At 64.4% G+C, this 104,051-nt stretch carries 97 protein-coding genes and 3 pseudogenes (2 of these 100 cut by a window edge); 54 read left to right on the top strand and 46 right to left on the bottom strand.

From position 1 onward, the window contains the following. A pseudogene (locus tag ACFPFG_RS21515) lies at nt 1-1,350 on the top strand (ATP-binding cassette domain-containing protein); it begins 529 nt to the left of the window's first position. A 75-nt stretch (nt 1,351-1,425) separates the two neighbouring features. Here ACFPFG_RS21515 and ACFPFG_RS21510 read toward each other — a convergent pair. From ACFPFG_RS21510 to ACFPFG_RS21480, 7 genes are all read right to left on the bottom strand, one after another. Then, complete coding sequence (locus ACFPFG_RS21510) at nt 1,426-2,559, bottom strand: protein-glutamate methylesterase/protein-glutamine glutaminase (protein ID WP_380108189.1); 1,134 nt, start codon at nt 2,557-2,559, stop codon at nt 1,426-1,428. Between the two features lie 15 nt (nt 2,560-2,574). Continuing rightward, on the bottom strand, nt 2,575-3,312 hold the full coding sequence (gene cheD / locus ACFPFG_RS21505) for a chemoreceptor glutamine deamidase CheD (protein WP_183020847.1): 738 nt from the start codon (nt 3,310-3,312) through the stop codon (nt 2,575-2,577). A gap of 33 nt (nt 3,313-3,345) precedes the next feature. Further along, nucleotides 3,346-4,236: a CheR family methyltransferase gene (locus tag ACFPFG_RS21500; protein WP_197954749.1), complete on the bottom strand. Its 891-nt coding sequence runs from the start codon at nt 4,234-4,236 to the stop codon at nt 3,346-3,348. A gap of 26 nt (nt 4,237-4,262) precedes the next feature. Further along, on the bottom strand, nt 4,263-4,751 hold the full coding sequence (locus tag ACFPFG_RS21495; RefSeq protein ID WP_183020845.1) for a chemotaxis protein CheW: 489 nt from the start codon (nt 4,749-4,751) through the stop codon (nt 4,263-4,265). Nucleotides 4,752-4,870: 119 nt separating this feature from the next. Beyond that, entirely contained in the window at nt 4,871-7,069 is a 2,199-nt protein-coding gene (locus ACFPFG_RS21490; protein ID WP_312377166.1) for a chemotaxis protein CheW, read from the bottom strand. A gap of 39 nt (nt 7,070-7,108) precedes the next feature. After that, entirely contained in the window at nt 7,109-7,471 is a 363-nt protein-coding gene (locus ACFPFG_RS21485; RefSeq protein ID WP_016449331.1) for a response regulator, read from the bottom strand. Between the two features lie 52 nt (nt 7,472-7,523). After that, nucleotides 7,524-7,970: a hypothetical protein gene (locus tag ACFPFG_RS21480; protein ID WP_012202585.1), complete on the bottom strand. Its 447-nt coding sequence runs from the start codon at nt 7,968-7,970 to the stop codon at nt 7,524-7,526. A gap of 119 nt (nt 7,971-8,089) precedes the next feature. Here ACFPFG_RS21480 and ACFPFG_RS21475 point away from each other — a divergent pair, with 119 nt between their 5' ends. Together ACFPFG_RS21475 and ACFPFG_RS21470 are read left to right on the top strand one after the other, a co-directional pair. Continuing rightward, nucleotides 8,090-9,238, top strand: a complete 1,149-nt coding sequence (locus ACFPFG_RS21475; RefSeq protein ID WP_183020843.1) for a hybrid sensor histidine kinase/response regulator — start codon at nt 8,090-8,092, stop codon at nt 9,236-9,238. Nucleotides 9,239-9,277: 39 nt separating this feature from the next. Then, a complete protein-coding gene (locus ACFPFG_RS21470; protein WP_012202583.1) occupies nt 9,278-9,907 on the top strand; it encodes a response regulator in 630 nt (209 codons plus the stop codon). Between the two features lie 54 nt (nt 9,908-9,961). Here the strand turns inward: ACFPFG_RS21470 and fliR are convergent, their stop codons facing one another. The 13 genes from fliR to fliF form a co-directional block, all read right to left on the bottom strand. Further along, a complete protein-coding gene (gene fliR / locus ACFPFG_RS21465) occupies nt 9,962-10,726 on the bottom strand; it encodes a flagellar biosynthetic protein FliR (RefSeq protein WP_183020842.1) in 765 nt (254 codons plus the stop codon). Between the two features lie 29 nt (nt 10,727-10,755). Then, nucleotides 10,756-11,025, bottom strand: coding sequence for a flagellar biosynthesis protein FliQ (gene fliQ, locus ACFPFG_RS21460; protein ID WP_012202581.1), 270 nt, complete (start codon nt 11,023-11,025; stop codon nt 10,756-10,758). 26 nt (nt 11,026-11,051) lie between these two features. Next, entirely contained in the window at nt 11,052-11,837 is a 786-nt protein-coding gene (gene fliP, locus ACFPFG_RS21455) for a flagellar type III secretion system pore protein FliP (protein WP_232245706.1), read from the bottom strand. Continuing rightward, nucleotides 11,830-12,165 (bottom strand): FliO/MopB family protein, encoded by a 336-nt coding sequence (locus ACFPFG_RS21450; protein WP_012202579.1) that lies wholly within the window; start codon nt 12,163-12,165, stop codon nt 11,830-11,832. Before ACFPFG_RS21450 ends, fliP begins: the two co-directional genes overlap by 8 nt. Nucleotides 12,166-12,175: 10 nt before the next feature. Next, nucleotides 12,176-12,607, bottom strand: coding sequence for a flagellar motor switch protein FliN (fliN, locus tag ACFPFG_RS21445; protein ID WP_013800372.1), 432 nt, complete (start codon nt 12,605-12,607; stop codon nt 12,176-12,178). Further along, on the bottom strand, nt 12,597-13,601 hold the full coding sequence (fliM, locus tag ACFPFG_RS21440; RefSeq protein WP_016449325.1) for a flagellar motor switch protein FliM: 1,005 nt from the start codon (nt 13,599-13,601) through the stop codon (nt 12,597-12,599). Before fliM ends, fliN begins: the two co-directional genes overlap by 11 nt. Nucleotides 13,602-13,619: 18 nt before the next feature. Continuing rightward, nucleotides 13,620-14,195 (bottom strand): flagellar basal body-associated FliL family protein, encoded by a 576-nt coding sequence (locus ACFPFG_RS21435; RefSeq protein ID WP_380108183.1) that lies wholly within the window; start codon nt 14,193-14,195, stop codon nt 13,620-13,622. 253 nt (nt 14,196-14,448) lie between these two features. After that, nucleotides 14,449-15,960, bottom strand: a complete 1,512-nt coding sequence (locus ACFPFG_RS21430; protein ID WP_183020841.1) for a flagellar hook-length control protein FliK — start codon at nt 15,958-15,960, stop codon at nt 14,449-14,451. Between the two features lie 3 nt (nt 15,961-15,963). Further along, the gene (locus ACFPFG_RS21425) at nt 15,964-16,428 is read right to left on the bottom strand and encodes a flagellar export protein FliJ (protein WP_183020840.1); all 465 of its coding nucleotides are present in this window, start codon (nt 16,426-16,428) and stop codon (nt 15,964-15,966) included. Between the two features lie 65 nt (nt 16,429-16,493). Further along, nucleotides 16,494-17,936 (bottom strand): flagellar protein export ATPase FliI, encoded by a 1,443-nt coding sequence (gene fliI, locus ACFPFG_RS21420; RefSeq protein WP_012202573.1) that lies wholly within the window; start codon nt 17,934-17,936, stop codon nt 16,494-16,496. After that, nucleotides 17,926-18,801 carry a FliH/SctL family protein gene (locus ACFPFG_RS21415; RefSeq protein ID WP_380108180.1) on the bottom strand — a complete coding sequence of 292 codons (876 nt, stop codon included), beginning with the start codon at nt 18,799-18,801 and terminating at the stop codon, nt 17,926-17,928. Before ACFPFG_RS21415 ends, fliI begins: the two co-directional genes overlap by 11 nt. Next, complete coding sequence (fliG, locus tag ACFPFG_RS21410; RefSeq protein WP_012202571.1) at nt 18,794-19,789, bottom strand: flagellar motor switch protein FliG; 996 nt, start codon at nt 19,787-19,789, stop codon at nt 18,794-18,796. The genes ACFPFG_RS21415 and fliG overlap by 8 nt, the downstream gene beginning before the upstream one ends. A 27-nt stretch (nt 19,790-19,816) precedes the next feature. Further along, on the bottom strand, nt 19,817-21,526 hold the full coding sequence (gene fliF, locus ACFPFG_RS21405) for a flagellar basal-body MS-ring/collar protein FliF (RefSeq protein ID WP_380108177.1): 1,710 nt from the start codon (nt 21,524-21,526) through the stop codon (nt 19,817-19,819). A gap of 177 nt (nt 21,527-21,703) precedes the next feature. Between fliF and fliE the strand changes: the two genes are divergently transcribed. Then, nucleotides 21,704-22,021, top strand: coding sequence for a flagellar hook-basal body complex protein FliE (gene fliE, locus ACFPFG_RS21400; protein ID WP_013800367.1), 318 nt, complete (start codon nt 21,704-21,706; stop codon nt 22,019-22,021). Nucleotides 22,022-22,480: 459 nt separating this feature from the next. Here fliE and ACFPFG_RS21395 read toward each other — a convergent pair whose 3' ends face one another. The 3 genes from ACFPFG_RS21395 to flgA all read right to left on the bottom strand — a co-directional run bounded on the left by ACFPFG_RS21395 (nt 22,481) and on the right by flgA (nt 24,080). Continuing rightward, nucleotides 22,481-22,852: a hypothetical protein gene (locus tag ACFPFG_RS21395; protein WP_380108175.1), complete on the bottom strand. Its 372-nt coding sequence runs from the start codon at nt 22,850-22,852 to the stop codon at nt 22,481-22,483. Between the two features lie 64 nt (nt 22,853-22,916). Beyond that, nucleotides 22,917-23,237 carry a flagellar biosynthesis anti-sigma factor FlgM gene (gene flgM, locus ACFPFG_RS21390; protein ID WP_012202567.1) on the bottom strand — a complete coding sequence of 107 codons (321 nt, stop codon included), beginning with the start codon at nt 23,235-23,237 and terminating at the stop codon, nt 22,917-22,919. A gap of 78 nt (nt 23,238-23,315) precedes the next feature. Beyond that, nucleotides 23,316-24,080, bottom strand: coding sequence for a flagellar basal body P-ring formation chaperone FlgA (gene flgA, locus ACFPFG_RS21385; protein ID WP_183020836.1), 765 nt, complete (start codon nt 24,078-24,080; stop codon nt 23,316-23,318). A 234-nt stretch (nt 24,081-24,314) separates the two neighbouring features. Here flgA and flgB point away from each other — a divergent pair, with 234 nt between their 5' ends. The 12 genes from flgB (at nt 24,315) to ACFPFG_RS21325 (ending at nt 36,305) form a co-directional block, all read left to right on the top strand. Further along, nucleotides 24,315-24,728, top strand: coding sequence for a flagellar basal body rod protein FlgB (gene flgB, locus ACFPFG_RS21380; RefSeq protein ID WP_013800365.1), 414 nt, complete (start codon nt 24,315-24,317; stop codon nt 24,726-24,728). 30 nt (nt 24,729-24,758) lie between these two features. Beyond that, nucleotides 24,759-25,163 carry a flagellar basal body rod protein FlgC gene (gene flgC / locus ACFPFG_RS21375; protein ID WP_012202564.1) on the top strand — a complete coding sequence of 135 codons (405 nt, stop codon included), beginning with the start codon at nt 24,759-24,761 and terminating at the stop codon, nt 25,161-25,163. A 34-nt stretch (nt 25,164-25,197) separates the two neighbouring features. Next, the gene (locus ACFPFG_RS21370) at nt 25,198-25,860 is read left to right on the top strand and encodes a flagellar hook assembly protein FlgD (protein WP_197954746.1); all 663 of its coding nucleotides are present in this window, start codon (nt 25,198-25,200) and stop codon (nt 25,858-25,860) included. A 39-nt stretch (nt 25,861-25,899) separates the two neighbouring features. Continuing rightward, complete coding sequence (flgE, locus tag ACFPFG_RS21365; RefSeq protein WP_183020834.1) at nt 25,900-27,165, top strand: flagellar hook protein FlgE; 1,266 nt, start codon at nt 25,900-25,902, stop codon at nt 27,163-27,165. A 29-nt stretch (nt 27,166-27,194) separates the two neighbouring features. Continuing rightward, nucleotides 27,195-27,935, top strand: a complete 741-nt coding sequence (locus tag ACFPFG_RS21360) for a flagellar basal body rod protein FlgF (protein ID WP_183020833.1) — start codon at nt 27,195-27,197, stop codon at nt 27,933-27,935. A gap of 21 nt (nt 27,936-27,956) precedes the next feature. After that, nucleotides 27,957-28,739, top strand: coding sequence for a flagellar basal-body rod protein FlgG (gene flgG / locus ACFPFG_RS21355; protein ID WP_013800362.1), 783 nt, complete (start codon nt 27,957-27,959; stop codon nt 28,737-28,739). 175 nt (nt 28,740-28,914) lie between these two features. Continuing rightward, nucleotides 28,915-29,622, top strand: a complete 708-nt coding sequence (locus ACFPFG_RS21350; RefSeq protein ID WP_063327631.1) for a flagellar basal body L-ring protein FlgH — start codon at nt 28,915-28,917, stop codon at nt 29,620-29,622. A 20-nt stretch (nt 29,623-29,642) separates the two neighbouring features. Beyond that, a complete protein-coding gene (locus ACFPFG_RS21345; RefSeq protein ID WP_183020832.1) occupies nt 29,643-30,791 on the top strand; it encodes a flagellar basal body P-ring protein FlgI in 1,149 nt (382 codons plus the stop codon). After that, nucleotides 30,788-31,750, top strand: a complete 963-nt coding sequence (gene flgJ / locus ACFPFG_RS21340) for a flagellar assembly peptidoglycan hydrolase FlgJ (RefSeq protein WP_197954744.1) — start codon at nt 30,788-30,790, stop codon at nt 31,748-31,750. Before ACFPFG_RS21345 ends, flgJ begins: the two co-directional genes overlap by 4 nt. A 14-nt stretch (nt 31,751-31,764) precedes the next feature. Beyond that, nucleotides 31,765-33,753: a flagellar hook-associated protein FlgK gene (flgK, locus tag ACFPFG_RS21335; RefSeq protein WP_312377135.1), complete on the top strand. Its 1,989-nt coding sequence runs from the start codon at nt 31,765-31,767 to the stop codon at nt 33,751-33,753. 23 nt (nt 33,754-33,776) lie between these two features. After that, nucleotides 33,777-34,991: a flagellar hook-associated protein FlgL gene (gene flgL / locus ACFPFG_RS21330; protein WP_197954733.1), complete on the top strand. Its 1,215-nt coding sequence runs from the start codon at nt 33,777-33,779 to the stop codon at nt 34,989-34,991. Between the two features lie 21 nt (nt 34,992-35,012). Beyond that, entirely contained in the window at nt 35,013-36,305 is a 1,293-nt protein-coding gene (locus ACFPFG_RS21325; RefSeq protein WP_183020828.1) for an HDOD domain-containing protein, read from the top strand. 127 nt (nt 36,306-36,432) lie between these two features. On the opposite strand, the gene ACFPFG_RS21320 is transcribed toward ACFPFG_RS21325, so the two are convergent. The 4 genes from ACFPFG_RS21320 to ACFPFG_RS21305 form a co-directional block, all read right to left on the bottom strand. Next, nucleotides 36,433-36,732, bottom strand: coding sequence for a flagellar protein FliT (locus ACFPFG_RS21320; RefSeq protein WP_012202553.1), 300 nt, complete (start codon nt 36,730-36,732; stop codon nt 36,433-36,435). 2 nt (nt 36,733-36,734) lie between these two features. Further along, the gene (gene fliS, locus ACFPFG_RS21315) at nt 36,735-37,148 is read right to left on the bottom strand and encodes a flagellar export chaperone FliS (protein WP_183020827.1); all 414 of its coding nucleotides are present in this window, start codon (nt 37,146-37,148) and stop codon (nt 36,735-36,737) included. A gap of 121 nt (nt 37,149-37,269) precedes the next feature. Then, nucleotides 37,270-38,661: a flagellar filament capping protein FliD gene (gene fliD, locus ACFPFG_RS21310; RefSeq protein ID WP_183020826.1), complete on the bottom strand. Its 1,392-nt coding sequence runs from the start codon at nt 38,659-38,661 to the stop codon at nt 37,270-37,272. Between the two features lie 165 nt (nt 38,662-38,826). Beyond that, complete coding sequence (locus ACFPFG_RS21305) at nt 38,827-39,708, bottom strand: flagellin domain-containing protein (protein ID WP_183020825.1); 882 nt, start codon at nt 39,706-39,708, stop codon at nt 38,827-38,829. 246 nt (nt 39,709-39,954) lie between these two features. Here ACFPFG_RS21305 and ACFPFG_RS21300 point away from each other — a divergent pair, with 246 nt between their 5' ends. After that, nucleotides 39,955-40,557: a class I SAM-dependent methyltransferase gene (locus ACFPFG_RS21300; protein ID WP_183020824.1), complete on the top strand. Its 603-nt coding sequence runs from the start codon at nt 39,955-39,957 to the stop codon at nt 40,555-40,557. Nucleotides 40,558-40,637: 80 nt separating this feature from the next. Here ACFPFG_RS21300 and ACFPFG_RS21295 read toward each other — a convergent pair whose 3' ends face one another. The 5 genes from ACFPFG_RS21295 to ACFPFG_RS21275 form a co-directional block, all read right to left on the bottom strand. After that, entirely contained in the window at nt 40,638-41,465 is an 828-nt protein-coding gene (locus tag ACFPFG_RS21295) for a flagellin domain-containing protein (RefSeq protein ID WP_183020823.1), read from the bottom strand. A 437-nt stretch (nt 41,466-41,902) separates the two neighbouring features. Further along, entirely contained in the window at nt 41,903-42,727 is an 825-nt protein-coding gene (locus ACFPFG_RS21290; protein ID WP_183020822.1) for a flagellin domain-containing protein, read from the bottom strand. A 272-nt stretch (nt 42,728-42,999) separates the two neighbouring features. Then, nucleotides 43,000-45,801, bottom strand: a complete 2,802-nt coding sequence (locus ACFPFG_RS21285; protein WP_183020821.1) for an O-linked N-acetylglucosamine transferase family protein — start codon at nt 45,799-45,801, stop codon at nt 43,000-43,002. A 150-nt stretch (nt 45,802-45,951) separates the two neighbouring features. Next, nucleotides 45,952-47,178: a hypothetical protein gene (locus ACFPFG_RS21280; RefSeq protein ID WP_380108163.1), complete on the bottom strand. Its 1,227-nt coding sequence runs from the start codon at nt 47,176-47,178 to the stop codon at nt 45,952-45,954. Beyond that, the gene (locus ACFPFG_RS21275) at nt 47,175-49,019 is read right to left on the bottom strand and encodes an FkbM family methyltransferase (RefSeq protein ID WP_380108161.1); all 1,845 of its coding nucleotides are present in this window, start codon (nt 49,017-49,019) and stop codon (nt 47,175-47,177) included. The genes ACFPFG_RS21280 and ACFPFG_RS21275 overlap by 4 nt, the downstream gene beginning before the upstream one ends. 491 nt (nt 49,020-49,510) lie before the next feature. Between ACFPFG_RS21275 and ACFPFG_RS21270 the strand changes: the two genes are divergently transcribed. The 8 genes from ACFPFG_RS21270 (at nt 49,511) to ACFPFG_RS21235 (ending at nt 57,033) form a co-directional block, all read left to right on the top strand. After that, nucleotides 49,511-49,735, top strand: a complete 225-nt coding sequence (locus tag ACFPFG_RS21270) for an acyl carrier protein (RefSeq protein ID WP_183020818.1) — start codon at nt 49,511-49,513, stop codon at nt 49,733-49,735. 68 nt (nt 49,736-49,803) lie between these two features. Next, on the top strand, nt 49,804-50,778 hold the full coding sequence (locus tag ACFPFG_RS21265; protein WP_374622014.1) for a ketoacyl-ACP synthase III: 975 nt from the start codon (nt 49,804-49,806) through the stop codon (nt 50,776-50,778). Nucleotides 50,779-50,780: 2 nt separating this feature from the next. Further along, complete coding sequence (locus tag ACFPFG_RS21260; protein WP_312377121.1) at nt 50,781-51,551, top strand: SDR family NAD(P)-dependent oxidoreductase; 771 nt, start codon at nt 50,781-50,783, stop codon at nt 51,549-51,551. 8 nt (nt 51,552-51,559) lie between these two features. Next, the gene (locus tag ACFPFG_RS21255; protein ID WP_232245704.1) at nt 51,560-52,216 is read left to right on the top strand and encodes a NeuD/PglB/VioB family sugar acetyltransferase; all 657 of its coding nucleotides are present in this window, start codon (nt 51,560-51,562) and stop codon (nt 52,214-52,216) included. 389 nt (nt 52,217-52,605) lie between these two features. Continuing rightward, nucleotides 52,606-53,760 carry an aromatic ring-hydroxylating oxygenase subunit alpha gene (locus ACFPFG_RS21250; RefSeq protein ID WP_197954729.1) on the top strand — a complete coding sequence of 385 codons (1,155 nt, stop codon included), beginning with the start codon at nt 52,606-52,608 and terminating at the stop codon, nt 53,758-53,760. Nucleotides 53,761-53,853: 93 nt separating this feature from the next. Further along, nucleotides 53,854-55,086, top strand: a complete 1,233-nt coding sequence (locus tag ACFPFG_RS21245; protein WP_183020814.1) for a glycosyltransferase family protein — start codon at nt 53,854-53,856, stop codon at nt 55,084-55,086. Beyond that, on the top strand, nt 55,070-55,768 hold the full coding sequence (locus ACFPFG_RS21240) for a purine-nucleoside phosphorylase (protein WP_380108158.1): 699 nt from the start codon (nt 55,070-55,072) through the stop codon (nt 55,766-55,768). Before ACFPFG_RS21245 ends, ACFPFG_RS21240 begins: the two co-directional genes overlap by 17 nt. A gap of 11 nt (nt 55,769-55,779) precedes the next feature. After that, nucleotides 55,780-57,033, top strand: coding sequence for a hypothetical protein (locus ACFPFG_RS21235; RefSeq protein WP_197954725.1), 1,254 nt, complete (start codon nt 55,780-55,782; stop codon nt 57,031-57,033). On the opposite strand, the gene ACFPFG_RS21230 is transcribed toward ACFPFG_RS21235, so the two are convergent. Together ACFPFG_RS21230 and ACFPFG_RS21225 are read right to left on the bottom strand one after the other, a co-directional pair. Beyond that, nucleotides 57,030-58,199 carry a DegT/DnrJ/EryC1/StrS family aminotransferase gene (locus ACFPFG_RS21230; protein ID WP_183020811.1) on the bottom strand — a complete coding sequence of 390 codons (1,170 nt, stop codon included), beginning with the start codon at nt 58,197-58,199 and terminating at the stop codon, nt 57,030-57,032. The genes ACFPFG_RS21235 and ACFPFG_RS21230 overlap by 4 nt on opposite strands. After that, on the bottom strand, nt 58,196-59,773 hold the full coding sequence (locus ACFPFG_RS21225) for an O-linked N-acetylglucosamine transferase, SPINDLY family protein (RefSeq protein ID WP_380108156.1): 1,578 nt from the start codon (nt 59,771-59,773) through the stop codon (nt 58,196-58,198). Before ACFPFG_RS21225 ends, ACFPFG_RS21230 begins: the two co-directional genes overlap by 4 nt. A 428-nt stretch (nt 59,774-60,201) precedes the next feature. Here ACFPFG_RS21225 and motA point away from each other — a divergent pair, with 428 nt between their 5' ends. The 9 genes from motA (at nt 60,202) to ACFPFG_RS21180 (ending at nt 69,998) form a co-directional block, all read left to right on the top strand. Then, nucleotides 60,202-61,062 (top strand): flagellar motor stator protein MotA, encoded by an 861-nt coding sequence (gene motA / locus ACFPFG_RS21220; RefSeq protein ID WP_183020809.1) that lies wholly within the window; start codon nt 60,202-60,204, stop codon nt 61,060-61,062. 24 nt (nt 61,063-61,086) lie between these two features. Beyond that, nucleotides 61,087-62,124 carry a flagellar motor protein MotB gene (gene motB, locus ACFPFG_RS21215; RefSeq protein WP_183020808.1) on the top strand — a complete coding sequence of 346 codons (1,038 nt, stop codon included), beginning with the start codon at nt 61,087-61,089 and terminating at the stop codon, nt 62,122-62,124. Nucleotides 62,125-62,248: 124 nt separating this feature from the next. Beyond that, nucleotides 62,249-62,635: a chemotaxis response regulator CheY gene (gene cheY / locus ACFPFG_RS21210; RefSeq protein WP_012202534.1), complete on the top strand. Its 387-nt coding sequence runs from the start codon at nt 62,249-62,251 to the stop codon at nt 62,633-62,635. 10 nt (nt 62,636-62,645) lie between these two features. Beyond that, on the top strand, nt 62,646-63,260 hold the full coding sequence (locus ACFPFG_RS21205; protein WP_183020807.1) for a protein phosphatase CheZ: 615 nt from the start codon (nt 62,646-62,648) through the stop codon (nt 63,258-63,260). 221 nt (nt 63,261-63,481) lie between these two features. Continuing rightward, complete coding sequence (locus ACFPFG_RS21200; protein WP_380108152.1) at nt 63,482-64,657, top strand: EscU/YscU/HrcU family type III secretion system export apparatus switch protein; 1,176 nt, start codon at nt 63,482-63,484, stop codon at nt 64,655-64,657. Next, entirely contained in the window at nt 64,654-66,753 is a 2,100-nt protein-coding gene (flhA, locus tag ACFPFG_RS21195) for a flagellar biosynthesis protein FlhA (RefSeq protein WP_380108150.1), read from the top strand. Before ACFPFG_RS21200 ends, flhA begins: the two co-directional genes overlap by 4 nt. Further along, nucleotides 66,750-68,405, top strand: coding sequence for a flagellar biosynthesis protein FlhF (flhF, locus tag ACFPFG_RS21190; RefSeq protein ID WP_183020804.1), 1,656 nt, complete (start codon nt 66,750-66,752; stop codon nt 68,403-68,405). Before flhA ends, flhF begins: the two co-directional genes overlap by 4 nt. Beyond that, entirely contained in the window at nt 68,398-69,279 is an 882-nt protein-coding gene (locus ACFPFG_RS21185) for a hypothetical protein (RefSeq protein ID WP_183020803.1), read from the top strand. Before flhF ends, ACFPFG_RS21185 begins: the two co-directional genes overlap by 8 nt. A 5-nt stretch (nt 69,280-69,284) precedes the next feature. After that, nucleotides 69,285-69,998, top strand: a complete 714-nt coding sequence (locus ACFPFG_RS21180) for an RNA polymerase sigma factor FliA (RefSeq protein WP_012202528.1) — start codon at nt 69,285-69,287, stop codon at nt 69,996-69,998. Nucleotides 69,999-70,203: 205 nt separating this feature from the next. Here ACFPFG_RS21180 and ACFPFG_RS21175 read toward each other — a convergent pair whose 3' ends face one another. Then, complete coding sequence (locus ACFPFG_RS21175; RefSeq protein ID WP_183020802.1) at nt 70,204-71,655, bottom strand: aminotransferase-like domain-containing protein; 1,452 nt, start codon at nt 71,653-71,655, stop codon at nt 70,204-70,206. A 227-nt stretch (nt 71,656-71,882) separates the two neighbouring features. Between ACFPFG_RS21175 and ACFPFG_RS21170 the strand changes: the two genes are divergently transcribed. The 5 genes from ACFPFG_RS21170 (at nt 71,883) to ACFPFG_RS21150 (ending at nt 76,935) form a co-directional block, all read left to right on the top strand. Then, entirely contained in the window at nt 71,883-72,485 is a 603-nt protein-coding gene (locus ACFPFG_RS21170; RefSeq protein ID WP_380108147.1) for a LysE family translocator, read from the top strand. 232 nt (nt 72,486-72,717) lie between these two features. Next, nucleotides 72,718-73,896, top strand: a complete 1,179-nt coding sequence (locus ACFPFG_RS21165) for an aminotransferase-like domain-containing protein (RefSeq protein ID WP_197954717.1) — start codon at nt 72,718-72,720, stop codon at nt 73,894-73,896. 210 nt (nt 73,897-74,106) lie between these two features. Then, the gene (locus ACFPFG_RS21160) at nt 74,107-75,066 is read left to right on the top strand and encodes a PhzF family phenazine biosynthesis protein (protein WP_380108144.1); all 960 of its coding nucleotides are present in this window, start codon (nt 74,107-74,109) and stop codon (nt 75,064-75,066) included. A gap of 91 nt (nt 75,067-75,157) precedes the next feature. Beyond that, nucleotides 75,158-75,841: a histidine phosphatase family protein gene (locus ACFPFG_RS21155; RefSeq protein WP_034398008.1), complete on the top strand. Its 684-nt coding sequence runs from the start codon at nt 75,158-75,160 to the stop codon at nt 75,839-75,841. A 119-nt stretch (nt 75,842-75,960) separates the two neighbouring features. Further along, nucleotides 75,961-76,935: a Bug family tripartite tricarboxylate transporter substrate binding protein gene (locus ACFPFG_RS21150; RefSeq protein WP_380108141.1), complete on the top strand. Its 975-nt coding sequence runs from the start codon at nt 75,961-75,963 to the stop codon at nt 76,933-76,935. Between the two features lie 216 nt (nt 76,936-77,151). Here ACFPFG_RS21150 and ACFPFG_RS21145 read toward each other — a convergent pair whose 3' ends face one another. Further along, entirely contained in the window at nt 77,152-78,012 is an 861-nt protein-coding gene (locus ACFPFG_RS21145) for a creatininase family protein (protein ID WP_380108139.1), read from the bottom strand. Between the two features lie 29 nt (nt 78,013-78,041). Next, nucleotides 78,042-79,019, bottom strand: coding sequence for a Bug family tripartite tricarboxylate transporter substrate binding protein (locus ACFPFG_RS21140; protein WP_183020796.1), 978 nt, complete (start codon nt 79,017-79,019; stop codon nt 78,042-78,044). 214 nt (nt 79,020-79,233) lie between these two features. Between ACFPFG_RS21140 and ACFPFG_RS21135 the strand changes: the two genes are divergently transcribed. From ACFPFG_RS21135 to ACFPFG_RS21120, 4 genes are all read left to right on the top strand, one after another. After that, nucleotides 79,234-81,504 (top strand): protein-disulfide reductase DsbD family protein, encoded by a 2,271-nt coding sequence (locus tag ACFPFG_RS21135; RefSeq protein ID WP_183020795.1) that lies wholly within the window; start codon nt 79,234-79,236, stop codon nt 81,502-81,504. Nucleotides 81,505-81,697: 193 nt separating this feature from the next. Continuing rightward, nucleotides 81,698-82,231, top strand: coding sequence for a hypothetical protein (locus ACFPFG_RS21130; RefSeq protein ID WP_013800334.1), 534 nt, complete (start codon nt 81,698-81,700; stop codon nt 82,229-82,231). Between the two features lie 235 nt (nt 82,232-82,466). Further along, nucleotides 82,467-83,738, top strand: a complete 1,272-nt coding sequence (gene nhaA, locus ACFPFG_RS21125; RefSeq protein WP_197954709.1) for a Na+/H+ antiporter NhaA — start codon at nt 82,467-82,469, stop codon at nt 83,736-83,738. Between the two features lie 28 nt (nt 83,739-83,766). Then, nucleotides 83,767-84,276: a CoA-binding protein gene (locus tag ACFPFG_RS21120; RefSeq protein ID WP_380108136.1), complete on the top strand. Its 510-nt coding sequence runs from the start codon at nt 83,767-83,769 to the stop codon at nt 84,274-84,276. Nucleotides 84,277-84,506: 230 nt separating this feature from the next. Here ACFPFG_RS21120 and ACFPFG_RS21115 read toward each other — a convergent pair whose 3' ends face one another. Beyond that, nucleotides 84,507-85,340, bottom strand: coding sequence for a GNAT family N-acetyltransferase (locus ACFPFG_RS21115; RefSeq protein WP_312377087.1), 834 nt, complete (start codon nt 85,338-85,340; stop codon nt 84,507-84,509). Between the two features lie 307 nt (nt 85,341-85,647). On the opposite strand from ACFPFG_RS21115, the gene ACFPFG_RS21110 reads away from it, so the two are divergent. Then, the gene (locus tag ACFPFG_RS21110) at nt 85,648-87,480 is read left to right on the top strand and encodes a methyl-accepting chemotaxis protein (RefSeq protein WP_312377086.1); all 1,833 of its coding nucleotides are present in this window, start codon (nt 85,648-85,650) and stop codon (nt 87,478-87,480) included. 42 nt (nt 87,481-87,522) lie between these two features. Here the strand turns inward: ACFPFG_RS21110 and ACFPFG_RS21105 are convergent, their stop codons facing one another. Next, nucleotides 87,523-88,341 (bottom strand): IclR family transcriptional regulator, encoded by an 819-nt coding sequence (locus ACFPFG_RS21105; RefSeq protein WP_380108133.1) that lies wholly within the window; start codon nt 88,339-88,341, stop codon nt 87,523-87,525. Nucleotides 88,342-88,490: 149 nt separating this feature from the next. Between ACFPFG_RS21105 and ACFPFG_RS21100 the strand changes: the two genes are divergently transcribed. The 4 genes from ACFPFG_RS21100 (at nt 88,491) to ACFPFG_RS21085 (ending at nt 92,753) form a co-directional block, all read left to right on the top strand. Next, complete coding sequence (locus tag ACFPFG_RS21100; RefSeq protein WP_013800328.1) at nt 88,491-89,456, top strand: MBL fold metallo-hydrolase; 966 nt, start codon at nt 88,491-88,493, stop codon at nt 89,454-89,456. Between the two features lie 132 nt (nt 89,457-89,588). After that, nucleotides 89,589-91,265, top strand: coding sequence for an FAD-dependent oxidoreductase (locus tag ACFPFG_RS21095; RefSeq protein ID WP_380108130.1), 1,677 nt, complete (start codon nt 89,589-89,591; stop codon nt 91,263-91,265). A 145-nt stretch (nt 91,266-91,410) separates the two neighbouring features. After that, entirely contained in the window at nt 91,411-91,677 is a 267-nt protein-coding gene (locus tag ACFPFG_RS21090) for a DUF2783 domain-containing protein (protein ID WP_013800326.1), read from the top strand. Nucleotides 91,678-91,781: 104 nt separating this feature from the next. Beyond that, on the top strand, nt 91,782-92,753 hold the full coding sequence (locus tag ACFPFG_RS21085) for a Bug family tripartite tricarboxylate transporter substrate binding protein (protein WP_183020788.1): 972 nt from the start codon (nt 91,782-91,784) through the stop codon (nt 92,751-92,753). Between the two features lie 194 nt (nt 92,754-92,947). Here ACFPFG_RS21085 and ACFPFG_RS21080 read toward each other — a convergent pair whose 3' ends face one another. Continuing rightward, nucleotides 92,948-93,247 (bottom strand): hypothetical protein, encoded by a 300-nt coding sequence (locus ACFPFG_RS21080; protein ID WP_197954702.1) that lies wholly within the window; start codon nt 93,245-93,247, stop codon nt 92,948-92,950. 208 nt (nt 93,248-93,455) lie between these two features. Between ACFPFG_RS21080 and ACFPFG_RS21075 the strand changes: the two genes are divergently transcribed. The 6 genes and pseudogenes from ACFPFG_RS21075 to ACFPFG_RS21050 form a co-directional block, all read left to right on the top strand. Further along, nucleotides 93,456-94,457, top strand: coding sequence for a helix-turn-helix transcriptional regulator (locus ACFPFG_RS21075; protein WP_312377084.1), 1,002 nt, complete (start codon nt 93,456-93,458; stop codon nt 94,455-94,457). Between the two features lies 1 nt (nt 94,458). Continuing rightward, nucleotides 94,459-95,271, top strand: coding sequence for a PD-(D/E)XK nuclease family protein (locus ACFPFG_RS21070; protein ID WP_197954700.1), 813 nt, complete (start codon nt 94,459-94,461; stop codon nt 95,269-95,271). A gap of 14 nt (nt 95,272-95,285) precedes the next feature. Then, nucleotides 95,286-95,921, top strand: coding sequence for a hypothetical protein (locus ACFPFG_RS21065; protein ID WP_197954698.1), 636 nt, complete (start codon nt 95,286-95,288; stop codon nt 95,919-95,921). Between the two features lie 63 nt (nt 95,922-95,984). Further along, a pseudogene (locus ACFPFG_RS21060) lies at nt 95,985-96,794 on the top strand (cell division protein FtsZ); the annotation flags it as partial. 41 nt (nt 96,795-96,835) lie between these two features. Further along, nucleotides 96,836-97,597, top strand: coding sequence for a hypothetical protein (locus ACFPFG_RS21055; RefSeq protein ID WP_380108126.1), 762 nt, complete (start codon nt 96,836-96,838; stop codon nt 97,595-97,597). 476 nt (nt 97,598-98,073) lie between these two features. Further along, nucleotides 98,074-98,184: pseudogene (locus ACFPFG_RS21050) on the top strand (fimbrial protein); the annotation flags it as partial. 23 nt (nt 98,185-98,207) lie between these two features. Here ACFPFG_RS21050 and ACFPFG_RS21045 read toward each other — a convergent pair. The 6 genes from ACFPFG_RS21045 to paaK form a co-directional block, all read right to left on the bottom strand. Then, complete coding sequence (locus tag ACFPFG_RS21045; protein WP_380108124.1) at nt 98,208-98,951, bottom strand: ABC transporter ATP-binding protein; 744 nt, start codon at nt 98,949-98,951, stop codon at nt 98,208-98,210. Then, nucleotides 98,948-100,840: a branched-chain amino acid ABC transporter ATP-binding protein/permease gene (locus tag ACFPFG_RS21040; protein WP_063327652.1), complete on the bottom strand. Its 1,893-nt coding sequence runs from the start codon at nt 100,838-100,840 to the stop codon at nt 98,948-98,950. Before ACFPFG_RS21040 ends, ACFPFG_RS21045 begins: the two co-directional genes overlap by 4 nt. Beyond that, a complete protein-coding gene (locus ACFPFG_RS21035) occupies nt 100,837-101,865 on the bottom strand; it encodes a branched-chain amino acid ABC transporter permease (RefSeq protein ID WP_012202505.1) in 1,029 nt (342 codons plus the stop codon). Before ACFPFG_RS21035 ends, ACFPFG_RS21040 begins: the two co-directional genes overlap by 4 nt. Before the next feature lie 83 nt (nt 101,866-101,948). Further along, nucleotides 101,949-103,100 carry an ABC transporter substrate-binding protein gene (locus ACFPFG_RS21030; protein WP_183020786.1) on the bottom strand — a complete coding sequence of 384 codons (1,152 nt, stop codon included), beginning with the start codon at nt 103,098-103,100 and terminating at the stop codon, nt 101,949-101,951. A gap of 35 nt (nt 103,101-103,135) precedes the next feature. Next, nucleotides 103,136-103,795, bottom strand: coding sequence for a TetR/AcrR family transcriptional regulator (locus ACFPFG_RS21025; RefSeq protein ID WP_380108121.1), 660 nt, complete (start codon nt 103,793-103,795; stop codon nt 103,136-103,138). 17 nt (nt 103,796-103,812) lie between these two features. Continuing rightward, nucleotides 103,813-104,051: the 3' end of a phenylacetate--CoA ligase PaaK gene (paaK, locus tag ACFPFG_RS21020; protein WP_380108119.1), read on the bottom strand. 1,066 nt of this gene lie beyond the right edge of the window; the window shows 239 of its 1,305 coding nt (coding positions 1,067-1,305); its start codon lies beyond the right edge, outside the window; the stop codon is at nt 103,813-103,815.

Here is a 104,051-nt window from a genome sequence, read left to right as displayed (position 1 = left end):
CTGGACCTGGATGCCATCCAGTGGCTGGAGGAGCTGCTGCTGAATTTCAAGGGCAGCGTGGTGACCATTACCCACGACCGCTCCTTCCTGGACCGCGTCTCCACGCGCATCGTTGAGCTGGATCGTGGAACGCTGCGCTCCTATCCCGGCAATTTCGTTCAGTACCAGCAAACCAAGGAAGATCAGCTGGCCCAGGAAGCCGTGATCAACGCCAAGGCCGACAAGCTGCTGGCCCAGGAGGAGGTGTGGATCCGCAAGGGCGTGGAAGCACGCCGCACGCGCAGCCAGAGCCGCATCGGCCGATTGGAGCAGTTGCGGGCCAACCGCGCTGCCCGCCGCGATGTGCTGGGCGGGGTGAAGATGGACATTGCCTCGGGCCGGGGCGATGGCTACCAGGGCAAGATCGTGGCCGAGCTGACCGATGTGGCCAAGTCCTTTGGCGACAAGCAGATCGTCTCGCATTTCAGCGCCACCATCCTGCGCGGTGACAAGGTGGGACTGATCGGGCCCAACGGTGCCGGCAAGACGACGCTGCTCAAGATGATTCTGGGCGAACTGGCGCCTGACAGCGGAAACGTGCGGCTGGGAGCGAATCTGCAGGTGGCGTACTTCGACCAGATGCGGCACCAGATCAATATGGATGCCACGCTGGAGGATTTCATCAGCCCTGGCAGCGAGTGGATAGAGATCGGCAGCCAGAAAAAGCACGTGAAGAGCTATCTGTCGGACTTCCTGTTCTCTCCGGCACGCGCTCACTCTCCCGTGCGTTCACTGTCCGGCGGCGAGCGCAACCGCCTGCTGCTGGCACGCCTGTTTGCCCGTCCCGCGAATGTGCTGGTTCTGGACGAGCCGACCAACGACCTCGATATCGAGACGCTGGAGATGCTGGAAGACCTGCTGCAGAACTACGACGGCACGGTGTTCCTGGTCAGCCATGACCGCAGTTTCCTGGACAACGTGGTCACCAGCACCATTGCCTGGGAAGGGCCGGGCAAGTGGCGCGAATACGAAGGCGGCGTGCAGGACTGGCTGGACCAGTCGCGCCGCAGCCAGGATCTGGCCGAGGCTGCACAGCCCAAGCCTGCCAAGGAAGAGGCCAAGCCGACGGCGGTGCGCAGCGACAGCAAGCCCAAGCGCAAGCTCAGCTACAAGGAGCAGCGCGAGCTAGATCAGTTGCCCGAGACCATTGCATCGCTGGAGGCGGAACAGAAATCCATTCGCGAGGCCCTGGCCGACGGCTCTCTGTATGCCAACGACAACTCCCGCGCCGTTCAGTTGCACCAGCGCGATGGCGAGATCGATGAGCAGCTGATGGAGGCGCTGGAGCGCTGGAGCGCCTTGTCCGAGTAAGCACCGTATTGGACTGAAAAAAAAGAGCGCGATGCGCTCTTTTTTCATGGAGGCCGCCAGAGCCGGCCGTTCCGTTCAGATGCGGTGGTGCACCTGGTCAGAACCTATGCGCAGCTTGCCCAGCAAGGCGGTGGCGATCTGGTTGAGTGGCAGCACTTCGTCGGCGGCGCCGTGGGCGATGGCCTCGCGCGGCATGCCGAAGACGATGCAGCTGGCCTCGTCCTGCACGAAGTTGTAGCTGCCTGCATCGCGCATTTCGCGCATGGCGACCGCACCATCGGCGCCCATGCCGGTGAGCATGATGCCGTAGGCGTTGCGGCCCGCGCAGGCGGCCACCGACTTGAACAGCACTTCGACCGAAGGCTTGTGGCGATTCACCGGCGGGCTGTCGTCGACCACGGCGACATAGTTGGCGCCGCTGCGCTGCACGGAGAAATGCTTGCCACCCGGGGCGATATAGGCATGACCGGGCAGCAGGCGCTCGCCGTGCTGCGCTTCCTTCACGGTCATCTGGCACAGGCTGTTGAGCCGGGCCGCGAAGCTGGTGGTGAAGCCCGGCGGCATGTGCTGGGTGATGACGATGGCCGGACAGTCGGCCGGCAGATGGGTAAGCACTTCGCGGATGGCCTCGGTGCCGCCCGTGGAGGCGCCGATGGCAACCAGTTTTTCCGTGGAAAGCCGCCCCAGCAGCGACGCCGGTGCAGCCTGGCGCGGCACGGCCGAACCTGCAGAGGAAGCGACCGGCGCTGCCGCGCTGCCTGCGGCAGAGGCTGCACTGCGGGGAGCGACCGGCAGACGCCGTACCTGGGCCACGGCAGCAACGCGGATCTTGTCCACGATCTGCGCGGCCAGTTCCTGCAGGCCGTTGGAGACACCCACGCGCGGCTTGGCCACGAAGTCGATGGCGCCCAGCTCCAGTGCACGCATGGTGACCTCGGCGCCGCGTTCGGTCAGCGTGGAGATCATGACGACCGGCATGGGCCGCAGGCGCATGAGCCTGCCCAGGAAGTCGATGCCGTCCATGCGCGGCATTTCCACATCGAGCGTGATCACGTCGGGATTCATCTCGCGAATCATTTCGCGTGCGATCAGCGGGTCATTGGCCGAGCCGATGCATTCCATGTCGTGCTGGCGATTGATGATCTCGGACAGCAGACTGCGCACCAGCGCAGAGTCGTCCACCACGATCACCCTGATTTTCCTGTCCATTCCTTTGAACCTTCCTCAAAACAGGTCGACCGAGCCGCCTGCCGTATTGCGTGCCACGACGGCTGCATTGCCGCGCGTGAATTCCTGCTGTACCAGCTCCTCCGGATGGGCATGGGCCAGGCGCTTGACCATGGCCTTGCCGCTGGCGGGGAAGAACACCACCTTGCGGGGGTAGATGTCCAGCACATCCTCCGAGACGATGGGGATGCGCTCGGTCTGCAAGTACTGCGTGACGAAGGCGGTATTGCGTTCGCCCACGTTCATGGTGGTGAAGTTGTGCATCACCTGCCCGCCGCCGAAGATCTTGGCCTGCAGCGACTCGCGACGGGCACCGAGCTTGAGCATTTCGTTGATCAGCAGCTCCATGGCGTACGAGCCGTAGCGGCCCGATGCGTCGGCCGAGTCGCCGTCGGGCAGCATGAAATGGTTCATGCCTCCCACGCGCATGGCACGGTCCCAGAGACAGGCCGAAATGCACGAGCCCAGCACGGTGACCAGGATCACGTCCTCGCTGGAGACGAAGTACTCGCCCGGCAGGACCTTGACTGCGTTGTGCTGGAAATGCGGGTCGTAGTAGAAGAACGAAGCCTCGCCGGGGTAGCGCTGCTGTCGCTTGAGCTGCTCCAGCGAGGAACGCGGCACCGGGTCGCCCGGCGCCGGATAGTCGGCAGCGGTATAGCTGTTGATGCGCGGCATGCGGCGACGCTCCGAGGGCGCTGGCTGCGGTGCGAAGGCGGGGCGGTCTCCGATCATGGGCGCACCCCCTGGCGTGCGGCAGGACCTGCGTCAGCGGCGCTCATAGACGGTCTTCCCCTTGAGCGTGAACAGATCGCGCGACTCACTGAAGTTCTCGGCATGCCCGACGAACAACAGGCCACCGGGCTTCATCACGCGGTGGATGCGCTCCAGCACGCGGCGCTGCGTGGCCGCGTCGAAGTAGATCATCACGTTGCGGCAGAAGACTACGTCGAAGGGGTCGCGGAACGGCCAGTCGTCACGGATCAGGTTGACGTTGAGAAACTCCACCAGGCGGCGCAGCTCGGGCTTGACGCGCACCAGGCCCGCATTGCCGGCCTTGCCCCGCAGGAAGAAGCGGTGCAGGCGCTCGGCGCTCATGCCCTTGATGCTTTCGGCGCGGTAGACGCCGGCCGATGCCGTATCCAGCACGCGCGAGTCGATGTCGCTGGCCTGCAGCTGAAAGCTGGGCGTGGCACCCAGCACTTCCAGCGCCGTCATGACGATGGAGTAAGGCTCTTCCCCGGTCGAGGCCGCATTGCACCAGACCTTCCAGGCCGTACCGGCCGGCTTGCTGCGCAGATGCTGGGCAAAGATTTCGAAATGGTGCTGCTCGCGAAAGAACGCCGTGAGATTGGTGGTCAGCGCGTTCACGAACTCCTGCCACTCCACGCCGTCGGACTGCGACTCCAGCCAGTCCAGGTAGGAGGCAAAACTGTCGTAGCCTGTCTCGCGCAGGCGCCGCGACAGGCGGCTGTAGACCATGGCGTGCTTGCCATCGTGCAGGCTGATGCCGGCCCGCTGGTAGATCAGCGCCTGCACACGGGCAAAGTCCCGTGACGACCATTCGAATTCGCGCCCCTGGGCCAGGGGCCCGTTGGCTGCCCCGTCGTCGTCGGCGGAGCGCGCGGCCAGTGCCGCATTGGAAGAACCGGATCGCATGAGGGCGCTCAGTGCAAGGACGGGTCTCAGTCGGCCGAAGCGACCAGGCCCATGTCCACGTTGTTCATGAGCTTTTCGATGTCCAGCAGGATGAGCATGCGCTCGCCCACGGAACCCAGGCCCAGAATGCAGCCGCTGTCGATGGCGCTTTCGATGTCCGGCGCGGGGCGCACGGCATCGGCCGCCAGTTCCATCACGTCGCTGACCGAGTCCACCACGATGCCCACGACGCGGTTGCGCAGGTTCAGGATGATGACGACGGTGAAGCTGTTGTATTCCACCTGGGAGCAGTTGAACTTCAGCCGCATGTCCACGATGGGCACGATGGTGCCGCGCAGATTGACCACGCCCTTGATGAATTCGGGCGCATTGGCGATGCGGGTCGGCGGCTCGTAGCCGCGGATTTCCTGCACCTTCAGGATGTCGATGCCGTATTCCTCCTGGTCCAGGCGGAAGGTCAGGTACTCGCGCGCGCCGGTGGCGACGCCTTCTGCGGTCTTAGCGATCACGCTCATTGCTCAGCTCCTCAACTGTCGGGCCCGCGCCGTGGTGGCGAAGGCCATGGTTTCTTGGCGGCGCGCAGGCAGTGCCTGCGGCGCCGTCGATTGGGGTCAGGTAGGTATCCCTGTCCCGTTCAGTGGCGTGCACGACGCACCAGCGCGCCGGTGTCCAGAATCAGCGCCACCGTGCCATCGCCCAGGATGGTGGCACCCGAAACGTTGGGCACCTTGCGGTAGTTCGATTCAAGGTTCTTGACCACCACCTGGTGCTGGCCCAGCAGCTCGTCGACCAGCAGGGCCACGCGGCTGCCGTCGGACTCGACCACCACCATGATGTTGCTGGACTGGCTGGTGTCGCTGCGCGGCACGCGGAAGGTCTTTTCCAGCGCGAACACGGGCATGTACTCGTCTCGCACCTTGACCAGCTGCGTGCCGTTGGCCACGGTGTTCACGTCTTCGGCCTTGACCAGGAAGGACTCGACCACCGAGGACAGCGGCAGGATGTAGACCTCGTCGCTGACGCCGACCGACATGCCATCCATGATGGCGAGGGTCAGTGGCAGGCGAACGGCCACGCGCATGCCCTTGCCCTGGTTGGACTCGATCTCGACCGAGCCGCCCAGCGCCGCGATATTGCGCTTGACCACGTCCATGCCCACGCCGCGCCCGGACACGTCGGTGACCACATCGGCCGTGGAGAAGCCCGGAGCGAAGATCAGTTGCCAGACCTCCTGATCGGGCATGTTGTCCGAGACATCCATGCCGCGTTCGCGGGCCTTCTGGAGAATCCGCTCGCGGTTCATGCCGCGCCCGTCGTCGCGCACCTCGATGACGATGGAGCCGCCCTGATGGGAGGCTGCCAGCGTCAGCGTGCCGTGCTCGGACTTGCCGGCCGCCAGGCGGTCCTCGGGCATTTCGATGCCGTGGTCCACGCTGTTGCGCACCAGATGGGTCAGCGGATCGGTGATCTTTTCGACCAATCCCTTGTCCAGCTCCGTGGCCTCGCCCAGCGTGATCAGGTCGATCTTCTTGCCCAGCTTGCCGGCCAGGTCGCGCAGCATGCGCGGGAAACGGCTGAACACGGTGGACATGGGAATCATGCGGATGGACATCACCGATTCCTGCAGATCGCGCGTATTGCGATCCAGGTCGGCCAGGCCGGCCAGCAGTTGCTGGTAGGCCGAGGCGTCCAGTCCATGGCTGTTCTGCGCCAGCATGGCCTGGGTGATGACCAGTTCGCCCACCAGGTTGATGAGCTGGTCGACCTTGGAGACCGACACGCGGATGCTGGTGGACTCCATCTGCGCCTGCTGCGCCTGGGCTGCCGTCTTGGCAGCGGGCTTGGCCACGGCGCCGGCCGGGTGGATGGCAAGCGCGCCATCGGCCACGGGCATGCCCGGCGAGCCGTTGAAGAAACCATAGGCTTCGTCGGCCGGGGGGATGGCTGCCGAGGCCAGGGCGGCGTCGGGGTCGTGCGCATGCTCTTCAGCGGCCGGGGCTTGCGCCGCCACCGCTGCGGGTGCTGCCTCGGCAGAGGCTCCGGCCGCCGTGATGCGGACCTGCTCCTTGGCCACGTGGAAGGCGAACAGATCAAGCAGGTCGTCGTCGGTGGACGAGGTCTGCACGTCAAAGAGGCGGCTTTGCGGCTGATCGCAGGCCAGGTCCTCGATGCGTCCCAGGCCGGGAATGTCGCGGAACAGCTCCTTGATGGCCTCGGCCATCTCCAGGCGCTCCAGCGGACCGATCAGGATATGCAGCGAACGTCCGCCGCTGCCGGGTGCCGTGCCGACGGCGCCGCCCGAGACAGGTGCGGCAGCAACCGGGGCCGGAGCCTGTGCCGGCGCAGCCACAGGGGCTGGAGCTGGGGTTGGTGCGGGAGCCGGCGCTGCCGCTGCAGGTACGGCGCCGCGGCCTTCCGCCAGCGTCTCGATGCGGGCCACCAGATCCGTGGTGGACAGGGCCTCGCCCTCGTTGCCGGCCTGGTGGCGCGCCAGCAGGCTGCGGCTGGCATCGGCCGACTCCAGCAGCACATCGACCATTTCCGGAATCGGTGTGATCTCGTGCCGGCGCAGCCGGTCGAGCAGCGACTCCATGCGGTGTGTCAGCTCGGTCACGTCGGCAAAGCCGAAGGTGGCCGCCCCGCCCTTGATCGAGTGCGCGCATCGGAAGATGCCGTTGAGTTCCTCGTCGTTGGCCGCCGACAGATCCAGATTCAGCAGCATCTGCTCCATCTGGTCGAGGTTCTCGGCCGCTTCTTCGAAGAAGATTTGATAGAACTGGCTCAGGTCGAAGTCCGCGCCCGCTCCTGCCCCATCCTGGTGTAGATCCGCCATCTTTGGTCCTGCTGTTTCCTGTTGCCCGTACTTATCGGCTCAACGCATTACTTTCTGAATGACTTCGATCAAACGGTTTGGATCGAAGGGCTTGACCAGCCAGCCCGTGGCGCCCGCGGCGCGTCCGGCCTGCTTCATCTGGTCGCTGGATTCGGTGGTGAGAATGAGAATGGGCGTGTTCTGGAACTTCGGGTTTTCACGCAGCTTGCGCGTCAGGCCGATGCCATCCAGACGCGGCATATTCTGGTCGGCCAGCACCAGATCGACTTGTTCGAGCTGTGCCTTTTCGAGCGCATCCACGCCGTCCACCGCCTCCACAACGCGAAATCCCGCCCCTGCGAGGGTGAACGCCACCATCTTTCGCATCGAGGGGGAATCATCAACAGCCAGAATCGATCGCATGTATAGCTCCAACAGACGGGCAATAAAAGGTAGAGGAGTGCATGGTCAGCGGTCAGAACAGCTCGACCGAGCCAGCATCCATCTCGCTTTGCGTGACGGGATTGGGCCGGTCGGGTATCGCCGGCAGGCCCAGGGAATCGTCCTCCCCTTCGTCCACGCCCATGGTGGCTGCGGCCAACTGGAACGCGCAGCCTTGCAAAATCTTCGTAATATGGGCGATCAACTGGGAGGACATGTCGTGAAACTGCAACTCGGTCACCGCCAGACGCAGCGTGGACCGCGCGGCGTCCAACTCGGGCAAGGCGCCTAGCGCCTCACCGGCCAGCTGGCCGTGGGTCTCGTCGAAACGGTCCAGCAGGTTCTGCGTTGCATGATTGAGAAGGCCTTCCAGGCGCTGCAGATCGCGCATCGCCACCAGCAAGGCATCCTGCAGGTCTGCGGCCACCATGACGGGCATGGGGACAGCAGGCTCGCCCGAAGGCTTGTGCATTGACTGCATTGTTACTCCACCACCAGCGTTTCAGCCCAATGTTCGCCATGCTCTGCAGCATGGCCAGCCCTTGTCAATCGTCCCCAGGAATGCGGCGCATCCCTTGATGTACACGACCACCTGTATTTATGTTCCAAAATGTATCTCATGATAGCGCCCCCGGGGATGCCAGACCACCGCACAAGCCCTTGCGCATACTGCACATCGAGGATTCGGCGGCCGACCAGGCGCTGGCGCGGCTGAGCCTGCTGCGCGGTGGACTGGTCTGCGAGATTGTGGCGGTCGACCTGCTCGATGATGCCGCTGCCGCGCTGCAGAGCCAGGCATTCGATCTCATCCTGGCCGACTACCACCTGCCCGGCTTCACGGCGCTGGACGCCTGGGAGCTGGTGCGCCGCCAGCCCGGGCATCCGCCCTTTGTGCTGCTGTCCGGCGCCATCGGCGAGTCGGCCGCCGTGGACGTGATGCGCGAGGGCATCAGCGACTACCTGCTCAAGGACCACATCACGCGCCTGCCCCATGTGGTCTCGCATGCGTTGGAAGTGCACGAGGCCCGCCTGGCGCGCCGCCGCGCGGCGGCCGAACTGGCGGCGTCCGAGCGGCGCCTGGCCGACCTGACCGAGCACCTGCAGACCTCCACCGAACGTGAGCGCGCCAGCATTGCCCGCGAGATCCACGATGACATCGGCGGTTCGCTGACCTCGGTGAAGTTCGACGTGGCCTGGATTGCGCGCAATGCGCCCGAGGGCGGACTGCGCGAGCATGCGCTGGCCGCGCTGGAAATGCTGGAGCATGCGCTGGGTGCAAGCCAGCGCATCATGATGAACCTGCGCCCGCCCGTGCTGGACCAGGGACTGGTGGCCGCCGTGCAATGGCTGGCCGAGAATTTCGAGCGCCGCACGGGCGTGCCCACCCGGGTGCGCAGCAGCCGTGAGAGCATGGATATCGCGCCCGACATCCAGGTCGTGGCCTACCGCACGGCCCAGGAGGCGCTGACCAACGTCGGCAAATATGCCCAGGCGCGCCATGTGGACATCGATCTCTCGGACCGCGAAGGCTTTCTCACGCTGGAGGTGACGGACGACGGCGTGGGCCTGGCCGAAGGCGCGCGCGACAAGCCCGAATCCTTCGGGTTGCGCGGTCTGGGCGAGCGTGCGCGCACCGTTCAGGGCTGGCTGGATGTCAGCAGTCAAGCCGGACGCGGAACCTCGGTCATCGTCTCCATTCCGCTGGACGATGGCGGCGCTTGCCCTAATATCCCGGGCAATGAATGCTGAACGCCATGGCGGCGTGACCCTTTTTCCAGGAGGCCGACTTTGATCCACGTGGTGCTGTGCGACGACCATGCGGTGCTGCGCCGGGGCATACGTGACACCCTGGCCGAGGCAGTGGACATCAGCGTCACCGCCGAAGCAGGCAGCTATGCCGAGCTGCGGGAACAGCTGCGCACCGCCACCTGCGACGTGCTGCTGCTGGACATCAACATGCCCGGCCGCAGCGGCCTGGAAGCCCTGGCCAGCGTGCGCGAAACCCATCCGCTGATCAAGGTGCTCATGGTCTCCATGTACCCCGAGGATCAGTACGCGCTGCGCTGCCTGAAGGCAGGCGCGCAGGGCTACGCCAACAAGGCAGGCGACCCGGTGCTGCTGATCGAGGCGGTGCGCACCGTGGCCACGGGGCGCAAGTACCTGACGTCCGAAGTGGCCCAGATGCTGGCCGACAGCCTGGCCCAGCCCGCACCCCAGGTGCCGCATGAAAGCCTGTCCGAGCGCGAGCTGCAGACGCTGATCAAGATCGCGGCCGGCCAGCGGCTGACCGACATCGCCACCGAGCTGATGCTCAGCCCCAAGACCGTCAGCGTCTACCGTGCGCGCGTGCTGGAAAAACTGCAGATGAGCAGCAATGCCGAACTCACGGCCTATGCCATCCACAACCAGCTGATCTGAGGCTTTTGCGGCCGACAGGCCTGTAAATCTGTTGTTTTTCACAACTGCTTACATTTAAGTGCCAAATACCGCAATGCCGCGCTGCAGCAAGGCGACCAGGGGCTGCTCGAGCAGCGGCAGCGTGGCCATCAATCCCGTCAGGCCCACGGTGAGCGTGACCGGAAAACCCACGGCATAGATGTTCATCTGCGGTGCCACGCGCGAAATGATGCCCAGCACCAGGTTCACGAACAGCAGCATGGCGACCATGGGCAGGGCGATCCAGAAGGCGCTGGCGAAGACCGCCGCCCCCATCTCGTGCAGCCGCATCTGGTTGATGGCCTGCAGGAAGCTGCCGTCCACAGGAAACGCCTCGTAGCTCTTGAGCACGGCCATCAGCACCAGCAGGTGCCCGTTGATGACGATGAACAGCAGCGTGGAAATCTGGACCATGAAGCGCGCCACCGCACTGAGCTGGGCATTCGTCGTCGGATCGAAGAAGCTGGCGAAATTCAGGCCCATCTGCAGGCCGACCACCTCGCCCGCGACCTCCACGGCGGCAAACACCAGGCGCACGGCAAAGCCCACGGCCAGCCCCACGCCGACCTGCTGTATCAGCGTGCCCAGCGCCTGCGGCGAGTTGATGCCGATCACGGGCTGGTCGCCCAGCACGGGCTGCGCACACACCGCGACCAGAAAGGCCAGGCCGATCTTCAGCCGCATGGGAATGACGCGCTGCGAGAACACGGGGGCCACGGAGAACATGGCCAGCACGCGCAGAAACGGCCAGAGAACGGGCGACAGCCACGCCACCAGTTGGGCTTCGCTGAAGGTGATCACGGCGGCGATTCCTGCATGCTGCGAAGGGCTCAGCCCACCGCCTGCGGAATGGTCTCTATGGTGCGGCGGATGAAGTCCACCAGCGTGCTCAGCATCCACGGGCCCGCAATGGCAAACACCAGCACGGCGGAGATCAGCTTGGGCACGAAGGCCAGCGTGGCCTCATGCACCTGGGTCACCGCCTGGAAGACGCTGACGGCCAGGCCCACGGCCAGCACCACGCCCAGCACGGGCATGGAGATCATGAGCAGCAAGGTCAGTGCCTCGCGGCCGAAGGTGAGCACGTATTGGGACGTCATGGAAGGGTTTCCAAAAAAGAGCGGGGCTAGACGGCGAAGCTGGCGGCCAGCGAGCCTATGAGCAGGTTCCAGCCATCGGCCAGCACAAAGAGCATGAGCTTGAACGGCAGGGCCACCAGCACGGGCGACAGCATCATCATGCCCAGGGACATCAGGATCGAGGACACGACCATGTCGATGACCAGGAAGGGGATGAAGATCATGAAGCCGATCTGGAACGCGGTCTTCAGCTCGCTGGTCACGAAGGCGGGCACCAGCACGCGCAGCGGTGCGGTCTCGCTGGTGACGCCTGCATCGAGCTTGGCCAGCCGTGCGAACAGCGCAAAATCCGACTGGCGCGTCTGCTTGAGCATGAAGTCGCGCATGGGCGCCTCGGCCTTCTCGACGGCCTGCTCGAAGGTCACGGCATTCGTGGTGTAGGGCACATAGGCCTCCTGGTACACGCGGTCCAGGGTCGGGCCCATGACGAACAGCGTCAGGAACAGCGACAGGCCGATGATCACCTGGTTGGGCGGCGCCGACTGCGTGCCCAGCGCCTGGCGCATCAGCGACAGCACGATGACGATGCGGGTGAAGCCCGTCATCATCAGCAGGATGGCCGGCAGGAAGGACAGCGCCGTAAAGAACAGCAGGGTCTGGATGGGCACCGAAAAGCTGGTGCCACCGCTGCCCTGGCCGATGACCAGCGGAAGGCTGGCGGGCGCGCCCTGTGCCCAGGAGGCCAGGGGCGTGGCGCAGCACAGCGCCAGCGCTGCGGCACCAGCGGCCTGGCTCAGCGTGCGCGCCGGGCGCTTGCAGGAATATTCAGACATTCGCACCGTCCGCAGGCAGGCTGCGCGCTTGCGCCATCGCAGCCGAAAAATCAGCAGGGGCCGGGGCCTGCAGCACATGCAGGCACTGGATGCTCTGCGCCGTGACGCCCAGCACCAGACGCACGGTCTGCGCGCCCTCGCCCACTTCCACCGTCACCACCCGCTGCTGCGGGCCCACGCCCACGGCGCCCAGCACCCGCGACTGCAGGCCGGCGGCACCGCGCAGCGCAGCCGTGCGCTGCTGGAAGCGGCGCAGCAGCCAGGGCAGAGCGGCCATGGCCGTGACCAGGGCCACCACCGTGAGCAGGGTCGGCCACAGCGGGCCCATGCCGGCGCTCTCAGCCACGGCTGACCCGGCGCAGGCGCTCGGACGGCGTGACCACGTCGGTCAGGCGGATACCGAACTTGTCGTTGACCACCACCACCTCGCCCTGGGCGATCAGGTAGCCGTTGACCAGCACGTCCATGGGCTCGCCGGCCAGTGCGTCGAGTTCGACCACCGAGCCCTGGGCCAGTTGCAGGATGTACTTGATCGGCACCTTGGTGCGGCCCAGCTCCACCGACAGCTGCACCGGGATGTCCAGCACCATGTTGATGTCGTTGACCGGCACATCGCCGCCACCGGCGTAGGGACGCACGGGCTCGCCCGTCAGCGGGCCGCCCTGCTCCTCTTCCAGCTTGGCGTCGCGCTCGCGCTGCTCGTCCAATGCCTCTGCCCAGCCCGAGAACGGATCATCGCCAGCGGGCTTTTGCGTATCTTCAGTTGCCATTGTTTTCTCCCATCCAGCCAGCGTCGGCGCCACGCAGGCAGTGCTCGACGCGGATTGCGTACTTGTCGTTGTGAGTGCCGTACTGGCACTCGAAAATCGGAACGCCGCCAATGGAGGCACGGATCAGCGGCTCGCGGTCGAGCTCGATGAAATCGCCGGGGCGCATGGCCAGCAGTTGCTCCACCGTGGCGTCGGCACGCGCCAGTTCGGCCACCAGGGTCACCTCGGCGGCCTGGATCTCGCGCTTGAGCACCTTGACCCAGCGGCGGTCCACTTCGATGGAGTCGCCCTGCGTGGAGGAGTACAGGACATCACGGATGGGCTCCAGCGTCGCATAGGGCATGCAGATGTGGATGGAACCCGAGATGTCGCCGATCTCCAGCTGGAAGGCCGTGGACACGACGATTTCGCTGGGCGTGGCGATGTTGGCGAACTGCGGCTGCATCTCCGAACGCTGGTAGCCCAGCTCCAGCGGATAGATGCCGTGCCAGGCCTTCTTGTATTCCTCGCAGATCACGTTGACCAGGCGGTTGATCACGCGCTGCTCGGTGTGCGAGAAGTCTCGCCCTTCGATACGCGTCTGCAGCCGGCCCGTGCCGCCGTACAGCGTATCGATGACACCGAACACCAGCGAGGGGTCGCAGACCACCAGACCGCTGCCGCGCAGCGGGCGGATGGCGACGATGTTGAAGTTGGTGGGCACCACCAGCTCGCGCAGGAAGGCGCTGTAGCGCTGCACCGACACCGTGCCCACGGACACTTCGGGGCTGCGGCGGATGAAGTTGAACAGGCCGATGCGGAAGTTGCGGGCAAAGCGCTCGTTGACGATTTCCATCGTCGGCATGCGCCCGCGCACGATGCGCTCCTGGCTGGAGATGTCGTACTGGCGGATGATGCCCGCCTCGACCTCCTCGGTCGTGGATTTCTGGCTCTCGCCGGTCACGCCCTCCAAAAGGGCATCGACTTCTTCCTGGGAGAGAAACGAATCGCTCATGGCGCCTGGCCTCCCCGGTTACTGGATGATGAAGCTGGAGAAGAGCACGCGGCGCACCGGGTTCTTGCTAGCAGAGGAGCGGCGGCGCTCGCCGTCTTCGTCCTCGGCGTCCTCGTCGCGGCTGCGCTTCTTGGCCTTGGCCTGGTTGCCGTAGCCCAGCGGGGCCGACACTTCGTTGAGCACGTCGGCGGCCAGGCGCTCCTTGCCTTCGCGCTCCAGCAGTTCCTCGGCCGTGCGCTGGGACACCAGCATCAGGATGCCGTTGCGGATGCTGGGCAGGTATTGCTTGACCGTGGTGGCCGTCTTCTCGTCGGCCAGCTCCAGCGTGATGCCGATCTGCACGAAGCGGTCGCCGCCCGTATCGGACAGATTGACCACCAGGTTGTCCAGCGGCAGGAAGGTGGGCACGGTAACGGCCGCCTTGCTGGCGCTGCCCTCTTCCTCATCGCCGCTGCTGTGGCGCTTGGACAGCAGGATGAAGGCAGCGGCCGCGCCTATGGCCAGGACGGCAATGATGACGATCAGCACGATCAGCTTCTTGCCCTTGGCCGGGGCGGGAGCTGCATTGTTGGCGGCATTGGGTGTGGCAGACACTGGAATTCCTCTGGGTGAGCGGGACCGCCACGCGCTCGCGCTTCATGCGCGGCGCCATGACGCAGCAGGCCCATGGCAGGAATTATTCGGCGATTGGACCCCGGACCATGGCCTGAATAAGCGCATGAAACCCCGGTTTCTCGCTGGCTTGATGGCCTTCAAGCGCAACAGGCCGGGCAGCTTGTCGCCACCCGGCCTGTCCTGAAAGCCCTGGAACGGCGCATGCGCCGCCCCGCAAGAAGCGCAGGAAGAATCAGACGAACAGATCCACCCCGCCCGCCGCCGCGCGGCCACCACCGGCCTGTGCGGCACCATTGCCGCCCGTGACGCCGGCGGCATCGACCATGGCGCTCACGCGGCCCTGGCGCGCCTGGGCGTCCGCCCCCTGTCTTGCCGAATCACCGCTGCCGGACTGCCCGCCCGCATCCACGCTGACGCCGGCCAGTTGCAGGCCCTGGGCCTGCAGCAGCTCGCGCAGCTGGTCGGCACCATTGCCCAGCCAGTCACGCGCCTGGGCTTCGCTGGCGCCAAAGCGCACATGGGCCTCGTTGCCCTGCAGGCTGACCTGCACCTGGATGGCCCGGCCCTCATGCTCCACGGACAGCGAGGCGTTCTGGTTCTTGTTGTGGACCCAGAAGGCCACCTGCTCGGACACCTGCTGCTCGCGCTCGGTGGAGTTGCCCGGCTGGGCCTGGGCGTCGGGCTGGGCGAAGGCCGCGCCATTTTGGCCGGCCGCCTGCTGGCCCAGGGATTGGCCAGCATGCGCCGCGCCCACGGCAGCCGCAACGCCGTGCAGTCCGTTCGCCGCCGACTCCGTGGAGGCGGTGCCGCCCTCCCGGGCTCGCTCGAACAGGCCGCGCCATTCCTCGGGCCGCACTGCGGCCATGCCGTTGAGCGCAATGCCCGACGCCAGAGCCACGTCCTGCCGCACACCGGCCGCCAGGGCCTGGGGCGTTTGTTCATGCGTGGCCTGGGCGGTAGTTGCCGTGCGTGCGGCGGCGGCCGTCAGTGCCGCATCGGACTGCACGGCGGCCAGCACATCGGCGGCCTGGGTCTGTGCCTGGGTGCTGCGCGCAGCGCCATCGGCCAGTGCCCCGGCTGCATTGGGGTCCGCAGCGGCAGCCAGGGCCGCAGCATTGGCGCTGGCCGTGGCCAGCGCCGTGCCTGCGGCATCACCGGCTGCGGACTGCGGTGCCAGGAAGGCCGCGTGCGCCACGGCGCCCTGCTCCTGGCGCAGGGCCATCATGGCGGCGCTGCCCCGGCCGGACAGCCAGTCGCCCGCCACGCCCTGCAGCATGTCGCGGTCACCCTTGCCGTCCAGATGGGCGGTCTGCCCGACCAGACTGAGCCAGGGCGCCTGGCCGTTGGCAGCCAGCGCCATGGCATCGGCCTGCGCCGAGGTGGTCATATCGGTCGGCTCCGCCTGCGGTTGCAGCGGCAGTTGCGGCTGCTGCAGCAGGCCCTGCGCCAGGCCGGGATCGGCCAGCAGGTCTGCGGCATCCTTCAGGCCGTCCTTGGCTGCGCCCTTGAGGCTGGACAGCGCGGAAAGAGCGGCACTGCCGTCCTCGCCCAAGGCCTGGCCCAGGGCTCCCGAGGCCAGCGCCGGCAATCCGCCAATGCCGTCCATCGCTGCCAGCAACGAAGAAAAGCCTGCGGCCTGGTCGTTGGAGGGCGGCTGCGTGCCGCGCGCGGAGCGAGCGCCTTCCATGGCGCGCTGCATGGCGCTGCGCGCATCGGCGCGCTGTTCGATCTGGTTGGTGGACATGCGTCAAGCCTCCTGGAATGTCAGCCCGAAGCTGCGGCGGAAAAACTGGATGGCCGCACGTTCATCGGTCTCCTTTTGCTCGCGGCGCATCTGGCCCAGCGCCAGATCGCGGCGGCGCACCTCGACGACCTTGCGCAGGCTGCTGACCCGCAGCTCGCAGGCCATCAAGGCCTTTTGCGCGGCCTCCAGGCGGATGGCCAGGTCGGCAAGCACCCGCGTCTGCAGGCCGATGGCGTGCTGCAGGCGGTCCATGAACTGGTACTGGTGGAACATGACCTCGGGCTGCACGGACTGGTTTTCCTGCGCACCCCAGCGCGTCTGCATTTCCTGCACATAGTGCTGCAGCTGCTCCATTTGCGCCTGCGCGGCCTGCTGCGAGCGCTGGCGCTCCTGCACCGCCTGGCGCGCCTCGTCACGCTTGCGCGACGCGGCATCGATGGCCACCATCAAGGCATTCAAGGACGACATACCGGGTTTTCCTCCCTGTGTTCGTTATCGCGTTGGTCGCGTTTTGGCAGTGCCGCGTCGCCGCGTCACTGCCCACCGAGTGCGGCAGCCATGCCCGAGATGCTCTCGTCCATGGAAGCCGACTCGAACATGCTTTGCTGCAGAAAGGCCGCCATGGCCGGCTGCAGGCGTATCGCCTCATCCATCTGCGGGTCCGAGCCCGCCATGTAGGCGCCGACCTGGACCAGGTCCCGCCCCTTCTGGTAGCGCGAATAGACAGCGCGAAAGCGCCGTGCCAGCTCGAAGTGCTCGCGCGAGACCACGTTGTGCATCACGCGCGAGGCCGATTGCTCGATATCGATGGCCGGGTAGTGGCCCGACTCGGCCAGCGCCCGCGACAGCACGACGTGGCCGTCCAGAATGGCGCGCGCCGCGTCGGCAATAGGGTCCTGCTGGTCATCGCCTTCGGACAGCACGGTGTAGAAGGCCGTGATCGAGCCCACGCCGTTGAGGCCGTTGCCGCTGCGCTCGACCAGGGCGGGCAGCTTGGCAAAGCACGACGGCGGATAGCCCTTGGTGGCCGGCGGCTCGCCAATGGCCAGGGCGATCTCGCGCTGGGCCATGGCATAGCGGGTGAGCGAGTCCATGAGCAGCAGCACATGCTGGCCCTTGTCGCGGAAATGCTCGGCAATGGCCGTGGCATAGGCGGCGCCCTGCATGCGCAGCAGCGGCGGCGCATCGGCCGGCGCGGCGACGACCACGGCGCGGCTGCGATCCTGGGCGCCGAGGATGTCCTCGACGAATTCCTTGACCTCGCGGCCGCGTTCGCCGATCAGGCCGACCACGATCACGTCCGCCTGGGTGTAGCGCGCCATCATGCCCAGCAGCACGGACTTGCCCACGCCCGAGCCAGCGAACAGGCCCAGACGCTGGCCCCGGCCCACGGTGAGCAGGGCGTTGAGCGAGCGCACGCCGGTGTCCAGCGTCTCGCGCACCGGGTCGCGGTCCATGGCATTGATGGGGTTGCGGTCCAGCAGATCGGCGCTCACGTCGGCCAGCGGGCCGCCATGGTCCAGGGGCTGGCCCTGCGAATCCACGACACGGCCCAGCAGGCCGCTGCCAATGGGCAGGCGCAGCACGCCGGCCGCCAGGGACACGGGCGGCTCGACACCGTCGCCAAAGCGCAGCGGTGCGACAAAGGGTTCGGCCGGCGTCACGATGGCGCCGCTGGACAGGCCCTGGATGTCGCCCGCAGGCATGAGAAACGCACGCTCGCCGGCAAAGCCGACGACCTCGGCCAGCACCGGGTCCTGGCCCTGCTGGCGTATCCAGCACTGCGAGCCCACGGGCACCTGCAGGCCCGTGGCCTCCAGCACCAGGCCGGTCAGGCGCGTGAGCGTGCCGTGGGTTTCCAGGGGAATGTCGCCCTGCAGGCGGGCACGGGCATTGGACAGCAGTTGCTGCCAGGGCCTGGCGGCAGGCTCGGGGGTCAGTTTGGCGGCGTCGGCCAGCGGGGCGTCAACCGGCATCGCGTTCTCCGTCATACCAGGTGGAGACCAGGCCCAGCGCTGCCACGGCACGGCGCCAGCGCTTGTCCATGCCGGCATCGACCTGGGCGCCGCCCGATTCCACGCGCACATCGCCCTGGGCCACGGAGGCGTCGCTGATCCACTGCACCTTGGACTGGGCGCCATGCTCGGCGCGCAGCGCCTCGTCCAGCACGGCGAAGTCGGCGGGGTTCAGGCGCACGGTGGCGGCGCGGCCGTCGGCGGCCAGCATGTCCAGCGCCTCGCGCACCACGGGCAACAGGGCCTGGGGCTGGCTGCGCAGCTCCTGGCGGACCACCTGGCGCGCAATGTCGCAGGCCAGGTTGAGCAGTTCCTGCGCTGCATCCGTCTGCAGCTGCTTGAAGCCGGCCTCCAGGCCGGACAGCAGTGCGTCCACGCGCTGCGCCGTCTCGCGGCCCGTGCCGGAGACGTAGTCATCCATGTGTTGCTGCCACTGCTGCTGGGCTTGCTGGCGGCCCTGCTCCAGGCCCTCGGCATGGCCTTCGGCGCGTGCCTGCTCCAGCAGGGCATGCAGTTGTTCCTCATCCACTGCGGGGGCGGTGGAGGCCGGGGCGACCGGCGTGCCGGCTTCGACATCCAGCACCATGGAGTCGGCCTCCAGCCGGGGCGCATCGGAGCGGCCGGGCAGCGAAAGGCTGTGAAAGCCAGACGAGGAGGTGGGCGCGGCCTGCGTGCCTGGAGCACCCTGTATGTCGGGCAGGCCCGCCAGGCCGGGCAGGCTTTGCAGGCCGCCCATGTGGTCCACGGCGCCGAAGCGCCACTGCACCACCTGGCGCTCGTCGATCTCCTCGGAGGGGATGAAGCGCGAGTTCATGCCGTTAGACATAGCTGTCTTCCGCACCGCTGCCGATGGTGATCTGGCCTTCTTCGGCCAGGCGACGCACCACCTTCAGGATTTCCTTTTGCTGCGCTTCCACTTCGGACAGGCGCATCGGGCCGCGGCCTTCCAGGTCCTCGCGCAGCGACTCGGCGGCACGCATGGACATGTTGGCCAGAATCTTGTCGCGCACTTCCATCGAGCCGCCCTTGAGCGCGATGATCAGCGTCTCGGACACCACCTCGCGCAGCACCAGCTGCACAGAGCGGTCGTCCAGCTTGACCAGGTCGTCGAACACGAACATCTTGTCCATGATCTTCTGGGCCAGGTCCGGGTCGTAGTTGCGGATGGTGTCCAGCACGGCCACGTCGGCATTGCCGCCGAGGTTGTTGATCATCTCGGCCGCCGTCTTGACGCCGCCCAGCGAGGTCTTGCGGATCTTGTCGCCGCCGGCCAGCACCTGGAACAGCACCTCGTTGAGGTCCTTGAGCGCGGTCGGCTGAATGCCTTCCAGCGTGGCAACGCGCAGCATGACTTCGCTGCGAAAACGCTCGGGCAGCTGCATCAGGACGGCAGCGGCCTGCTCGTGCTCCAGGTGCACGAGGATGGCGGCCACGATCTGCGGATGCTCGCCGCGCAGCAGTTCGGCCACGGACAGCGGGTCCATCCACTTGAGGCTTTCGATGCCGGAGACATCGCCGCCCTGCAGGATGCGGTCGATCAGCAGCGCCGCCTTGTCGTCGCCCAGGGCGCGCTTGAGCACCGAGCGCACATAGCCGCTGGCGTCGTCCACCAGCAGGCTTTGCGCGGCTGCGTCATCGGCAAAGCGGTTGATGACGAAGTCCACCTTCTCGCGCGAGACACCGCGCATGTGCGCAATGGTCTCGCCGAGCTTTTGCACTTCCTTCGGGGTGAGGTGCTTGAACACCTCGGCCGCTTCCTCCTCGCCCAGGGAGACCAGCAAGATGGCGGCGTCGTTCAGGCCTCGTTCGTCCATATCTCAGCAATCCGTGTTTTGAGAGGCTCAGGTGGCCTCGCCGTTGATCCAGGTCTTGACGATGTTGGCCACCGCGATCGGGTTCTGCTTGGCCAGTTGGCGCGCCTGCTCCAGGCGCACTTGCTCCTGCGTGGGCGAAAGATCGACAGCGGGTGCAGCCAGCGCCGGACGGTCCAGCTGCTCGCCTTCGATGGCATTGAGCTGCCCGCCCACGGCCACCGTCTTGCGGCCCTTCATCATGGGTCGCACCAGGCCCAGCAGCAGGACGGCGCCGAACAGGGCCAGGCCGATGGGCACGCCCAGGCTGCGGGCCATGGCCAGCACTTCGGGCTGGCGCCACAGCGGCAGCTCGGCCGGCACTTCGTCCTGCACAAAGGGGGTGCTGACCAGGTTGACCGAGTCGCCGCGCTCGGCGCTGTAGCCCACGGTCTCGCGCACCAGGGTCAGCAGTTGCGCCTGCTGCGCTGCCGTCAGGCCGCGTGCAGCGGCAGCGACGGTGGCTGCATCGGTTGCCGCCCCGGCAGCACCGGCAGCAGCCGGCGCAGCAGCAGCCACCAGGGGCGCATTGATGACCACGGCGGCCGTCAGGCGCTTGATGCTGCCCGTGCTGCCGCGTGTGTGGCGCACGGTCTTGTCCACTTCGTAATTGGTGATGGACTCGCGCTTGCTGGCAGAGCGGGCGGCGTTCTGGCCGTCGGCCGCCTGGGGCGCGGGATTGGCACCGTTGACGGGCGCGGAAGCGTTCTGGGGCGGCTGGTTGCTGGTGGCGCCGGGAATGCCGGTGGGCTGGGGCGGCTTTTGCTCGCCTGTGCTCTCCACCACCTGCTGGCTGCGCACCACGCCCGCGTCGGAGGACTGGTTGGGGCGGTGCTGCTCCGAAGTCGATTCGGTCTGGCTGAAATCCATCTCGGCCGAGACCTGGGCCTTCACATTGTTCTTGCCGACCACAGGCTCCAGGATCTCCAGGATGCGGCGCACGTACTGCTGCTCGATCTGCTGGGTGTAGTTCAGCTGCTGCATGTCCACGGCGTTGGCGTTGCCGTCGGGCGACTGCGACAGCAGCTTGCCCGAGTCATCGAGGATGCTCACGGCCGTGGGCGCCATCTCGGGCACGCTGGAGGCCACCAGGTGCACGATGCCCGCGATCTGCGTGCGGTCCAGCACGCGGCCCGGGTACAGGCTCAGCAGCACCGAGGCCGAGGGCTTTTGCTGCTCGCGGAAAAAGCCGTTCTGATTGGGCAGGGCCAGGTGCACGCGTGCGCTTTGCACGGCGGCCAGGGCCTGGATGGAACGTGTCAGCTCGCCTTCGAGGCCACGCTGGAAATTGAGGCGTTCCTGGAACTGGGTGATGCCGAACTTGCTGTTCTCCATCAGCTCGAAACCCGTCACCGAACCCTTGGGCAGGCCCTGGGTGGCCAGCTTCAGGCGCACATCGTGCACGCGGTCGGACGGGATGAGGATGGCACCGCCGCCTTCGGTATAACGGTAAGGCACGTTCATCTGCGACAGCTGGGCGACGATGGCGCCGCCATCCTTGTCGCTCAGGTTGGAGAACAGCACCTTGTAGTCCGGCTGGCGGTAGAACATGGCCGCCGCACCCAGGGCGACGACCAGCAGCACGGCGATCGCGCCCCAACGCAGGCGCGCGCCACGGTCCATGGCCGTCCAGCGCTGCTGCAAGGCAGGCTGGGGCACGGGAGTGGCTTGAGGGACAGGGATTTCAGCGACAGCAGACATCTTGGTTCCAGGTGTTCGAGCCCTGCACACACAGGACCCTAGCGTGCTGTCGATTATTCGAAGTCCGAGGCCTCACATTCGCCCGATAAGCGCGCCGTTTGGCCGTCTATTTGCCGCGATGCGAAAACCCTGCCGCCCTACGATCTCGTCATCTTGCTAACTCCGATGGAATGTGTCATGGACCTTCGCATCCCCAGTACCACCTCTCCCCTGTACGGCACCCAGCTCCCCAAAGGCGTGGGCGCAGGCGACGCATCGACCAAAGTGGCGGCTGGCGGCTTCAGCCAGGCCCTTCAAGGCGCGCTGCAGTCCGTCAGTTCGGCCCAGAACAACTCCAGCCAGCTGCAGCGTGAGGTGCAGCTGGAGAACCCGGCCGTCAGCCTCGAAGAAACCATGATCGCCATGCAAAAGGCGCAGATCGGCTTCCAGGCCACGATGCAGGTGCGCAACCGGCTCGTGCAGGCCTATACCGATGTGATGAACATGCAGGTGTGAGGGCATCCGGCCCCGGCCGGACCCTCTTTGCCCCCTCGATCGCAAACCGCAGACCGAACGGGATTTGCGCGCGCCATTGCGATTGCATTGCGATTGCATTGCCATTGCCATTGCCATTGCCATTGCACGGCAGCGTCATTTCCGCGCATTTCGGATCTTGCCGTCTTCAGGGTCCTTGCTTCGTTTTCCCCGGACCGGGCCTCGGGCCGTCCTTCATGACTGGGCGCACTTCTTGCGCACGGCCATCACGCATTTCCCTGCCTCCCCCTGCTTGACCGAGCGCAGCCTCATCCAGCGCATGGATGGGTACGCCCGAGCCGCAGTCGCGCCTGCACCCGCTGCGCAGATTCATCCAACCGAATCCAAGCCTGGAAAAGACAAAACCCTCGGACACGGATGCCGGAGGGTTGAGCAGAACGAAGAGAGAGAGAGAGAGAGAGAGAAAAAAAGGATGCGGCTTCAGCTGGCCGAGTGGTAGATGCGCGCCTTGCCCGGTCCGGCATGGGGGTGTCCATACAGGTCGCGTCCATACGTGGCCTGGTCCGAAGTCTGGGGAATCAGCGCCGCCGCCTGGCTCTGGGCCACCACCGCCATGCGCGCCAGCTGGTCGCGCTGCATGGCCATCTGCTCGCCCAGCGCCTGGGCGCGTTCGCGCAGCTCCTGCGTCCAGTCGGCCGCGCTGAAGCGCCGGGCCAGTTCGGAGAACGCCGCCATGGCATCGCGCAACCGGGTGCTGGACTGCTCCAGCGCGACCGCATCCTTCGATTGCAGCGAGGCGGACACCATCCGGACCACCGCGTCCAGGGAATCGAGCATCTCGCCGAGAGTCATGGGACAGGCCTTGCTGAGAAAGAAAGCGCGCGCACGCGCCGAAAGGAAGGGATCGAACCCGCGCTCAGACGCGCGAGTGCGAGAGGAATTCTTCGGAGTTGGCCAGCAGCTTGTCGGCCACGGCGTCGGCGTTCACGCGGAAGGTGCCGTTGGCAATGGCTTCGCGGATTTCCTTGACGCGGTTGGCATCGAAGTCGGCCGTGGCGCGACCAGATTGGTCCAGTGCGCGGGCCGAGGTCGAGAACGACACGGGAACACCGGCCGCCTTGGCAGGCTGGGCCTGGGCGGAGGATTCCTCGGTGGCAATGGTGCTGGCTGTCTTGGGCTGCTTGGCGGCGGCCTGGGAGGCAGCGGCGGGCAGTTCCGGTTTTTGACCTATCTTCATCTTGATTCTCCAATCGCCCTGGCGGCGTGAGGCGCTGTGCCTAGCTTTCGACTGCCTGGAACAAAACTTGAGGTTTTTTTACTGGACCAGCACCACGCCCTCGGGATTCACCACCCCGGAGATGAGCCGGCCATTATCCATGCGAACCCGCACGGTCTGGCCTTCGCCGGCTGCCGACATGGCCTTGCCCGACGATGTGACGGAAAAACCACCACCGTTGACCAGCACACGCACTTCAGCACCCACGGCAAACAGCGCCGGCGTACGCAGCATGTTCTGGCGCAGCGCCTGGCCTGCGGCCAGCGGGCGGGAGGCCACCAGGCCTACCCAGTCCTGCTGGTTGGCATAGACGGCGGCCGATTCCTCGGCCCAGTCCACTTCGGCCTGGACGGCATCGTCGGCCGACAGCGGGCGACCCGCCGTCACGCCGTTTTGCAGCACCCAGGCCGGGCCCCAGGCCTTGACCGTGATGGGCAGGAACACATTCCAGGCCACGGCGCCCTGCAGGCAGCGCAGACCCAGGCGGGTACGACCCCACAGGCGCGAGCCTGCGGGCAAATAGGGTTCGACCTTGGCGCAGGCGGCCAGGCGCAGGCGGGGATCGAGCTGGCCCATCTGCACTTCCATGCGCAGGGGCAAGGCGCCCGCGCCGGCCATGCCTTGCTGCAGGGCCTCGTCGGCAAAGCGCTGGCCTATCTGGCTGAGCTGGGCTGCACCGTCAGGTGCGTTCTGCGCCAGGGCAGGGCCGGCCAGCGACGCTCCAGCGGCAAGCGCAGCGCATGCGGCGGCGCGAGCGAGGGCTCGGACGGCGGATGGCGAATGGGCGGTGCTGAAGTTCGGCATGGCTGTGGCTCCTGACTTGCTCCGGACTCCCGTCAGGATGGGTGGGATACCTGGAGCGATGCCAGCAAATATAGGGCGAGTGCTCTTTTCCGAAGCGCCGAACTGCGCAGGCAAACGCGCTTTCTTCGCGCTTTAGCGATCGGGGGCGATTTCCATAATCGACGCATGCCGCAGTCCGTGGGCTGCCGCCATTTCGTCAACCGATCACCGCAAACCCCAGAGGGCGAGGCCGACATGCTCGACAAGATGACTGAACGACTGGATTTCCAGAGCAAGGCGCTGGTGCTGCGCGCCGAGCGCCAGCGTGCAATCGCCAGCAACATCGCCAATGCCGACACGCCGGGCTATGTGGCACGCGACTTCAATTTCCGCGAGGCGCTGACGGCCGTTACCTCCGGCCCCTCGCCCATGACGCTGGCCAGCGTCAGCCAGGGGGGCCACATTCCCCTGCCTGCCGCCGCCTCGGGGCAGAGCGCGCAAAGCCATCTCGGCTACTCGGTGCAGGCCCAGACCAACATGGACAACAACACCGTGGACCTGGACCGCGAACGCGCCAACTTCGTCGATAACGCCGTGCGCTACGAAGCCACGCTGCGCTTTCTGAACGGCCAGGCCAAGACCATGCTGTCGGCCATCCAGGGCCAGTAAGCCGGCGCCACAGACCACAGGAGCTTTCCCATGTCCATGTTCTCCATCTTCAGCATCTCCGGCAGTGCCGTCAGCGCCCAATCCCAGCGCCTGAACGTCGTGGCCTCGAACCTGGCCAACGTCGATGCCGTGGCCGGCCCCGACGGAAAGGCCTACCAGGCGCGCCAGGTGGTCTTCCAGACCGTGGCCATGGGCGAGGAAGGCTCCTCGGGCGTGCGCGTCAGCGCCATCAGCCAGGACAACACGCCGGGCCGCCGCATCCACGACCCCCAGCACCCGCTGGCCGATGCCGAAGGCTATGTGACGCACTCCAACGTCAGCGCCGTGGACGAGATGGTCAACATGATCTCGGCCTCGCGCTCCTACCAGAACAACGTCGAGGTCATGAACACGACCAAGTCGCTGCTGCTCAAAACCCTGCAGATGGGCCAGTGAACCCCATCCGCACCACTTTCCAGGAGCCACTCCCATGATCTATGGCGCAGGCAGCGTCGCCAGCACGGCCGACATCAACAACAAGACCGCCACGAGCAATTCGACCACCGACCCCGCGGCGGCGCAGGACCGTTTCCTGAAGCTGCTGGTGGCGCAGTTGAACAATCAGGATCCCATGAATCCCATGGACAACGCGCAGATGACCTCGCAGATGGCGCAGATCAACACCGTCACCGGCATCCAGCAGCTGAACAAGACCATGGAAAGCATGGCCGGCCAGTTCACCGCCATGCAGGTGCTGCAAGGCACGCAGATGATCGGCCGCACCGTGCTGACCGAGGGCAATACGCTGGGCGTGGGCAAGGAAAAATCCTATACGGCCGCCTTCGACCTCGAAGGCCCGGCTGCCGATGTCAAGGTGCAGATCACCACGGCCGGTGGCGAGCTGGTGGACACCGTCGAGCTGGGCAGCGGCACCGCAGGCCGCAACTACTTCACCTGGGACGGCAGCAAGTACACGGGCGACGCCAGCCAGCTGCGCTACACGGTGCAGGCCACGAATGCCGACAAGGCCGTGGCCTCGACCACGCTGTCGCCCCACGCGGTGCTCGCCACAGGCACCACCGACGGCAAGCTGACGCTGGAGCTGGACGACGGCACCAACGTCGCCTACGCCTCCGTCAAGGCCGTGTACTGACCACCGCACCAACCACCCAAACCATCGCAGGAGCACACCATGGGATTCCAACAAGGCCTCTCGGGTCTGAACGCCGCCAGCAAGAACCTGGACGTGATCGGCCACAACATCGCCAACGCCAACACCACGGGCTTCAAGTCCTCGCGTGCCGAGTTCGCCGAGGCCGTGGCCAGCGCCGTGGGTTCGGCCAGCGGCCAGAACAGCGGCATCGGCGTCAATGTGGCCGCCGTGACCCAGCAGTTCCGCCAGGGCCCGATCACCACCACGGGCAACAATCTGGACGTGGCCATCAACGGCAACGGCTTCTTCGTGGTGCGCCAGCCCGATGGCAGCACGGCCTATACGCGCGCCGGCAACTTCGGCCTGGACAAGCAGGGCAACCTGAAGACCGTGCAGGGCGACAACGTCATGGGCTACCCCGTGGACGCCACCACGGGCAAGGTGCTGGCCGGCGGCCAGCCCGTGCCCATGGTCTTTCCTTCGGGCCAGCCGATCGCTGCCAAGTCTACGACCAAGATCGATGTATCGCTGAACCTGGATGCGCGCGCCACGGTGGCTGCAGGCGATGCCACCAAAACGCCACCGATCCCTGCCACTCCACGCGCCACCTATGGCACATCGGTCAATGTCTATGACAGCCAAGGCGTGGCCACACCTGTGCAGATGTACTTCGAGAAGGGCGCGGCCCCCAATACCTGGGTGGTCTATGACGGCCTTGATGACCCGACTGCAACGCCGCCCAAGACGGCCAAGGTGCTGGCAACGCTGAACTTTGACGCCGCAGGCAAACTCAACACAGTCACGCCCAACCCCGCTGTTGCCACCATCCAGACCAACAATCCCAATTCGCCAACCCCGGGCACCGTCAGTGTGACGCTGGACTTTTCCAACGTCTCCCAGTTCGGAACCAAGTTCGCGGTCAGCAGCCTCAAGCAGGACGGCTACACGGCGGGCGCGCTCACCGGCATCAATGTCGGCAACGATGGCTCCATCGTGGCCACCTACTCCAACGGCGTGACGCGCACCGAGGGCCAGCTGGCCCTGGCCGCCTTCACCAACACCCAGGGCCTGGGCGCCGTGGGAGACAACAAGTGGGTGGAAACCGCCGATTCGGGCCCGGCGCTGAACGGCACGGCCGAGTCGGGCACCTTCGGCTCGCTGCGCTCGGGCGCGCTGGAAGACTCCAACGTGGACCTGACCGCCGAGTTGGTGAACATGATGACCGCGCAGCGCGCCTACCAGGCCAATGCCCAGACCATCAAGACCCAGGACCAGGTCTTCTCGACCCTGGTAAACCTGCGCTGATAGCCAAGAACTGAGTCAGGAGAACCGGCATGGACCGCATCATCTACACCTCCATGACGGGCGCCAACGCAGCGGCGCAGCGTCAGTCCGTGCTGGCCCACAACCTGGCCAATGCCGGCACCAACGGCTTCCGGGCCGAAATGTCCACCTTCCGCTCCGTGCCCCTGCAGGGCAGCGGTGCGGGCACGCGCGTGTTTGCGCTGGAGGCGACCTCCGGCTACGTGGACACGCCCGGCCCCACCCAGCGCACGGGGCGTGCACTGGACGCCATGGCCATGGGCCGCGCCTGGTTCGCCGTCCAGGGCCTGGATGGCCAGGAGGCCTACACACGCAATGGCGTGTTCGAGGTCTCTCCCGAGGGTCAGCTGGTCAACAGCAACGGCCAGGCCGTGCTGTCCGACGGCGGCGGCCCCATCGACATTCCGCCCGAGTCCACGATCTCGCTGGGCTCGGATGGCACGCTGACCGCCAAGACCGGCAACCAGCTGCCCGTGGCCGTGGGCCGCGTCAAGCTGGCCACGCCGCCCGAGGACGCCGCGCTGGTGCGCGGCAATGACGGCCTGTTCCGCACGGGCGACGGCGATCCGCTGCCCAACGACGAGAACGCACGCCTGCTGTCCGGCGCCATCGAAGGCTCGAACGTGAACTCGGTGGAGACCATGGTCGGCATGATTGCCGCCGCCCGCCAGTTCGAGACCCAGATGCGCCTGCTGCAGACGGCAGAAACCAATGACAAAAGTGCCAGCCAGCTGCTGAGCATGAACGGCTGAAAGCACTGAAAAGGAAACGCCATGATCAATTCGCTGTTCATCTCCAAGACCGGCATGGAAGCCCAGCAGACACAGCTGGACGTGATTTCCCATAACCTGGCCAACGTCTCGACCACGGGCTACAAGCGCGCCAGCGCGGTGTTCGAGGACCTGATCTACCAGAACCTGCGCCAGTCCGGCTCGCAGACGACCGAGCAGAACCAGTTGCCTACCGGTTTGCACCTGGGCCTGGGCGTGCGCACGGTGGCCACCTCGCGCAATTTCCTGCAGGGCGCCCTGCAGCAGTCCAACAATGCGCTGGACGTGGCCATCGACGGCAACGGCTTCTTCCAGGTCAACATGCCCGACGGCACCACGGCCTATACCCGTGACGGCTCCTTCCAGGTCGATGCACAGGGCCAGCTGGTGACTGCCAGCGGCATGCCCATCGCCAACGGCGTCACCATTCCCCAGGGCGCGACCAAGGTGTCGATCAGCCCCGAGGGCGTGGTCAGCGTGACCATGGCCGGCCAGGCCGCGCCCCAGCAGGTCGGCAATATCGCCATGAGCCAGTTCATCAACCCGGCAGGCCTGGAGCCGCGCGGCCAGAACCTGTTCACCGAGACCGCTTCCTCGGGCCAGCCCCAGCAGGGCCAGCCCGGCGTCAACGGCATGGGCATGATCAAGCAGGGCTACCTGGAAGGCTCGAACGTGAACGTGGTGCAGGAGCTGGTGACCATGATCCAGACCCAGCGCGCCTACGAAATGAATTCCAAGGCCATCACGACTTCGGACCAGATGCTGGCCAAGCTGGCGCAGCTGTAATCGATCTCTCCCCCTGAGCGGCTTCGCCGCTTCCCCCTCTCTCGCTGCGCGGGAGGGGGACGACACCCTCGGTGCGGGGCGGCCCTTCCTCGGTGTCCCTGGGCTGGGACATGCCAGTTCTCGAGGGTGGGGTCTGCATGCGCAGCCATGAACCATTGAACCCGGGAACATCGCCATGACCCAACGAATCTTCTCCCTTTCCGCGACGGGCACGTGCCTGGCGCTGGCGGCCGTGCTGTCGGGCTGCACGACACTCAATGACCCGCCGCCGGTGGACATGCCGTCCACTGCGCCTCCCGTGCTGATGCCGGCCGCGCCCGTGGCGGGCAGCCCTACGGGCAGCCTGTTCAATGCCGCCAGCTACCGTCCCGGTTTCGAGAACCGGCGCGCGCGCCTGGTGGGGGACATGGTGACGGTGCAGATCGTTGAGCGCGTGACGGCCAGCCAGAAGTCGGATTCGGGGCTCAAGCGGTCCAACAAGACCACGGCGGGGATTTCTGCGCTGCCGCTGTTCTCGGGCAATGCGCTGGCCAATCTCAAGGACCGCTCCAACATCGGGTTCAACAACAACAACGACTACACGGGCTCTGGCTCGACGTCGAGCGACAACACGTTCACGGGTGCCATCAGCACGACGGTGGTCGATGTGCTGCCCAATGGCCATCTGGTGATCGCCGGAGAAAAGCAGATCGGCGTGAACCACAACGTGGATGTGCTGCGCTTCACGGGCACGGTGGACCCGCGCACGATGCAGCCCGGCAGCCTGGTCGCCTCGACCCAGGTGGCCAATGTGCGCGTGGAATCGCGCAGCCGCGGACAGGCCGGTGAAGCGCAGTCAATTGGCTGGTTGTCCCGGTTCTTTTTGAACGTTATGCCGTTCTGATTCTCCGGAGAATGGACAGCATGAAAGTACTGTCCATGCTCCTGACATTGCGCCAAGCGCAGCGCCCCTTCTGGGTTGCAGCAGCCCTCGGCGCCAGCATGCTGACCCTGCCGGCGCATGCAACACGCATCAAGGAGGTCGCTGCCATACAGGGCGTGCGCAGCAACCAGTTGACCGGCTACGGTCTGGTGGTCGGCCTCGACGGCACGGGCGACCAGACCACCCAGATGCCCTACACCAAGCAGGCACTGGCCAATTACCTGGAGCAGATGGGCATCTCGCTGCCCGCCACAGGCAACGCGGGCCAGCTGCAGCTCAAGAACGTGGCGGCCGTGATCGTCACCGCCGAGCTGCCGGCCTTTGCCCAGCCGGGCCAGGCCATCGACGTGGTGGTCTCCTCCGTGGGCAATGCCAAGTCGCTCAAGGGCGGCACCCTGGTGGCCACGCCGCTGCGCGGTGCCGATGGCGAGATCTATGCGCTGGCCCAGGGCAACCTCGTGGTCGGCGGCGCCGGCGCCTCGGCCGGCGGCTCCAAGGTACAGATCAATCACCTGAGCGCAGGCCGCGTGCCGCAGGGCGCCCAGGTCGAGCGCGCCGTGCCCACCCCGATCAATGAAGGCGACAGCATCACGCTGGGCCTGAACGCCACAGATTTCCAGACCGCCGACAAGGTGGTGCGCGCCATCAATCAGCGCATGGGCCAGGGCGTGGCACAGGCGCTGGACGGCCGCACCGTGCGTGTGTCCGCGCCCCAGGACCCGGGATCGCGCGTGCGCATGATCGCCGAGATCCAGGAGATGCCGATCGAGACCTCCAAGCCCTCGGCCAAGGTCGTGATCAACGCACGCACGGGCTCCATCGTGCTCAACCAGGCCGTGACCCTGGGCCCCTGCGCCATCGCCCATGGCAACCTGGCCATCACCATCAGCACCACGCCGGTGATCAGCCAGCCAGGCGCCTTCTCGCAGGGCCAGACCGTGGTGGCCCAGAAGTCGGACATCCAGATCAAGCAGGAGCCCGGCAACATCATCAACATGCCCGGCTCCCCGCAGCTCACCGACGTGGTGCGCGCACTCAACACGCTGGGCGCCACGCCCCAGGACCTGCTGGCCATCCTGCAGGCCATCAAGGCCGCAGGCGCTCTCAACGCCGAACTGGAGGTGATATGAGCATCGCACTTCCCAATGGATCGCAGACTGCGGCCAGCAATGCGCTGGCGGCCGACGCCCGGTCCCTCAACGCACTCAAATTCGCAGCCGGCGAGAACAGCCCGCAGGCCGCGAAGGAAACCGCCAAACAGCTGGAATCGCTGTTCATGCGCGAGATGATCAAGAGCATGCGCGAGGCCACCATGAAGTCCGGCCTGCTGGACAGCGCACAGGGCAACCTGAGTACCGACATGCTGGACCAGCAGCTGTCGGTGGCCATGTCGGGCCAGCCCGGCGGCCTGTCCGACGCCATCACGCGCCAGCTGGCCCGCACCATGGGCTCGGAAGCCGCCGAGGATGCCGAGATCTCCGTGCCCTCCACGCTGAGCATGAGCCGCATCGCCTGGCGCAGCACGGCCGGCAGCGCCAATGGCACCACAGCTGCCTGGAGCGGCACCCGCACCAGCGCGGCCCAGTCCGTCAACGCCTACGCGCCCGCGCCCAAGGGTCGTGACAACTTCGTGTCCCACCACGGCGACGCCGCGGCCCGCGTGGCGCAGGAGAGCGGCATTCCGGCCGCCTTCATGCTGGGCCAGGCCGGCCACGAGACCGGCTGGGGCAAGAGCGAGATCAAGAATGCCGATGGCAGCAACGCCCACAACCTGTTCGGCATCAAGGCCGGCAAGGGCTGGACGGGCAAGGTCGCCGAGGTCACGACCACCGAGTACATCGACGGCGTGGCGCGCAAGGTCACGGCCAAGTTCCGCGCCTATGGCTCCTACGAGGAATCCTTCCGCGACTACGCGCGCCTGATCACCGGCAATCCGCGCTACGAGAAGGCCATGGGCAAGACCGACTCGGCCCTGGCCTATGCGACCGAGCTGCAGAAAGCCGGCTATGCCACCGATCCCGAATACGCCAGCAAGCTCAGCCGCGCCATCCAAAGCGCCGTGCAGAGCGCGGCACGTGCCCAAGCCTAACCAGAGAACACGTCATGAGCCTTTTGAACGTCGGGTCCCGCGCACTGATGGCGAACCAGATCGCCCTGCAGACCACAGGCCACAACATCGCCAACGTCAACACGGCCGGCTACTCGCGCCAAAGCGTGGCCTTCCAGACATCGCCGGGCCAGAACATGGGCAGCGGCTACATCGGCAATGGCGTGGATGTGAACACCATCCTGCGCAACTTCAACGAGCTGCTGAACCGCCAGGCGGCCACGGCCAGCGCCGTGTCGGCGGCCGATTCGGCGCGCGCCACCTCGCTGGCGCAGATGCAGGAAGTGTTCGGCGGCGGCAAGAGCGGCCTGGGCGCGGCCATCACCGACATGATGAATTCGTTCGGCGATGTAGCCGGTGCGCCCACCGACCCGTCGGCGCGCCAGGTGGTGCTCACGCGCATGAACGAGCTGGCGGCGCGCTTTCGCTCGGCATCGGCCCAGCTGGACGAGCTGGACTACAGCGCCAAGCAGCAGATGGGCAACGATGTGACCGTGGTCAACAGCCTGGCGGGCCAGGTGGCCACGCTCAATGCGCAGATCAGCCGCTCCATCGCCTCGGGCCAGACGCCCAACGACCTGCTGGACCAGCGCGACCAGCTGGTGCGCGACATCAACAAATACGTGCAGACCAGCCAGATCCCTGCGGACGACGGCAGCATCAGCCTGTTCGTGGGAGGCAGCCAGCCGCTGGTGCTGGGACCCAATTCCGCACAGCTCACGCTCAAGGAGGCCACCGAGTTCCCGGGCAGCGGCAAGATGGCCCTGTACTTCCAGCAGCCCGGCGGCCAGAACGTGGAACTCACGCCTTCCATGCTGGGTGGCGGCGAGATCGCCGGCCTGCTGCAGTTCCAGGGCAGCGACCTGACCGAGGGCCGCAACCTGCTGGGCCGCATGGCCCTGGCCATTGGCGACACGCTGAACAAGCAAAACAACCTCGGCCTGACGCTGTCGGGCCAAAGCGGCAGCAACCTGTTCAAGCTGTCCATGGTCAGCAATGGCTCGACCACGGGCGCGCAGTGGGCAGGTGCCAACACGCCGACGACCACGGTGGTCGACTCCAGCCAGCTCAAGACCTCCGACTACCAGATCGTGTTCGGCAGCACGGCGCCGGCTGGCAAGGTCATCCGCCTGTCGGATGGCAAGGTGACGGACTTCACCGACATGGCCGACCTGAGCACCAAGGAAATCGACGGCCTGCGCTTCGACCTCAAGGCCGAAGGCGCGACGGGCAACACCGTGCTGTTCCGCCCCGTGGCGGCGGGCGCCCACGACATCCAGGCCGCCGTGCACTCGCCCAATGACCTGGCCGTGGGCAATCCCGTCACGGCCAGCATTGAATCCAAGGGCGAGGCCACCCTGAAAATGGTCTCGCTCCAGGCCAACTCGGGGCTGGTACTGCCCCCCCTGGGAACACCGGGCAACAAGGGCGGTGTGGCATTGAGCTTCGTTCCTGGACCGCCCACAGGCTATACCGTCACAGGCACCAGCACACCTCCCAAAGGAGCGCCTACGCCCTATACGCCAGGAACCACCGTAGTGCCCTACACCTCCGGCCAGTCCATCGAGATCGACGGTTGGTCCGTCACGCTGACAGGCACGCCCCATGATGGCGACGTGGTCCGCATCGGCAATGCACTGGATCCCCAGTACAGCAATGCCTACCAACGCGACGCCGGCAACGCCAGCTCCTTCCTGGCATTGCGCGACTCCAAGTTGTTCGATGGCTCAACCACGCTGAGCGACGGTTTTTCCACCGCCATGGCCCAGGTCGGCACCCGCACCCAGAGCGCGCAGTACGCGGCCAAGCTGTCCGAGACCATTGCCAAGAACCTGGAGGCGGACCGCACGGCCGTCTCGGGCGTGAACCTCGACGAAGAGGCCGCCAAGCTGCTGCAGTACCAGCAGTCCTACCAGGCCTCGGCCAAGATGCTGCAGGTCGCGCAAAGCATTTTCGACAGCGTTCTGCAGACCGTAGGCCGCTGATCACCGGACAGGAGCATTCCACCATGAGCATCTCCCGCATTGGCACGGCCAACATGTACGACAGCACCATCAACAACCTGAACTCGCGTCAGACGAGTCTGGTGGACCTGATGGAAAAGACCACCTCCGGCAAGCGCGTGGTGCGCGCCAGCGACGACCCCGTGGCCGCCGCCCAGGCCGAACGCGCGCTCACGCGCATCTCCCGCTCTGAGAACGACCAGCGTGTGCTGGGCCTGCAGCGCGATGTGATCGCCCAGGGCGAATCCAAGCTGGGCACGGCCCAGGATGCGCTCAAGGACTTCCGCGACCTGATACTGCAGGCCGGCAATGGCTCCTATGACCAGAAGGCACGCGATGCACTGGTGCAGCAACTGGAAAGCCTGCGCAACCAGGTGCTGGGCTATGCCAATGCAAAGGACTCCAACGGCCTGCCCATCTTCCGGGGGCTGGGCAGCCAGGACAATCCGGTGCTCAGCGCCACCCCTGGCGCGGTTTCTCAGTTGCAGCCAGGCCAGAGCACCGGTAACGACAACGGCCTGCCTTCCTCGCTGGACGGGTTCTCCACCTGGATGAACATTCCCACGGGCAATGGCGTGTTCAGCGTCTCTCGCCAGTCGCCCACGGGCAGTTCGGCCTATGCCGATCTCGGCGCGGTGACGAATCCCAGCCTATTGACTAGCAACACCTATACGATCAAGTTCGCCAAGAACGCGACGACCGGCGAGATGGAGTACACGATTGACTCCAGCGCCTCGGGTGCGACCAATCCTGTGGTGTCTGCCACGGCCTTCAAGCCGGGCGACAGCATTTCCATCGACGGCATGTCCGTCAAGATCTCGGGCACCCCGGGCGTGGGCGACAACTTCACACTGGCACCCAGCCAGCGCACCGACCTTTTCAGCGTCCTTGACGGCGTGATCTCCGCCGTCAAGGACGGCGCAACCGACCCTGGCGCCATGCAACAAATGCTCTCGCGCGGCCTCAATGAACTGGACTCTGGCATGAGCCGCGTCCAGGCCATGCGTAGCTTTGCTGGCGACCAACTCAACCGCGCGGACAGGCTCGAAGACGACATGAAGGATCAGGCGACGCTACAAGAGGGCGCGCGTTCGCGGGCCGAAGACATCGATATGATCAAGGCCCTTTCCGATGTGGACATGCAGAAGGTGGGCATGCAGGCTGCCTTGCAGTCCTATGCCTCGATCCAGAAACTGTCACTGTTCAACTTCATCAACTGATAGCCACCCGCGCATGCATTCATGGTCCAGTCCGTCCTGAGCTCTTTGACCCTCGGCTATAGGCCGCTCTGGAACCAGGCTCGCCGTCTGGCGGGCGTGCAGCTCTATCTTCACGAGGAGCCCGGCGTCCAGGCCGACGTGGCCCACCTGCTGCGCATACTGCGCGAGACCTGGGGCACGCAGTCGCCGCCGGTACTGCTGTCGCCCCAGTCGCGTCAGGTGCTGTGCGACCTGCTGGAAAACGCCTCCAAGGGCAGCCCCTGGATCGAGGTGCGTGGCGACTGGCTGCAGGACTCCGCCATCTACGACCTGGTGCGCCAGGCGCATGCGCGCGGCCTCATGCTGGTGTGGCGCGGGCCGCTGTCCGATGTGCCCGACGCCCAGGCCGCCCACTGGTTTGCCAGCAGCCTGCTGCACCTGCCGCCCGAAGGCGCTTCGGGCATGCCCAACCAGACAGCGCTTGCGCTGCAACAGGCCACGCAGGCAGCCCAGGCACCGACCAAGCTCCAGGCCCTGAAGCAGGCCGCCAGGCCTGCACCCGCCCTGCCGCCCCTGCAACTGCTGGGCGGCCAGATGTACGAGGGGCTGGACAGCCTGGCCCTGACCGATCTGTGCCTGGACAGCTTCCATGCGGGCGCCATCGCCGGCTGGCCCGTGGCCGATACGCTGCATGCCCAGCGCCATCACGCCGCCCTGCCCAGCCGCGACACCGTGCTCGCACTGATGCGCGCCGTCGATGCAGAGCAATCGCTGGAAGCCTTCGAGCAGATCCTGGGCGAGGACCCCATCCTGGCCTACCGCTTCATGCTCTACACCAACTCCGCAGCCCTGGGCCTGCGGGGCAATGTGGACTCGCTGCGCCGCGGCCTGGTGATGCTGGGCTATGGCACGCTGCAGCGCTGGCTGTCCGACCAGCTGCCCCACGCCTGTACCGAGCCCAGCCTGGTGCCCGTGCGCACCGCCATCCGGCTGCGCGCCAGCCTGACCGAGCGACTGATCGAGGCCGGCATCAGCCACGACCTGCAGCGCGAGGTCTATCTGCTGGGCCTGTTCTCGCAGCTGGACCAGCTGCTGGGCGAACCCCTGCCCACCGCGCTGCGCCGCGTGCCGCTGTCCGAACGCATCTTCGACGCCGCCGTGACCCGTACCGGCCCCTACGCGCCGGCACTGGTGATGGCCATTGCGCTGGAGTCCGACGACCCCGCACCGATTCGCCAGCTCCGTGAGGAGCACGCCTTCGAGATCGAGGACGTGAACCGCATCCTGCTGCGCATGCTCAGCGAGCTGCAGGTGCAGCCCGCGCCTGCGGCCTGATCCACGAGAACCATGGTGGCTTCTGCCATCCGCAGATTCCGCGCATGAAAAAACCGCCTGATGTTCAGGCGGTTTTTTCATGGGCGGCAGGAAGGCTGCGGATGCAGCTCCTGCCGATCTGCCCTGCTCAATGCATGGCGTGGGGCTGGCCGTCGAACATGTGCTCGAACTGTGCCAGCCAGGGCTCGGCCAGCGTGCGGATCTGGGCATCATTGCGCAGGATGCGCTGCATGATTCGCGCCTTCTCCTTGCGCTGATCGGGCGCCAGCGGCTCGTCATGCGACTTGAGCCGCAGCTGCTCGATCAGCACGGCACAAGTGCCCTCGTAGCGCGTCACTCCCTCCCAATCCTTGTTCTGTGCGGCCTGCAGCATCTTGGCGCTGCTGTCTTCTATGGCCCGGTAAAAGTCAATCAATGTCAGCTCCATTTCTAGGTCCCGGCAACGGCTGGTGTATTGGAGATATCGCTCCAGCCTTGCGCGATCGGTGCCAGCACGTCCTGGACCGATTGCAGCAACTGCACATCGTTGCGCAGATTGGCGAATGTCAGTTGCGTGATGCTGTAGTCATAAACCGTGATCAGGTTCTGGGCCAATTCCCCGCCCTGATCAACATCTACGGCTGCCTTAAGGCCTTCTTCAAGGATGCGCACCGCCTTGCCGATCTGGATGCCTTTTTCTTCAATACTGCCGCGCTGCATGGCGCCCTTAGCCGCATTCAGAGATGCATCCAGGGCATTGAACAGCAGCTGAATCAGCATATGCGGGGAGGCTCCATTCACAACCGACTGAACACCTACCTGGTTGTAGGCGCTAGCCCCACGGCGGTTGAACATCGAATTCATTCCAGCGTTCCTTGATGTCTTGTTGCCATGATTTTCGGCATCCCGGCGAGAAACTGAAGCCTCGCCTTGCATGCTGGACAAGCCTGGTACGCAGGCCCGTCTCAACCATAAGGCCCGCGGCTTATCTGTTCCACTGGCTTACTTGTTGAGACAGGTAAGAGCTAAGCACCGAGCTCGATCCCATCTTCTTGTCCAACGCTGCGTACTGTGCACGCATGCGCTGTTCAAAGGCTTCGGCGCGCTCGTTGACGCGGTCCTGGGCCTTGGTGTTGTCCTTCTTGAGCTGCTGCAGGCCCTTGGTCTTGGCATCAAACACCCCTGTGTCGAATTCCAGGACCTTGTCGGCGTACTCCTTCATCCGCAGGGCCAGGCCCTTTGTCTCGGGCTTGTCGGGCTCGCCTTCCGCAGCAAAGACCTGCGCCAACTTGCTGGGATCCTTTAGAACCGCTTCCAGATTGGACTTGTCCTTGGCCAGCGTACCAAAGGCCAGCTTGCCACCCTTGCCCAACTGTATGCCCAGGTCCGACAGGTTGATGCCACCGATCTGAGAGGCAAGCACTTCGCGCAGACCATTGGTCATGCCGACCATGGTGGAGTCACCCTGCATGACGCCGGCGGTCTTGCTCTCGGCATCGTACTTGGTGGACGCCACGAGCTTGTCGCTGATGGCGTTGTAGGCATCCATGAAGGCCTGGATGTTCTTCTTCATGCCTTCGGTGTCGGAGACGACAGTCAGCAGTGTGGGTTCTCCGGTCTTGGTGGCCTGATTGACCGTGAAGCTCAAACCGGGGATGGTGTCCTTGAACTCGTTAGTCGCCGATTCCACCTTGATGCCGTTGACCGTGGCCTTGGCATTCTGGGCCAGTTGAACTACGCCACCATTGCTCGTATCACCATTGGCCGCCTGCCCCGCATAGGCCAGGGAAGACAGATTGGCATCCGCGCCCGTCACCTCGACGGTGAACTGGGCATCCGCGCCGGAATTCTTTGAACGCATGAGCAGCCGCTCGCCGTTCGCATCCTTGATCACGGAGGCGACCACGCCACTGTCACCCTGCTTGGCATTGATGGCCGCTACCACCTTGTCCATGGTCATCGATTCGCTGATCTGGACCTCGGTGGTCTTTCCACCCATGGTGAACTTCAGCGTGCCGGGCCCGAAGTTCGAGGCAGCGGCAAAGCTCTTCGATGCCAGCGACTGGTTGCGCGCCACCTGGTCCACATCGATCTGTGTACTGCCCGGCATCGCGCTGCCGGTCACGCTCACGGAAACCGACGTGTTCGACGCCGTCGCCGTCGTCAGCGCCCAGGCATCCTTGTCGGCGAGCTTTCGGGCCGAGTCGGACAAGGTCGACATGAGCGATTTGATGCTGCCGACCGTCGAGATCTTGGTGTCAAGGGAAGATGCAGCCGTCTGCAACTGCACCAGAGGCTGCTTTTGCAGCGTCACCAATTGCGAAATCATCGATTCCACATTCAGGCCGCTGCCAATTCCCGCTGCTGTCAATGCCATAACGTACTCCTTTTTAGTGCTACGGGCCTAGAGCCTGTGCTGCGCCAGCGCACAAGGCTCCCAGGGCGCGCGCAAGCCGCACGTCATGCAAGGAGCCCCACCACCAATGCTTCGGCATGCCGACCCCAGACTTGAGGCCATGCCGCCGCTTTTTTTCACGTTTCTTTACTGGATCAACTTGAGTACCGACTGGGGCAGCTGATTGGCCTGGGCCACCATCGCCGTGCCGGCCTGCTGCAGGATCTGCGTGCGGCTCAGGTTGGCGGTTTCGGCGGCGAAGTCCGCATCCATGATGCGCGAGCGCGAGGCAGCCGTATTTTCCGCTGCGACCTGCAGGTTGGCAATCACGGCTTCGAAGCGGTTCTGGGCTGCGCCGAAGGTGGCTCGGGTGTTGTTGACCTGGTCCAGGGCCTTGTCGATCGCGTCCATCGAATTGCGTGCGGCTGCGGCATTGGTGCTGCCATCGGCCAATGACCCAAGCGCTCCATTCAGCGTCGCAACCGAACCGGCCGCAGTGGTCACGCCCAGGCCCCCACTTGTGGTTGCTGCAGCCAGGTTCACAGCATCCAACTGGATCTGATTGTCAGATCCGGTATTCGCACCGACCTGGAATACGGCGGCAGCACTGGTGTTCAGCAGTTGGCGGCCATTGAACTGCGTGCTGGAGACCACGCGTGCGATTTCCTGTGCCAGCTGCTTGTACTCCTTGTCCAACGAAGTTCGGTCATTGCATCCGTTGGTATCGTTGGCTGCCTGCACGGCCAGCTCACGCATGCGCTGGAGATTTTCACCGATCTTGCTCAATGCGCCTTCGGCCGTCTGCGCCATGGAAATGCCGTCATTGGCATTGCGCATGGCCACATTCATGCCTCGCACCTGGGCGTTCATGCGCTCGGCGATCGCCAGACCCGCCGCATCATCCTTTGCACTGTTCACACGCAGACCCGAGGACAGGCGCTGCATGGTGGTGGACAGTGAGGACTGCGATGTGTTGAGGTTGCGTTGCGCGTTCAGCGAAATGAGATTGGTATTGATGGTGGATGCCATGTGGCAACTCCTCGTTAGGCATGGACAATGGCTAGCCGCTCCGTGACCATAGGCCACCGAACGTCAGACAGCACGCCAGACACCGCCTAGCTCCGCCAATCTGATGCCATGCATTGTCCCGACGAGGCATGAGCCCAAAGCAGCGATAAAAACGGGCATCCCCCCCCAATTCGCGTCATTCCACCGCTCCCGCCTGGTTACTCTAGGTGCGCACTTTCACCTCCCGCGCCCAGACGCGCTCAACACATGACCCGAACCCTTTTGCACGTTGGATGTGGCCCGCAGCGCAAGTCCTCCACCTCCCCCGGCTTCCAGAGCGATGACTGGCAGGAACTGCGCCTGGACATTGATGCACGCGTGGAGCCAGACCTCATCGGCACGATGACGAACATGTCCGCCGTGGCGGATGCCTCCATTGATGCCATCTACTCCAGCCACAACATCGAACACCTGTATCCGCACGAAGTTCCGCTTGCCCTTGCCGAGTTCCGGCGCGTACTCAAACCCGATGGTTTCGCCATCATCACCTGTCCCGACCTGCAGTCGGTCTGCGCACTGGTGGCGAAGGGCCAACTGACCGACCCGGCCTATATTTCGCCGGCCGGTCCCATCAGCCCGCTGGACATCCTATATGGCCTGCGCACCTCCATGGCCCAGGGCAATCTCTACATGTCGCACCGCTGCGGCTTCACGGACAAGACCATGAACGACACCTTGCGCGCCGCAGGCTTTCCGATCGTGGCGTCCGTGGCACGTCCCGAGTCCTATGACATCTGGGCCATCGCCAGCAACAGCCCGCGCGACGAGGATGAGATCCGAGCGCTCGCCAGCCAGTACTTCCGCCTGTAACACTGGCGCCCATGCAAAAAGCCCGGCCAGGCCGGGCTTTTTGCATTTTCGGCATGCCGCAGCGGTGCGGCCTGCCTTCTTCAGCGCAGCAGCGCCAGCACGCCCTGGGGCAACTGGTTGGCCTGGGCCACCATGGCGGTGCCGGCCTGTTGCAGGATCTGGGCGCGGCTCAGGTTCGAGGTTTCACCGGCGAAGTCGGCATCCATGATCCGGCCACGGGCTGCGGCGGTGTTCTCCGATGCCACCTGCAGGTTGGCGATCGTGGCTTCGAAGCGGTTTTGCGCCGCGCCGTAGTCGGCGCGCATGCCGTTGATGTTGTCCAGCGCCGTGTCGATGGCAGTGACCTGGGCCAGAGCTGCGGATTCGACCGTGCCCAGCGTGGCGGTGGAAGCGCTCAGGCTGGTCAGGCTGGTGGCCGAATTCACGGTCACGGCGATCTGATTGTCCGCTGCGGTGTTCGCACCCACCTGGAAGGTGAAGTTTGCGTTGGCGTTCAGCAGCTTCTTGCCGTTGAACTCCGTGTTGTCGGTAATGCGGCCGATTTCAGCGGCCAGCGCCTTGTATTCCTTGTCCAGGGCCGTGCGATCCTTGGTGCCGTTGGTGCCGTTGGCCGCTTGCACACCCAGTTCGCGCATGCGCTGCAGGTTTTCGGTGATCTTGCCCAGCGCACCTTCAGCCGTCTGGGCCAGCGAGATGCCGTCGTTGGCATTGCGTGCCGCCACATTCATGCCCTTGACCTGGGCATTCATGCGCTCTGCAATCGCCAGGCCTGCCGCGTCGTCCTTGGCGCTGTTCACACGCAGGCCGGAAGACAGACGCTGCATGGTGGTGGACAGCAGGCCCTGGGTGGTGCTCAGATTGCGCTGGGCATTGAGCGATTGCATGTTGGTGTTGATGGTCATGGCCATGGTGGCAGCTCCTCAGTTAAATCTGTATGAAACCAGGGTCACCGCAACCGGCGTCCCGCATTTTGCGAGACGGGCGGCGTCAACCCTATCAACCTACCATCAGCGGCTTGCATCATTCCAGATATCGCAAGAGCTGCTGGAGGGGCTCAGGATGTTTCATCCATCTGCTGACTGGGTTTTCGGCGCAGCCTGATACGACTTGAGACCTTTTTATGCGTTTGCATGTATCTCGCCCGACCTGAAACCCAGTGGGCCGACGCTGCAATGGCGATGCGACAGGACGCGGATCCGATGACATGCGAACCCAAGGTTTCTTGCGGGCTGCCAATGAGAAAAGGCAGCGTGCTCGCACACGCTGCCTTGGCCAGAAGGAGGCAATAGCAGCCGCCACTGCAATACGGTTCAACCTCCTGCCGGCGGACGCAGGGGTACTGCGATCAGCGCAGCAGAGCCAGCACGCCCTGGGGCAGCTGGTTGGCCTGGGCCACCATGGCGGTGCCGGCCTGTTGCAGGATCTGGGCACGGCTCAGGTTCGAGGTTTCACCGGCGAAGTCGGCATCCATGATGCGGCCACGGGCTGCGGCGGTGTTCTCCGATGCCACCTGCAGGTTGGCGATCGTGGCTTCGAAGCGGTTTTGCGCCGCGCCGTAGTCGGCACGGATGCCGTTGACGTTGTCCAGGGCCGTGTCGATGGCGGCCATCTGTGTACGGGCGGCGGCTTCATCGACACCCAGGGTGGCCGTGGAAGCATTCAGGCCCGTCAGCGTCGGAGCCGATGCGACCACCGCGATCTGGTTGTCAGCAGCCGTGTTCGCACCCACCTGGAAGGTGAAGGTTGCCGCGGCATTGAGCAGCTTCTTGCCGTTGAATTCCGTGTTGTCGGTGATGCGACCGATTTCTGCGGCCAGCGCCTTGAACTCCTTGTCCAGGGCCGTGCGGTCCTTGGAGCCGTTGGTGCCGTTGGCCGATTGCACGGCCAGTTCACGCATGCGCTGCAGGTTTTCGGTGACCTTGCCCAGGGCGCCTTCAGCCGTCTGGGCCAGCGAGATGCCGTCGTTGGCATTGCGCGCCGCCACGTTCATGCCCTTGACCTGGGCGTTCATGCGCTCGGCGATGGCCAGGCCGGCTGCATCGTCCTTGGCGCTGTTCACACGCAGGCCGGAAGACAGGCGCTGCATGGTGGTGGACAGCAGGCCCTGGGTGGTGCTCAGATTGCGCTGGGCATTGAGCGATTGCATGTTGGTGTTGATGGTCATGGCCATGGCGGCAACTCCTCAGTGAAATCCGTATGAAACCCGGGCGGCCATCACACTTCGACGTGATGCTGGCGACACCGGCCCAATCAAAACCGCCTGGGGCTTAGCCTTTTGGCGGAACTCAAGATGTTTTGTTCCATCTGCTGAGTGGGTTTTCGACGGGTCCCGGGAGGACTTGAGGTTTTTTTTGGATTTTTTCTGCCACTACCGACCACGGTCGCTGCTGCACCGCAGCATGGATCCATGAATCGCTGCCGGCCTGCCGCCAGACCGGCAGATCAGAGCCCGAGAGAGGGCAATGGATCCATCTGCAGATCGTCGTAGCTCACCCGCAGGTCGGCGGCCTCCTGGCCATGGCACCAACGCTCCCACGCCCGGCGCAGGCCCAGGGCCACGGACTGGGCCACGATATCGGCCTGGCGCAACTCCAGTGGCCCCAAGGCTTCACGCAATGCCCCGCGCACCTGCGCCAGCCTCGGCAGATTGTCCGACCAATATGCCGCCAGCCGAAGCAGGCCATCGACATCCCTGGCCGCGAAATCGTCCGCCAGGCCGACACGGGCCATGACTTCTGCGGACTGGCGTCCACACAGCAGCTCACCCATCAGCGTCAGGGTGGGAACCCCCATCCACAGCGCATGGTTGGTGACCACGCCTCCGGTGAAGGGGAAGGTGTCCAGGCAGATGTCGATGTCATGGTGGGCCTTCAGATAGCCGTCGAAATCCGTGCGCGCGGCGAATCGCACGCGCTGCAGATCGATGCCGGCGTCTTGCAGCCACTCAAGCAGATGGGGCGGAGGTCCCGAGGGTTCGCAGGCACCAATCACCAGTTTCGCCGTCGGCAAGGATTCAAGCACCAGCCCCCAGACCTGCACCACTTCCCGATTGACCTTGACGAGCCGATTGAACGACCCGAACGTCAGATGGCCATTGCGCAATGCGGGCAATGGCGCCACCGGCTCGGCATGGATGCCGCCGTCGAACACGTAGGCCAGCGGCACGCGCAGAATATTTTCGGTCAGTTGCTCCCTGATGGCCTGCCCATCCAGGAGCTGGTCGCTGAGAATGATGTAGTCCATGGTGTCCAGGCCCGTTCCCCCCGGATTGCCGATCCAGGTCAGTTGCACAGGCGCGGGCCGGCGTGCGAAGACTTCGAGCCGGTGCCCCTTGGTATGGCCGCTGAGGTCGATCAGAATGTCGATGCCATCGTCGTGCACCATTTTTGCCAGCGCATCGTCAGGCATGTCCTGGACACCGCGCCATTGCGGGAGCAGCTCCATGAACTCCCGGGTGACCTCGTCGTAGAGATCGTTGTTGCAATACGCGATGCACTCCAGATCCTTGCGTTTTGCGAGCTCGCGCATGGTCGGCAGGAAGAACTTGGCCGCGGCGTGGCCCCGCAGATCCGCGGACACGAGTCCGATGCGCAGCACTTTTCCGGGATCTCTCTCGTTTTGGTGCTCTGGAGGGATGCGGCTGCCATGCAGGCGCCGCATCAGTTGGCCGAAAGCGCGGCAAGATTGCCCCACCTGCGCCGCACTCGCATGGGGAGAATGCAATTGCGTCAACAGGCGTGCACTGTGCCCTCCCATGCTGTTCGGATGCTTGAGCAGCATCTCGTCATAGCTGGCCATCGCCTGCCCGACATCGCCACGCCGGCCCCAGTACAAGGCCTGTATGTACATCAGGTCGTGATCGCCGGGAAGATGCCGCAAAGAGTTCTCCAGAGCCGCGGCCAGCCCCGCCAAATCCAGTCGCTCCAGCAGGACCAGGCAGCGCAGACGATGGCCGCGCGGATTGTCGGGGGTCTCCTGCAGCATGGTTTCAAGCACTTCCAGCGCCTGGTCCCAACGCTCCTGGGCGTACAGCACATAGGCCAGGTCGGAGCGCGCGAGCATGCGCTCGGCTTCATTGCCGCACAACGCCAGGGCACGCTGCAGCACCGTTTCGCGCTCGGCCAGCCTGGCGCCATCGCCGGCCAGGGCCAGGCTCAGTCCCACCAGGGCAAGGAACATGTCGGGCTCCAACTGCAGCGCCTGGCGGTAGGCCATCTCTGCCTGCAGATTCCAGCCCAGCTTGCGCATCCAGTCGCCACAGGCCAGATACATCTTCGCATTCAGCGCTTGCTGCGGCAGCATGGCCAGGAACTGGCCGCACAGCTGGGTCTGCTTGCCTGCATACAGCGCGTTGACCAGATGCATCTGCATCATGGCCTGGGTATCGGAGTCAGGGGCCAGCAGCATGGCCTGGACCAACCGTGGGTAGGACTCCTCGACCCGGCCCTGGGCCAGCAGGGCATGGCCGAGGAGCTCATGGGCCTTGCAGGAATCGGGCCGCAGCGCGACAGCCCGTCGCAGCGCGGGCTCGGCCTGCACGGGTGCCTTGCGCTCCAGATGGATCTCGCCGGCCAGCATGAACATGTCCGCATCCTCGGGCAACTGGGCGATGGCCCGGTCGGCGGCCTCCAGTGCGGCGGCATGCGCCCCGCGTTCGAGTTCCATGTTGATCTTGGCCTGCCACAGCAGCGGGCTGCGGCCATGGGCTCGCAGTGCCTTGGCAAGCAGCTCGTCTGCCTGATGGAAGTCGCGGGCCTGCAGCAACCGTGTCAACGACTTCAGCAGTTGCGCCGGTACAGGCTGCGCTTCAGGCCGGAGCGCGGCAGAGGCTGGCGGCACATCCAGGCTTGCAGCCTGCGCCTCCAGGAACTCGACGGCCTCCAGGCCCTGGGTCAGCGCGATGTCCTTTTCCAGCTGTTCCAGCGCGATCTGCTGCATGCCCCTGGTCCGCGCCAGCTCGATCAGCGAGCGTGCCATGTCGACCAGCCCCTCGCGGATCAGCATGTTGATGTAGGTGCGCCAGTAGGAGAAAGCCCGGGGCTGCTCCCCGATCGCCGCCTCCAGGAACGGCAATGCCTCGCTGCTTCGCAGCATGTGCTGGCCCAGCAGCAGCCCCATGCCATACAGCGCCTGATGGTCTGCCGGCTCCTGCCTCAGGGCCTGGGCGTAGGCCTGCCGGGCGGCTTCGAATTTCCACTGGTCATGCAGCTTCAGCGCCTGCTGCAAATGGTTGGCATCGGTCATCGGATTTCAGAATGTGGTCAAGCACAGGCAGGCTCCTGCCCCGTGCAAATGGCGGTATCGTGCCCCGAAAAGCCTGGATGCAGAGCGCGGATGAGCGCCGCCGACGCCCTGCTGTTCGCACCATCCGCCCACGGCCATGCCGGCCCCTGCTCAGGTGGAAAAATGCTTTCTCAGCCAACCGATCTCATGGTCCCAGCTGAACGGCTGCTTTTGCTGGAGAAGATGGACCCGGGGATACCAAGGGGTCTCGCCGCCCCGGATCCTCCAGCGCCAGTTGGGAAGGCAAGGAATCAGCGCATGGGTCTCCACCCCCATGGCCCCCGCCAGGTGCAGGGCGGTGTTGTCGATGGTCAGCACGCCATCGCACTGGGCGATCAGGGCGGACATGCCCGCCATGTCCGAAAAGCAGTCCACCGGGTCGATCAGCTCGAACCCTGCCTTTCTGATGATCTCGATGTCCTGCGCGGGTGCCAGGTACTGCAGGTTGACCAGGCCATGGCGCTCGGCGTCGAACGCGGCAAGCAGGCTGTCCATGGCAATGGAGCGCTGCGGCCCGCTTTCCTCATTCATGCTCAGCCAGCTGATGCCCACATACTTGCGCCCCTTCTGCCGGGCCCAGGCGGCCTGCTCGCAGAGCACAGGCTCCATGACCTGGGAGCGCAACTGCGGCTCGTTGACCTGGGCGTGGAAAAGACGGAGCAACCCACCCAGGGGCAGTTGGGCATCGAAATGCTTCAGCGCATCCTTTGCAGTGCCCCTTGGAATAAACCGCAAGCTGGGGAAATTTCTTTCATAGAGCGCCAGCAGGCGCCTATCGCATTCGATACAGAAGTCGCAGCCGTAGGTCTTCAGGAGCCCGAAGAACCGGGAAAACATGATCTCATCCCCAAGACCTTGCTCCGCCCATATCAACACCCTCTTCCCGCTGTCCTCCCCACTCCACTCAGCCAGGCGTCCAAAGGTGTGCACAGCCTCCTCGTCCAGCCTGTTGACATAGTTGCTGGATCCCTTTTCCAGATCACCCGATGACAGCTGAGCCAGTGACAGATGGAAGGCGGACTTTCGTCCGCCGCCATGGTCCACAGATTTCTGATAGAACTGGGTGCTTTGCTCGAAATTCATCTGCTCGTCAAGAATCCTTCCCATGTAAAACAGACTTGCAGCATGGTCCGGATCCAGCTCCAGCGTCGATTTCAAGGCCATCTCGGCGATATCGAACCTCCTGAATCGTGCGCAGTACATGGCGAGAGCATGATAGATCTTCGGCACTTCGGGATGCTGTGCAATCAAAGCTATATGCTGCTCCACGACCCTGTCAAAGCTCTGCGTTCCGGCAATTTTCAAGAGATGATCAAAACTTTCCGCCAGCATCGTCATTTTGCAAAATCCAGGATGGTGATTTCATTACCAAGCTGGTAGTCCAGCTCAAAAGCCTCTTTATTGGGAATGTTCTGATAGTCCAGCAGCTTGAATCCGCAGGCATTGGCCTCACGGACATACCCCGCCAGATCACGATAGATGCAGCCATCCTGGCGAACATGGTTCCAGCGCGCATCCATGATGCCCACGATGCTGAAAGCAGCCTGGGGCAGCTGTGCCAGCAGTTGGCCGAGCTGCGCCTGATTCAATCGGCCCAGGGACTGCACGGGCAGCACGATGTGGGCATCGCCAGCAACGGCAAGCGCATCGCGCCAATGTGCGGCCTGATGCAATACCCGCTGCGTTCCCACTTCGACGAACTGCCATCCCGCTGCATCGACCCATTGCAACTCGGCTACCTGCCGAGCCGCAAAGCGGTTACCAACGAACTCCGCCACGGACCAGCCACAAGGCTCCTGCGCAGGAGCAAACGCCAACTTTGCAGCGACCTGCCGGCAGGCCACGGTGCCGTGCTCATGAAACCCCGGACGCAGCTCAAGAGGAGACAGCAGATAGTTGCTGGCGTTCACCATCTCGAAGACTCGGTGGATGCGGTAGCCGCTTTGCCCTGTCCAGGCAAAAAAGCGTCCCTTGAGCCGATTCGCCACCTCGACCATGATCATCGGGCGATCGCGTTCGATCAGCTTGCGGGCACCCGCGAGCACATCGAGCTCCATCCCCTCCACATCGATCTTCAGCAAGTCAACCTGCGCATCCGGCAAAAGAGCGTCCAGGCTGTTGATTTCGATATCCCCCTGGCCCTGCTCCCTGATCCGGCTCGCACCCTGATTGGACAGATCGAAATGCTCCAGCTGCGCCCGCCCCGGGGCGCTTCCGATGGCCGTGGTGTCCACCAGATAACGGGAAGGATCGATGCCATTGATCTCGAAGTTGCGCTGCAACTGCATGGCCGTGCTTTGCACGGGCTCGAAGCAGTGCACCATGGCCGCATCCGCAATGCAGCTCCAGAACAGCGCATGGTTGCCTATATTGCTCCCCACGTCGATCACGCGGGGATTCATAGGAAGGAGATAGAGCGTCTCGATCAACTCCTTGGTCTCGAAGAATATCTCATGGGCCAGATAGTTCTGAATGTGATCCAGGGGATTGCTGAGCTGGAACTTGGCCACTCGCCCCGCCAGCGGCACATCCACCAGCACCTCATTGTCCAGGCAGAACTGCGTGAAGACCTGATTCACGGCAAGACGCCAATCCTCACTCGATGCGGAACGCGGGCCCGTGGAACTTTGTCCGCGCACATTGAAGAACAGCGGCTGCCCGATCTTCGTGCAGCAATGGCGGCCCCAGATCTGCAGGTAGTACTTGAAGTCCTCGCCGCAATCCATTTCTTCATCGAATGGATTTTCCATGGCAACCGCTGTCCGGACAAAGTGCCCCATTTGCAGGGTGAGGAAGGGATCGTTCTTCAGTATTTGCTCGATATCCGATATCGGAGCAATCTGGTCCGGCCTGCGCAGCGTATGCTGTCCATCAGGACTTGATTCATGGATCTCGCCCCACACCGCATCATGGCCCGGCAAGAATCCGGCGACCGCCTCAAAGGCTTGCGGGTGCATCAGGTCATCTGCATCGAGAAAGAAGATCCAGTCCGCCGCCATGCGCCCGGCCTGCCCGACAGCCAGGTTGCGGGCCCGGGACCGCCCCAGCCCGCCGGAGTCATCCTGGCAAAGGACCTCCACGACATCGAACGCGCCCATGCCGTGTCCCACGGCCTGTTGCACGGAAGCCTTGGCACGCAAGGCCAGCTTTTCGTGCCCGGGGCCGACCGGAATCACCACGCAGCATCTCATTTTTTAAATCATCCCGTCTTCGTTTTTCACAGCGCAAACGCACCTGGACAGGGGCCTGTTCGGCTGTCCTCCACCAACGTGTAGCACCAGAGGATCCTGCGAAACGCTCCACCATCGCCTCGGGCTTGAGCAAGCACAGCGTACAAATGCCTTGATCCTGCGACCAAACCGAACGCGGCAAATGCCGGATAAGCAGGAGAAACACCCACCACCTCCCCACCACCTCCCAAAAGCCCACGCCGAGCGGGGTGCGATATCCGTGCACCTCCAGCGCTGCAAGGACTGACACAGACGGGGACACCCGCACAAGCAGCAGGGGAACTGACGCGACTTTCGCAGTCAGTTTCATCGTTCACGACCCCAGTGCCTCTGCGAAAATTCATCAGGCTCCGTGCCTTCATAGAGCATGCACAAGGCAAACTGCTCTTCAAGAATCTACTGCTTGCCCAAGCGTGTAACCACACTCAGGAATCGTACTCGTGCCCAACATTGACCAATTCATCGAAAGCTTTCAGACCGCCGTGGACTTCCAGGAGGCCGTGGAAGTCACGCCCGAGACCGAACTCAGGAGCCTGCCCGAGTGGGATTCACTGGCCGCCCTGGGCGTAATCGTCATGTTCGACGTCGAGTTCGGCAAGACCATCACCGGCGACGATCTCAAGAACTGCACGACCATCAGCGACCTCCACAAACTGTTGGGCTGATCACCATGGCGCGATCCACGTTACATAATGTCCGTCTTGCGGGAGTCGCCAGTTGCGTGCCCAGGAATGTGCTCGACAATCTTCTCGATTGCCCTCCCGCGCAGCGCTCCGAGCGCGAACGACTGGTCCGCAACATCGGAATTCAGACACGTCGTATATGCCCACAGTGGCAATGCTTCTCTGACCTGGCAGCCACGGCGACGGAGAAGCTGCTTGACGAGCTGCAGTGGAATCGCGATGAGATCGATGCCCTGATTGTCGTTACACAGTCTCCTGACTACCTGATTCCCTCCACCGCCATCATCCTTCAGGATCGGCTGGGCCTGCCTCAGACTGCGATCGCGTTCGATGTGAACCTCGGCTGCTCTGGCTATCCATTCGGCTTGCATCTGCTGGGAAGCATGATCGCCGCGGGTGGCGTAAAAAAAGGACTTTTGTTGGTCGGGGACAAGTCTGCCAATATCAACGACCCTCTCTTCTCCGATGCTGGTACGGCTACGGCCTTGGAGTTTGACCCGGATGCCAGCCCGATGTACTTCGATCTCAACAGCGACGGCAGCGGCTATAAGGCGATCATGAAGCCGGTAGGCGGGCATCGCGAGCCTTTTGCAGCCTATCACTGCATACCCCAGCGCACCGACGATGGAAAGCTCCAGCTGCCTACCGATCTCGTTCTGGATGGTCCTGCTGTCCTGAGCTTTTCGACACAGCGCATACCACCTGCGGTAGTCAACACCTTGGAATATGCTGGCCTGGAAAAAGATGAGATCGACTATTTTGTTTTTCACCAGGCAAACCGAATGATCAACGAGACCATACGGAAAAAACTCGCGCTGCCCGTTGAAAAAGTCCCCAGCACGCTTGCAAACTATGGCAACACCAGCGGTGCAACCCTGCCTGTGACAATGACCCATTGCCTGCATGAGGTCCTGCCCCGGAAACATCACAAAGTCCTGTTAAGTGGCTTCGGAATCGGCTTGTCCTGGGGGACTTGCATTGTCGATATTGACGGCGCTTGCTTTCCTTCCATGCTGGAGGCATGAATATGAGCTCACCAATCACCAACCCCTTTTCGCTGGACGGTAAGCATATCCTTGTCACCGGAGCCAGCTCGGGAATAGGGCAATCCATCGCGCTTTCTGCAGCGCACATGGGAGCCACCATCACGGCGCTTGGACGGGATACGGCGCGCCTGGATGAGACGCTGGCCAGCCTGCGGGCCATCTCGGCCTCAGACCATCGCACCATCAGCGCCGACCTGACCCAAGAGGAAGGTGTGGAGACAGTCTTTAAGGCATTGACAACCCCTTTGAACGGAGTTGTCCATGCTGCAGGTATTTCTCGCCTGTCACCCTTCCGTCAAATGACACTTGCGCACTTGAGAGAGGTGCAGTCAATCAACGTCGAAGCCCCTCTTTTGTTGACACAGGGTATTCTTCGCCGCAACCTGATTGCACCAGCTGGATCCATTCTTTTCATATCATCCATTGCTGCCCATATTGGTGTACCTGGTGTGGGAGCCTATTCAGGCAGCAAAGCCGCCTTGATAGCGGCCACGCGCTGCCTGGCAATGGAAGTGGCGAAAAGAAAAATTCGATCCAACTGCCTGTCACCTTCGCTGGTGGCGACCCCTCTCTTCGACCTCGCCATGCAGACGGCAGGCTCGGACTCTATGGCCAAGCAAGAAGCCAATCATCCGCTCGGCTTCGGAAAACCAGAGGACGTGGCGAACGCCGCGATCTTCATGCTCTCCGATGCCAGCCGATGGATCACTGGAACCACCTTGGTCATGGATGGCGGCCTGACCATCAGCTGATTTTCCTCATGGATATGCAACCTGCTGACATGCGCCGTTCACTTCTAATTGTTGGGGCAGGCGGTTTCGGACGTGAAGTTCTGAGTTACATCGAGGATGACAACCCACTTTTCAAAGTCAAAGGGTTTCTGGACAGTCGTTCCCATGCACTCGACGCGACACCACGTGACGTGCCCATCATCGATAGTCCATTGAATTACACACCGGCGTCCAACGACGTTTTTCTGGCGGCACTGGGTGATCCGCATCAACGCTTCAAATACACGGAAGCACTGCGCAATGTCCACAATGCAGATTTTGCCACCGTCGTACATCCTCGCGCCCACATCAATCGTCACGCCCATTTACGACATGGCTGCATCATTACGCCGCACGTAGGAATTTCGGTCGATGTGCAGATCGGAGAATTCTCTCACATCCAAGAATACACCGTCATAGGCCATGATGCTCAAATAGGCAGTTGGTGCCAAATCAACAGTCATTGCACGATCGCCGGAGGTGCCCGCATTGGTGATTTCGTCACCATTCATCCCAACAGCGTCATCACCAGCAGAGCCGTTATTGGTGATGGAGTCACGGTTGGCCCTGGCAGCGTTGTCATTGGAAAGATACCCGCAGGCATTACCGTGCTTGGCAATCCGGCGCGACGATTCTCCTTCCGTTGAATTGAACATACTGAATCATGCTCAAAGCAGGCCAGTCTCCAGTAATTTCCAGAAACCGACAACATTTCATGCCCATTGCGCAGGCACATTTTTCAGCCAGAAGAAAGTCCACGTCAAATGCATTTCTCATGCCATGATGCCTGGGCGGATCAAGAATTTTCATGACGCCCGGTAGAAAAGCGTGTGTAGCGTCAACATCATGCGATTCATCCAGACTACTGGAACCCACCCCCAATAGATCATTGCAATGCAGTTTTTCTTGACATTGCACAGTTCTTTGATACTTTCCCACGAACACATCTCTGTCTGCATCAGAATAATTGCTACATCTTCGGTGCCATCCTGTACGCAATATATTTCACAGGCAGGTTTCTTTTGGAAAGTCCCGCATGAATACCTCCACTGAATCTCTTTCTTACCGCATACATCCACGGGCTTACTGGTCTCCCGAGCAGCGCACCCAGGAATTACTCCATCTTTTCCCCCATGTCTGGTTATTTGCCGGATTAATGCTGGAATTACAGGAAAAAATGCATTACGGAGTGCGCCTGGGGGAGACCGAACTGCTCCTGCAGCGCGACGCACAAGGCAATCCACGCGCTTTCCTCAATGTCTGCAGCCATCGCCACGCCAAGCTATGTGAACCGGGTCTGCACAAAGGCCCCGTGCGTTGCCCCTACCATAGCTGGGTATTTGATCGCCAAGGCATCCCCACTGGTATTCCGCAAAAAAAAGCATTTCCCATGGTGATGGCCGACCCTGAAAAGTTTCGCCTAAAAGAGTTCCCCTGCGCGGCCGTGGGCCAATTCATCTTCGTACGACTCTCCCCTCAGGGCCCATCTTTGCAGGAATACCTGGGAAATCAATACGATTTTCTTGAGCATGCGAGTTTAGGCATGAATGGTGTACTGGATGAATTTCAAGAGGATGTGGCGGCCAACTGGAAAATAGTTATTGAGAATTCACTGGAGGGCTATCATATCCCTGCAGTACACAACCGTACTTTCGGACAGATAGATGGCATGAGTCGTGAAGAGCAGGCTCCCACCTTTTTTCTGGATGATCCTTTGCATAGCCACCTGGAGCATTCGGCGAATTCCGACTGGGTGACCCGCTTCGCCCGCATGGGCAAAAAGATAGGGCAGTGGCCATGGCGCTTCGAGCATTACACACATCATTTGATCTTCCCCAACCTCACCGTCACATCGTTCATGGGCTACAGCTTCCATATACAGCGCTTCGACCCTATTTCCACCAATCGTACGCATGTGCACTCACGCACTCTGGGCGTCCATTTCACCAATGCAACCGAGGTAGGATGCAAGATGATGGAGCGCATCCACGCCGATGGTCATTCTTTTACCCGGAAGGTATTTATAGAGGATGGCGATATCTGTGGGAAAATACAGAAAGGCGTCGAGCAAGCAACCCAGTATGCAGTTCTTGGCCAGGGAATAGAAGACCGTGTGGCTCATTTTCAAAAATCCTATCAATCCCTTATGACCAGAGAGCCCACCAAATACAGCCATACTGAAAATAACTAGATCAAAAATCACCATGTCGATATGCGAAATCAAAATCTCCAACATCTCATATTGATATAAATTTCCCTCGAAAATCAATCCTACCCTCAAGCCATGATCTACGGTCTTATTCCAATAGGTGGCCAAGGAAGCCGACTAGGCTTACCCTACTCCAAAGAGATGCTTCCGCAAAAGAACTATGGATTCTACAATCCTGTATCCAACCATCTCGTGCAGAAAATGCTGTTTGCCGGAGCGGAAAAGATCGTTTTCATACATGGGAAAAACTTCAAACAGGATGTCACTTCATTCTATTCAGATGACCAGAAATTTCTCCACATAGAACAAAAAGAACTTGGATTTGCACAAATCCTGAGAGATTTTTACATCAATGTTCGACCGCAAGATAACGATCAGTGCCTATTTGGCTTGCCAGACAGCATCTTCGATGGCAATCCCTATATGGAGATGCTGGGTCACCCTGGAATATGCGCGGGGCTGTTCACGACCTCCGACGGAACCAAGGTAGATCGTCTGACATTATGCGGAACGAGATTTGAAGTCAAATCACCGAAAACCGACAATAATTCGGACCGCTTCTGGGGCGTCATAAAATTTGACGGAAGAAATCTGAGGCAGTTTCATGAAGACGATATCTTCAAGAAAACCCAGGAAATTGGGGAGATCATAAATATCTACGGCTTCAGTCGAACACATGAGAACAACTATATCGACATCGGAACCTGGGAAAATTACAACAAATATCTCTCCAAGACGAGTATTTCCACAGACTGCGAAATAGAAAAGAAATACATAGCCAACGATGTGGATGAGGGTTCCTTTATTGAGATATTCTCAAAAAACAAGGAATTCACGTACGAACACGTCAATTCCGCAGACTACTATTTCTCACCAACCAATGAGAAAATAGAATTCATCAGATATCGAGAGCAACCACCAGGTGCAACTTTTCCTTCTGATATAACGATCAAGGACTCCAATCCAAACTCCTTGAATCGCTTTGAGCTGGTCGTCCAGCTGGCCCAGGGAACAAAAACGCAGTCGGTACTGACCTTCCTCAATCTCGTTGCATCTCACTTCGATTTCAAGATACAAAAGAACTGCCACATCTTTACATCAAATGAGGCCGTTCTCGTGCTGTACAGCTTCACTGTACGCAACAAAACGATCAAGCTGATCGAAATTGAACTGTTGCAAGCGGATTTCAATATCCTTGCAAAATTCGAAAATCTGCTCAGCAGCCTTAATGGCTTCAGTGTAGCCAACCACGTAAACAAATCGAAGTACAAAATGGTCAAAGAGATGATTCATGACGCCTCACAATGAAGCCAATCCCGGGGACTATGCAGAAACGGTTCTCATGCCTGGAGATCCTTTACGCGCTGCATACATCGCTCAGAATTTTTTCGAGAACCCGAAACAGGTCAATGGCATAAGAAATTGCCTGGGATTCACTGGGCACTACAAGGGTCATCGGATATCAACCCAGGCATCTGGAATGGGGCAACCCAGCCTTGGCATATATGCAACCGAGCTATTTGATATTTACGGCGTAAAGCAAATCATCCGCATAGGCACTTGCGGAAGCTTTCAGCCAGAAATTTCAATCGGCGACCTGATAGTACCCATGAGTGCATCCAGCGATAGCCATCTTGGCATCAATGGCTGCCATATCTCTCCCTGCTGCAGTCATGAATTGCTGAACAAGTTTATGCTCGCAGCCTCCAACTACCCCTATCGCATTCACGCAGGATCTTTTTTCGCCTCCGACAATTTTTACAATATCCAACCGGATTGGTGGCATATATATAGAGATGCAAATATACTTGGCGTCGACATGGAAACCTATTACCTCTATTTGCTGGCCATGATTCGAAAACGCCACGCGCTCACCGTCAATATAGTCGCCGATAATTTCAACAATGAAGAGAAAATGAGTACGCAGTCACGCGTCAAGCTATCAAGGCAATCCGTGCAAATAGTTCTTGATGCGCTGTTCCCTGTTTAAAATCACCTAAAATGGCAATACTTCATGGCGGGCTATCAAGAATAGCCATCAGATATCCGAACATCGATGCAGACAACATAAAAATTGTCGCCTGGGGAGCAGGACAGCTCTTCAGAGACCTCTATCCACTAGCGGGGATAACTGCAGAATATACGATTTGCCCAACCTCAGAAAATCAAGGGAAGATCATTCATGATCTGGAAGTGAAGTCCCCTGAATTTCTAAAAGAAAACGAGGATCCTGAAAATATTCTCATCTTAATATTTTCTGCATCCTTTGTTGAAGTAACACATCAGATCGGGAATCTCGGAAAATTCCGCTCAATCCCCGCAATAGAATATGGGATGCAAAGCAATGATATTGTCGATGAGCTCTTGCTACTTCAGAAAAACATTCATCTGGTTCCCCCCAGAAAGGAACACTTTTCCGAAATAGGATTCTTTACTCAAGGCCCTATATTCCCATTTACAGAGCTTGCACTTGCATACCAGAGATACCACTACCCCAATGACTACCATTGCTTCGCCACGGATGCTGGACAGTCGCCAGAAGCACTAAGCAGGTGCGCAAGATGGGTCGATGAGATCATCGAGGTCCCTCTGCCCGAGTTCCCGGGCCCTCTTCGACGAAACTACATGATCCGTACTGCCAGGGCAGGTGCTGAGAATATACAAAGAAAAGGCATAAAATACTCCGTCAGGCTGAGAAGCGGCAATGTTGCGATTGGCAATGTAAGAAAATACATCCAAAACACATTCGGCCATCATGGAAACTACCATCCCGGCAGAATTGGTTTTCACATGGGGTGGACCATGCGAAACATACCATTTCAAATATCGGAAGCATTCATGATAGCGAGAGCCGATGAGATGGCCATGCTGTGGAGCATTGATGAGGACCAGCGTCAGGACAACGATCCCAGCCTCTCATTTTCACCAGAGATGCATTTTTCGGAGCTTGCGCGATCAACGAACGAGAATTATGTATGGTCCAACTATGCCAAGAAGATTGGCCTGCCTCACTCAACAATTGAAGACCACCTTCAATTCATGAGAGAAAAATTGGTTCCCCTGGAACCAGAGCTGACTACATATTCCCTGAAATACACCCCACTCTTTGGCATGGAATTTGATAGCAACATCAATCCCGACAAGGATTGGTGGGACAATCTGGTCAACAACTCAGGCCATACAAACCATAGGGTTCTTGAAATAATCAAGAGAAACACCAGCATGGCCGAATACTATGCCAGAAAAGCAGGCTAACACTCTCCCGAGCATTCTATCCATGCCCGTCGAGCAGCATGCCTTATCAGCTCCTTCTGATTGAGGTTCATGCCCAGGAAAAATGGCAGCCCCAGCAAAGTCCGCGCCAATGAGCGAGCGCAGTCCGTATTCAGCGTAATGACAGACGACATTAATGCAGGCATATCTTGCAACAACGGCTGGTACCAGCGCCGGACCATGATCCTGTCTTGATTGCAGCAACGCTCAAGCGCGACCCGGAATCTCTCGCTTGGCAAGCGGACGCACAATAACGAAGGGGCTTGCAGCCCGCCTGCCACCCCAGGCATCTGCCATGTCAATCGCTGATCACAGGCCTCATCCAGTGCATTGACAAGCTCTGACTGAAGCAATCGTCGTTGATATGCATGGTCTTTCCATATCTGCAGCGATGCAAGACAAATAGCTGCATGATATTCGCTGAGTTTGGCGTTAGATCCTACGCTGGCCAAAGCGCCCACCGGCAGGCCCGAGGCTGGATCCAGGTTGATCCCGAAGTTTGACAGCTGGCGCACGCGGGCAGCCAGGCCAGGTCGGGTGGATACAACCAGTCCTCCCTCACCTGCCGGTAAACTCTTGGTGGCATGCATGCTGAAAACCAGTGTCCCCTGCGCACCCTGCAACCACTGGCTGCCATATGCCGCAGCCGCATCAACGACCACAGGCAGCCCCGTCTCCTGCTCAAACAGTTGCCATGCCTGCATATCATGGGGCATGCCAAAAGTCGCAACAGGCAGTACTGCATCGATATGCGTCTCCGTACAGGCTGCTCTGGCGATCTCGGGCGTGAGCATCCAGGTATTCGAATCCACATCCGCCAGCACTGGTATGTGACCTGCTCGCACCACGGCGGTGGCAGTCGCCACAAAGGTGAATGCCGGCAGGAGTACGCGGGAGCCACGAGGCATATCCAGTGCCGACAGCACCAGCTCCAAGCCAAGCGTCGCATTGGTCACAGTGGTCAGTTCATCCACAGGAATGGCAAAGAGCTGCGCAAACTCTGCCTCCAATTCACGCACAAGCGGACCAAAGTTCGAATAGTGCCGAGCCGCATGCATTCGCTCCAGCCAAGGCATCAGCACTTGCGGGGATGGCATATCGGGCACCAGCAGCGGCACCCAGTCGGAACCTGTGATGTCTCCGCTCATGCGAGCGCGTCCGCATCCACCAGCAGGGCCTCGAGGTCAGCAGTGACCGCGAGCGTGTGCCTGCTGCCGCGCAACCAGTTGAGCCACATGATGCGAAATGACTTTTCCAACTCCTGTGTACGGGCTGGATAGTCCATGAGCACGCTGCGCTCCAGACTGGGGCGCGCAGTCAGCCGGTAGTGCCGGAGGCGATCCACGTCATCCATGAGCCGCAGCGCGGTCCGGGTATAGCCGTCTATGCTGCAAGCCACATCCTCCCCGAACCCCAGGCCCTGCAGTGCGCGTGCAGTAGACGCATCCACGGCCCTCTCCGCGTCCAGTGCCACGATAGGCAGCCCCATCCATAGTGCATGCAGCGTCGTCGTCCCCCCCGAGACCGGCGATGTATCCAGCGCCACGTCGGCGATGTGGCCCAGCTCCATGAAGCGGTCCAGCGGCTGCTCGTGCATGACCGAGACCCGGTCCAGCGGCATGCCTGCCGCCTCCACGCGCGGCTGCATGTGGGCCTGCGCCGCATCCGGGTCTTGCTCCTTGACCATGATGATCAGACGCGCGTCCTGGCGCTCCTGAAGAATGCGCGCCCAGACTGCCAGCATCTCGTCTGTCAGCTTGGCTGAGTTGTTCAGGGAAATCAGCGTGGGATAGCCGTTGCGAACCATCGGCGGCTCTTCGCACAGCGGCGAATACTCCGGAGGGGCATAGCTGGCCATGCAGGCAAGCTGGAACAGGCTTTCCGAGTAATAGGGCGCATGACCGGCCGGTGCGATGCCTGCATCGACCAGCCGGTAGTCCATCGCCTTCATCCCCAGCGTGTGCATATAGCCCAGCCAGGTCACCTGTACGGGCGCCGCACGGCGCGCGAAGACCGCCAGGCGCTGGCCCATGGTGAATCCCGACAGGTCCACCAGCACGTCGATGCCGTCCGCGCGGATCTGTTCGTAGAGCTGGTCGTCGGATTGATCGACCGCATCGTGCCAATGCGGTACCAGGGCACGCAGCTTCTCAGTCATCTGGTCGGGGCGGCCGCTGGAATAGACGTGAATCTCGACGTTTTCCGGATTGTGGTGGGTCAGCACGGGTTGCATGAAAAAGGCTACCGAGTGCTGGCGAAAGTCCGCCGTCACATAGCCGACCTTGAGCTTCTTGCGCGGATTGCGGTCACGCGGCGGCAGGGGCCTGGCATCGCGTGTCAGCGGGTCGGCAAAGCGCCGCCCCCAGTCGCACGCCACTTCCAGTGACTTCAGCGGATCGCTGCTGGTGTGAGCGTGGATGTAGGCACGCGTCATCCAATGCTGGTTGACATGCTTGGCATGGCGGCAGGCATCATCGATCAGACCACAGGCTTGCTTCTTGCGGCCTGTGTTGAACATGGCCAACGCCAGCAGGCGCTGCGCATCAGGCATGCGAGGCTCAATCTCCAGAGCGGCCTGCAGCGCTTCGATGGCCTGAGGCCAGATGTTCATGCGCACATAGACGAAACCGACATGCAGCCAGACCTTGGAGTTGCGCTCCCCTGTTGCCAGCAACCTCGCCAGGCCCGAGAGGGCTTCGAGGAACTGGGCGCGATCAATCATTGCCCGGATGTTGGCCAGTTCGCTGTCGAGGTCGGAAAGCCGCGGTGTGGGGGTGGCGAGGATTGAAGATGGCATGGCGGTGGAACGAGGCAGGCAGCAAGTCGTACAGCTTGCGCGCGCTATGACACAAAGGATAAAGCTGTGCCTACTATCCTCGCACGGGCCGCATTCAATCCACCATTAAGCACACCCCTCGCAAGACACAAGCAGGGACTGCTTCACGGGCCTTTTCCGACTTTCAAGGCATGGCGTAGCCTGTATGCCCGGGCGTCGGGACTCTCAAGTATCGATATCCGTGGCCGATAGCTTGACAAGCCATGGATTCGTCGATGGCCGCCACCCCGCCACGGCCCAGTGTCAAAACAAGCGCGCATTTCCAAGCCAGTTCCGACTTTTCCATCGGGACACCTCTGACAGAATCCACTCCCATGCTTGTCATCATCGGATACATCGTCGCCTTCGGTTGCATCTTCGGCACCTATGTGCTGCACGGGGGCAACGTCCAGGTCATTCTCAAGGCCCTGCCCTTCGAGATGGTGACCATCGGCGGTGGCGCCATCGGCGCCTTCATCGTGTGCAACCAGCCCAAGGTGCTCAAGGCCACGGCCAAGGCCATCCCCGGCGTGATGAAGAGTTCGCGCTACACCAAGGCCCGCTTCATGGAGCTGATGGCCCTGCTGTACGAGATTCTGCAAAAGGCCCGCAAGGAGGGCCTGATGTCCATCGAAAGCGATGTGGAGTCTCCCAACGAGTCGCCCATCTTCACCAAGTACCCCGAGCTGCTGGCCGACCACCATGTGGTGGAGTTCCTGACCGACTACCTGCGCATGATGGTGTCGGGCAACCTCAACTCCCACGAGATCGAGTCGCTGATGGACAGCGAGATCGAGGCGCATCACGCCGAAGCGCATGCCCCGGTCAATGCGTTGACCCGCCTGGCCGGCGCCCTGCCCGCCTTCGGGATTATTGCGGCCGTGCTGGGTGTGGTGAACACCATGGGCTCGGTGGGCCAGCCGCCTTCCGTGCTGGGCGGCATGATCGCCTCGGCCCTGGTCGGTACCTTCCTGGGCATTTTGCTGGCCTATGCGCTGGTGGAGCCCATGGCCGGCTTGGTGGAGCAGCGCGCCCAGGATGCCGCCAAGGAACTGGAGTGCATCAAGACCACCTTGCTGGCAAGCATGCAGGGCTACAACCCCGCCACGGCCATCGAGTTCGGCCGCAAGGTGCTGTTCTCCACCGAACGTCCCGGGTTCCTGGAACTGGAAACCCACGTCAAGGGCAAGAAGTAATCCTGCGTCCAGCAGCGTCAAGCCATGGCAGAGAAAAAGCTACAGCCGATCATCATCAAGCGCGTCAAGAAGACTGCGCATGCGCCCCACGGCGGCGCCTGGAAGATCGCCTACGCCGACTTCGTGACCGCGATGATGGCCTTCTTCCTGCTGATGTGGCTGCTGGGCTCCACGGCCAAGGGCGAGCTGCAGGGCATTGCGGCGTATTTTTCCTCGCCGCTGAAGGTGGCGATGGCCGGCGGGGATGGCGCGGGCAACAGCTCCAGCGTGATTCCCGGCGGCGGCAACGACCTGGCCAAGGTGCACGGCCAGGTGCGGCGCTCGGAGGCGGCGGACAGCTCCAACCGGCGTACCAGCGTCGATGCGGGCCGCGCCGATCAGGCCCAGGTGGATTCCAACCGCATCAAGGCGCTCAAGGCCAAGGTGGACGCCATGATCACCAGCAATGCGCGCCTCAACGAATTCCGCTCGCAGATCCGCACCGACGTCACGCCTGACGGCCTGCAGATCCAGATCGTGGACGAGCAAAACCGCCCCATGTTCGACAGCGGCAGCGCCCTGGTCAAACCGTATATGCGCGACATCCTGCGCGAAGTGGGCGCAGCCCTGGCGGGCGCGGAAAACCGCATCAGCCTGTCCGGCCACACCGATGCCGCCCCCTACGGCAATGCCGACCGCGGCTACAGCAACTGGGAGCTGTCATCCGACCGGGCCAACGCCTCGCGCCGCGAGCTGGTGGCCGCCGGCATGCCGCTGAACCAGCTGGCACGCATCACGGGCCTGGCCAGCAGCGATCTGCTGCTGCCCGACGATCCGCGCGCACCCCAGAACCGGCGCATCACCATTACCGTGCTCACGCAGGAGGCCGAAAAGCGCCTGCTGGGCCACCGTGGGCCCGTGACACGCAACGCTTTGCCGCCGTCATTGGCCGGCGGCAATGGCGGCACCGCGAATGCAGCCACGGCCGAACCCACGGCCGGCGAGACCGCTGCGCAGCCCGCCGCCACCGCGCCCGCAGCCGCCCCCTCGGCGCCCGCGTCACCTGATCGTGTAACAAATTAAGGTTTGCGCCCGATGCTGCCGAAAAGCAGGAAAATTCCCACATTACGCCAAGAAGGTTTCATATTGTTACCATCGCGGCGGATTCTTACCAGTACCGAGCACCTACCGACCGAAAGGGCCTCACGTGGCTAATGCCCTGCGTTTTTTGATCGTTGACGACTTCTCCACCATGCGGCGCATCGTGCGCAATCTGCTCAAGGAGAGCGGCTTTCCCGAAGCCGATGAAGCCGAAGACGGCGTCGTGGCACTGCACAAGCTGCGCAACAGCAAGTTCGATTTCGTGGTGACGGACATCAACATGCCCAACATGAACGGCTTCCAGCTGCTCACCGAAATCAAGCAGGACGACAAACTCAAGCACCTTCCCGTGCTGATGGTGACGGCCGAGGCACGCAAGGAGGACATCGTGGCAGCGGCCCAGGGCGGCGCGGCAGGCTACATCGTCAAGCCCTTCACCAAGGCCACGCTGGAAGAGAAAGTCAACCTGATCCTCAAAAAGCTGGGCCTGTAGGGCACGCGCCATGAGCAACCCGGATGTCCCCGACAGCGTCCACTACAAGGTAGGCGTTCTCACGCGCCAGCTGCATGACTCGCTCAACGAGTTGGGCTATGCGGACCGATTGCGCGGCAGCATGGGAGAGCTGCCGGATGCGCAAAGCCGCCTTTCCTACATTGCGCGGCTGACCGGAGAGGCCGCGGAGAAGGTCCTCAACCGTGTCGAGCTGGCCAAGAGCCAGCAGGACCGGCTGGCCGAGCGCGTGCGCGCCATGAGGGCACAGATGGTCGAGGACCCCGTGGCGGCCGTGGCCAAGGGCCGGGTGATGAACTTCCTGGAGGAAGTCGAGCAGGGCACGCAGCAGGCCGACGAGCACCTCACCGAGATCATGATGTCCCAGGACTTCCACGATCTCACGGGCCAGGTCATCGCCCGCGTGGTCTCGCTGGCCGCCGATCTGGAGGACCAGCTGGTGCAGTTGCTCATCCAGACCTCGCCCAACCCGCAGCAGACGGCGCTGGAGCCCCTGGAAAAACCCAAGGAGCACCTCGCCGGCCCCGTGGTCGATCCCGAGAAGACGCCCGACGTGGTGACTTCGCAGTCCCAGGTGGACGATCTCCTGGCCAGCCTGGGATTCTGATCACCCCGGGGGGCGCCCGGCGCCTCCCCTCTCATTGCAGGGAAGCCTCTTTCGCTTGGGCGCAAGGGGCTGACTGCCATCTTCGCGGCGCCCTTGCACCATGCGGCTGCCGCTCCTCCCCTTGTGCAGACAGCACATAAGCGCCGCTTGAGCCCCGCTTATCGGGGCTTCGCCTGCCTGGCTTGTTCCGACAATGACGCAAATCCTTCCGTCATTGCGCCATGGACTCCAGCCAAGACAAAAGCCTTCCCGCCACCGAACGCAAACTGCAGAAAACGCGTTCTGACGGCCAGGGTGCGCGCTCCCGGGACCTGTCCCACCTGGCCATTCTGGGCACGGGTGCGCTGATGATGCTGATGGGCGCCGAGCCCCTGATCCAGCACATGCGCATGGCACTGGCCCAGCAACTGGTGTTCGACGCACACACGGCCAAGACGCCGGCCCTGATGATGGAGCGCATGCTGTCCATGGGCAGCCTGGGCCTGAAGATTTCCCTGGTCGTTGCCGCCGTGACCACCGGTGCGGCCCTGGTGTCGGGCATGCTGGCCGGCGGCTGGATCCTGAGCCTCAAGCCCATACAGCCGCAGTTCAACCGCCTCAATCCGCTGTCGGGCCTGACCAATCTGTTTTCCAAGCAGCAGATGGTCACCGTGGCGAAGATGGTGGTGATGACGGCCATCCTCGCCTTCGTGGCCTGGAAGTTCATGAGCAGCCATCTCGCCGAGATCGCCGCCATCTCCTCCCAGCCTTCGGCCATGGCGCTGACCATGACCGGCCAGTGGCTGGCCAGCGGCGTGGCCCTGCTGTTGCTGGTGGTATTCCTGATGGCCGTGATCGACGTGCCGCTGCAGGCCTACCTGTTCAAGTCGCGCCTGAAGATGAGCCACGAGGAAGTCAAGCAGGAGCACAAGGAGTCCGACGGCAACCCGCAGATCAAGAGCAAGATCCGCCAGAAGCAGCGCGAGATCGCCGACCGCGCCAGCGTCAACGCCGTGCCGCGCGCCGACTTCGTGGTCACCAACCCCACGCACTATGCCGTGGCGCTGCGCTACGACGAAAAGACCATGGCCGCCCCGCAGGTCATCGCCAAGGGCACGGACCTGGTGGCGCTGAAGATCCGCGAAGTCGCGGGCGCCCACAAGATACCGGTGCTCGAATCCCCGATGCTGGCGCGCGCCCTGTACGCGCACGCCGACCTGGACCAGGCCATTCCCGCCGCGCTGTACACGGCCGTGGCCCAGGTCCTGGCCTATGTCTACCGCCTGAAGGCCGCACTGCGCGGCGAAGGCCCCATGCCTGGCGATCTCGGCGAACCCGTCGTGCCCGCCGAACTCGATCCGCACCAGGGCCGCCGCGCGCCAGGCGCCGCCGCGACCACTGAAGGTACTGCTCCATGACGACGAATCCGCTCCAATCCCTGCAATCGATGTGGTCGAGCGAGAACGCCAAGTTCGCTCAGGGCCTGATGGCGCCGCTGCTGGTGGTGGCCATCCTGGCGCTGATGGTGCTGCCCATTCCGCCGTGGCTGCTGGACACCTTCTTCACGCTGAACATCGCCGTGGCGCTGATGGTGATGATGGTGGCGGCCTACATGATCCGGCCGCTGGACTTCGCGGCCTTCCCGTCGGTGCTGCTGCTGACCACGCTGATGCGCCTGTCGCTGAACGTGGCCTCCACCCGCGTGGTGCTGCTGGAGGGCCACACCGGCCCCGGCGCGGCCGGCGCGGTGATCGAGGCCTTCGGCCACTTCCTGATCGGAGGCAACTTCGCCGTCGGCCTGATCGTGTTCGCCATCCTGGTGGTGATCAACTTCGTGGTGATCACCAAGGGTGCCGAGCGTATCGCCGAAGTCTCGGCCCGCTTCACCCTGGACGCCATGCCCGGCAAGCAGATGGCCGTGGACGCCGACCTGAACGCCGGCCTGATCGACGAAAAGGAAGCCAAGCGCCGCCGCGCCGAGGTGCAGGAAGAGGCCAATTTCTTCGGCTCCATGGACGGTGCCAGCAAGTTCGTGCGCGGCGACGCGGTCGCCGGCATCCTGATCCTGGTGATCAACATCATCGGCGGCTTCGCCATCGGCATGATCCAGCACGGCCTGTCGGCCGGCCAGGCCGCCGACAGCTACATCCTGCTGGCCGTGGGCGATGCGCTGGTCGCGCAGATCCCCGGCCTGCTGATCTCGGTGGCCGCGGCCATGGTGATCTCGCGCGTGGGCAAGGAAACCGACATGGGCCAGCAGATCGCGCAGCAGCTGTTCATGTCGCCCAAGGTACTGGGCATCACGGCCGGCGTGCTGGGCCTGCTGGGCGTCATTCCGGGCATGCCGCACGTCGTTTTCCTGTGCACGGGCGCGCTGCTGGGCTGGCTGGCCTGGATGCTCTCGCGCCGCCAGCAGGAGCGCGCCTCCCAGCAGGCCCAGGCGCCCGCACCCGTGGCCGCGCCCAGCGACGGCGAAGCCACCTGGGACGACCTGCAGCCCGTGGACCTGCTGGGCCTGGAGCTGGGCTACCGCCTGATCACCCTGGTGGACAAGGGCCGCCAGGGCGACCTGCTGACCCGCATCAAGGGCGTGCGCCGCAAGTTCGCCCAGGAAGTGGGCTTCCTGCCCCCGGCCGTGCATGTGCGCGACAACCTGGAGCTCAAGCCCAGCGCCTACCGCATCACCCTGCGCGGCGTGATGGTGGGCGAGGGCGAGGCCTTCCCCGGCATGTTCCTGGCCATCAATCCGGGCGGCATCAGCACCCCGCTGATCGGCACCCAGACCACCGACCCGGCCTTCGGCCTGCCCGCCCACTGGATCGACGAACGCCAGAAGGAAGCGGCACAAATGGCAGGCTTTACCGTGGTTGATTCGGAAACCGTGATGGCCACCCATTTGTCACACTTGATGCAAGTGCATGCAGCCAAGCTGATCAGCCGTACCGAGACGCAGCAGTTGGTGGAGCATGTGGCCAAACTGGCTCCCAAGCTGATCGAAGAAGTCATTCCGAAAATGGTGTCCATCACGACGTTCCAGAAAGTGCTCCAGCTGCTGCTGGAGGACTCGGTGCACGTGCGTGACATCCGCACCATCATCGAGACGCTGGCCGAGCACTCCTCGACCACGCAGGACCCTGCCGAGCTGGCCCGCCGCGTGCGCATTGCGCTGTCGCCTTCCATCGTCCAGCAGATCTACGGCCCGACCCGCGAGCTGAACGTCATCGCCATCGAGCCCGGACTCGAACGCCTGCTGGTGCAGGCGCTGTCCAACCCCGGCTCCCCCTCACTGGATCCCGGCGTGGCCGAGATCCTCACCCAGAAGGCGGCCGACATGGCCAACCAGCAAGAAGAGCTGGGCCTGCCTGCCTGCCTGCTGGTACCCGATTCCATCCGCAATTCCATTGCCCGCCTGGTGCGTCGCGTGGCGCCGCGTCTGCAGGTTCTCGCCCACAGCGAGATTCCCGAAACGCACACCATCCGCATCGGCTCGATTCTTAAAGGTGCATCCGCATGAACATCAAACGCTTCTACGCCCCCACCTCCCGCGAGGCCCTGGCCAAGGCGCGCATGGCTTTCGGAGCGGGCACCCTGATCCTTTCCAACCGCAACACGCCCGATGGTGTGGAGGTCATGGCCACGGCCGAGGACACGCTGGAGCACAGCAAGGCCGCTGCCAGCAGCACGCCGCTGCAGCAGGCCATCGAGCGCCGCTCCGCAGAGGAAACCACGGGCCTGCGCCCGCAGGTGCAGGCTCAGTTGATCCAGGCGCGGACCCAGCCGCGCACGGCGCAGCCGGCACTGCAGACCGCGCAGGCGGCTCCATCGCGTGCTTCCCAGGCAACGTCGTCGGCGATTGCACAGGCCATCTCGCAGGCAGCCTCGCTGTCGGCAGACGGTGCCGAGCCGGCCGGCCTGCGCCAAAGCGTGCAGGAAGACACCGAACAGCTGGCCATGAGCACCCTGTCCTTCCAGGACTATGTGCGCGAACGCATGCTGCGCCGCCGCCATGAGGCCGGCGTTGACGAGCCGCTGCCCAGCTTTGCCCAGCGCCGCAGCCTGGGCGACGCCCTGCGCGAAGCACCGGCCTCCGCGCCCATGGCGGCACAGCAGCCGTTCAAGGCACAGCCCGCGCCTTCCGTGGCCCGCCACAACCCGCTGCGCGCCAGCGCCGAAGCGCCATTGCGCGAGCCCCTGCGCAGCGAGCCCGCACCGACCATGGCCTCCCAGGCACTGCGCGATGAGCTGCAGTCCGTGCGCGACCTGATCGAAGAGCGCTTCAACACCCTGACCTGGTTGGGCCAGACGCGCCAGAACCCCATCCACGCCAACCTCACGCACAAGCTGATCCGCGCGGGCTACTCCCCCGTGCTGGCCCGCGCCCTGGTCGAGCACATGCCCCAGGACCTGTCTGCCGGCGATGCCGTGCGCTGGCTGATGCAGGTGCTGGAACGCAATCTGCGCACCGACGCCGACCAGGCACCGCTGTACGAGCAAGGCGGCGTCTTCGCCCTGGTGGGCTCCACCGGCGTGGGCAAGACCACGACCACGGCCAAGCTGGCCGCCCTGTGCGCAGCCAAGTACGGCGCCGCCAGCGTCGGCCTGATCACCCTGGACACCTACCGCGTCGGCGCCCACGACCAGTTGCGCTCCTATGGCCGCATGCTGGGCGTGGTGGCCCACCTGGCCCATGACCGCGCCGCGCTGCAGGACCTGCTGGGCCTGCTGGCCAACAAGCAGCTGGTGCTGATCGACACCACGGGCGTGGCCCCGCGCGATCCGCGCAAGGACGAGATCCTCGACCTGCTGGACCTGCCCGGCATCCAGAAACTGCTGGCCGTGAACGCGGCCGGCCAGGGCGATGCGCTGGACGATGTGATGCAGGCCTTCAAGGCGCGCGGCTCCAGCCAGGCCATCCTCACCAAGGTGGACGAGGCCGTGAAGCTCGGCCCCTCGGTGGACACGCTGATCCGCCACCAGATGCAGCTGCGCGGCGTGACCAACGGCCAGCGCGTGCCCGAAGACTGGGAACGCGCCGATGCGCAGCAACTGGTCTCCGCCTCCATGCGCGCCGCCACCCGCTCGGCCTTCGATCCCAAGGCACTGGACCTGGACTTCTTCTTCACACCGTCCAGCCCCAGCACGGAAGGCGAGATCCACCATGCTTGAAACCTTCCCCCAGTTGCACCAGGGCCTGGGCCTGCACGGCCAGCCCGGCGCCGCCGCCCCCATGGGCCTGCGCGTGCTGGCCATGCTGCGCGATACGGCCACCGACCCGCAGGGCCAGGCCGAACAATCCCTGCTGTGGCCGGTCTGCGCCAGCCTGCAGCGCCTGGGCCTGCCCGTCCTCGTGCTGGATGCCGGCCAGGGCGAGGCCGCCGACGCGCCGGGCCTGGCGCAGCTGCTGCAGCAAAGCGCCTGGCAGGCCCGTACCGGCCTGCACCCCGATCCCCGCCACAGCTCGGTGGCCGTGCTGCCCGCCCGCCAGGGGCTGGAGCTGCTGCCCCAGCAGGCGCGCCAGGCCGGCATGACGCCCATGCAGTGGCTGCAGCGCCACGTGCGCGGCTACGCCATCGTCATGCTGTATGCCAATGCCGACACGCTGGCCAGCAACCTGGCCGGCCAGGCCGTGCACCCGCTGATGGTGCTGCCCGAACAAGGCACCCGCGTGCTGGGCTGCTACCGCCAGCTCAAGCAGCTGGCCATGCATGCCGGCCTGCGCTGCCTGCTGGCGCCGCTGCTGCCCAACCCTGACGACCTGGGCGTGACCAGCTACGATTGGCGCCGTGGACAGACAGGCGCCCGCAGCCAGGCCGAGGACGCGCAACAGATGCAGTCCCAGATCGACGCGCTGATGCGCTGCGCGCAGCGCCACCTGGGCCATGCGCCGGGGCTGCTGCCCGTGCGCCTGCACCATGCACCGGACTTGCAGCGCCTGGCGCTGCAACTGCTCAACCATGCGGGCAGCGTGTTGCCACATGGCGGCCAGGATCTGGCCGCCGGCTTCGCGCCGCTGCCCGCATCCCATGCCTGGAGCCACTGACCGCCATGTACACCGCCAAAGGCCAACTCGACCGCGATGCACTGATCCGTCGGCATGTACCCCTGGTACGCCGGATCGCGCTGCACATGATCGCCAAGCTGCCTCCCAATGTGGAGCTTGATGATCTGATACAGGTCGGAATGATCGGCCTGGCCGAAGCCCTGTCCCGCTTCGAGAGCGAGCAGGGCGTGCAATTCGAGACCTTCGCCAGCCAGCGCATCCGTGGCGCCATGCTCGATGAGCTGCGCGAAGGCGACTGGATGAGCCGCAGCTCCCGCAAGAGCCAAAAGGACATAGAGCACGCGCTGCACCGCCTGGAGCAGCGCCTGGGGCGCACGCCGCTGGAATCCGAGATCGCCGACGAGCTGGGCATGGACCTGGACGACTACCAGTCGCTGCTGGGCAAGGTGCGCGGCACGCAGCTGGTGTATCTGGAGGACATGTCGGGCGGCGACGAGGGCGAGGACTTCCTCGAACGCCACGTGGCCGACAGCGGCGCCGATCCCTTTGCCCTGCTGCGCGACCATCGCCTGCGCGTGGCCCTGGTCGAAGCCATCAAGGCCCTGCCCGAGCGCGAGCAGTACATCATGGGCATGTACTACGAGCACGACATGAACCTCAAGGAAATCGCCGCCGTGCTCGGCGTGACCGAATCGCGCGTGTGCCAGCTGCACAGCCAGGCGATCGCGCGTCTTCGCACGAAGATGCGGGCGCATTGACTGGGGGCACCCCCTGATGAGGCGCTGACGCGCCTTCCCCCTCTCTACCCGCTGCGCGGGGGAGGGGGACGACAGCCTCGCTGCGGGGCTGCTGTCTCTCGTTTTGGGGCGCGCCGGGTTTTGGCGCTGCTGGTCTGATCTATGTTTGCGGATCGATGCCGCCTTCCCAGCCTTCCGCCCCCTTTTCCCTCTCCCATTCCCTTTTCTATGCGCTGCCGCGCATGGCCTGGACTTCGCGCTCGAAGATGCGCCAGAAGGCGGGCTCCTGCGTGGTGGCGAAGTTGATGCGCATGCAGGTGCTGGGCTGGCGGCCGGCGTGGAACATGGTGCCGGGGGCGATGAAGTAGCCGGCGTCCAGCAGGCGCTGGGCCAGGGTTTCGGTATCCACGCCGGTGTCCACCCAGCCGAACATGCCGGCCGGCTCGGCCGCGAAGCGGGCGCCGGCCTGCTGGGCCAGTGCCACGCTGCGCATGCGGGCCTGGGCCAGGTGCTGGCGCAGGCGCTCGGCATGGCGGCGCAGCTGGCCCTGGTCCATGCAGTGGGCCAGGGCGCGTTCCATCAGCGAGGGGGTGGTGAGCGTGGACAGCAGCTTGGTGTCCACCAGGCGCTCCACCAGGGCGGGCGGGGGCGCCAGGTAGCCCACGCGCCAGTTGGGCGCCAGCAGTTTGGCGAAGCCGCTCACATAGATGCTGTGGCTGAGCCGGTCCAGCACGGTCATGCGCGCGGCGTGGTCGGGAGCGATCTCGCCATAGGTATCGTCCTCCACCACGTAGAAGCCGAATCGCCGCGCCAGCTGCAGCACCTCGTGGGCGCTGGCCGGTGACAGGCTGTAGCCGGTGGGGTTGTGCAGCACGCTCACGCTGACGTAGAGCTTGGGTGCGCAGCTTTCGCAGTAGCGCTGCATCACGGCCAGGTCCGGCCCGTCGGGGCCGCGCGGCACGGGCAGCACGCGCATGCCCAGCGATGCCAGGCGCGCGAATTCCACGGCCCAGCCGGGTTCCTCCACCATCACCGGGTCGCCCGGCTGCAGCAGGGCGCGGCTGACCACGTCCAGCCCATGCGTTGCGCCCATGGTGGTGATGATGTGCTGCGGCGCCGCCGCAATGCCCAGGCGCGCCAGGCGCCGCGACAGCGCCTCGCGCAGGCCGATGTCGCCCAGCGGGTCGCCGTAGCCCACGCAGGAGTCGTGCAGGGACTTGCCCGAGCAGGCCTTGCGCATGGCCGCCGCCAGGAAGCCGGCCTCCAGCCACTCGGCCGGCAGCACGCCCGCACCGGGCTGCGGCCTGCCGCCCACGCTCTGGTGGAACATGCCGCGCACCAGCATGGAGGCATTGATGCGCGTGCCCTTGGGCACGCCAGGGGCCTCCTCGGCGGGGATGGCCCGGGCCTGTTCGGGCTGCAGCAGCGGCGCATCCTGCACGAAGTCGCGCACGAAGAAGCCGCTTTGCGGCCGTGCCTCGACCAGGCCCTGGGCCTGCAGCAGGTCATAGGCGGCCACCACCGTGTGCGTGCTCACGCCCTGCTGGCGCGCGCATTCGCGCACCGAAGGCAGGCGTGCGCCCGCAGGCAGCAGCCGCATGCGGATGCGCTCTCCCAGGCGCTCGGCCAGCTGGGTGCTCAGGGTCTGCGGCGCCAGCCGCGAGAGGGGAACGGTCATGCGGAAACGGGTGTGAACGGCTGCAAACGGCTGCGAAGGGGTCACCAGAAAGTCACTGTATCGGGATAGGCACCAATACAGAACATGCAATTGAGGGTTCAACTGTATTGGCACTGTACAGGTCTTGCACCTATATTTCATGCATTCGTGCTGCGGAGAAGGCCTGCCGGGCCCTCCTCCCCAACAGCCCCTGCCGCCTGTATGGAGACCTTCGGGGCCACCGCCTCATGCCACCGTCCGAACTCACCGCCTTGCTGCTGCTCGCCGCTTCCATGAGCTTCAGCCCCGGTCCCAACACCACGCTGTCCACGGCCCTGGCCGCCAACCACGGCCTGCGCCCGGCGCTGCGCTTCGTCCTGGCCGTGCCCGTGGGCTGGTGCGTGCTGCTGGTACTGAGCACGGCCGGCGTGGGCGCGGCCATTGTCGCGGCGCCGCTGATGCTGTGGCTGGTCAAGGCCGCCGGCATCGGCTACCTGCTGTGGATGGCCTGGCGCCTGAGCCGCAGCGCGCAGATGGCTTCGCTGCAATCGCCGCAGCAGCTGCAGGTGGGCTTCTGGCAGGGCGTGGGACTGCAATTCGTGAACATCAAGGCCTGGCTGCTGGCGCTGGCCATCGTCGCCGGCTGGCTGGCGGGGCGCGAGGACCTGACCGAGCGCCTGACCGTGGTGCTGCCCGTCATGGCCGCCTATGCCTTTTTCAGCAATCTGCTGTATGCCTGCGTGGGCGCCCTGCTGCGCCACTGGCTGGCCCAGGGACGCAGGCTGCTGTGGTTCAACCGTGCCATGGCGACCATGCTGGCGCTGACGGCGATGTGGATGGTGGCCGCATGAGGGTCCTCCACCCACGCCCAGGCAAAGGCCGTACTGGCCTGCCCAGCTATTGAAGGGAGGATGCGCAGACCCTTCACGGCCGCGACAAAATACCCTCATTGCCGGCGCAAGAGCGGGCGCGCCATCCGCACTCCGCTCTTCACATGCGGCCGGCCCGTGCCCCACGACGGCATGGCAATCCATACCAGTCCGCCCGCATGGCGGGCACCGCAAGACCTAGAACTGTTTTTTTATGACGACCTGGACGCTGGCAGACCGTGCTGCCAAGATGAACCCCTCCGCCATCCGCGAAATCCTCAAGCTCACCGACCGTCCCGGCATCATCAGCATGGCGGGCGGCCTGCCCTCGCCGCTGGCCTTTCCGCTGGACGAGTTCACCCAGGCCTGCCAGACCGTGATGCAGCGCGATGGCGCCTCGGCCCTGCAGTACGCCACCAGCGAGGGCTTCGCCCCCCTGCGCCAGGCCGTGGCCGACTTCCTGCCCTGGGAAGTGGACCCCGACCAGGTGCTGATCACCACGGGCTCGCAGCAGGCGCTGGACCTGATTGGCAAGGTCTTCCTGGACCGTGGCAGCCGCATGCTGGTCGAAAAGCCTACCTACCTGGGCGCTCTGCAGGCCTTTGCACCGCAGGAACCGATTCCCGTGGGCGTGGACAGCGATGACGACGGCATCCTCGTCGAGGACTTCGCCGCCAAGGCCGGCACCGGCGCCGACAAGGCCCGCCTGGCCTACGTGCTGCCCAACTTCCAGAACCCCACCGGCCGCACCATGGCCGAGGCACGCCGCCAGGCCCTGGTGGACAAGGCGCGCGAACTCAACATCCCGCTGATCGAGGACAACCCCTACGGCGACCTGTGGTTCGAGCAGGCCCCTGCCCTGCCGCTGGCCGCGCGCAACCCGGAAGGCGTGATCTACCTGGGCTCCTTCTCCAAGGTGCTGGCCCCGGGCCTGCGCATCGGCTTCCTGGTCGCGCCCAAGTCCGTCTACAACAAGCTGCTGCAGGCCAAGCAGGCGGCCGACCTGCACACGCCGGGCTTCAACCAGCGCGTGGTCTCCGAGGTCATCAAGGACGGCTTCCTGGACCGCCATGTGCCCACCATCCGCGCCATGTACAAGCGCCAGCGCGACGCCATGCTGGCCGCGCTGGAACGCGAAATGGCCGGCCTGGACGTGCAGTGGACCCGTCCCGTGGGCGGCATGTTCCTGTGGGTTCGCCTGCCCCAGGGCATGGATGCGCAAAAGCTGCTGCCCGCCGCCGTGGAACGCGGCACGGCCTTCGTGCCAGGCGCGCCGTTCTATGCGGACGAGCCCCAGGCCAACACGCTGCGCCTGTCCTACGTGACGGTGTCGGCCGAGCAGATCGACAAGGGCATCGCCGCCCTGGCCGACGCCATCCGCTCCACGATGTAAACCACCCCCTGAGCGGCTAGCGCCGCTTCCCCCTCTCTACTTGCTTCGCAAGGGAGGGGGACGACGCCCTCGCCGCGAGGCGGCTCTTGCTCGGCGTCCCTGGTGTTTGGGCCAGTTACCTGCTTGGGCCAGGGGGAAGCCGACACGCAGTCGAACCAAAGTCCGGCTTGCTGTCGGCTTTTCCATCCTCCCTTCCATCTGCCCATTGCCATGACACCTGCATACGTCTCCCGCCAGCGCCCCTTCATGACCGTGGATGTGTTCACGGCACGGCCCTACCTGGGCAATCCGCTGGCCGTCGTGCTCGACGCCACCGGGTTGACCGATGCGCAGATGCAGTCCTTCGCGGCCTGGACCAATCTGTCCGAGACCACCTTCGTGCTGCCACCCACCGAGGCCGGCCGCGCTGCAGGCGCCGACTACCGCGTGCGCATCTTCACGCCGGGCGGCGAGCTGCCCTTTGCCGGCCATCCCACGCTGGGCAGCTGCCACGCCTGGCTGGCGCAGGGCGGCGTGCCTCAGCAGGCCCGGCGCATCGTGCAGGAATGCGCCAAGGGGCTGATCGGCATCGTGCGCCAGGACGGGCGCCTGGCCTTTCAGGCACCGTCCACCGACATCGGCGACGTGGAGCCCGGCCTGCTGGATGACGTGGCGGCCGCGCTGGGCGCAGAACGCGGCCAGATCCTGCGTGCGGCCTGGCTGGACAACGGCCCGCGCTGGATGGGCGTGCTCTTCGAGCACCCCGACCAGGTGCTGGCGCTGGAGCCTGACCATGCAAGGCTCAAGGCGCTGAACACCAAGGTGGGCGCCTGCGCGTTGTACGAAAGCGCGCAAGATGCACCGGCACTGATCGGCCGCAGCAGCCGCGAGGCCCGCGCCTTTGCCACGGGCCAGCGGCCAGCCGCAGCCGAGACGGATGCCGCCCCCCGCCTGGAAGTGCGCGGCTTCGCCAGCCCCGTCGGCGTCACCGAAGACCCCGTCACCGGCAGCCTCAACGCCAGCCTGGCCCTGTGGCTGCGCGGCGAAGGCCTGCTGCGTGCGCCCTACATCGCCAGCCAGGGCTGCTGCGTGGGGCGCGACGGTCGCGTGCATGTCAGCGAGGACGCGCAGGGCGCGCTGTGGATAGGCGGCCATGTCGTGGAATGCGTGAGCGGCCAGGTGCTGTTGTAGGGCCTGCCGGGTTGCCGGAATCTGTCGCCAAGGCGGCAGCCAGTCGCCCGCAGGACAAACGCCGGCGCCGGCGCTGGCCACAATCCGCGCCATGGGAACCCTCTATCTTGTGCGCCATGGCCAGGCCTCGTTTGGTGCCGAAGACTACGACCAGCTCAGCGAGCGCGGCACGGCGCAGTCGCAAAGGCTGGGTGCCTACTGGCGAGAGCGCGGCCTGCGCTTCGACGCTGTCTACACGGGCACGCTGCGCCGCCATGCGCAGACGCTGGCCGGCATCGCCGACGGCCTGGGCAGCCTGCCTGCCGAGCAGCACCGCACCCAAGCGCTTGCAGGCCTCGATGAATACGACAGCGGCGCGCTGCTGCAGGCCATCCATCCGGCGCCCCTGCCCAAGCCCGATACGCCCGAGCTGTACCGCCACCACTTCCGCCTGCTGTGCGATGCCCTGGCCCAGTGGATGGCCGGCACCATCAGCCCCAAAGGCATGCCCAGCTGGGATGATTTCTCGGGCGGCGTGCGCCAGGTGCTGGAGCGCGTGCGCCACGAGCATGCCGACGAAAACGTGCTCCTGGTCAGCAGCGGCGGCCCCATCTCCACGGCCGTGGGCCATGTGCTGGGCACCTCGCCCGAGGTCACCATTGCGCTGAACATGCGCATCCGCAACAGCGCCGTGACCGAGTTCACCACCAGCCCCAAGCGCCTGATGCTGCAGACCTTCAACACGCTCAACCACCTGGACACGGACGAGCACCGCAGCTGGATCACCCACGCCTGAGCCGCCCCCGGCAACGCTGTCACACAGCTATCGCGCCAGGGCATAGCAGCCAGAACACGGGCGCTCTGGGCCGGCCTGCGCTTTTGCGCCAAACTCGCCGGCCAGGAGACAAAAGACCCATGAACAAACGCCGTTTCACGCGCAGCGCACTGGCCTGCGCGACCCTGCTGCTGGCCGCCATCACCAGCCAGGCCCAACCCCTCTCGAACAAGCCCATCCGCATCGTCGTGCCCTTTGGCGCGGGCGGCGTGGCCGACGTCACCTCGCGCGTCGTCGCGCAAAAGCTGGCCTCGCAACTGGGCCAGCCCGTCATCATCGACAACAAGCCCAGCGCAGGCGGCATCGTCGCCGCCGACACCGTGGCCAAGTCCGCGCCCGACGGGCACACGCTGTTCCTCATGTCCAACGGCAGTGCCGTCACCGTGGGGCTGTTCAACCAGCTGCCCTTCGACATGGTCAAGGACTTCACGCCGATTTCCACCCTGGGCTACTTCGACATCGGCGTGCTCACCGCCAGCGACTCGCGCTTCAAGAACCTGGGCGAGCTGGTGGCCTGGGCCAAGGCCAACCCCGGCAAGCTCAACATCGGCAGCATCGCCATCGGCAGCACCCAGCATCTGGCAGCCGAACTGTTCAAGACCACGGCCGGCATCGACGCCCAGATCGTGCCCTTCAACGGCACCCCTGCCGTGGTCACGGCCCTGCGCGGCAGGCAGATCGACGCGGCCGTGGAAATCCTCACGCCCATCATGGGCCAGATCAACTCCAAGGCCGTCAACCTGCTGGCCATCACCGGCGACAAGCGCTCGGCCCTGCTGCCCGGCGTGCCCACGGCCCAGGAGTCAGGCGTCAAGGGCTTCGTCGCCTCCTCCTGGAACGCCCTGGCCGCCCCCGCCAAGACCCCCCCGGAAATCATCGCCCGCCTGAACAAGGAAATCGCCGCCGCCGTGAACTCCCCCGAAGTCACGCAGAAACTGCGCGAAATGAACGTCCAGGCCCAGTCCAGCACGCCCGAGCAGACCGCGCAATTGCTGCAGTCGGAAATCAAGCGCTGGGGCGACGTGATCGTCCAGGCCAAGATCCCCAAGCAATAAAGGAATAGGCCGAGCGAAGCAAAGGCCCGAGCAAACTCCCCGCAGCCGCCACGACGCAGGTGGCCCCGCAGCGCAGCGAAGGGGTCGCGGACATTCGGGCGCATTTCTTTGCCTACTTTCTTGCTGCGCGGCAAGAAAGTAGGTCGGCCGCCGGGCCGACTCCCGGCCTCGCAAAACCACCACCCGGCAGGGTCCAAAAACGCCCCCGCAACAAACCTACAACGGCTCCGGCGCCCGCCCCACAGTATCCGCAGGCAGCGCAACCATCTCGGACAACAACCGCACCAGCCCCCGAGCCGAAGCCTCCACCATCAAGGCCCCCCGCTCGGCCGTAGCCCCCGCAGCATTCCCCACCGCCCCGCAAACGTTGTAGTCCTCGATGGCCCAGCCCATCTTCGCGCTTCGCCCATTGCCCAGCAAGGCATGCCGCCGCGCCCTATCCTCCGAAGTGGAATGGAAGTCCCGCGCATGCTCCATGCGCACGGTCGCAGGCGCCAGGTGCAGCATCATCGACGTCTCGACCTCGCCGCCATGGATGCCGAAGCGGTGCTCGTGTGCACTGAACTGCGCATTGGCCGCATCGTCCACCAGGCCGAACCAGCTGCTGCTATAGACCAGCAGGCCATGGCGCATGCGCAGCTCGCGCGCCACGATGTCCATCACGCTGACCTGTCCGCCATGGCCATTGAGCAGCAGCAGCCGGCGCACGCCGGCGCGTGCCACGCAGGCGCCCAGCTCGGTCCACAGCGCGATCACCGTGGCGGGCGACAGCGTCAGCGTGCCTGCAAACGATTGGTGCTCCACGCTGAAGCCGATGTTCTGCGGGGGAAGAAAGAGCACGGGCAGCTCGGCCGGCAGCAGCGGCAGGGTCGCATCGATCACGCCCTGCAGCAGGCGGGCGTCGACGGACATCGGCAGGTGCGGGCCGTGCTGCTCCACGGCGGCCACGGGCAGCACCGCCACGGTTTCCGCGGCAAGCCCCGTCTGGGCCAGCGCGAAATCGCGCGCCGATACTTCGGCCCACCAGCGCGATGGCCAGGTACCGAGGGACGTGTGTGGAGGCGGGGAGCTTGGCATGGCCATGATCTTAGCCCCCGCCCCGCGTCTCATTCGACCTTGAAGTTGGATTCCCTGACGATGCGTTTCCAGCGCTCGTTGTCCGACTCGATCAGCCGCGCGAACTCCTCGGGCGTTCCCCGGCGCGGCACATAGCTGTAGCTGCGCAGCTTGGCCAGCACGTCGGGCATCTGCATGACCTTGTCCATCTGCTGCGCGAGCTGGGCCACGATGTCGCGGGGCGTGCCCTTGGGCGCCAGCAGGCCCGACCAGGAGCTGAAGCCCATGCCGTCCACGCCGGCCTCCTTGATGGTGGGCACCTGGGGAAAGACTTCGGCGCGCTGGGGCAGCAGCACGGCCAGGGCCTTGACCTTGCCCGTGCGGATCATCTCCACCGAGGTGAAGGAGTCGAACGAGAAATCCACCTCGCCCGCCACCACGGCCTGCATCTGCGGCGCCGTGCCCTTGTACTGGGCGTTGACGATACCCGGCGCGCCAATCACCTTCTTGAACTGCTCGGTGATCAGCGAAATCATGCTGCTGCCCGAGGACACGCTCAACGGCTTGCCCTGTTTGGCCATGGCGACCAGCTCCTGCAGGCTGTTCACGGGCAGGTCCTTGCGTGCGATGAGGACGAAGCCCACGTCGCACAGATGGCTGATGGGCTCGAAGCTGGACAGCGCCTCGTAGCTGGTCTTGTAGAGCACGGGGCTCAGCGTCTGCGCGCCTGCCGTGTTCATCAGCAGGGTGTAGCCGTCGGGCGCGGCGCGGGCGGCCAGTTCCGTGCCGATGACACCGTTGGCGCCGCCCTTGTTGTCCACCACGAAGGACTGGCCGGTCAGCTCCCCGAGCTTTTGCATGGCCAGCCTTGCCACCACGTCGGTGGTGCCGCCTGCGGGAAAGGGCACGATCACGCGCACGGACTTGTCGGGATAGGCAGCGGCCGCGCTTGCGTGCTGCGGCAGTCCCCAGGCTGCGGCCGCTGCCGCGCCGGCGGCCAGGAAGTGGCGGCGAGATGTCTCCTGCATGGCTTGTCTCCTTGTGTTGCTCTATCCCGGATGGGTGGCCGGTCCATGATGGGCAGCGGACCCTTCGCCTGTCCAATACCAAGCGCCTATGCAACGATATCTTTTGCCAATCGTCTTGTGAAAACGCACAAAGGATTCCATGGCGCAGGCCGCTACCATCGCCGCCTGTAGCCAGGGGAACCAAAGATCACGCCCCGGGCTCCCATAGTCCGCCATGCCACTCCAAACGCCTCCTCGCCACACCGCACCCCAGCGCCTCGCCTTCTGGCTTCTCGCCCTCCTCCTGGCCGCCACCGGCCTGCTGGCCTCCCATGCCGGCGCGCAGATCCGCCTGAAGACCGGCAGCGGCCCGGCAGCGGCCGTGGACACGCCACGCGTGCGGGCCGAGCTCGTGGCCCAGGCACCCGAAGGCGTTCAGCCCGGACAGACGCTGTGGCTGGGCCTGCTGATCACCCACCAGCCCGAATGGCATACCTACTGGAAGAACGCCGGTGACTCCGGCCTGGCCACCGAGCTGAACTGGCAGCTGCCTGCAGGCCTGACGGCGGGCGAGATCCAGTGGCCCGTGCCCGAGGCGCTGCGCGTGGGCCCTCTGCTCAACTACGGCTATGAGGGCCAGGTGCTGCTGCCGGTGCCCGTGCAGGTGGCCGCCGACTTCAAGCCGCCCGCCTCCGGCATGCTGGACCTGCGCCTGCATGCGAACTGGCTGGTCTGCCGCGTGGAGTGCATTCCCGAGGAAGGCGATTTCCAGCTGCAACTGCCCGTGCAGGGCAGCACGGCAGGCCAGGGTCAGGCCTTCATCCAGGCCTGGGCGCTCAAGCCCCAGGCACTGCCTGCACCGGCCCAGGCCAAGGTGGTGCCGGCCAGCCAGCCAGCAGCAGAAGGCAGTACGCCCGACGAGCGCGTGCAGCTGCGCATCGAGGGTCTGCCGGAAGCCCTGCAGGGCCGCACGCTGGACTTCTATCCTGAATCACCGGACACCTTCCGCCATGCAGCCGAGCTGGGCAAGGACTGGCAGCAGCGCTGGGATGGTGCGGCCTGGGTGGCCGAGCTGCCCCTGTCCGACATGCGCGGCGAGACCCCGGCCAGGCTGCCCGTGGTCCTGGCCCTGCCGCCTGCCGAGCGCGCCGCAGCGCTGGAGCAGGGCCAGCCCGTGGCCTGGCGCGCCGAAGCCCCGGTCGAGGGCCGCTGGACGGCCGCCGCCATGGCCAGCGTTTCCCCCGCGCTGGCCGCCGCCCTGGCTGCCAATCAGGCTGCCGCACCGGCCGCCAGCGCCACCAGCCTGTGGATGGCCTTGCTCGGTGGCCTGGTGGGTGGACTGATCCTCAATCTCATGCCCTGCGTCTTCCCGGTGCTGGCCATCAAGATCCTGGGCTTTGCACGACATGGCCAGGACCGCCGCGCCCAGCGGCTGGGAGGGCTGGCCTATACGGCGGGCGTGGTCCTGTCCTTCCTGGCCCTGGGCGGACTGCTGCTGGCGCTGCGCGCGGCAGGCGAGCAGCTGGGCTGGGGGTTTCAGCTGCAGTCGCCGGCCATCGTGGCCCTGCTGGCGGCCCTGTTCACGCTGCTGGGGCTGAACCTGGCCGGCCTGTTCGAATTCGGCTCCATGCTGCCCGGCCGCTGGGCTGCGGCCCATGCGCGGCATCCGGTGGCCGATGCCTTTCTGTCGGGCGTGCTGGCCGTGGCCATTGCCTCGCCCTGCACGGCGCCGTTCATGGGTGCCTCGCTGGGCTTTGCCATCGACATGCCGGCCTTGCAGGCGCTGACGGTGTTTGTCGCCCTGGGCCTGGGCATGGCCCTGCCCTATCTGCTGGCCAGCTTCGTTCCCGCCGTGGTGCGCTGGCTGCCGCGCCCGGGCGCCTGGATGGATACCTTCCGCCGCGCCATGGCCTTTCCCATGTTCGCCACCGTGGTCTGGCTGGTCTGGGTGCTGGGACACCAAAGCGGCATCGACGCCGCCACCGCGCTGCTGGCCCTGCTGCTGGCCTTCAGCGCCCTGGTCTGGACGCTGACGCTCAAGGGCCGCACGCGGGCCGTGCTGGCCACGCTGGCCGTGGCGCTGGGGGGCGCGCTGCTGGTCACCACCGCCCCCCTGATCGCCACACCTGCCCAGGCGGAGGGCACGGGCACGGCGTCCGCTGCAGGCGAGCGCTGGCAGCCCTGGTCGGCCGCCCGCGTGGCCGAGCTGCAGGCGGCGGGCAAGCCCGTGTTCGTGGACTACACGGCCGCCTGGTGCGTGACCTGCCAGGTCAACAAGCGCACCACGCTCAACCATGAGGAGGTGCTGGCCGCCTTCGAGCAGCACGGCGTGACCCTGCTGCGCGCCGACTGGACGCGGCGCGACCCGGCCATCACCGCCGCGCTGCAGCAACTGGGCCGCAGCGGCGTGCCCGTCTATGTGCTGCATGCGCCGGGCAAGCCGCCGGTGGTGCTCAGCGAGCTGCTATCGAAGAACGAGGTACTGGGGGCCTTGGCCGCGCTTTGACGGCACGCCCTCCTGGGACAAACCCCGATTTTGGGTAGGTCCCAGGCCTACATTTGTTGCAGCGCACGCCGTCCTAGACTGGATGCATCCGGGGAATACCGCAATCCGAACGCTAGGCGCCGCGGCTGCCGCCCGACTCCGGAGACCCGCCCGCGCGGCAACTGCCCGCCCTGCACGACACAGGAGGTGGGCCATGCATGCACTGATCACCCATTCGCACCCTTCGGGGGTGCACCATCGTTCACGCGGCAAGGGATTGCTGCTGGCGCTGGGGCTTGCCAGCCTGGCCGTGGCGGGGATCGTTCTGCCCTTTGTCTGGGACCTGCTGGGCTTCGTCAACGGATTGCCCAAGATGGGATGGCTGCAGTCCATCCTGGCGGTCTCGCCGGTGTTCAGCTGGCTGATGATGTTCGCCTGGGGCCTGGCCGTTCCCGTGGCGCTGATCTATGCGCTGTACCACCCGCAGACCCATCCCTGGGGCAATGCCGCCATGGTGGCGGGCGCCATGTTCATCGCCGTCACCTGGTACGTGCACATGCCCGCCGCATCGCAATGCACGGCGATGTACCCGCAGACCGGCATGGCCTGCTCGGTGCTGCAATGGGGCTTCAGCATGAGCCTGGGCGTGGCAACGGCGGCCTATGTGTTCCTGGTCTTCATGATTGCGCTGTCCTCGCTGGGGCTGCTGGCCGAATGCGTTGCGCGCAATGAGCCGCCCAGGCCCTGAATCCGCAGGGTCTTGCGCAAGAGTCCCGGCCGCCGATTTTTCGCCGCCGGGCCGCCCCAAGGCAAAAAGCGGCCCCCTCGGGGGCAGCGGACCTTGCGCAGCAAAGGGAGCGTGGGGGGTTCTTTTATAATGGCGGCTGGGTGTCCAGACCGCATGGGGCGGCAGGACAGGTGTTGATAGCGCAGGTCGGGCCGCCTGCGCACCGGGGCCGCAAGGCCCCTTTGCTGCTTTGCACATGAACACCTACACGACCCCGCGGCCGTCCGGCCCGCGCACGCCCCTTTTCCTGTCTTTCGCCGACCGCGTCGGCGCCTTCCTGTCCCGCTGGTCCCATGCCGAGGCCGCGGGCGGCATCGTGCTGCTGCTGGCAGCGGCCGCCGCCCTGCTCTGGGCGAACTCCGGCTGGGCCGGCTCCTATGAGGCGCTGTGGCACACGCCCCTGAGCCTGGGCCTGGGCCCGTGGCAGTTGTCGCAGTCCCTGCATTTCTGGGTCAACGATGCGCTGATGAGCGTGTTCTTTCTCGTGGTCGGCATGGAGATACGCCGCGAGATGCATTCCGGCGCACTGGCCCAGCCGCGCCAGGCGCTGCTGCCCGTGATGGCCGCGCTGGGCGGCGTGGTGGCGCCGGCCCTGATCTTCCTGGCCTTCAATGCCGCGCCGCCGCTGCGCAACGGCTGGGCCGTGCCCACGGCCACCGACATCGCCTTTGCCATGGGCGTGCTGGCCCTGCTGGGCCGGGGCCTGCCGCCCGCGCTGCGCGTGTTCCTGCTGGCGCTGGCCATCATCGACGACCTGGTGGCCGTGCTCATCATTGCGCTGTTCTATTCGGGCGGGCTGCAGTGGAGCCAGCTGCTGGTGGCCGCCGCCGGCCTGGCCGGCGTGTTCCTGCTGCAGTCGCTGGGCGTGCGCCGCGCCTGGGCCTATGTGCTGCCGGGCGCCGTGCTCTGGTGGGGCATCTGGCAGACCGGCGCCCATCCCACGCTGGCCGGCGTGGTGCTGGGCCTGGTGACACCCGTGCACGCGCTGGCAGGCCGCGAAAGCGCCGCGCCCGTGGAGCGCGTGCAGGCGGACCTGCATCCCTGGGTGGCCTTTGGCGTGATGCCGCTGTTTGCGCTGGCCAATGCCGGCGTGCCGCTGCAGGGCGCGGGCACCGCTGGCATCGATGTGGCGGGCGCATCGGCCGTGATGTGGGGCGTGGCCCTGGCCCTGGTGCTGGGCAAGCCGCTGGGCGTGCTGCTCAGCTGCTGGCTGGCCGTGCGCCTGCGGATGTGCGCGCTGCCGCCGGGCATGGGCTGGAGCGACACACTGCTGGCCGGCCTGCTGGCAGGCATTGGCTTCACCATGGCCATCTTCATCGCCACGCTGGCCTTTGACAGCGAGGCCCTGCTCAATGCCGCCAAGCTGGGGGTGCTGATGGCCTCGGCCACGGCCGCCGTGCTGGGGCTGGGCTGGGGGATGGTGCTGCGCCGCCGCCATGCTGCAGACGCGACAGCCCTGCCCGCCTGAGCTGCATGCACTGCGTACACTGCGGCGCATGAGCGATACAGCAACAGACTCCCGCCTGCGCGACATCCTCGTGCAGTGCCGCACCCTGGCCGTGGTCGGCCTGTCGCCGCAGCCCGAGCGGCCCAGCCACCAGGCCTCGCAGTACATGCAGCGCCATGGCTACCGCATCGTTCCCGTGAACCCCGTGGTGGCGCGCGAGGGCGGCCGCATCCTGGGCGAGCCCGTCCATGCCAGCCTGGCCGACGCTGCGGCCGCGCTGGCCGCCCAGGGCCTGCGCATCGACATGGTCGATTGCTTCCGAAAGAGCGAGGACATCCCGCCGCTGGCCGCCGAGGCCGTTGCCGTCGGCGCACGCTGCCTGTGGCTGCAACTGGGCGTGGTCAACGATGCCGCCCTGGAGCAGGCCCGTGCCGCAGGCCTGTGGACCGTGCAGGACCGCTGCGTGAAGATCGAGCACCAGCGTCTGCTGGCCGATGCGGCGCCCGCCGCACAGCAGCCCGGCATTGGCCCGGCGATGACCCAGGAAAGTAGTCCATGAAAAAGGCCGCAGCCTGCGAACAGGCTGCGGCCTCGAATTGGCGTGGACCAAGGCCCGGTCAGTCCGGTGCAGGTTACCTGCCTCCGTCCGGGTGTCTGCTTCAGCCCACATCCAGCATCATGCACGGTCTTTGTGACAGCCCTGTGATGCACATCACGGTCCGGCTCATTGCACAAGAAGCCGGATCCGCCCTCTCTTCCCGGAATGTCCCCCATATCGCCGCGCCGGCCTCAGCCGCGCCGCGTGAACAGGCGCAGGTAGCGCGAAGGCAGGTCCTGCATGCGCATCATGATGGGCAGGTCGGCCGTGTTGAAGTCGCTGTCCCAGGCCGGCGCGCCCAGCACCTTGGCGCCCGTGCGCAGATAGCCCTGGATCAGCGCGGGCGGCTCCACGCTCATGCCGCTGGTACTGACCGAGGCCAGCTCCTCGGGCAGGGCCACGCGGGGACGCACCTGCAGCTCAGGCTCGGCCAGATGGGTCTGGCGCAGTTGCTGCCAGACGCGCGCCGGTCCCTCGCCATGGGCCAGGCCCGGGTACTGCATGGGAATGCTGGCGCAGCCGACCATGGCGTCGAGCTGGTTGCGCTGCATGAATTCGGCCAGTGCGCCCCATAGCGCCAGGATCACGCCGCCCTGGCGGTGCGATGCATGCACGCAGCTGCGGCCCAGCTCCACCATGCGCGGGCGCCAGGCGTGCAGCGGGGCGAGGTCGAATTCCTGGTCGGAGTACAGGCCGCCGGCGCGCAGCGCCTGGGTGGGCGTCAGCAGGCGGTAGGTGCCGATGACCACGCCCCGGTCGGCATCGCAGACCATGAGGTGCTCGCAGAAGTCGTCGAAGGCGTCGATGTCGTGTCCGGCCAGCGGCGTCTGCAGCACGGCGCCCATCTCGGCGGCGAACACCGCATGGCGCAGACGCTGCACCTGTCGCACTTCGTCAAGGTGCCGGGCCCAGCGCACGTCCAGCCGCAGGGGTTTGTCTGCGGCCTGGGGTGGCTTGAGAAGCGCGGAAAGCGGGGGCTTGGCGACGTCGATCGCCGCGTTGCGAAGGGTGTCAAGAACGTCCATATGCCCGCCTTCCTCGTCATGTTGGACGCAGTCGGTGGCCTGCCTGTGCCACTCGGTTTGCCTGCGTGCCGCCATTGTGGAAAGCCGCCATGAAAGTCCCGCGACGGTTGCGTTACAGCAACATGTCACACCGCACTGCAATGGTGCACTGCAGCAAATGCCTCTATGACAGGTGTTGCGCGCAAGTTGGTGCACGCCACCCCAGGGTTGGCATGTCGTCAAAAATGAAACAAATTGTGCGTTAATGACAGGGCCGCATGCCCGGCCATCGCGGCTTGCGGAGTCCTCAGTCTTCCCTTGCCGCGCCATGCTCCAGACCCTTCGCTCCAAGATCCTTGCCATCAGCACAGCCACCGTGGTCGGCGCCCTTGCCATCACGGGGGCTGCCACGTACCACATCGTTCGCGGCAGTACGTTCCAGACCATCGAACAGGACCTGGACGCCATCACCGCAGGCAACACCATGGCCATCGACCAGTGGGTGGCCGCCAAGGCACGCGCCGTCAGTGCCGCCGCCGCCGTGATCGAGCATGGCGACCCGCAGGGCTTTGCCGCCCACATGGGCCAGGCCAGCGGCTTCCCCATCACCACGGTGGGCTGGCAGGACAAGACCTTCAAGTCCACCACCAGCACCCCGCCGGACTACGACCCCACGGCCCGCCCCTGGTACAAGAGCGCCGTGCAGGCCGGCAAGCTGACGCTGACCAAGCCCTATGGCGACTCCACCACGGGCGTGCCCTATGTGGCCTTCGTGGCTCCCATGCTGCGCGGCGGCGCGTTGCAGGGCGTGATCAGCGGCGCCGTGCCGCTGGAGGGCGTGCGCGAGGTGGTCTCGGCCATCCGCCCCACGCCCGGCAGCCTGGGCTTCGTGGTCAGCCGTGACGGCCAGGTGCTGGCGCATGCCGATGCCAAGCTGCTGCTCAAGCCCACCTCCGACATCTCCGAGCTGCTGACGCCGGCCGCGTTGACCGCGCTGGCCAGCGCCACGGCGCCCCTGGAAGTGAGCCTGGGCGGCAGCGCCAAGCTGCTCAAGGCCCGCCCGGTGCAGGGCACGGACTGGCTGCTGGTGGTGGCGCTGGACAAGGCCGAGGCCACGACCGGCCTGCAAAGCGTGCTCAAGACGCTGGCCATTGCCATCGTGCTGCTGGCCTGCCTGGCAACCGCCGTGGCGGCGGCGCTGACGGCACAGTCCTTCCGGCGCCTGTCTCAGGTGCGCGACGCCATGGACAAGATCGGCTCGGGCGGCGGCGACCTGACGCAGCGCCTGCCGGTGTCGGGCGATGACGAAGTGGCGCAGATCGCCTCGTCCTTCAACGGCTTCGTCGAGCAGATCGGCACCGTGCTCAAGGATGTGCGCAACGGCGTGGAGTCCATGAAGACCGCCACCGACGAGATCAAGCTGGGCAATCTGGACCTGTCCAACCGCACCGAGTCCTCGGCCAGCAGCCTGCAGCAGACCTCGGCCTCGCTGTCGCAGCTGACGGCCAATGTGCGCCAGTCGGCCGAGGCGGCCGCCATGGCCACGCGCCTGGCCCAGTCGGCCAGCAGCTCGGCCACCAAGGGCGGCGACGTGGTGGGCAGCGCCGTGAGCACCATGGACGACATCTCCAAGGCCTCGTCCAAGATCGGCGAGATCATCGGCGTCATCGACGCCATCGCCTTCCAGACCAACATCCTGGCGCTCAATGCCGCAGTCGAGGCAGCCCGCGCGGGTGAGCAGGGCCGGGGCTTTGCCGTGGTGGCGGCAGAAGTGCGCAGCCTGGCCCACCGCAGCGCGGCGGCCGCCAAGGAGATCAAGACCCTGATCGACGCCTCGGGCGCCAGCGTGGCCATGGGCACGGAGCGCGTGCGCGCCGCCGGCCAGACCATGGGCGAGATCGTGGACGGCATCCAGCGCGTCTCCCAGATCATTGTCGAGATCAACGGAGCCATGACCGAGCAGAGCGTGGGCATCGGCCAGATCAACCAGGCCGTGGCCGACATGGACCGCGCCACGCAGCAGAACGCCGCGCTGGTGGAGGAGTCCACCGCCGCATCATCCGTGCTCAACGAGCAGGCCCACCATCTGTCGCGCACGGTGGCCGGCTTCACGCTGGAAGGGCGTGCGCCTGCCCGGGATCAGCTGCTGCTCACGCACTGAGCCTTAACCAAGCGCCACTGAACCCCACCGGGGGCCGTGCGCTCAGGCCTGGGCCGGCGCTCCCAGGCGCTGGGACAGGCTGCGCGCCTGGGCCTGCAGCAGCCGGGCCGGCCGGCCTTGCAGGTCCAGGTCCAGCGTGGCCGAAGGGCCGATGGCGGCAATGGCCAGCACCAGCTGGCCAAAGCCGTCGAACACCGGCACGGCCAGCGCGCTCACGCCTGACAGCAGCTGGTTCTCGACCCGGCTCAGGCGGCTGGCACGGATGGCGGCCAGCTCCTGCGCGAAGGCCGGCTCCTCCAGGCTGTGGCCTTCCGCGTCCAGCAGCGGCGCAATGCGCCCGGGCTCGCCGAAGGCCGCAAAGATCTTGCCCGTGGCCGTATGGCGCAGCGATGCGGGCGTGCCGTGGCGCATGGCCACGTAGACATGGGTGGGCCCCTCTTCCACGCGAATGATGGTGGGCCCCTGGCCGCTCCACATGGCAATCGACACCGTGCTGCCCACCTCCTGCGCCAGCGCGGGCAGCTCGGCAATCGCCAGGCGCACGGGATCGGCCTGCTGCAGGCTGATCAGCCCCATCTGTATGGCCAGCGGCCCCAGGCCGTAGTGGCCGCTGGCGCGGTCCTGCTCCATCAGGCCCAGCTTGCAAAAGCTCACCAGGTAGGGGTGGGCCTTGGCCGCCGTCATGCCGGCCTCGCGCGCCAGATCCTTCAGCGCCATGCGCCGGCCTGTGCGCGCCAGCGCCTTGAGCAACTGGCCGCCGACCTCCACGCTCTGGATGCCGCGCGGGCCGCGCGTGGGCTCGTCATCGGCGCTGTCGGAGGGGAAGACGGGGTCGTTCGGGGAGGAGGCGGCATCGGACATGGCAGGCATTGTGAAGGCTGGAACCCGGAGTTTGTGGCCCCGAGGGTTTTTCACTATGTCAAATGAATTGTTCAATGTTGAATTTTTCCCTAGCATTCAGGCATTCGATAAAAACAAATGCATTTGTCCATCTCAAAAGCAGGATACCCATGACCACCAAGACCTTTGCCTCCGCCGCCGACCTCGAAATCAAGCAGGTCAGCTTCGACAAGCTCTCCGAGCACGCCTACGCCTACACGGCCGAAGGCGACCCCAACACCGGCATCATCATTGGCGACGACGCCGTGATGGTGATCGACACCCAGGCCACGCCCGTCATGGCCCAGGACGTGATCCGCCGCATCCGCGAGGTCACCGACAAGCCCATCAAGTACGTGACGCTGTCGCACTACCACGCGGTGCGCGTGCTGGGCGCCTCGGCCTTCTTTGCGGAAGGCGCCGAACACATCATTGCCAGCCAGGACACCTACGACCTGATCGTGGAACGCGGCGAGCAGGACAAGGCCAGCGAGATCGGCCGCTTCCCGCGCCTGTTCCAGAACGTGGAAAGCGTGCCCGACGGCATGACCTGGCCCACCCTGACCTTCACCGGCAAGATGACGCTGTGGCTGGGCAAGCTGGAAGTGCAGATCCTGCAGCTGGGCCGAGGCCACACCAAGGGCGACACCGTGGTCTGGCTGCCCCAGGACAAGGTGCTGTTCAGCGGCGACCTGGTGGAGTTCGGCGCCACGCCCTATGCGGGCGACGCCTACTTCCAGGACTGGCCGCACACGCTGGACGCCATTGCCGCCCTGCAGCCCGAAAAGCTCGTGCCCGGCCGGGGCGCCGCGCTGCAGACGCCGGCCGAGGTGCAGGCCGGCCTGGCCGGCACGCGCGACTTCATCAGCGACCTGTGGACCGAGGTCAAGGCCGGCGCCGACGCCCAGCAGGACCTGCGCAAGGTCTACGAGGCCGCCTTCGCCAAGCTGCAGCCCAAGTACGGCCAGTGGGTGATCTTCAACCACTGCATGCCCTTCGATGTGACCCGCGCCTATGACGAGGCATCGGGCCACGCCGACCCGCGCATCTGGACCGCCGAGCGCGACCGCCAGATGTGGCTGGCGCTCGAAGGCTGATGCACGGCGGCGTCCGGGCCTGAACACCGGCACGCCCGCCCATCGCACCCGTCCGTGAACCGGCGCCCTGGCGCGCCGGCGGGGATGGCTGCGCCCTTTTTTCCACACTGCCCACGCCAGAGGACGAACACCATGTCCCACCCCGCCATCTCCCTGCAAGCGCTGCGCGGCAGCGGCGCAGACATACAGTCCATCCACATTCCCTACGAGCGCCATGCCGACCAGGACGCCGGTGCGGACACGCCCGCCCGGCATCCCGTGGTCATCGTCGGCGCCGGCCCCGTGGGCCTGTCGCTGGCCATCGACCTGGCGCAGCGCGGCCAGCGCGTGGTGCTGCTGGACAACGACTGCCGGCTGTCCACGGGCTCGCGCGCCATCTGCTTTTCCAAGCGCACGCTGGAGATCTGGGACCGCCTGGGCGTGGGCCAGGCCATGGTGGACAAGGGCGTGTCCTGGAACCTGGGCAAGGTCTTCTTCAAGGACCAGCCGCTGTACCGCTTCGACCTGCTGCCCGAGGACGGCCATGAGCGCCCGGCCTTCATCAACCTGCAGCAGTACTACGCCGAGGCCTACCTGGTCGAGCGCGCCCTGCAGCTGCCGCTGATCGACCTGCGCTGGCACAGCAAGGTCACGGCGCTGCAGCCGCAGGCCGAGGGTGCGCTGCTGACCGTGGAGACGCCAGACGGCAGCTACCGCATCGATGCGCAATGGGTCCTGGCCTGCGACGGCTCGCGCTCGCCGCTGCGCGGCCTGCTGGGCCAGGAAAGCCATGGCCGCATCTTCCGCGACCGCTTCCTGATCGCCGACGTGAAGATGCACGCCGAATTCCCCACCGAGCGCTGGTTCTGGTTCGACCCGCCCTTCCACCCGGGCCAGAGCGTGCTGCTGCACCGCCAGCCCGACGATGTCTGGCGCATCGACTTCCAGCTGGGCTGGGACGCCGATCCCGAGGAAGAGAAAAAGCCCGAGAACATCGTGCCGCGCATCCGCGCCCTGCTGGGCAAGGACGCGCCCTTCGAGCTGGAATGGGCCAGCGTCTACACCTTCGCCTGCCTGCGCATGGACCGCTTCGTCCATGGCCGCGTGGTCTTCGCGGGCGACAGCGCCCACGGCGTCTCGCCGTTTGGCGCACGCGGCGCCAACAGCGGCGTGCAGGATGCCGAGAACCTGGCCTGGAAGCTGGACCGCGTGCTGCGCGGCCAGGCCGATGCCTCGCTGATCGCCACCTACGGCGCCGAGCGCGAATACGCGGCCGACGAGAACATCCGCAACTCCACGCGCGCCACCGACTTCATCACGCCCAAGAGCGAGATCAGCCGCCTGTTCCGCGACGCCGTGCTGGACCTGGCGCGCGACCATGAATTCGCGCGCCGCATCGTCAACAGCGGGCGGCTGTCCGTGCCGGCCACGCTGCATGGCTCGGCGCTCAACACGCCCGACACCGACACCTTCGACGGAACGCAGCTGCCCGGCGCCGTGCTGGCCGATGCGCCCATGCGCCGGCCCGGCGCAGACGGCACGGCCTGGCTGCTGCGCGCACTGGGACCGGACTTCACGCTGCTGCACTTCGGCCCCACGCCCGCCTGGGCGCAGGCGCTGCCCGGCGTGCTCAACCTGTCCATCGCGGCCGAGGGCGAGGCCCATGCGCACGGCGCCGACCTCATCGATGCGCGCGGCCTGGCGGCCCAACGCCTGGATGCGCGCCCCGGCACCAGCTACCTGCTTCGGCCTGACCAGCATGTCTGCGCGCGCTGGCGCCGCCCCGACGAGGCCGGCGTGCGCGCCGCTCTCCAAAGAGCCTCCCCCTGAGTCGCTTCGCGCCTTCCCCCGTTGCACGGCGCCCTCTCTCGCTACGCGGGAGGGGGACGACAGCCTCGCTGCGGGGCGGCCCTTGCTCGCTGTCCCTGGTGGAGGCCCCACCAAAGGATTCCCTCATTTTTGTCAGGAGACCGCCATGCTGCTGTCCACCCACCCCAACCTGCAGGCCTGCGACGATTTCTACGAAGCCCTGATCGCCACCCACCAGGGGCTCGATACCGCGCAAAGCCATGCCCTCAATGCCCGCCTCGTGCTGCTGCTGGCTAACCACATCGGCCACCAGGGCACCTTGCTGCATGCGCTCGAACTGGCCCGCGCCAGCGCAGGACTTGCCCCTGCCGGCGCGGACCCGGCCGAGCGCGGCGCCGTGACGCCGGTCGCCCCGGTGCACGCGGCCGCCTGAAGCCGCGCGCCGCCGCCCGTGCGGCGGCCTGCCATCCCCACAAAGGCGCCCGCCTCACACCTTGGACATCTCACAAGGGCGCCGCATACAACATGGAGACAAGGATGCAACGCAAGCAGTTTCTGGCCGCACTGGCCTGCTCGGGCCTGGCCCTGGCCGCAGGGCCTGCCGCCCTGGCACAGGACAAGCCCCTGGAATGGGTCGTGGGCTATGCGGCCGGCGGCGGCTCGGACGTGGTCGCCCGCGTCATCGCCGAAGCCATGGGCCGCAACATGGAGCGGGTCATCGTCATCAACAACAAGCCCGGCGCGGGCACCAACATCGCGGCCGAGTACAGCGCCCGTTCGCGCGACTACGGCAACCTCATGTTCACGGCCGACTTCGCCACGCTGGCGGCCAACCCCTTCCTGTTCAGCAAGCTCAACTACAACGCCGAGCGCGACTTCAAGCCCGTGGGCATGCTGGTGCGCTTTCCCATGCTGCTGGTGGTCAACAACGAGGTGCCCGCCACCAACCTCGCCGAATTCCTGGCCTGGGCCAAACAGCAAAAGACCGGCGTGAGCTGGGGCTCGGCCGGACTGGGCAGCCCCCACCACCTGGTGGGCGAACTGTTCCGCGAACAGGCGGGCATCAGCAACATGACCCATGTGCCCTACCGCGGGGCGGCCCCTGCCGTGCAGGACGTGGTCGGCGGCCAGATCCCTGCCATGTGGGCCGACAGCGCCACCATCATTCCCTTCCTGAGCGAGAAAAAGCTCAAGGCCATCGGCGTGGCCAGCCCCGCCCGCGTGGACGTTCTGCCCCAGGTCGCCACGCTGCAGGAGCAGGGTCTGAAAGGTTTCGAGGGCTATGCCTGGCAGGGCATCGTCGTGCCCACGGGCAGCTCGGCCGACGTGGTCAAGAAGTTCAGCCAGTCGCTGCAGCAGGCCCTGGCCGACACCCGCACCAAGGCACGCCTGGCCGCCATGGGCGTGGAGCCCATGCCCGGCAGCGCCGAGCAGATGGGCCAGTTCGTGCGCGCCGAGCGCAGCAAGTGGGGTCGCGTGATCGCGGCGAACAATATCAAGCTGGATTGAGTGCGGCCTTTGGCAGGCCGGGCTTTCCTGTGCCTGGCAATGGCCGCCCTCTCGCAGCAGCTTCTGGCAAAGCTGCTGCGAGGTTTTCAGCTGACTGGCACTTGATCTCACGGCAGCAGGCCCAGTGCCAGCCATGCCAGCGGCGGCAAACCCGCAAGGCCGGCATTCCTTCGAGGAAACCGGCCCAAGACGCCTCACAACGTCCGTCGAAGCGACCCCGTGCGAATCTCATACACACGCACCTTTCCATCACCGCAAGTCACCGCCACCTGATCGCCCATGACATTGGCGGCCACCGCGCCCTTGTAGCCACTGCATCCGATGTTGCGCTTGAGACTGCCGGTACGGATCTCAAAGACTTTGACGATGTTGTTTTCAATTTTGGCCGCGTACATGAAAGCTCCTTTGCAGAATAACTTGGCAAAGGCAGCGTAACCAGCAGCTGCGACAGCATGTGTCGCAGCCAATTCCTGGTTGGCAGGCAGTTGCAGCATGCTTGGCTGGCTGGAGGCTTTCGGGACAGCCTCAGCTCATGGCGTTAGCGATGCTTGGCACCTGCCGGAACCTTCTAAACCGTCGACCTGCGACACACTTTGTCGCATGCTCCCGCATGATCTGCGCATTCCTGGGAATCTTCGGAACCTATTGAAAATCGTGCCTGAAATCGCCTGGCGCAAGTTGTAACCATGAGAAACTGAATCCATGCCGCAGCGCCCAGATACTCTAGAAACTGTACGACTTGCTGTGGAGCTGCTGCGCCGCATTCCACGTGGGCGCAAGATCACCACGGGCCAGTTGCATCAACAGCTCCAGGATGCGGGAATAGAGCGCAACCTGCGCACTATCCAGCGCCAACTGGAAATGCTCTCCACCCACTTCGACATCGAACGCGATGACCGCAGCAAGCCCCACGGGTATCGCTGGAAGGAAAATGCGCACAGCCTGGCAGTGCCCCATATCACCCCCCAGGAATCGCTGCTGCTGCAACTGGCCGAGGAACAACTCAGGCATCTATTGCCCACGCGGCTCATGCAGTCCATGGATGGCTTTTTCACGCAGGCCCGGCGCAACCTCAGCAATGCGCCCGATACCGCGCTGGAACGCCAATGGCCGCACAAAGTGCGTGTGGTCGCCACCAGCCAGCCGTTGCTGCCCCCGGCCATCGCTCCCGGCGTGCTGGAAGCAGTCAGCGAAGCCCTCTACGCCAACTGCTGGCTGGAGTTGGACTACCGCAATGCCACGGGCACCTGCAAATCCGTCAAGGTCATGCCCCTGGGCCTGGCCCAGCAAGGCCCGCGCCTGTACCTGGTCTGCCGCTACGACGGCTTCGACAACGAGCGCAGCCTCGCGCTGCACCGCATCCAGAAAGCCCAGGCCTCCACCCTCACCTTCGAACGCCCGGATGATTTCGATTTGCAGGAATATGACGAAGATGGGCGCTTCGGCTTTGGCGAAGGACAGCGGATAGCACTGTCTTTCCATATTGAAAAAGGAGCGGGCTTTCATCTGCGTGAAACGCCGCTATCCCGGGATCAGAAGATTCGTGAGATAGATGAGGACTGGATGGAGATCAAGGCAACTGTCGTTGACAGCGCAATGCTGGAATGGTGGCTGCGAGGATTTGGAGATTCAGTCCATCAAGTGAAACGTAGAAAGATCAGAAGACATATCACTTCAACCCCTTCAATGAGCTCAATTCAATAGAATGCAAGCACCTTTCAGTTCTCTTCAGGAATTTTTCAGCGGCTGGCAAGAGATTGGCCGTTATGAAGAAAAATCCAGCTTCACGGAAAATCTGGCCCATTTTTTTCAGCAATTCAGCGCTCACCATCAGAAAGAGGAAGAAAACACACCTGAGCCACTAGCCACATCAAAAACCATTGATGTACAAAGGCTGGCTGAATTCTTCACTGCGATCGAAAAGCCGCTGGAAGCATCGCGCCACAGTGCCATTGCCTTCGACCCTTGGCGTGTCATTGCACTGGGCCGCAATGAGGTGCGCGTGGTCAGCATTCTTTCCTGGCTTCTCGATCCAGGCGGAAGCCACGGCTACGGACCTGCGCTGCAGCAAGGATTGCTGAGCCATATCAATCGTCAGATTCCTGCCTTTCCCACCCACTCCAGAAATCGCTGCCTGGTACGCTCCGAAATCAACCTCAATGGCGAAAGTGGCAACCGGGTGGACATCGAGATCGACGCGGAGAATTTTCACCTGGTCATCGAGGCAAAAATCGATGCGCTTGAACAGCCCAGGCAAGTGGAGCGCTACTGCGAGCAAGCCAAAAAGCGCACTACCCGGCAGGGCTGCCCTTGGGCTCTCATCTATCTGACACCCACTGGCAGAAAGCCTTCTCATGAAGACGAAAATCTTCTCTGCCTGTCCTGGTACCAGCTGAGCCGCATATTGCAGGAAAGTATGAAAAATCACCAGAACAGCAGAGACAATGATCTGCTGGCGATACAGGGCAATGCCGATTTTTTTGTCAAAACCTATCTCAACCACATCTGTTCATTTTAGCCAAAGGAAAAAAGATGTCTGAAAGCAAATTGTCCGGGGAATTCATTCTCAAGAATTTCCAGATTTTCAATGATGCAATTCACTTCTTTGAAAATTCCATTCATCCAAAGATATTGAATGGAATCGATAATTGCATCGAAGAATTCTCACAGGAAAACGACTGGGAAGGAGATTTCCAGCTGGAAGAAAACAGTGAAAACTGGCTGCGCCCCAAAAATTGGGAAACCGACGATGGCCTTGAGGCATGGTTTGAGATAAGTTCCACCGAGCCTGACGATGATGATGGAAACTATTGGGAATCCCTGTTCTGCAAAAAATCCAGAAACAAACACGAGGCAGGCTTCTTCTTCTATGTAGAGACCAGGCATTTCGGTGGAAAGCGCGCATGGAATGCCAGCTTCAAAGCAATCCCTGAAGAAACAAAGTCCAGCCTGAAAGAAATCGGCTTCAAACAGTTCGAAGACTATTTCTTCCTCCCCATCGAACTCAACAGCGATGAATTGGCAAAAAGCTGGCGACTGGCGGCAGACCCCTTCACTCCCGACGATGAATGCTTTACCCCACTGCGTGCCACGCTCGAAAAGCTGAAGCAAGCCGTTCCAATATTCGACTCCATCATGGAAAGTGCGCTGGTGTCCAAAAAGGCTTAAAAAGACAGCCGCAAGCCATTTCACATGAAGGCTTGCGGTTCTTCAATAAAAATCACCTGCACCATTCACATCGGCATGTCTGAAGCTGAAAATTTCGAACTGGGAACACGGATCAAGGTCATCGGCATCGGTAGTGGTGGCAGCCATGCCATCAACCACCTGATCGAATGTGGAATGCGGGGCGTGGAATTCATCTGCACCCACAGCGGCGCGCAAGCGCTGCCGAGCAGCCGCGCACACCGCACGATCGAACTGTGCCGCGCGCCCGTGGAGCATGTCCATGCCGCGCTCGCAGGCACGGACTTGCTGTTCATCACGGCCGGCCGGGGCGGCGGCGCCGACCTCGAAGCCGCTGTCGCAATTGCGCGTGCCGCCCGGGAAATGGACATTCTGACCGTCGGACTGGCGGCTACGCCCCGTGAAGACACCGCACTGGCGAAGCTGGAGGCCCATGTGGACTCGCTGATCGTCACCCACGACGGTGCTCTGCACGGCATGCTCAAGACCGTCGTGAGTGAGATTGCCGCCATCCTCAACGAGTACGGCCACGTGAATGTAGACTTTACAGACGTGAGCACCGTCATGCGCGGGCCAGGCAGGGCCATGGCTGGCTCGGCCCAGGCCAGTGGACCGCACCGCGCCCGGATCGCTGCAGAGCATGCCGTTGAGGGCTTGGACCTGTCAGACGCCAAGGCATTGCTGGTGCTGGTCACGGCTGCCAAAGGCAGCCTCAAGCTGTCCGAATCGCGCCAGGCCATGGCCGCCATCAATGCCGGCAGCTCGCCCAGTGCGCATGTCATCTTTGGAGCGGCCTTCGATGAATCGCTGGGCGACAGTATTCGCGTGACCGTAGTGGCTACCGGAGTAGCCCGCCAGCAGCATTAATTCCATCTCGTCAAACAAAAGAAGCAAAAATGCAATCTGCAGAATTAATTCAATCAGAATTGAATTCTATTTATGAAGAATTCAAAAATCAGACGGTTTTCCCTGCAGCTATTGCTGAAAACTCATCCCCACCTTTGCTTCTGAGTGTTCCTGAGAAATGGGTAAAGTCCACTGACAGAGTCCTGATCATCGGGCAAGAGACACAGGGCTGGGATTTTGACCCAGGCGATTATTTCCCTGATCTGAAGTCCTCCATCAAGAATTTTTCGGATTTTCAGAAAATACACAACAGTGTCCCGGCAATGACCGCAGGATATCGCTCCTTCGAATTCGCAAGGCATCAACCCGCAAACTACAACAGTCCCTTTTGGCGCGCTTATCGCAGCGTGCGCTCCCAATTTGACGAGCAAGAGGATGGCTATGAAACATCCGTGCTCTGGACCAATCTTTTCAGAATTGACCTGAATGGAACAAGTGTAGTCAGGAACGGCCGTGCGGAAGATATATCCCGCATACGTGAAGCCGGTACCAAACTGCTGCTTGACGAGATAAATTTGCTCAACCCTACAGCAACGATATTCTTCACAGGACCGAATTACAATGAGCATCTTTACGCCCATTTCCCAGACATCAGAATCTGTGATTTCCTAGATCATGACCCGCAAAAAACTGCCATTCTGGAACACCCCTTACTTCCACCCCATTCTTTCAGAACATACCACCCCGGATACCTTTCCAGAAGCGGTCAACTGGGAATAATTCAAGATATTATCAACATAATAAAACAATAGATTTTATATATTAATCCGCGTATTGACATGACTCTGAGCGGGAAGGAAAAATACCTTCCAATGTGCACAAAGGCCAGCGCCATTCTCCAAAGCCTTTCATGCCTTTAAGGAATCAGTTCTGTGGGCTGCACACTACTCCCATCCGCTGCAAGGAGCTGCGGTTTGGCTTGGATGCGGCTTCCTACAGTTGCCCTATGAGAGAGCGTCCAGCGATGGATGCCCTTGCTTGCATAAAGCGCTTGCCGGCTTGTCTGACGTTTTGGAGACGATGCTGGCCTACACTGCCACGAAGGCCACGGGCTCGACAAGCAGAAAATTCCAAGAACTCATACAAAAATCAGAAAATTCTTAGCTAATCCTCCGCAACTTTCAGACTGCGCCGCATTGCCCTCCTTGCTGGCAGATCATTAAATCTGTTCCGCCACCGACGCGGCGCGGCTTGAGGCAAATCGTTCTCACAAGGCCATACACCTGCGGGACAGGTGAATTTCAGCATTCCGCTCTGGGCCCGCTACGTGCAGACCGAAGCCGCCCCTTCACCAGGCACCGCGAACGCCAACGCCACGTTCACCATGAGCTACCAGTAGGCGGCCCGTGGCCTGGCTGCCGCTCAGGCGGCGGCCTCCGCACTGCGCCCCATCCCCAGATAGGTATCGATGATGCGCCGGTCATGCAGCAGCTCCCTGGCCGCGCCGCTGAGGGCCACGGCGCCCATTTCCAGCACATAGGCACGGTCGGCCACCTTGAGGGCGGCGCGCGCGTTCTGCTCGACCAGCAGCACCGAGACGCCGTGGTCGCGCAGGCCGGCCACGACCTGCAGCACCTCGCGCACGATCAGCGGCGCCAGGCCCAGCGAGGGCTCGTCCAGCAGCAGCAGGCGCGGGCGTGCCATCAGCGCGCGGCCGATGGCCAGCATCTGGCGCTCGCCGCCCGACAGGGTGGAGGCCATCTGCGGGCGCCGCTCCCTCAGGCGCGGGAAGATGGCAAAGACCTCGTCCATGCGCTGCGCCTGGTCGCGCAGGCCCCGGCGCCAGCGCGAGAAGCCGCCCAGCAGCAGGTTGTCCTCCACCGACATCTCGCCGAACAGCTCGCGCTTTTCGGGCACCAGGGCCACGCCGTTGGCCACCATGACCTCGACGCCGGGGCGTGCGATGCGCTTGCCGTCCAGATGGATCGCGCCGCGCGAGGGCAGCAGGCCCATGGCGGCCGACAGCAGCGTGGTCTTGCCCGCGCCGTTGGGGCCGATGACGGTGACGATCTCGCCGCTGCGCACATCCAGATCCACCTGGTGCACGGCCTCCACGGGACCGTAGGACACGCTCAGGCCCTTGAGCTGCAAAAGGGTGTCGCTCATGCCGTCTCTCCGGTTGCCTCGTCGTCATCGCCGCCGCCCAGGTAGGCATCCAGCACGCGCTGGTTGACCTGGATCTGGGCCGGCGTGCCTTCGGCGATCACGGTGCCGAACTCCAGCACCGTGATGCGGTCCGCAAGATTCATGACGAACTCCATGTCGTGCTCCACGACGAGAATGCCCAGCCCCTCGGCGCGCAGCTGGCGCAGCAGGTCGGCCAGGGCCTGTTTTTCCAGGTGGCGCAGACCGGCGGCCGGCTCGTCCAGCAGCAGGGCCGCGGGCTGGCCGGCCAGGGCGCGCGCGATCTCCACGATGCGCTGCTGGCCCAGGGCGAGCGAGGCGGCCGGCACGTCGGCGAAGGCGCCCAGGCCGCAGCGCTCGATCTGGCGGCGCGCCTCGGCCAGCACCGAGGCCTCCTCGGCCCGGTCCAGGCGCAGCATGGAGGCCAGCCAGCCCCGGTGCGCACGCCGGTGCGCGCCCACGGCCACGTTCTCCAGCACGCTGCGCTGGCCCAGCAGGCGCACATGCTGGAAGGTGCGGCCCAGGCCCAGGGCGGCGAAGCGGCGCGAGGGCGCATCGTTCATGGCCTGGTCCATGAAGCGCACCTGGCCCTCGGTGGGCGAGTCCACGCCCGAGATCATGTTGAAGAAGGTGCTCTTGCCCGCGCCGTTGGGGCCGATCAGCGCATGCACCTCGCCGGCCTTGAGCGTCATGGCCACATCGTTGTTGGCCACCAGGCCGCCAAAGCGCTTGGTCACATGCTCGGCCGCCAGCAGCACCTGGCCCGCCGCAGGCAGCGCGCGCTGCGCCAGCGGCGCCGCGTCCGCCAGCTTCAGATCGGACACGGGCCGGCGCACCCAGCGTGCCGTGAGCGCCTGCAGCGTGGGCCACAGGCCTTCTGCAAAGCGCTGCAGCACCAGCACCATCAGCAGGCCGAAGACGATGACCTCGAAGTTGCCGCTGGTGCCCAGCAGGGCCGGCAATATGTCCTGCAGCTTTTGCTTGACCAGGGTGATCAGCGTGGCGCCCAGCACCGCGCCCCACAGGTGGCCTGCGCCGCCGACCACGGCCATGAACAGGTACTCGATGCCCACGTTCAGGTTGAAGGGCGCCGGGCTCACGAAGCGCTGCATGTGGGCGTAGAGCCAGCCCGACAGCGTGGCCAGCAGGGCCGCCAGCACGAAGAGCTTGACGCGATAGTGCGCCGTGTCGATGCCCATGGACTCGGCCATGACACGGCCGCCGCGCAGCGCGCGGATGGCCCGGCCCTCGCGCGAGTCCAGCAGGTTGTGCAGCAGCCACAGCGCCACCAGCAGCACGGCCCAGATCACCACGCCCATGGCGCGCGGCGAGGCCAGCGAGACGCCGCCGATCACCAGCGGCGCAATGCCCGTGATGCCGGTCTGCCCGCCCAGGAATTCCATGTTGCCGAACAGGTAGTACAGGCTCAGTCCCCAGGCGATGGTGCACAGCGGCAGGTAGTGGCCCTGCAGCTTGACCGTGACTGCGCCCAGCAGCCAGGCCACGACGAAGGTGATGAGCAGGCCCAGCGCCAGGCCCACCCAGGGCAGGCCCGCCGCGCCCACCAGGCCGCCCAGCGCGGCCACCGAGGCAGGCGCCGTGCAGACCCAGGCCGTGGCATAGGCGCCGATGCCCACGAAGGCCGCCTGGCCGAACGAGGTCATGCCGCCCACGCCGGTCAGCATCACCAGGCCTGCGGCCACCATGGCGAACAGGCCGATATAGCTGAGGATGACGACGGTGAAATCGGGCAGGAAGCCCCAGGACGCGGCCAGCAGCGCAATGGCCGCCACCGTGAGCACGCGCGTGCTGATGCCGCCCGAGGCGGCCTTGGCAGGCGCCGCGGCCTGCGAGGAAACGGGGGCGCTCATTCTTCTTCCTCCACATGGTGGCTATTGCGCGATCGCCACCACAGCACCGGGATGATCAGCGTGAACACCAGCACCTCCTTGTAGGCACTGGCCCAGAACGACGAGAAGGCCTCCAGCAGCCCGACCAGCAGCGCGCCGGCCAGGGCCAGCGGGTAGCTGGCCAGCCCGCCCACGATGGCGGCCACGAAGCCCTTGAGGCCGATCAGAAAGCCGGTGTCGTAGTACACCGTGGTCAGCGGCGCGATCAGCAGGCCGGAGATGGCGCCGATCAGCGCGGCCAGCGCAAAGCTCACGTCGCCGGCCATGGCCGTGGGAATGCCCATGAGGCGTGCGCCCACGCGGTTGATGGCCGTGGCGCGCAGCGCCTTGCCGATCATGGAGCGCTCGAAGAACACGAACAGCAGGGCCACCAGCACCAGGGTCACGCCCACCACCACCAGGGACTGGCCCGAGATCGTGATGTCGCCCAGGCGCAGCTGCGCCTCGGAAAACGCGGGGGTGCGCGAGCCTTCGGCACCGAAGAACAGCAGCCCCAGGCCGACCAGCACGCCATGCATGGCCACCGAGACGATGAGCAGCATCAGCACCGAGGCATGGGCCAGCGGCCGGTAGGCCAGGCGGTACAGCAGCGGCCCCATGGGCGTGATCAGCACCAGGGTGGCCAGCGCCTGCAGCATCAGCGAGGACGGGCGCAGCCCCCAGGCCAGGGCCACGGCAATGGCCGGCAGCGCCAGGCACCACAGGAAGGTGGCGGGCCAGCTCACCTGGCTGCCCGCGCGCCAGCGCAGCAGGTCCACCACCAGCACGGCGGCGGCCAGGGCCAGCAGCAGCCACAGCGTGGTGGGCACGCGGCCGGCCTGCATCATGGCCAGGGTGAGCGCGCCGAAGGCGACGAACTCGCCCTGCGGAATGAAGATGATGCGGGTGACCGAGAACACCAGCACCAGGGCCAGCGCCATCAGGCCGTAGACGGCGCCGTTGACGATGCCGTCCTGCCCCAGCAGCAGGGCGATTTGCAGATCCATGATCGACTTTCGAGCAGGCGCGGCCGAGCGCCACAGCGGCCGCCGCCAGGTGCGGCAGCCGCTGCGGCCTCAGGCCCGCAGGTTCAGGGCTGGTACTTCCAGGTGCCGTTCTCGATCTTGACCATGACGGCCGCGCGCTGGTCCAGGCCCAGGTGGTCGGTGGGCGTCATGTTGAAGATGCCGTGGGCGCCGGCCACGTCCTTGGTCTGCTCCAGCGCATCGCGCAGGGCCGCGCGGAACTCGGCCGTGCCGGGCTGGGCCTTCTTGAGCGCGGCGGGAATCGCGGCTTCCAGCACGCGGCCCGCATCCCAGGAATGCGCACCAAAGGTCGATGCCGTGCCCTTGCCGTTGGCGGCCTCGTAGGCTTCCACGTAGGAGACGGCGGACTTCTTGACCGGGTTGCTGTCGGGCAGCTGGTGGGCCACCAGCACGGGGCCGGCGGGCAGCAGCGTGCCTTCCACATCCTTGCCGCCCACGCGCAGGAAGTCGGCATTGGCCACGCCGTGGGTCTGGTAGATCTTGCCCTGGTAGCCGCGCTCCTTGAGCGATTTCTGCGGCAGCGCGGCCGGCGTGCCCGAGCCTGCGATCAGCACCGCATCGGGCTTGGCGGACATGAGCTTGAGCGTCTGGCCCGTGACCGAGGTGTCGCTGCGCGAATAGGCCTCGGTGGCGGTGAGCTTGATGCCCTTGGCCTCGGCCACCTTGCGGAACTCCTGCAGCCAGCTTTCGCCATAGGCGTCGTTGAAGCCGATGTAGCCCACGGTCTTGATGCCGGCCTTGGCCATGTGCTCGCCGATGGCGGCGGCCATCATGGCGTCGTGCTGGGGCGTCTTGAAGACCCAGAATTTCTTGGCATCCACGGGCTCGACGATCTTGGCCGAGGCCGCCAGCGTGATCATGGGCGTCTTCGCCTCGGAGACCACGTCCACCATGGCCAGGGAGTTGGGCGTGATGCTGGAGCCCAGGATGACATCGACCTTGCTCTCGCTGATCAGCTTGCGCGTGTTGGCCACGGCCGCCGTGGTGTCGGAGGCATCGTCCAGGATGATGTAGTTGACCTTCTGGCCCGCCACCGTGCGCGGCATCAGCGCCACGGTGTTCTTCTCGGGAATGCCCAGGGAGGCCGCCGGTCCGGTGGCCGAGACCACCACGCCCACATTGATGTCGGCCAGGGCCGAGCCCCAGACCGTGGCCAGGGTCGCGGCCAGCAGGCCCAGTTTCGTCAAACGCTTCATGTCTGTCTCCTTGTGTTGGATGGGGCGTGGCACCTTCAGGCGCCACAATTTACCGTGGTAACTATTTTTTTGCCAGCGGTTTGATGCCCGGGTTTGCCTGGGGTCTGCACAGCCGGCAGGCCTGCCAGGAACAGGTCGGCCACCACGGGCGCCATGGCCTCGTGGTCCAGCGAGCCGTCGGGCCGCAGCCAGGTGAACATCCAGTTCATCATCCCGAACAGCAGCATCGCCAGCGCCTTGGAAAGGCCCGCGCCATCGGCGTCCGGCCGCAGCTGGGCCACCGCCTGGGCAAAGGTCTCGACCACGGCGCGCTCCTTGTCCAGCACGCGCTGGCGGTCGTCGTCCTGCAGGAAGCGCACGTCCTCGGTGAGCACGCGGTGGGCATGGCGGGCATGGGCGTATTCCTGCACGAAGCGCTCGATCAGCATGCGCAGCCGCGGCTCGGGCGGCAGGTCCATGGACTGCACCTCGTCCACCAGGGACTGCAGTCGCGTCATGTGGCCGTCGGTGATGTCCACCAGCAGCGCGTACTTGTCGCGGAAATAGTGGTAGATGGTGGGCTTGGACAGGCCGCAGGCCTGGGCCACCTCGTTCATCGAAGTGCCGGGGTAGCCGCTGCGCGCGAACAGCGCGGCGGCATGGCCCAGGATCAGTTCGCGCTGGTCGTCGTATCCGGAAGATCGGCCTCGGGCCATGGGACTCCTGTGCGCGCTCAGCGGCTGCGGTGGTCGATCACACGGCGGGCCTTGCCCACCAGGGTGCGCTCTATGGAATCGGGCCGCAGCACCTCGACCTCGGCGTTCACGCCGACCAGGGTCTTGATGCGCTGCTGCACCCACTGGGCCAAAGCGTCGGTGTCGCCCTGCGTACCCGGCTGCATCTCGCAGCGCACGGCCAGCCGGTCCAGGTTGCCGTCGCGCGTGACCACCAGCTGGTACTGGCCCGACAGTT

The organism is Delftia deserti (genome assembly GCF_042653485.1).
Lineage (GTDB): Bacteria > Pseudomonadota > Gammaproteobacteria > Burkholderiales > Burkholderiaceae_C > Comamonas > Comamonas acidovorans.
This window is presented reverse-complemented; position numbering and strand designations above follow the sequence as displayed.

Excerpts from the sequence above, each read along its gene's own strand:
- fliD (WP_183020826.1), bottom strand. The coding sequence starts at position 38,661 with ATGGCATTGACAGCAGCGGGAATTGGCAGCGGCCTGAATGTGGAATCG.
- flgA (WP_183020836.1), bottom strand. The coding sequence starts at position 24,080 with ATGCCGAACTTCAGCACCGCCCATTCGCCATCCGCCGTCCGAGCCCTC.
- flhA (WP_380108150.1), top strand. The coding sequence starts at position 64,654 with ATGACGACGAATCCGCTCCAATCCCTGCAATCGATGTGGTCGAGCGAG.
- ACFPFG_RS21360 (WP_183020833.1), top strand. The coding sequence starts at position 27,195 with ATGGACCGCATCATCTACACCTCCATGACGGGCGCCAACGCAGCGGCG.
- ACFPFG_RS21075 (WP_312377084.1), top strand. The coding sequence starts at position 93,456 with ATGCCGCAGCGCCCAGATACTCTAGAAACTGTACGACTTGCTGTGGAG.
- ACFPFG_RS21135 (WP_183020795.1), top strand. The coding sequence starts at position 79,234 with ATGCCACTCCAAACGCCTCCTCGCCACACCGCACCCCAGCGCCTCGCC.
- ACFPFG_RS21025 (WP_380108121.1), bottom strand. The coding sequence starts at position 103,795 with ATGGCCCGAGGCCGATCTTCCGGATACGACGACCAGCGCGAACTGATC.
- ACFPFG_RS21325 (WP_183020828.1), top strand. The coding sequence starts at position 35,013 with ATGGTCCAGTCCGTCCTGAGCTCTTTGACCCTCGGCTATAGGCCGCTC.
- ACFPFG_RS21065 (WP_197954698.1), top strand. The coding sequence starts at position 95,286 with ATGTCTGAAAGCAAATTGTCCGGGGAATTCATTCTCAAGAATTTCCAG.
- ACFPFG_RS21285 (WP_183020821.1), bottom strand. The coding sequence starts at position 45,801 with ATGACCGATGCCAACCATTTGCAGCAGGCGCTGAAGCTGCATGACCAG.
- ACFPFG_RS21070 (WP_197954700.1), top strand. The coding sequence starts at position 94,459 with ATGCAAGCACCTTTCAGTTCTCTTCAGGAATTTTTCAGCGGCTGGCAA.
- ACFPFG_RS21255 (WP_232245704.1), top strand. The coding sequence starts at position 51,560 with ATGGATATGCAACCTGCTGACATGCGCCGTTCACTTCTAATTGTTGGG.
- ACFPFG_RS21280 (WP_380108163.1), bottom strand. The coding sequence starts at position 47,178 with ATGACGATGCTGGCGGAAAGTTTTGATCATCTCTTGAAAATTGCCGGA.
- fliS (WP_183020827.1), bottom strand. The coding sequence starts at position 37,148 with ATGAATTCGATGTTCAACCGCCGTGGGGCTAGCGCCTACAACCAGGTA.
- ACFPFG_RS21245 (WP_183020814.1), top strand. The coding sequence starts at position 53,854 with ATGATCTACGGTCTTATTCCAATAGGTGGCCAAGGAAGCCGACTAGGC.
- fliI (WP_012202573.1), bottom strand. The coding sequence starts at position 17,936 with ATGCCGGTTGACGCCCCGCTGGCCGACGCCGCCAAACTGACCCCCGAG.
- ACFPFG_RS21110 (WP_312377086.1), top strand. The coding sequence starts at position 85,648 with ATGCTCCAGACCCTTCGCTCCAAGATCCTTGCCATCAGCACAGCCACC.
- motA (WP_183020809.1), top strand. The coding sequence starts at position 60,202 with ATGCTTGTCATCATCGGATACATCGTCGCCTTCGGTTGCATCTTCGGC.
- ACFPFG_RS21430 (WP_183020841.1), bottom strand. The coding sequence starts at position 15,960 with ATGTCCACCAACCAGATCGAACAGCGCGCCGATGCGCGCAGCGCCATG.
- flgC (WP_012202564.1), top strand. The coding sequence starts at position 24,759 with ATGTCCATGTTCTCCATCTTCAGCATCTCCGGCAGTGCCGTCAGCGCC.
- ACFPFG_RS21095 (WP_380108130.1), top strand. The coding sequence starts at position 89,589 with ATGTCCCACCCCGCCATCTCCCTGCAAGCGCTGCGCGGCAGCGGCGCA.
- ACFPFG_RS21080 (WP_197954702.1), bottom strand. The coding sequence starts at position 93,247 with ATGCTGCAACTGCCTGCCAACCAGGAATTGGCTGCGACACATGCTGTC.
- ACFPFG_RS21185 (WP_183020803.1), top strand. The coding sequence starts at position 68,398 with ATGCTTGAAACCTTCCCCCAGTTGCACCAGGGCCTGGGCCTGCACGGC.
- ACFPFG_RS21165 (WP_197954717.1), top strand. The coding sequence starts at position 72,718 with ATGACGACCTGGACGCTGGCAGACCGTGCTGCCAAGATGAACCCCTCC.
- motB (WP_183020808.1), top strand. The coding sequence starts at position 61,087 with ATGGCAGAGAAAAAGCTACAGCCGATCATCATCAAGCGCGTCAAGAAG.
- ACFPFG_RS21030 (WP_183020786.1), bottom strand. The coding sequence starts at position 103,100 with ATGAAGCGTTTGACGAAACTGGGCCTGCTGGCCGCGACCCTGGCCACG.
- ACFPFG_RS21045 (WP_380108124.1), bottom strand. The coding sequence starts at position 98,951 with ATGAGCGACACCCTTTTGCAGCTCAAGGGCCTGAGCGTGTCCTACGGT.
- ACFPFG_RS21200 (WP_380108152.1), top strand. The coding sequence starts at position 63,482 with ATGGACTCCAGCCAAGACAAAAGCCTTCCCGCCACCGAACGCAAACTG.
- ACFPFG_RS21350 (WP_063327631.1), top strand. The coding sequence starts at position 28,915 with ATGACCCAACGAATCTTCTCCCTTTCCGCGACGGGCACGTGCCTGGCG.
- ACFPFG_RS21240 (WP_380108158.1), top strand. The coding sequence starts at position 55,070 with ATGACGCCTCACAATGAAGCCAATCCCGGGGACTATGCAGAAACGGTT.
- ACFPFG_RS21295 (WP_183020823.1), bottom strand. The coding sequence starts at position 41,465 with ATGGCCATGACCATCAACACCAACATGCAATCGCTCAATGCCCAGCGC.
- ACFPFG_RS21170 (WP_380108147.1), top strand. The coding sequence starts at position 71,883 with ATGCCACCGTCCGAACTCACCGCCTTGCTGCTGCTCGCCGCTTCCATG.
- flhF (WP_183020804.1), top strand. The coding sequence starts at position 66,750 with ATGAACATCAAACGCTTCTACGCCCCCACCTCCCGCGAGGCCCTGGCC.
- ACFPFG_RS21480 (WP_012202585.1), bottom strand. The coding sequence starts at position 7,970 with ATGCAGTCAATGCACAAGCCTTCGGGCGAGCCTGCTGTCCCCATGCCC.
- ACFPFG_RS21115 (WP_312377087.1), bottom strand. The coding sequence starts at position 85,340 with ATGGACGTTCTTGACACCCTTCGCAACGCGGCGATCGACGTCGCCAAG.
- fliQ (WP_012202581.1), bottom strand. The coding sequence starts at position 11,025 with ATGACGTCCCAATACGTGCTCACCTTCGGCCGCGAGGCACTGACCTTG.
- ACFPFG_RS21235 (WP_197954725.1), top strand. The coding sequence starts at position 55,780 with ATGGCAATACTTCATGGCGGGCTATCAAGAATAGCCATCAGATATCCG.
- flgL (WP_197954733.1), top strand. The coding sequence starts at position 33,777 with ATGAGCATCTCCCGCATTGGCACGGCCAACATGTACGACAGCACCATC.
- flgJ (WP_197954744.1), top strand. The coding sequence starts at position 30,788 with ATGAGCATCGCACTTCCCAATGGATCGCAGACTGCGGCCAGCAATGCG.
- ACFPFG_RS21035 (WP_012202505.1), bottom strand. The coding sequence starts at position 101,865 with ATGGATCTGCAAATCGCCCTGCTGCTGGGGCAGGACGGCATCGTCAAC.
- ACFPFG_RS21250 (WP_197954729.1), top strand. The coding sequence starts at position 52,606 with ATGAATACCTCCACTGAATCTCTTTCTTACCGCATACATCCACGGGCT.
- ACFPFG_RS21160 (WP_380108144.1), top strand. The coding sequence starts at position 74,107 with ATGACACCTGCATACGTCTCCCGCCAGCGCCCCTTCATGACCGTGGAT.
- ACFPFG_RS21100 (WP_013800328.1), top strand. The coding sequence starts at position 88,491 with ATGACCACCAAGACCTTTGCCTCCGCCGCCGACCTCGAAATCAAGCAG.
- ACFPFG_RS21120 (WP_380108136.1), top strand. The coding sequence starts at position 83,767 with ATGAGCGATACAGCAACAGACTCCCGCCTGCGCGACATCCTCGTGCAG.
- fliN (WP_013800372.1), bottom strand. The coding sequence starts at position 12,607 with ATGGCAACTGAAGATACGCAAAAGCCCGCTGGCGATGATCCGTTCTCG.
- fliM (WP_016449325.1), bottom strand. The coding sequence starts at position 13,601 with ATGAGCGATTCGTTTCTCTCCCAGGAAGAAGTCGATGCCCTTTTGGAG.
- ACFPFG_RS21105 (WP_380108133.1), bottom strand. The coding sequence starts at position 88,341 with ATGTCCGATGCCGCCTCCTCCCCGAACGACCCCGTCTTCCCCTCCGAC.
- ACFPFG_RS21130 (WP_013800334.1), top strand. The coding sequence starts at position 81,698 with ATGCATGCACTGATCACCCATTCGCACCCTTCGGGGGTGCACCATCGT.
- ACFPFG_RS21090 (WP_013800326.1), top strand. The coding sequence starts at position 91,411 with ATGCTGCTGTCCACCCACCCCAACCTGCAGGCCTGCGACGATTTCTAC.
- ACFPFG_RS21500 (WP_197954749.1), bottom strand. The coding sequence starts at position 4,236 with ATGCGATCCGGTTCTTCCAATGCGGCACTGGCCGCGCGCTCCGCCGAC.
- ACFPFG_RS21490 (WP_312377166.1), bottom strand. The coding sequence starts at position 7,069 with ATGGCGGATCTACACCAGGATGGGGCAGGAGCGGGCGCGGACTTCGAC.
- flgK (WP_312377135.1), top strand. The coding sequence starts at position 31,765 with ATGAGCCTTTTGAACGTCGGGTCCCGCGCACTGATGGCGAACCAGATC.
- ACFPFG_RS21305 (WP_183020825.1), bottom strand. The coding sequence starts at position 39,708 with ATGGCATCCACCATCAATACCAATCTCATTTCGCTGAACGCGCAACGC.
- ACFPFG_RS21450 (WP_012202579.1), bottom strand. The coding sequence starts at position 12,165 with ATGGGCCCGCTGTGGCCGACCCTGCTCACGGTGGTGGCCCTGGTCACG.
- ACFPFG_RS21230 (WP_183020811.1), bottom strand. The coding sequence starts at position 58,199 with ATGAGCGGAGACATCACAGGTTCCGACTGGGTGCCGCTGCTGGTGCCC.
- flgM (WP_012202567.1), bottom strand. The coding sequence starts at position 23,237 with ATGAAGATAGGTCAAAAACCGGAACTGCCCGCCGCTGCCTCCCAGGCC.
- ACFPFG_RS21395 (WP_380108175.1), bottom strand. The coding sequence starts at position 22,852 with ATGACTCTCGGCGAGATGCTCGATTCCCTGGACGCGGTGGTCCGGATG.
- ACFPFG_RS21495 (WP_183020845.1), bottom strand. The coding sequence starts at position 4,751 with ATGAGCGTGATCGCTAAGACCGCAGAAGGCGTCGCCACCGGCGCGCGC.
- flgE (WP_183020834.1), top strand. The coding sequence starts at position 25,900 with ATGGGATTCCAACAAGGCCTCTCGGGTCTGAACGCCGCCAGCAAGAAC.
- ACFPFG_RS21370 (WP_197954746.1), top strand. The coding sequence starts at position 25,198 with ATGATCTATGGCGCAGGCAGCGTCGCCAGCACGGCCGACATCAACAAC.
- ACFPFG_RS21085 (WP_183020788.1), top strand. The coding sequence starts at position 91,782 with ATGCAACGCAAGCAGTTTCTGGCCGCACTGGCCTGCTCGGGCCTGGCC.
- ACFPFG_RS21180 (WP_012202528.1), top strand. The coding sequence starts at position 69,285 with ATGTACACCGCCAAAGGCCAACTCGACCGCGATGCACTGATCCGTCGG.
- ACFPFG_RS21150 (WP_380108141.1), top strand. The coding sequence starts at position 75,961 with ATGAACAAACGCCGTTTCACGCGCAGCGCACTGGCCTGCGCGACCCTG.
- fliE (WP_013800367.1), top strand. The coding sequence starts at position 21,704 with ATGGACCTTCGCATCCCCAGTACCACCTCTCCCCTGTACGGCACCCAG.
- ACFPFG_RS21345 (WP_183020832.1), top strand. The coding sequence starts at position 29,643 with ATGAAAGTACTGTCCATGCTCCTGACATTGCGCCAAGCGCAGCGCCCC.
- fliF (WP_380108177.1), bottom strand. The coding sequence starts at position 21,526 with ATGTCTGCTGTCGCTGAAATCCCTGTCCCTCAAGCCACTCCCGTGCCC.
- ACFPFG_RS21320 (WP_012202553.1), bottom strand. The coding sequence starts at position 36,732 with ATGGAGCTGACATTGATTGACTTTTACCGGGCCATAGAAGACAGCAGC.
- fliG (WP_012202571.1), bottom strand. The coding sequence starts at position 19,789 with ATGGACGAACGAGGCCTGAACGACGCCGCCATCTTGCTGGTCTCCCTG.
- ACFPFG_RS21055 (WP_380108126.1), top strand. The coding sequence starts at position 96,836 with ATGCAATCTGCAGAATTAATTCAATCAGAATTGAATTCTATTTATGAA.
- ACFPFG_RS21205 (WP_183020807.1), top strand. The coding sequence starts at position 62,646 with ATGAGCAACCCGGATGTCCCCGACAGCGTCCACTACAAGGTAGGCGTT.
- ACFPFG_RS21175 (WP_183020802.1), bottom strand. The coding sequence starts at position 71,655 with ATGACCGTTCCCCTCTCGCGGCTGGCGCCGCAGACCCTGAGCACCCAG.
- ACFPFG_RS21260 (WP_312377121.1), top strand. The coding sequence starts at position 50,781 with ATGAGCTCACCAATCACCAACCCCTTTTCGCTGGACGGTAAGCATATC.
- ACFPFG_RS21290 (WP_183020822.1), bottom strand. The coding sequence starts at position 42,727 with ATGGCCATGACCATCAACACCAACATGCAATCGCTCAATGCCCAGCGC.
- ACFPFG_RS21145 (WP_380108139.1), bottom strand. The coding sequence starts at position 78,012 with ATGCCAAGCTCCCCGCCTCCACACACGTCCCTCGGTACCTGGCCATCG.
- ACFPFG_RS21300 (WP_183020824.1), top strand. The coding sequence starts at position 39,955 with ATGACCCGAACCCTTTTGCACGTTGGATGTGGCCCGCAGCGCAAGTCC.
- ACFPFG_RS21140 (WP_183020796.1), bottom strand. The coding sequence starts at position 79,019 with ATGCAGGAGACATCTCGCCGCCACTTCCTGGCCGCCGGCGCGGCAGCG.
- ACFPFG_RS21425 (WP_183020840.1), bottom strand. The coding sequence starts at position 16,428 with ATGTCGTCCTTGAATGCCTTGATGGTGGCCATCGATGCCGCGTCGCGC.
- fliP (WP_232245706.1), bottom strand. The coding sequence starts at position 11,837 with ATGTCTGAATATTCCTGCAAGCGCCCGGCGCGCACGCTGAGCCAGGCC.
- ACFPFG_RS21415 (WP_380108180.1), bottom strand. The coding sequence starts at position 18,801 with ATGTCTAACGGCATGAACTCGCGCTTCATCCCCTCCGAGGAGATCGAC.
- ACFPFG_RS21510 (WP_380108189.1), bottom strand. The coding sequence starts at position 2,559 with ATGGACAGGAAAATCAGGGTGATCGTGGTGGACGACTCTGCGCTGGTG.
- ACFPFG_RS21040 (WP_063327652.1), bottom strand. The coding sequence starts at position 100,840 with ATGAGCGCCCCCGTTTCCTCGCAGGCCGCGGCGCCTGCCAAGGCCGCC.
- nhaA (WP_197954709.1), top strand. The coding sequence starts at position 82,467 with ATGAACACCTACACGACCCCGCGGCCGTCCGGCCCGCGCACGCCCCTT.
- ACFPFG_RS21225 (WP_380108156.1), bottom strand. The coding sequence starts at position 59,773 with ATGATTGATCGCGCCCAGTTCCTCGAAGCCCTCTCGGGCCTGGCGAGG.
- cheD (WP_183020847.1), bottom strand. The coding sequence starts at position 3,312 with ATGATCGGAGACCGCCCCGCCTTCGCACCGCAGCCAGCGCCCTCGGAG.
- ACFPFG_RS21485 (WP_016449331.1), bottom strand. The coding sequence starts at position 7,471 with ATGCGATCGATTCTGGCTGTTGATGATTCCCCCTCGATGCGAAAGATG.
- ACFPFG_RS21475 (WP_183020843.1), top strand. The coding sequence starts at position 8,090 with ATGTTCCAAAATGTATCTCATGATAGCGCCCCCGGGGATGCCAGACCA.
- flgG (WP_013800362.1), top strand. The coding sequence starts at position 27,957 with ATGATCAATTCGCTGTTCATCTCCAAGACCGGCATGGAAGCCCAGCAG.
- ACFPFG_RS21155 (WP_034398008.1), top strand. The coding sequence starts at position 75,158 with ATGGGAACCCTCTATCTTGTGCGCCATGGCCAGGCCTCGTTTGGTGCC.
- flgB (WP_013800365.1), top strand. The coding sequence starts at position 24,315 with ATGCTCGACAAGATGACTGAACGACTGGATTTCCAGAGCAAGGCGCTG.